Here is a 115343-nt window from a genome sequence, read left to right as displayed (position 1 = left end):
ATACCCATACCGCCAAGCATCTCCTGTATCTCATGGCCCCAAGCTGTAATGAGATTTATAAGCCTTTTGTATCCTATTTCAGGGTTTAATCTTTTTACGAGATTAGGATCTTGAGTAGCTATTCCCCAATTGCACTTTCCGGTGTAGCATTGTTGGCACATGTGACAACCAAGTGCGATGAGTGCCGCAGAACCTATATAGACTGCATCAGCGCCTAACGCAATAGCTTTTATTATGTCAGCACTGCTTCTTATGCTGCCTGCTGCTATGAGGGAGATGGTGTGTCTTATACCTTCTGAGCGAAGCCTTGAATCTACTGATGCTATGGCAAACTCGATGGGAATGCCTACATTATCCCTTATGCGCTTTGGAGCCGCACCTGTACCGCCTCTAAAACCATCTATAGCGATGTAGTCAGCACCAGCCCTTGCGATGCCAGATGCTATGGCTGCCACGTTGTTGACTGCAGCTATTTTCACACCGACAGGCTTTTTGTAGTCTGTTGCTTCTTTTAGCGAATATATCAATTGACTTAAATCTTCAATTGAGTAGATGTCATGGTGTGGTGCAGGTGATATGGCGTCGCTGCCTACAGGTATCATTCTTGTCTCGGAAATGTCTTCGCTTACTTTTTCACCAGGCAAATGACCGCCAATTCCAGGTTTTGCCCCTTGACCAATCTTTATCTCAACTGCCGCAGCAGTTTTTAAGTATTCCCTATCAACTCCAAATCTACCTGATGCCACTTGAACGATTGTATTAGGACCGTATTTTCTAAAATCCTTATGAAGACCGCCTTCACCAGTATTGTAGTATATTCCTAATTCTTTTGCTGCTCTTGCCAGTGATGCGTGAGCATTGTAACTTATTGAACCATACGACATGGCGGAAAACATTATAGGGTAATTTAATGTTAGCTGTGGAGGCATTTTTGTCTTCACGTTTAAATTTTCGTCTAATTCTATTTTATCTGGCTTTCTCCCTATGAAAATTTTTAACTCCATTGGCTCTCTTAATGGGTCTATAGAAGGGTTTGTAACCTGACTTGCATTAATCACCATCTTATCCCAGTAAATAGGGTATGGCCTGTCGTTTCCCATGGCTGACAGAAGAACTCCTCCTGTTTCTGCTTGCCTGTATATATCTCTTATGGCATCGTAAGTCCAATTGGCGTTTTCTCTGAAAACTTGAGGATGTTTTACTATTGTTAAAGCATGTGTAGGACACATTACGACGCATCTTTGGCAATTTACGCATTTATAATCGTCAGCTACCATTTTGCCTAAATCTTCATCGTAGCTGTGTACTTCATTTGCGCATTGTCTCATGCAGACTTTGCAGTTTATGCATTTATCGTAATCTCTTATCACTTTAAATTCTGGTGTAAGGTAATTAAGGCTCATGCAGTAACCTCCTTTTTATTGAAAATCTCAGAGACGTTTTGCTGATCCATCTCTGCAATTACAGGCTCTCCACCTTTAGGTATCCATACTCTATCAGGATTTTTGCAGACTTGCCTTATAGCTGATTCTTCGCTTGCCACGTAAATTACATCACCGTGGCTTGCGGCTGTTAATGGTCTTAATTTTATCCTGTCATTGATGGCGATGAAGCCATTATCGTATGTTACGATGAGTGAGAAAGGACCATTCAATAAAGCTTTGCTGTATATCATTTTGAGACTGTGATAAAGTTCCCTTTCCTTTTGAGGCATGCGTTCAACTTGATTCCACAGAGGTGACGCTACGACTTTTGCCGCCAAAGACACAGGTAGATTGTGCTTTCTTAACAGTAGATCGAAGATGTATGCAGCGACTTCGGTATCTGTCTGAAGTGTGCAAGAATATCCGAATTCTTCTAAATACTTTCTGTTTGTGTCATAAGAAGAAAGCTCTCCATTGTGTACTACTGATATGTTTAAGAGATTGAAAGGATGTGCACCGCCCCACCATCCAGGAGTATTAGTAGGAAATCTGCCGTGAGCTGTCCACATGTAGCCATTGTAAGTTTCTAATTTGTAAAACTCAGCTACGTCTTCTGGATAACCAACTGCTTTAAAGACACCCATGTTTTTGCCGCTGGAGAAAATATACGCTCCATCCACGTTTTTATTTACATTGAAGATAAATTTAACGACGAAATCTTCATCGGTAATTTCATTGGCATTTAACACTTCAAGTTTAGGCAATGCAAAGTATCTGTAGATAAGAGGAGCATTTTTTATGCTTTCTGTTTTTCTTGTAGGTATTTTTTCCTCGTAAGCTATGACGAAATTTGCTTTAAGCAATTCTTCAGTTTCCTGTTTTGCCTTTGTGTTGTCGTAAAACATGTGGAATGCGTAATGCTCTTTAAACTCAGGATAAATGCCATAGGCAGCGAAACCACCACCAAGGCCGTTTGATCTATCATGCATCGTTGCAATCGAATCGGCAATTATCTGGCCAGAAAAAACCGCTCCAGATCTATCTATTATGCCGCTAATAGCGCACCCAGAAGGTATCCTTATATTTCCTTCTTTCAACATTTTATAACCCCCTTAAAATTTTTTATGTGCAATATTTTTTTTGTAAACTGCAATTTTTAGAAAAAGTTTACTGCAGCATATTCTTACAGTAAACCGTTTGAAGCCAAATTTTTAGCTCGATAAGAGTGTTATCAATATTATATTACATTTTTTGAAAATTGCAATACAAAAATGTAGAAATTCATAAAGTAGTTTTGTCAAAAAACGCTTGTGACATTTTACGGCAAAATTTTGTTAATTTCTACAATACCTATTTTTTCTACTACAAAATATTGTATAATTATTATATACTTTATATTAAGGTGGTATTGTATGAGTATTTACGATAATATTAAAAAAGCCGTTAGAGATTTTCAAAGATATGTAGATGTTCCAATATATCTCATCGATAAAGATGGCAAGTTGATCTTTTCAGGTGAAGAAAATTCTTTAAAAAAAGAAGGAATTTTTGTCGTAAACAGAGAATTTATAGATAAAAAGGATGTATACGAATGTCAAGCCATGACTTTCTACAACATATTTGTAAACGGATGGCGTTTTTTGACTGTCGGCGTTAAAGGTACTGGTGAGAAGGCTCGAAACATTGTCATGCTGTTGTCAATGAGCTTTGAACACATGTCAAATCAGTTGTCGAAAGACGACTTGCTTTTAAAGCTTCTTTTAGGTGATTTAAAAGGCGATGAGATGGAGTATTACTTTCAAAAATTTAAAATTGAGGAAAAAGAACTTTATAGAGTTATAATAATTGAGTCAAGTGAGCAGATTTATGATGCCTATAAAATGGTGGGGCACATATTTGAAAAGAACAGCTATCAAACCATCATTCTAAGTGAAAATAGATTTGCTGTTTTGCTTTTAGAGACAGCTTTAACGGATATTGATATGGCTGCAAAAACTTTAAAGGATACAATAGAATCCGAAATATATATTAGGATAGATATGGGTGTTTCAAACAAAGCCTACAATTTTAAAGAGATAAGCAAAGGCTATGATGAAGCGTCTACAGCATTGAAATTTGGGAAAAAAATTGATAACAATGAGAAGGGGATTTACTTTTACAGAAGCTATGCTTTAGAGGAGCTGTTATTGAAGCTTTCAGATGATGACATTAAGAGGTTTCTTATGGCTTTTACAGATAGCAATTTGGATTATTTCAATGACGATGAACTTGTTACGACTCTCAATGCTTTTTTCAGGAATAGTTTGAATTTAAGCGAGACATCAAGAGATTTGTACATCCATAGAAACACTTTAGTTTATAGATTAGATAAAATACATAAGTTGACAGGATTTGATCCTAAACAGTTTAATGATGCCGTAATACTTAAGGTTTTAATGACGTTTGCGAAATTTTTGCCATAGTAAAAATAATTTCGAAAGGAATGTTGCAGGAAATGATTAAATTTGTTGGGGTTTCAAAGAAGTACAAAAATGACATTATCGCTGTTTCAAATATCAATTTTACGATTGACAATGGCGAGTTTGTCTTTTTGGTGGGGCCAAGTGGTGCGGGGAAATCTACGATATTAAAGCTTCTTTTGAGAGAAGAAATTCCTACTACAGGAAGTATCTTTGTAGATAAAAAAGATATAACAAAGTTGAAAAGAAAAGAAGTGCCGTATTTAAGGAGAAATATTGGCGTAGTGTTTCAGGATTTTAAACTTTTGCCGAATAAAACAGTGTATGAGAATATTGCATTTGCACTGCAGATTGTGGAAGCTGAGCCTAAGTATATAAGAAGAAGGGTACCGATGGTTTTGTCTTTAGTTGGATTAAGCGAAAGAGCCAATTCATATCCGCAGCAATTGTCTGGTGGCGAACAGCAGAGGGTGTCAATTGCAAGGGCGATTGTAAATGAGCCTTCGATTCTTGTGGCTGATGAACCTACGGGTAATTTAGATCCTGATACGTCATGGGAAATAGTAAAATTGCTGTCTGAAATCAATAAAAGGGGAACAACTGTAATAATGTCTACACATGCGAAAGATATTGTTGATTCGATGAAGAAAAGGGTCATTGCTCTTGAAAAAGGGAATATAGTAAGAGATGAGATGAGAGGTGTTTACGGATATGAAGCTTAATACTGCAGCATATTACATAAAAGAAGGTCTTACGAATGTCAAAAGAAACAGAGCGATGACAGTTGCATCTATTACTTCTGTTACGGCGGCACTGCTGATATTAGGGCTGTTTTTGATAATCATACTTAACGTGGATTCTATGGCCAGCCAAGTTGAATCGCAATTGGAGCTTAAAGCATTCATAAATGATAATTATGATGCTGCTAAAGTGGCAAAAGTGGGTGAGGAGATAAAGGCAATAAGCGGTGTAAAATCCATAACGTTTGAGTCTAAAAAAGACGCTCTTAATAATTTTAAAAAGCAGTTGGGCGACAAAAGCTATTTAGTAAATGGCTTGGAAAATGACAATCCGATGCCGCAGTCTTTTATAGTCAAAGTGACAGATGCAAACATGATGAAGCAAGTTTCAGAAGAGATAAAAAAGATTGACGGTGTAACGCAGGTAAGCTATGGACAAGATGTGGTAGATAAACTGCTGGGAATTATAAAGATAATAAGGATTGTTGGCCTCTTTGTAATACTTATTCTCTTTATAATTTCAGTTGTAATAATTTCAAACACAATTAAATTGGGAGTGTTTGCACGCCGCAGAGAGATTAACATCATGAAGTATATTGGCGCTACAGATTGGTTTATCAGGTGGCCATTCCTTGTAGAAGGCATTGTGTTAGGGCTTGTCGGTTCAGTGCTGGCTATAGCTATATTGGGCTTTATATACGGATATGCTTCAGACCTTGTGAACAACAAATTGATTATATTTACGCTTCTTCCTGCAGGTGTCGTGATAAAGCAATCACTTGTGTACTTTTTGGCTATGGGTTCTTTAATAGGTGCCATTGGCAGTGGCATATCTATAAAGAGATTTTTAAATGTCTGAGGAGGTATATTATTGAGGGAAGGAAAATGGAGGAAGATAATTTTTACATTATTAATTTCAGTGATGCTTCTTACGACATCATTTCCCAGAGCTGACCAACTGCAAGACGCAAAAAACAAATTAAACAATGTTCAAAGCGCTATAAGTCAAAACAAGGCTAAGCAGAACCAGATTGCAAGTCAAAAGCAGGATATACAAAAGGAAATACAAGATCTCGATATGAAATTGAACGATACTACGAAACAGCTTAACGATGCAGAGGCGAAATTAAATGATGCGATAGCAAAATTAAATAAAGCACAGCAAGAGCTTGATACGGCCAAAAAGACGGAAGAAAGTCAAAGGGATGTATTGAAAGAAAGAGTAAGGGCCATGTACATAAGCGGTGGAGAAACAGGTTATCTTGATGTGCTTTTAAGTGCAAAAAGCTTTGCTGACTTTGTAACAAGGCTTGATTTAGTAGAAAGGCTTGTTGGGTTTGATGTCAATCTTTTGAATTCATATCAGCAGCAGAGAAAGACTGTTGAGGAAAAGACGAAGCAATTAGCTATAGCAAAGCAGGATGCAGAAAATTATAAAAATCAGGTAGAGGCCAGAAAAAGAGATATTCAAGTTGCCTTGTCATCAAGGGAAGGATTCATGAGAGATTTAGAGAGGCAACAAGAGCTATATGAGGAGCAAGAAAAGGCTCTTTTAGAGCAGTCAAAGCAATTGGAGAGCACCATAGCCAAATTGCAGTCATCTAACACTGTTTATACAGGTGGAAAGCTTGGATGGCCTGTTCCCAGCAGTTCAACAATAACATCGCCATTTGGGACAAGATATCATCCTATTTTGCATGAGTATATAATGCATACAGGGATTGATATAGCTGCATTATATGGAGCCGCCATAGTTGCTGCAGCAGATGGCAAAGTCATATATGCAGGATACTATGGTGGATACGGAAACGCAGTTATAATTGACCATGGCGGCGGCATAACCACTTTATACGGTCATAATTCTGAACTTTTAGTTACAGTCGGTGAAACGGTGAAAAGAGGCCAACAGATAGCGAAAGCCGGTAGCACCGGGCTGTCAACAGGGCCTCATTGCCATTTTGAAGTAAGGAAAAATGGAGTGCCCGTAAATCCTTTAGACTGGTTAAAATAACCAGTCTATTTTTTTTGTCACCATATTATTGTATAATAAGATGTAACATCATATAATTTAGAGAACTGTTTTGATGCTTGGCAGTTTAATATTTTGGCTTTAAAGAAAGGAATGGATAAATATATGAACAAAAAAAGAATGGTTGCTGGCGCGATTTTACTTGTATTTGTAAGCAGCATAATGACTTTCTACCTTACAAGGCTTATTCCACTTGCGTACGGCGGTTCGGTGATTGTGCCGAGAGAAGAGTACAACCTTATTAAGCAGTACAGCAAGCTTTTTCAAGTTGAGAACATACTGACAAATGATTATGTTGATAAGATAGATCAATCTAAACTTGTTGATGGCTCAATAAAGGGCCTTGCCAGTTCTCTTGGAGATCCATATACGGTTTACATGGATAAAAAAGATTACCAAGATTTCACTACACAGACGACAGGCTCTTATGCAGGTGTTGGCATCGTGGTTTCAGTTGACAAAGATGGGCATATCGTAGTTGTCTCGCCAATGAAAGGAACGCCGGGAGAGAAAGCCGGAATAAAATCTGGCGACATAATAGTATCTGTAGACAATGTCAAGGTTAATGGAAATAATTTAGATAAAGCTGTTTCTTTGATGAAAGGGCCTCAAGGCACGAAAGTATCACTTGTTTTGATGAGAGACAATAAGCTTATTACTAAGACTCTGACGCGAGAGATAATCAAACTGCAGACGGTAAGCAGCACTATGCTGCCAGGCAACATAGGCTACATTAAGATGACGATGTTTGATGAAAACACATCTGCTGATTTTACAAAAGCTCTCGATGGTCTTAAATCACAGGGCTTAAAAGGACTTATCATAGATTTAAGAGACAATCCAGGCGGCATATTGGAACAGTGTGTAAATATTGCTAATGAACTTTTGCCAAAGGGGCTTATAGTATCTACAAAAGGCAGACAAAGCAAGGACAATCAAGTGATATATGCAAAAGGGCCAGGGTTGCAAAAGCCGATAGCTGTCCTTGTTAATGGCGGAAGCGCCAGTGCTTCTGAAATACTGTCAGGCGCAATAAAAGACAGAAAGGTTGGAGTGCTTGTGGGCACAAAGACATTTGGCAAAGGTTTGGTACAGTCTGTCATAGATTTTGGCGATGGTACTGCTCTTAAGTACACATCTGCAAGGTACTACACGCCAAGCGGTGTAAACATCCAAGGGAAGGGCATTGAGCCAAACTACGTTGTTGAGCTTCCAAAAAACTATGTCGTGACGGACACACCGGATTTAAAAGGCGATACACAGCTTATAAAAGCATACGACATAGTAAAATCAGAGATCAAATAAGGTGTTTATATGATATACATTAATTTAATATGGCTTATCATTAAATCTATTGCGTTGATGATCTTAAACCCTTTCATGTGGCTTGTCGTTGCCTTTATCTACTTCCAGTACAAGAGGAATGTAGAGATTGAAAGGCATATGGTGGGAAAAGAGCAAACACCCCTTAAAGATCAGGTTTTGGATTCCGTTATATATGGTTTCTTGATAGGCATATTGGGAAGCATAGTAATAGTTTTTTTAGGAATAACAATAGACAATATTGGTATAGAATACGTATTTCCACTTGCAATACTGTTAATGCTGATAAATCCAAGGTATATATGTTTTTCTTACGCTGGTGGGATTGTATCGCTTATAAGCTTGATAACTGGATATCCAAACGTAAATGTATCTGGGCTTATGGCTATAGTGGGTATTCTCCACCTGATGGAAAGCATACTCATTTACCTGGATGGTGCAGCCAACAGTGTACCTGTATTCGTAAGGCTAAAAAACGGCAATGTTGCCGGTGGATATACGATGCAGAAATTTTGGCCTATACCATTCATTGCCTTGTCTACGACGACAGCCATATTAGGTGGTGCATCATCCATAAACATGCCTGATTGGTGGCCTCTCTTAGGCCCTTCTTCAAATTTAAAAGATATTGTATTTATCATGATACCTGTAGTTGCTGCACTTGGATATGGAGATATAGCTCTTACAGAGATGCCTAAGAAAAGAGCCCATAGATCGTCAATAAGGCTTCTGGGTTTTAGTTTAATATTGATAGGATTATCTCTTTTAAGCATTAAAATATATATTTTCAAATGGATTGCGGCTATCTTTGGACCGTTGGCACATGAGCTAATCATTATAATTGGGCAGAGGGAAGAAAAGACGAAAAAACCGCTTTTTGAATACCAAGATACTGGTTTGATGGTGCTGTCTGTAGTAAAAAATTCTCCTGCTGAACAGATTGGAATAAAGCCAGGCGATGTGATTTTAAAGATAAATGATATTCAGATTAACAGTGAAGATGACATTAAAAGATTGCTTTCAACAAATCCAACCATATTGTTTATTACAGTAAGAGAGGCTGATGGCAGTTTTGTCAGATATGAATACAGAAATTGCAAGGGGATAAATTGGCTTGGACTGCTTATCGTACCACAGTATCCGGATAATTTATACAGCATAAGTGACATGGAAAATGGAGGTTTGATAAAGAGTTTGTTGCGGAAGTTTACGAAAAAGCATTAGGAGGTAAAGCAGATGTTTGTAGAAACTTATGAAACATACAATGCTGTTTCTGATAAAACATTGAAAGGCAAATTGGTGGTTGTCATAGATACGCTTAGGGCTACCAGTGTCATAACGACAGCTCTTGTCAATGGTTCAAAAGAGGTTATACCAGTAGCTGATATTGAAGAAGCTGTAAACTTGTCTTACAATTTTGACAAAGATGAAATATTATTAGGTGGCGAGAGAAATGCCGTCAAAATCGATGGTTTTGATCTTTCCAACTCGCCTTTGGAATATTCAAAAGATGTTGTAGAAGGTAAAACTATCATATTGACGACTACTAATGGTACGAGGGCTTTAAAAAAGGCTTCTTCATCAGATGATGTGGTTGTTGGATGTCTTTTAAATGTTTCATCTATTGCAGAATACATCCAAAAAGAAGACAAAGATGTAGTAATCATCTGTGCTGGCACTGAGGGGAAATTCTCCATCGACGATATTATAACTGCCGGTGCTATTTTGCATAAGCTTAAAGAACTAAAGCCGTATGAAAGTGACGATTTGTCAAAGGCGTCATATTTTCTATATGAATCATTTAAAGACAATGTTTTAGGCATAATGAAATACGGTTATCATTTAAACAGGATTGAAAAATTAGGTTATCACGATGATGTGGAGTTTTGCACAAGGATAGATATGTTTTCAATTGTTCCTAAATACATAAATGGCGTAGTAAAGATATGTTAAAGGCCGGCACATGCCGGCTAAAAACATATGTTTGTGTTGATTTTTTATATATGGTATAATATTATAAAATGCTTGGGAATGTTTATAGAAGGTGTTTGTAATGAGTGAGTTCAAACTTGTATCAGATTATAAGCCTACAGGTGATCAGCCAGAAGCAATAAGAAAATTGACAGAAGGCGTAAACATGGGCCTTAAGTGTCAGACATTGTTAGGGGTCACCGGTTCTGGCAAAACATACACTATGGCAAATATCATAAAGAATGTCAATAAACCTACACTTGTAATTGCACATAATAAGACTTTAGCAGCTCAGCTTTGCGCAGAGTTTAAAGAATTCTTTCCAGAGAACGCTGTAGAATACTTTGTAAGTTACTATGACTACTATCAACCAGAGGCTTATGTTCCACAGACAGATACTTATATTGAAAAAGATGCATCCATAAACGAAGAAATTGATAAACTTAGGCATTCAGCTACTGCAGCCCTTTTCGAGCGAAGAGACGTGATTATCGTTGCCAGTGTTTCATGTATATACGGATTAGGTGATCCGGAGGATTATGAGGAGCTTATGCTTTCTTTAAGGCCCGGTATGATAAAAGATAGAGATGAGATTTTAAAGAAACTTGTTGACATTCAATACGAACGGAATGACATAAATTTTGTAAGAGGCAAGTTTAGGGTAAGAGGTGATGTGATAGAGGTTTTCCCAGCATCATCATCTGACAAAGCAATCAGGATCGAGCTTTTTGGCGATGAGATCGATAGAATCACAGAAATAGATGTATTGACTGGCGAGATAATCGGCGAAAGAAGTCATGTGGCTATCTTTCCAGCATCACACTATGCTACATCGAAGGAAAAGCTAAAAAAAGCCATAGAAAGCATAGAAAAAGAGCTGGAAGAAAGGTATAAAGAGCTTAAAGATCAAGGGAAAATTTTAGAAGCTGAAAGGCTTAAACAGAGGACTAATTACGATATTGAGATGCTTCAAGAAGTTGGGTATTGTTCTGGAATTGAGAATTATTCCAGGCACATATCAGGCAGAGCAGCGGGAAGCCCGCCTTATACGCTATTGGATTACTTTCCTGACGATTTTTTGATGTTCATCGATGAATCACATGTCACAATACCGCAGATTAGAGGCATGTACAATGGAGATAGAGCCAGAAAAGAATCTTTGGTAGATTTTGGTTTTAGGCTTCCGTCTGCATTTGACAATAGACCTTTGAAATTTGAGGAATTTGAAGAAAGGATAAATCAGCTTATATGTGTTTCTGCTACACCAGGGCCATATGAATTGGAGCACTCTGAAAGAGTTGTTGAACAGATAATAAGGCCAACAGGGCTTGTAGACCCAGAAGTCGTTGTTAAACCTGTTAAAGGACAAGTAGATGATCTACTAAGCGAAATAAAAATGACTGTTGAAAAAGGATACAGAGTATTAGTCACGACTTTGACGAAAAAGATGGCTGAAGACTTGACAGATTATTTTAGGGACATGGGCGTAAAAGTCAAATACCTTCATTCGGATATTGAAACGATAGAAAGAATGGAGATAATAAGAGATTTGAGGTTAGGCAAGTTTGACGTCTTAATTGGAATAAATCTATTGAGAGAGGGTTTGGATTTGCCTGAAGTTGCTTTAGTTGCCATTCTCGATGCAGATAAAGAAGGTTTTTTGCGCTCTGAAACTTCACTTATACAGACTATAGGACGTGCTGCAAGAAATGCAGAGGGAAGAGTCATCATGTATGCAGATGTTGTAACAGAATCTATGAAAAACGCCATAAATGAAACCAATAGAAGAAGAGCCATACAGATGGAATACAACAAAAAGCACGGCATTACGCCAAAGACGATTGTGAAAGGCATAAGAGATGTGATAGAGGCTACAAAGGTAGCTGAAGATAAGGGCACTTATAAAGTGAAGAAGGCAGAAGTAATAGACAAGGTGTCTATTGAGAAAATGATAAATGAGCTTGAAAAAGAGATGAAAAAAGCTGCAAAAGACCTTGAATTTGAAAAAGCCGCAAAACTCAGGGATAAGATATTTGAACTTCAAAAGATGATGAAAAATGCTATATGATTGCTATTGCAATTTTTCACACACATGAAAGGAAGAAGCAAATTGGCAATAGATAAAATCGTAATTAAAGGTGCAAAAGTCCACAATTTAAAAAATATAGATGTTGAAATACCCCGAGACAAATTTGTCGTTATAACAGGGCTTTCTGGCTCAGGAAAGTCGTCATTGGCATTTGATACGATATATGCGGAAGGACAGCGGAGATATGTAGAATCTTTGTCAGCCTATGCGAGACAATTTTTAGGACAGATGGACAAACCAGATGTGGAGTACATCGAAGGTTTGTCACCTGCAATATCCATAGATCAGAAGACTACTAACAGAAATCCTCGCTCAACAGTAGGGACGGTTACAGAAATATACGATTATTTGAGGCTATTGTATGCAAGGATAGGTATACCACATTGCCCTAAATGTGGCAGAGAGATCTCCATGCAGACAGTTGATCAGATGGTAGACAGAATAATGAAGTTGGATGAAGGCACAAGGATACAAGTCCTTTCGCCTATCATAAGAGGACGCAAAGGCGAGTACCAGAAGCTCATGGAAGACGTAAAGAAAAGCGGATACGTAAGAGTGAGAATAGATGGTATAATGTACGATTTAAGCGAAGACATAAAATTAGAAAAAAACAAAAAACACACTATAGAGGTTGTTGTAGACAGAATAATTGTAAAACCACATATCGAGTCAAGGCTTACAGATTCAATAGAATCTGCACTAAAGCTGTCAGATGGAATCGTCACAATTGATGTCATAGGGCAAGAAAGCTTTACGATGTCTGAGAAGTATTCATGCCCTGACTGCAACATAAGCATTGAAGAACTTTCTCCAAGGATGTTTTCTTTTAACAGCCCTTATGGTGCTTGCCCAACGTGTGCTGGGTTAGGTGAATTTATGAGAATCGATCCGGATTTGCTTATAAGAGATAGAAGCAAGTCGTTAAAAGATGGAGTGTTTTCTGGATTTATCGTATCACAGGAAAGTTACACGTATCAAAATATTTTAAACCTTGTAGAAAGCTATGGATATAGTGAGGATACTCCATTAGAGGAGTACAGCGATGATTTGATAAATGTATTGTTGTATGGGAAAGATAAAAACGGCAAAAGGCATGGATTCGAGGGAATAGTAAATAACTTGGAGAGACGGTATAATTCTACTAATTCAAGCTTTATGCGGGAAGAAATAGAAAAGTACATGAGGCCAATCGTCTGCCCTGACTGCCATGGTGCTCGTCTAAAACCCGAAGTGTTGGCTGTAACTGTAGGTGGCATACCTATAAACAAGATGACAGATTTTTCTGTGACAGAACTTCTCCAATTTATGGATGAGCTTAAATTGACAGAAAGGGAGGAGTTTATTGCACATCAGATAATTAAAGAGATTAAAGCAAGGCTTAATTTCTTAAAAGATGTAGGATTGGATTACCTTACTCTTTCAAGAAATGCAGGTACATTGTCAGGTGGAGAGTCTCAGAGGATAAGGCTTGCCAGCCAGATAGGTTCAGGATTGGTAGGAGTTACTTATATACTTGACGAACCCAGCATAGGGCTTCATCAAAGAGATAATGAAAGGCTTTTAAATTCCCTTAAAAAGTTGAAAGACCAAGGGAATACGTTGATTGTGGTTGAGCACGACGAGGATACCATGTTTGCTGCAGATTACATCGTCGACGTAGGTCCAGGTCCTGGGGAGCACGGTGGTAAAATTGTCGCTGCAGGAACAGTAGAAGACATCATGGCATGTGAAGAATCTCTTACTGGTCAGTACTTAAGCGGGAAGAAAAAAATCGATGTTCCTAAGACGAGGAGAAAGCCTAATGGCAACTACTTGACAATTCGCGGTGCGGCTGAAAACAACTTGAAAAATATAGATGTCACGTTTCCGCTTGGTATACTGATATGTATAACAGGTGTGTCTGGATCAGGCAAAAGCACACTTATAAACGAAATTCTCTACAAAGCGCTGGCACAAAAATTGTACAAAGCAAAAGACTTGCCTGGGAAATATGATGCATTAGAAGGAATAGAGAGTATAGACAAAGTCATAAATATCGACCAGTCACCTATAGGAAGAACCCCCAGATCAAATCCAGCCACGTATACTGGCGTATTTGATCCTATTAGAGAGCTGTTTTCAAATACGCCAGATGCCAAGATGAGAGGTTATAAACCTGGTCGCTTTAGCTTCAACGTTAAAGGTGGAAGGTGCGAGGCCTGCAGTGGCGATGGCATAATAAAGATTGAGATGAACTTTCTTCCAGACGTGTATGTGCCATGTGAAGTATGTAAAGGCAACAGGTATAATAGAGAAACTTTGGATATAAAATACAAGGGTAAGAATATATCTGATGTCTTAAATATGACGGTGGAAGAAGCGTTGGAGTTTTTCGCCAATATACCGAGGATAAAAAGCAAGTTGGAGACATTGAATGATGTGGGATTAGGTTATATTAAGTTAGGGCAGCCTTCTACACAGCTTTCTGGTGGCGAGGCCCAAAGAGTCAAATTGGCGACTGAATTATCAAGGCGTTCTACAGGCAAGACGGTTTATATACTTGATGAGCCTACTACAGGTCTTCACTTTGCAGATGTCGACAGGCTTTTGGATGTGCTAAACAGACTTGTAGATGGTGGCAACACCGTAATTGTGATAGAGCACAATCTTGACGTAATTAAATCTGCTGATTACATCATTGACATGGGACCTGAGGGCGGAGACAGAGGAGGAACTATTGTGGCTACTGGAACACCGGAGGAAGTGGCTGAAAACAGCCTATCGTATACAGGGCAATTTTTGAAAAAAATTCTTGCCAGATAATGAGGTGTTTTTATGTATCAACTGGCAGCAAACATATTAAAATATGTATTATTACTGCTTATATATCTTTTTTTGTACAGAGTTTTTAAGATTATTTACCTTGACATTAAGGGCGTAAGAAAAGAAAGAGAGATTACAAAGGCAAAGTTGGTTTCTCTTTCAGGTATGGGTAGCTTCAACCTTTTTGAAGTGACAACAATTGGCAGAGCCGATGATTGCGATATAGTCGTTGATAATCCTTATGTATCCAGTAAACATGCCATGATCAGAAAAAAGGGCAAAAAATACATCATACAGGATCTAAATAGCACAAACGGGACATTTGTAAATGGCAGGCGTGTAAAAAACATTGCCAGATTGAAAAATGAAGATGTGATAAAACTGGGGAATGAAGAGTACAGATTTTTGATTTAAGGTGGTATCTAATGGAAGAGTATGTTAAGACTGGCTCGAAGGCTATGAAAGATATTTTTTTGATATTTGTAATCGCCTTTATGTTGCTTTTTATATATCATAAGCCTAAAGGGTTTGATACGATTTACTTTACGATAGCCTTTTTGCCGCTTATTTACATTGTTTATTATCTGCATGTTAGGCTTTTTCCCATGGGAGAAATTCAGCTTGTTATACTAAGCTCTTTTTTGACAGAGATGGGCCTCATAATGATATACAGAGTGGCGCCTGATTTGATATTGAAGCAGATTGCTTGGATATTTATAGGCTTTATTTTGTACTTTGCTTCATCATACGCTTCTCTCCATTATGATTTTTTTTACAAGGTTAAGTACGGAGACTACGTGTATTTAGCAATATCCTTTATTTTGTTGTTTTCCACATTTATATTTGGAAAGGAAATAGGTGGTTCTAAAAACTGGCTTACGTTTGGTTCCGTTTCAGTACAGCCATCTGAAGTGGTTAAGATAATTTATATAATATACCTTGCAAGGTATTTAAAAGACCATAAGAATACAAACGACATAATAAAAATAGGCGCAATAACAATTTTGATTGTAGGGGTTTTAGTAATTGAAAAAGATCTTGGTACTGCACTACTGTTTTACCTTACAACGATGTTTATGATATTTGTGGCGACTTCAAGCGTGCTTTACACAGGCGTAGGTGTAGCTTTTTTAGGAATTGGAGGCGTCATTTCGTACTTTCTTTTTAATCATGTTCGCGTTAGAATACAGGCATGGCTAAATCCATGGATGGATGTACCTGGGAAGACATACCAAATTGCTCAGTCTCTCTTTGCAATAGGTGCAGGAGGCTTTTTTGGCACTGGTCTTGGCATGGGACATCCTGAATATATTCCGGTTGTAGCCAGCGATTTTATTTTTTCAGCCATTAGTGAAGAGTTTGGGATGTTGGGAGCTGTTGCTATAATCTTGGTCTACTTTGTGATAATGTATAGAGGCATAAAAGTCGCTTTAGAGGCCAAAGATGAATTTGGTGCTTTGATCGCGATAGGACTTACCAGCATATTCAGTTTACAGGTTTTTACAATAATAGGCGGCGTCATAAAATTCATACCACTGACAGGCGTGACACTTCCTTTTGTAAGCTACGGCGGAAGTTCAATGGTAATGAGCTTTATAACATTAGGCATGTTAAACGGCATCGCAGTAAGAGAGGATGAGGATGTTGAACAGTATGAACCGCAACATTAAAATACTTTTTGCCGTCTTTTCAATCCTTTTTTTTAGCCTCATAGCGTATCTTTCTTACTTTCAGTTATATGAAAAGAATAAACTTATCACAAGTTCATACAGCGTCTATAACAAAAGGCTGATTGAACAGGAAAAAAAGATTTTAAGAGGAAGTATTTACGATAGAAATGGCAATGTCCTGGCAAAAAGCACTATTGTAAATGGTGAACAAATTAGGCAGTATCTTGATGGGGTGCCTTTTGCAGATATAATCGGTTACAGCAGGAGGATATATCAACAAGGCAGTACAGGTATAGAAAACACGTACGACAGAGAACTGCTTGGAATGATCAATACAGATCCTATGACTTTTTTAAGAGAGACTGTTTTAGGAAAAAGTCAGGTTGGCGATGATGTGGTACTGACTGTGGATAAAAGGCTGCAGGATTTGGCGTATAGCTTATTAGGAGGCAGAAAAGGTGCTGTAGTGGCTTTAGATCCAAAAACAGGCGCGGTGTTGGCGCTAGCATCGTCTCCGTCCTACGATCCAAATACTTTAGGCGAAAACTGGAGCAGTGTGATGAATAGTCCTGACCACGTCGTTTTAAACAGAGCCACGCAGGGATTGTACCCTCCAGGTTCAATATTTAAAATTATAACGGCTTCTGCTGCTTTGACGTACAAACCTGACATTTACAATCAAACATTTAACGATGTAGGGTATGTAACAGTTGATGGGAATAAGATCACAAACTATGACAACATAGCCTATGGGACTATAGGGTTTCAAAAGGCATTTTACGTTTCTTCCAATACCTCTTTTGTAAAGATAGGACTTCAGTTGGGACGTTCGAATTTAGAAGCTATGGCCAACAAGTATGGACTGAATGACAGCGTTCCATTTGACATACCTGTTGAAAAGAATCAGTTTCCATCAATTCCGCTGATAAACGGCGAGGTTCAATTGGCGGAAAGCTCCATTGGGCAAGGCAAGATTTTAGTCACGCCGTTGACGATGGCTTTGATGGCTTCGGCACCTGCGAATGGCGGGGTTATCATGAAACCATATCTTATGGATTACGTCAAAAATCCAGTTACTGGGGAGATATTAGAAAAAACGACACCAGAAAAATATCTAAATCCGATAACAAAAGATGTAGCTGATAAGATAAAACAGCTTATGATAGGCGTTGTGCAGCAAGGTACAGGTACGGCGGCGCAGATACCAGGCATTGCTGTTGCAGGCAAAACAGGCACTGCAGAAAATCCACATGGGCAAGCACATGCTTGGTTTGTAGGATTTGCACCTGCTGACGATCCAAAGATCGTAGTCTCAGTGATCATAGAAAATGGCGGTGCTGGTGGAGCTACTGCTGCGCCTATTGCCAGAGAAATCATGAAGGCGTATTTAGGCTATTGATATAGTGTAAATATACCATTTAAGGTGATGATATGATAAATATTGAAGAAAAATTAAAATTATTGCCTGACAAACCAGGCGTCTATATAATGAAAGACTCAAGTGGCAAGATAATTTATGTTGGAAAGGCTGTTATACTAAAAAATCGCGTAAGGCAGTATTTTCAAAATCAGGCAAATCAGCTTCCAAAAGTCAGAACAATGGTAAAGCATGTTGCAGATTTTGAATACATTGTGACAGATACAGAATTGGAAGCCCTAATATTGGAATGCAACTTAATAAAAAAGCATAAGCCTAAGTACAACATACTGCTTAAAGACGATAAAAACTACCCTTATATAAAGATAACTGTAAATGAAGACTATCCAAGGATCGTCTTTACCAGGAAAGTTGATATGGATGGCGCTAAGTATTTTGGACCTTACAGCAGTGCGTTTGCGGTAAGGGAGACGATAAAACTTTTAAGACATATGTTTCCTTTAAGGTCATGCAATAAAAACATAGAGAGAGATATGGGCAAAGGCAGAGAATGTCTTTATTATCATATTGGTTTGTGCTCAGCGCCGTGTACAGGCCGTATAACAAAAGAGGAATACAGAAAACTGACAGATGATGCCTTGATGTTTTTAGAAGGCAAGCGGGATGTGCTGCTTAAAAAGCTAAAGGAAGAGATGGAAAAGGCAGCGGAAAACATGGAATTTGAGAAGGCTGCAAAATTAAGAGATCAAATATACGGAATTGAGAAGACATCAGAGAAACAAAAAATAGTTTCTGCATCTTTAGAAGATCAAGATGTAATATCTATGGCAAGAAGTGCAGAAGATGCTTGTATTCAAGTGTTTTTTATAAGAGATGGAAAAGTAAGCGGAAGAGAACATTATTTTATGAAAAATACTGATGATATGGATAGAAGCGATATTATGGCGTCTTTTATAAAACAATTTTACGACAGTGCACCGTATGTACCAAAAGAGATCATATTGGATGTGGACATGGAAGAAAAGGATGTTTTGATGGAATGGCTTTCTGAAAAGCGTGGAAATAAAGTGTCTATCGTCGTTCCATCAAGAGGCAAGAAAAAAGATCTGGTTGATATGGTATATGAAAATGCCCTTGAAGCTTTAAAAAATGACGTAAACTTAAAGATGGAAAGACAGAAAAACGATGCCGTATCGGAGTTATCCAATCTTATAGGAATTGACTATGCCGAGAGAATTGAGGCTTTTGATATATCAAATATAAGGGGAACCGATAATGTAGCGTCAATGGTCGTATTTGTAGACGGAAAACCTCATAGATCGTCCTACAGAAAGTTCATCATAAAGACGGTGGAGGGACAAGACGATTACGGCAGCATGAGAGAAGTCATCTCAAGAAGGATATCCCACGGGCTTAAAGAGAAAAAGCAGATTGAGACTGGTGAACTTAAAGAGGATAAGGCTAAGTTCCACATTATGCCAGATCTCATTCTTGTTGACGGTGGGTTGGGGCATGTCAAGACAGCAATAGAAGTGCTACAACAATTAAATGTTGAGATTCCTGTGTACGGTATGGTAAAAGATTCAAAGCACAGGACAAGAGGATTAGTTTCGCCTAATGGAGAAATAGATATGCCTATGACAGGCAGGGCTTTTAGGCTTGTGGCTGAAATTCAAGATGAAGCTCACAGGTTTGCAATTACATTCCACAAAGATACAAAAAGCAAAAAGTTAAGAAGCGATCTCTTAAACATATCTGGCATTGGTGAGAAGCGGATGAAGGCATTGTACAATGCTTTTAAAACAATTGATGGAATTAAAAATGCCACAGTCGATGAGCTTAAAAAAGTGGAAGGAATGAATGAGAAGGCTGCTAATGCCGTATATGATTATTTTAGAAGTCATTAATAAATTAAAAACAATTATAAGAAAAGAGGTATCATTAAGAATATGATACCTCTTGGCGCAAGCTTAGCCAGATGTCTTGAAATATATCTGCATACTGCGGTGAAGATCTTATTTCTTCGATTATTCTTGGCCTTTTTATGTTTATATCGTAGATGTTTTTTATTTTACCAGGATGTCTTGTCATAAGCATTATTTTATCTGATAGGAATATAGCTTCGTCAATGCTGTGGGTGACGAATATGACTGTTTTTCCGCTTTTTTCCCATATTTTTAGAAGTTCCTGCTGAAGGAGAACTCTGTTTTGTTCATCTAAGTTTGCAAAAGGTTCATCCATAAGCAGTATTTCTGGATCATTGGCAAATGCCCTGGCGATGGAAACTCTCTGCTTCATGCCACCTGATAGTTGGTGTGGATAAGCGTGTTTGAAAGGAGTAAGACCCATCTTGTCTATATAGAAGTCTACTATATCGTCTATTTGATTAGGCTTCATCTTTCTCATTTTAAGCCCATAAGCGATGTTGTTTTTTACATCCATCCATGGGAATATGGCGTGTTCTTGAAAGACCATGGAATTAAGAGGTTTGTTGTCATCTACATGCTTAATGTAAATTGTCCCGTCTGTGGGAGCTTCAAGCCCTGCTAATACGCGTAATAGAGTCGTTTTTCCACATCCGCTGGGACCTACGAAGCACCAAAATTCACCTTCTTTGATCTGCAAAGAAATGTCTTCAAAAGCAGTTACGATATTTTTCTTGATTTTGAATTTTTTTGTCAGATCTTTTAATTCAACTTTAACATCTTTCATAATATATCACCGTCTTATTGAAATTGGTTTGATACGCTAGTTGTGCTTCCAAGGGATTATCAATTTTTCTATTAAATCCAGAATAATTGTAAATACGTACCCTAATATTGACATGATTATGAATGAAACAAACATGGCAGGTATATCGAATATATTGTAGGATTCCCATATTCTATACCCTATGCCTGAGCTTGCACCGTTCATTTCAGCAGCTACTATGAGTAGGAGAGCCATTCCCATGCCAAGCTTCAACCCGGTAAATATCATCGGCAGTGCTCCAGGAAGGGCTACTGTCAAGTAGTAGTCTTTTTTCGATGCTCCATAGTTTCTGGCTACATCCATGTATATTCTATCTAAATTTATTACACCTGCTGCTGTATTCATAAGGACGATGAAAAAAGTGCCTATTGCTATGACGACTATTTTTTCCAAGTCGTTAAGGCCAAACATTATCATGATAAGTGGCATTAAAGCCAATTTTGGTATAGGATATGTGGCGGCTACAATTGGGTCTAATATATTTTTGATTATAGGGAAAAGCCCCATTGTAAGCCCGATTATAAGCCCAGGTACAGCTCCTACTATGAATCCGCCGATGATTCTAAAGAGACTTACAGACAGATCGTTTAAGAGTATACCTGTTGTTAAAAGATTTATAAACGAGTGAAAGATCATAGATGGAGCAGGAAAAAATCTAGTGTCAATCAACCTTAAATCAGCTAGTATTTCCCAAATTATTAAGATAGCTATTGGAGAAATTATCTGTTGTATAAATTTATTGGATTTTGCTTCATCTTTGAGTTTTTTATCTTTTTTGCTTTTTGCGCTCGTTTTTGCGCTGCTTTTTTCTAATACATTTGTGCTGTTCAAGCAAATCACCCCTTATGCCAGATTATGGACTTTTATATTGGCCTAAAATCTTTAATGCATTTTCAACGTACGAATCGTCTACAAATTTATTGACATCAGGTGCTTTTTTTACCATTCCCTTGCTCATGTACCAATTGAGATCATTTAAAACACCTTGCTTTAAGACGTGACCATTCGGATCAAGTCCTGGTGGCTTCATCTTTTTAAATGTCTCTGGTGTGTTTACGAATGTGTATTTTGTAAGTATGCTTATTATCTTGTCTTGGTCTTTGTTTCCTGTTATAAATGCGTCGTTGTATGCTCTAACGCCTTGTAGATAAGCGATCATAAACCTGTTGCCCAAATCTTTGTTTTTGGAGAAATTTGGGCTGTACATTAAAACAGATATTTCTTCACCTTTAATGTATTCATCAGGGTCTTTCCACCATTCAAGGATGTTTTCTTCTACACCTTTAGTTATAAGAGGTTCTATTTCCATAGCTGCATCTGCGCTTCCGTTGGCAACGGCGGTTAGCATATCAGGGAATGAATCTACAACGACAAATGTTATATCCTTATCAGTTAGACCGCCTTTTTCTAATGCCTTTTGAACAAAAAGTTCGTTTATTGATCCTGTAGATGCTATTGCTATCCTTAAACCCTTTAAATCTTTAAAGTCTTTGACCTTCTGCCCCAATCCCTTTTTTAAAGCTATTTGGAAGTAACCTTTTCCTGGTATATTATGTCCTCCATCTGCTACAAGCTTAATATCTATACCGCTATTCCAAGCATTAAAAAGTCCTGCGTTAATTATTCCTCTGCTTACATCAACTTGGTTTGATGCCATTGCCGAAAGTTCATCAGCACCTGAATTAAATTTTACGTATTCGATTTTTATGCCTTGTTTTGCAAAAAAGCCTAATTTGTCAGCTAAAATTATACCTGATTCAGACGGGGAATCATCAAATGCGACTTTTACGGTTTCTACATTGCTTACGGCTGTGCTTTTTTGTTCTTTCTCACAGCCGCTTATAGAGATGATAAATATGAGAATGAAAAGAAGTGAAATGATCTTTTTCATATTGCGCCTCCTTTTATCTATTTGGAATAACTTTTACTTTATGTTATTCAACAAATAAATAAAAGGTTCTATCAAATGTTAATAAATTCGACTAAAAAAATTGATTCTCCAGTGTGTAACGCGTATATTTGAAAATATATAAAAATATATATTAGACGTAATCAGCTATACCTCTTATCGATACTTCACCAGATGTTATCGCTTTTTTTTCGCCGTTTTTAAACATGACGATGAGATTACCGTCATCGTCTATGTCAATAGCTTGTCCTACATATTCCTTATTGTTCATAATGACTTTTACATCTTTTTCTAATGTCAACGAGTATTCTTTGCACAGATTTCTAATGCTGAAAAATCCCTCATCAAGGAATGTACGATAATACTTTTCAAAATTGTTTAGTATAGATGCCGTTAAAAGCTTTCTATCTATTTTTTCTGAAGCCTCAATGAAAAGGGATGTGGCCTTATTTTGCAAATCAACCGGAAAACTGACAACATTGACATTTACTCCTATGCCTACTACTATAAAATTTATCTTATCTATTTCGCCATTCATTTCTGTCAGAATTCCACAAGCTTTTTTACCATTTACGATTATGTCATTTGGCCATTTTATGTAAGATGTCAAATTTGTCGTTTCTCTTATTGCGCCTACCAATGATACTGCTGCGACTTGTGTCAGCTTAACTGCGTCATTAGGTGCTATATCCGGTTTTAGTATAATAGACATCCATATACCCTGCTTTTTGTAAGAGAGCCACTGCCTGCCAATGCGACCTCTTCCAGATGTCTGTTCTTCTGCAACGACTGTCGTTCCATCAGGAGAATCTGAAGCTATTTCTTTTGCATAGTCATTTGTGGATGATATTGTATCGAAGTACAGATAGTTTCTTCCTATAAAATCAGTTTTTAGATGTGGAGATATTTCAGTGTAATTTATGACATCAGGTTCTTCCATAAGAATGTACCCTGATTTGTGTTTGGAATCTATGATGTAACCGTCTGACTTCAACTCATTTATGCACTTCCACACTGCTGTCCTTGAAACATTTAACTTGTCGCACAAATCTTGACCTGATATGTATTTTCCTTTATTTGATTTCAAAATTGATAAAACATCATTTTTTAGCAACATTGCTCACCCTCAATTTTAGATTCAAGTCTATTATACAAGAAAAATAATTTGCGACAAATAGTTTTGTTGATAAGGTAATTTATTTACATATTTGATATAAAATAATATAATTAATGTAAAGGTCAGCAGTGCCGGTTAGGAGGTAATAGATTTGTTAAGTGTTTCTGTTGAGGATTTAATTAAAGATCTGAACTTAGAAGTCATAGTAGAAGCTAAGGAAAAGATCGATATAACCACAAGTGATGTAAACAGACCGGGTCTTCAATTTTCGGGATTTTATGAGCATTTTGCTAAAGAGAGAGTTCAAGTTATAGGGATGGTTGAAACAGCTTTTATAGACGGAATGCCTCTCGATTTGTTAGCAGAAAGGGCTGATAAATTTTTTGAATACCCTGTGCCTTGTGTAATCGTCACAAGGGGATTGAATATAAAAAGGGAAATCGTAGATGCGGCACAAAAACATGGTCGTTATCTATTGAGGACGAAGGAATCATCTACAAAATTCATAAGCAGACTCATTAATTATTTGGAAGAAAAATTGGCACCGCAGATTACTATTCATGGAGATCTTGTAGATGTGTATGGTGTTGGTGTGCTTTTATTGGGAGAAAGCGGTATAGGAAAAAGCGAGACAGCCCTTGAGCTTATAAAAAGAGGCCATAGGCTTGTGGCTGATGATGCAACGGAGATAAGGAAAATCAGCGATTACGTCTTACAAGGAAGTTCACCCGATATAATACGGCATTATATAGAGATAAGGGGAATAGGAATACTTGATATAAAGACGCTTTACGGTGTCGGTTCAGTAAGGGACAACATGAACATCGACTTGGTTATACAATTGGAGGAATGGGATGAGGATAAATACTATGATAGGCTAGGACTTGATGACGATTACATAAAGTTTTTAGACATAAAAGTTCCAAAGCTGACTATACCTGTAAGGCCAGGGCGAAATCTTGCTATAATAGTGGAAGTAGCAGCCATGAATCACAGGCAGAAACAAATGGGTTACAACGCTGCCCATGAGCTTAATAAAAAATTGTTGAAACAGATTTCCACATAAAATATAATTGTTGTAGTGATTATTTTAAATTTTTATATTTGAAAGGGATGCAAAGTCTGATGAACCTTTTACTTGATACACATACACATACGGTAGCAAGTGGACATGCGTACAGTACAATAATGGAAAATGCCAAAGCAGCATCTGAAAAAGGTCTTAAGCTTATCTGCATGACCGATCATGGGCCTAAAATGCCTGGTGGACCACATATTTTTCACTTTGGCAATTTAAAAGTAATGCCGAGAGAAATATATGGCGTTGAAATACTAAGAGGCGTTGAAGCAAATATAATCGATAGAGATGGAAGTCTCGATGTTCCAGATGAAATCTTGAAAAAGTTGGATGTCGTTATTGCCAGTCTTCATGATGTGTGTTTTCCTTATCGCGATGTAGAATCAAATACTGAAGCTATCGTTAATGCGATGAAAAACCATTATGTAGACATCATTGGTCATCCTGGCAATCCTTTGTTTGAAATTGATATCGATAAAGTAATAGAGGCGGCATTGGAATACGATACATGTATAGAGATAAACAACAGCTCTTTTGTGTCTTCCAGAGTCGGAAGTTATGACAATTGCCTTTTGATAGCCCAAAAAGCTTCGATGAAAAATGTGAAGATTTGTGTTGGAAGCGATGCACATATATCGTTTGATGTAGGAAGATTTGACAAGGCATCGGAAGTAATTGAAAACGCAAATATTAGAGAGGAAAATATTTTAAATACAGATGTAGGTAAGTTTAAAGCATATTTAAAATCAAAGGGAAAACTTAGAAATTGAGTTAAGGAGGAGTGTAATGTGAGGATTGGCGTTGATATAGGAGGGACAAACATAGCTGTTGGTTTAGTTGACAAGGATGGGAAAATAGTAGCGACAGGATCGAGACCTACAGAGCCTAAAAGAGGTTATGCTGCTATAGCTAAAGACATTGCTGAAATTTCATTGGAGCTTGTGAAAAGATGTGGGCTTGACGTATCTCAAATTGAGGCTATGGGTATCGGCGTTCCTGGTGTTGCTGATAATGAAAAAGGCATTGTTTTAAGAGCTGTAAATCTCTATTGGACAAAGGTGCCATTAGTAAAGGAAATACATAAATACATCGATGTGCCTATAAACATGGATAATGACGCAAATGTAGCGGCGCTTGCTGAAGGTGTATTTGGAGCTGGAAGAGGTACGAACTCGTCTGTTACCATAACTTTAGGCACAGGTGTAGGTTCTGGATTTATATTAAATGGCAAAGTGTTTAACGGTTCGCACCATTTTGCTCCTGAGTTGGGGCACATTGTAATTGGTGACAATGGGGTTTTGTGCAATTGCGGCAAAGTCGGATGTCTTGAGACTTTTGCGTCTGCTACAGCTTTAATTAGAGAAGGCAAAAAGGCTGTCATGAAAAACAGCGATTCTCTCATACTCAAATTGGCAGGCGGTGAGATTGAGTCCATAACGGCTAAAAATGTAATTGATGCTGCAAGACAATTTGACGAAACGGCAATGCTTATATTTAATGATTACGTTAAGTATCTTGCTATAGGAATCGTTAATATCATAAACATACTTGATCCAGAAGTAGTCATAATAGGTGGTGGCGTTGCCAATGCTGGTGATTTCCTTTTAAAGCCGCTTAAAGAAGAAGTAAGCAAAAATATACTTTTTAAAGATCTGCCTTATGCTGACATTAGAAAAGCAGAGCTTGGGAATGATGCAGGAATAATAGGTGCAGCAATTCTTTAAGAAAAGGGGTTTTAATGTGAAGATTTATGAGTTTTTTGAGAAAAACACAGGTTTAAAAGATCACGTTGCGATAAAATTTAAAGGTGAGACAATAACATACAGCGATTTGCCAAAGTACGTAAATAGTTATGCAGCGTATCTTCAATCTTTAGGCGTCAAAAAAGGGGATAAAGTCATACTCAGTATGCCAAACTGCCCTGAATTTGTTTTTGCGTATTTAGGTTCTGCTAAAGCTGGAGCTATTACAATTCCTTTAAACCTTATGTACACGATGGAAGAAATACAGTACGTTGTCAAAGAATCTGGAGCAGATACTATCGTTGTGCATCCCGTCGTTGTTAAAAATGTGGATGTATCTGCTTTTGGCAAGCTAAATTTAAAAAACATAGTGGTCTTAAATGATGATACAAAGCAAAAGATAATGGAACATGACGATTTTAAGCAAGTTGAGATAGATGATGATGAGGTCTGCACATACCTATATACGTCAGGAACGACTGGCAAGCCAAAAGGTGCTATGCTTACACACAGGAATTTTGAAGCTGATGTAGTGGCGATGGATGAAATATCTGATTTAGGTCCAGATGACAACTTTTTGTGCGTGTTGCCGCTTTTCCACAGCTTTTCATGGACGGTAAATGTGCTGCTGGCACTATACCTTGGAAGTACAGTTACTATTAAAGATAGCTTCATGCCAAAGGATACATTGGAGACGCTTTTAAATGAAGATATAACAGTATTTTGTGGTGTTCCATCCATTTTTGCATTTTTGATTAGGATGGTAGAAAAAGGACAGTTTAAAGCTTTAAGGCTTGCTATCTCAGGCGGTGCGCCGTTAGCGCCAGAAGTGCAAAGGGGATTTGAAGAAAAGTTTAATTTTCCGCTTGTTGAAGGCTACGGATTGTCAGAAGCTGCGCCTGTAGCATTGCTAAATCCCCTTGGAGCTGATGAAATAAGGAAGCCAGGCTCTATAGGGCTACCTCTTCCATGCAATGAAGCTAAGATAGTAGATGAAGACGACAATGAAGTGCCAGTTGGTGAAGTAGGTGAGCTTGTTTTAAAAGGTTCTAACATAATGGTAGGATATCACAATATGCCTGAGGAGACAGCAAAAACTTTGCAAAATGGATGGCTTCATACAGGTGATCTTGCGAAAAAAGACGAAGATGGCTACTATTACATAGTTGATAGACTTAAAGACATGATTATCTTGGGAGGATTTAATGTATATCCCAGAGAAGTAGAAGAAGCCCTTATGGAGCACCCTGCAGTAAGAGAAGCAGCAGTCATTGGAGTTGGCGATAAATACAAAGGAGAGGAAGTAAAGGCGTTTATCGTGTTGGAGGATGGAATGACTGCAGACAGAAAAGAACTTCAAAGCTTCTTGCACGACAAATTGGCAAAATATAAGATTCCTAAGATATTTGAGTTTGTCAATGAACTTCCTAAGAGTCCAACTGGAAAAGTCATGAAAAAGCTTCTCAAATAAATTAATAAAAAACTTGGAAGTCATGCTTAAGACGGCATGGCTTTTCATTTTTAGGTAATATTGGTGTTAAAGGTAAATATAGATAAGATATTTTAAAATAATTCGATGATATGTCAGTTTGAATCAAATGTTTAGATAAATTATTTAGAATGAACATATGCAAAATCTGTTTTAATTTTATCACAAGACTATTTAATCTAATAATTTTTTCGATTATGGACTAAATCAATTTGAAAAATGACATTAAAAAAATATATTTAAAATTTAATTTTTCTTTTTTAAATATGAAATAAAATCGAAAAAGTTTTAAAATTTCATATTAAATCGTTTAAATAATTTATATTTTAAAGAAGAAATTTATCTTATTATTTTAATAGACAGTATACTTAGCTTATTAAAAATAATATTATAAAATGGAGGTATTAGAATGGAAAATGAAGTAAGTAAAAATCTACAAACTCAGAAAAGCATTACTTTAGAAAACAAATTAAGCTTTATGACAAAACTTAGCTATGGCGTAGGGGACTTTGCCAGTAATTTAAGTTGGGCGATGGTTTCGTCTTTTTTAATGATATTTTACACTGATACATTTGGCATTGCTCCAGTAGTTGTAGCTACAATGTTCTTGGTTGTTAGAGTAGTAGATGCTTTTTATGATCCTATGATTGGATTAGTTGCTGAACGTACAAAGAGCAAATATGGACGTTTTAGACCATATTTACTATATGTGCCTATATTTTTTGCAATGATAAATATTCTTACGTTTACAGTTCCACCATTTTCCATAACAGGTAAAATAGTATATGCATATATAACTTATCTATTGTTAGGTATGTTATATTCAGCAGTTAATGTACCTTATGGTGCTTTGGCTACTGTTATGACACAAGATATGAACGAGAGGACTTCTCTAAATTCATTCAGGATGTTTTTTACAAATGTGGCCTCTATAGTCATTGGAATGATAACAATGCCCCTAATTCTAAAAATTGGCAATGGAAATAAGCAAATTGGATATTTTTGGACAACAGTGCTTTATTCAGTAGTTGCTGTGCTTTTATTCTGGACAGTGTTTAAAAATTGCAAAAAAGTGATTGAACTTCCAAGACATAAGAAACTTACGTTGAAAGACTCATTTTTAGCGGTTGCAAAAAATTCACAATTGATATCTCTTATAATATATGCTTTATTACAACTAACATCTTTGTTTGGAAGGATAGGCTTGGTAGCTTATTATGCAATATACGATATGAAAAATCCTAATATGATATCTGTTCTTATGGGTGTATATGGAGTATTCAGTGCTATATCTGTCATGTTCACACCATATATAGCGAAAAAGCTTGGTAAAAAAGGAACTGCGATTGCTGCGTCATTGGTTGGAAGTATAGGGTTATTTATAATTTATTTTTCTCCTTATAACAATATTCCAATGATATTATTAGGAACAATTGTATCTGGTATTGGAGGTTTTGGCGCTCCCATGATATTCAGTATGGTAGCTGATACTGTAGATTATGCTGAGTGGAAAATTGGAGCTCGTGCAGAAGGAGCAATTTATTCTACAACAAGTTTGTCCACCAAAATAGCTTCAGCTCTTGGAGGAAGCATTGGAGCGGCTGGACTGGCGTTTTTTGGTTATGTACCTAATGCCACTCAAACAGAATTGGCAATGAAAGGGATAAATATAGTTACTAATTTGGCACCTGCTATTCTCACGTTGCTTGCAATAATTCCAATGCTATTCTATAAGATAGATAGCGAGCTTTTCCAAAAAATGAGAAGTGAGCTTGAAATACGAAGAAATGCGAACATAGAAATCGAACAAAAGAATATATAAAAAACGTAGTTTGAAAAGCTTGTTTGATATAACTTAGTATTATAATTATATCTGCAGAAGAGGTTTTTAATCTTCTATGGATGAGAAAATTCATCGGCATAATCTACTATATAAACTTGTATAAAAAATAAATGCTCACTTCTACGGCATTAATATGTTCTGCAATTTAATGTATTAACCGTAGAAGTGGAGTGAATTTTAACAACTACAAGGATTTTATCTAAATATATATTACAGCTTGATTAAGCTTGTTTCCGAAAATGTCACACAGAAACTACTTGGAGATTAAATTTCATATCATGTTTTTTAATCTAAATTACATTTTTTTAAATTTAAATTGTATAGGTTGACTAAAATTATTGATTAATCAACACAAAAAAAAGAAGTTTTTTTGAAATTACAAATGCTAAAATAAAATTAAACTAAATTAAGTATCAATGCTGAAAAATTGACTTATATAATTAAGTTTTTAGACAAAATGATTTTGGGAAAAATTTCAAATAAAAGGAGATGGTATAAACATTAATATAACATAACTAAAATATTGTTTTGCTTATAATTATTTTTATGATCGTCTTGAAAGGAGTGTGAAAGATGCCAACTCAATTTATGAAACTTGGTTTCGAGGATAGGGTAATTCGTGAAGACGGTTTCTATAATATTGCTTTAAATGGGAAAATTGTAGGCTTTAATCTTGATCTACGGATTAATTATTATCGTGGTTTGCCGCTTTCCAGTGTGCAAAAAATAAAATTGTTTGTTGATGGCAAGGAAATATCGTCAGATCTTATGTTGTTTAATTTGAATGGCAAATTCTTTACAATAGAACAACTTCCCAAGCTATATGCGGAGTATTGGGGAATAAAACAAGCAGCTCATTTGAGAGTTTATAATGGAGGCCTTACAGAAGGAGTACATGATGTTGACATTAATATAGAATATAAGAGTCCATATATGAGCTTTGGGCCAGGCATATATGGTATGATAGATGGATCATGCCATAAAAAGATGGCAATAGGGAAAGTGAGGGAAATAGATGAAACAAAATATTGATTTAGGGGTTTCTCTATATGGATTTACTGAACGTTTTGTTAAAGAAGATGATTACAGTTTTGAACAAATGTTTCAGGATTTGAATAGGTTGGGAGTCAAAAAGTTTGAATTAGTAGGTGCTCAGGTTTTTCAAAATTATCCGACGCCCAGTGAAAATGAAATTGATGAATGTGCTAGATTGGCGAAAAAATATGGTGTACAGCCATTTAGTTATGGGGGATATGTGGATTTTGCCAAGCATCATGATCATGACATGGATGACCGCGAGATATTGAATGAAATAGTATTCGACCTTATGACAGCGAAAAAACTTGGATGTAAGTATCTCAGAAGTGGTTTACCTTCAAAATCAAAAGAATTTTATAAAGAAGTTGCCAAGATAGCTGAATATTATGGCATAACCATCTGTTATGAAGTTCATGCTCCTGAACGGCCCAGCGATCCAAAAGTTCAAAAGTTATTGCAAATTTTTAGAGAAATTGACTCACCGTGGTTAGGATTTGTGCCTGATTTTGGATGCTTTATAGAACGACCAAACCGCATTTCTGTTGAACGTTTCGAAAAACTTGGTGCAAAGCCGGAGATTTTACAGTTTATAATAGACAATCGGTGGAATGGATATACTGAGGAACAGATGGCTGCAAAGGTAAAGGAAATGGGCGGCGGCTTAGCGGAGATAATGGCTGTCAGCGAATGGTTTGGATATTTGTCTTTTGCTCCAGCGGATCTGGAAGGTTTTAAGACTATTTTACCTTATTCAAAATATTTTCATGCGAAATTTTATCATATTGATGAAGACTGTATTGAAACAACGATTCCGTATGAAAAATTGTTATCCATGATTGTAGATTCGGGTTTTGAAGGTACACTTATGATCGAGTATGAAGGACATGCTTTTTACTTAAATGATGCTATAGAACAAATTAAGCGTCACATCAAGATGGAGAAGAATATTTTAGGGAAACTATAAAATCAAATTGATTTGGAAGAAATTATAAAAGTTAAAAGCATAAATAGTGGAATTATGTAGTTAAAAAATGAAATAAGATATTGTAGAGTGAGTCATGTAACATTTAGCGATGGTCAAAAAATGTTATTCACTTTAATAAAACAAGAAAGGTGTGTTATGTATGAATAAAATAATTGGTCCTAAACGAGGTGTTTCGCTTTATAGTTATTCAGGTGAATTTGGTATAACAATGGAATTAGAAGATTGCTTTAAAGATTTGTACGATATGGGGGCTTGTGGAATAGAAATTTTAGCAAATTCGCACATTGATAATTATCCAGAATTAAGTGACGAATTTGTGGAAAAATGGCAGCATTTGTGCAACAAATATGAAATTGAACCAGTAGAATATGGTCATTGGTTAGATACAAGGCTTTATCGCGATAGAAATCTTACATTAAAAGAATGCTTGGAAATGTTGGAGCAGGATTTTAAAATTGCTAACAAACTTGGATTTCGCATATTGAGGACAAAACTGGGTGTCATAGACGATTTTTTGAATCCAGTTGAAAACTGGAGGGAAATAATTACAGCAGCGTTTCCTCTTGCAGAAAAATACGATGTAGTTATGTGTCCAGAAATCCATTTACCCACCATTTTATCAGATAAAATGGTAGAGGACTATGTAGATTTCATTATAAAAACCAATACACAGAATTTTGGATTGAATATTGACATGAGCGTATTTCAAAATCGTTTTGATTTATCTGAATTACCATATCCAGATGAAAGGCATTCGGAGCCAGAAGAACTAATTCCATTGCTTCCATATGTTAAATGTATTCATGCAAAATTTAATGCGATGGATGACGATTTTAATGAAATGACGATTCCATATCCACCAGTACTTGAAATTTTAAAAGAGCATAAATGGAATGGCTATTTGATAAGCGAATACGAAGGATTAAATAAAGATGTTCCAGGCTACACTTCACATGAGTTAAGAAAACATCATGTGATGATGAAACGGATATTGGGATATTAAATAAGACGGATTAAAAATTGTTCATATAAAGCTATAGTTATCTCAAAAGTAAACGTAAAAGGTCTATTGTCATATATTCTTTATCAAATTTTTATGAGGTGATAAAGATTTATGTTTGAAATAATTACGAGGAGGAAGTAAAGATGTTAGAAAAAGAAGTTATTCAATATAGAGGTTTTCACAACATATATGAAAATGGTGTTTGTGTGGGTTTTCAATTATGCATACGATCACCGTATTACCGTGGTGTCTGGTTGTCTCAGATTCGACCTGGTCGTGTAATTGTAGATGGTGAAGTTTTTCCGTGGGATACCATTATTTGGGTTATTGATGGTAAGGAGTATACGACAGATGAACTTGCTAAAAGCGGCCGGGAATTCTGGAGGCTCACTGAACCAGCAGTTCTAAAGGTAAAAAAAGCTGGTGGGTTAAAGCAAGGTTATCATGACGTTAGTGTACGGTTTGGTTTTAGCGCTTCTTATATGCCACCATCTATGGATCGATTCAGTGATGATGTTGAATATAGTACATTTAACGGAGGTACTTATTCCAGAAAGAAGATGATTATTGTTTAAAACGGTGAAGCTTAAAATGATGCATTGTTACTACAAAATCTGTAAAAAATTATATGCTTGATAATTAAGACATAGATAATCATTTGGTATAAGTTTACAGACAATTAAAATTAAAAATGAAAGGAATGTGAACTTTATGGACATTCATTTAGGTATTATAGGCTATGGAGGAATGGGAAAGTGGCATGCAAAAAATGCCGTAAGAATTGCTGGTGTAAAAGTAGTTGCTGTTTGCGATATTGATGAGGAAAAAATTAAAGAAGGTAAAAAAGATGGATTTGTTACCTATTCTTTGCCGAAGAACTTTTAGCAGATTCAAATGTTAATACTGTTGTATTGACTGTACCTAATCATTTGCACAAGGAAATGTGTTTAAAAGCTGCTGCTGCTAAGAAAAATGTTATTACAGAAAAACCTGCAGCTTTGAGTGTGGCTGAACTTGATGAAATGGAAGCAGTATGCAAAAAAGAAGGGGTATTTCTTACCGCTCACCAAAATGAAGATGGGATAAAGATATGCTCATTATAAAGAAAATTTATGAGGAAGGGATTTTAGGTAAAATTTTTACTATTGAATCTAAGTTGCATTCAGCAAATGGGTATATGCACGAATGGCATTTGTATAAAAAGTATGGTGGTGGCATGCTCTACGATTGGGGGCCGCATCTAATCGACCAAATACTTTTTATGATGCCCAATGCGAAAATAAAAAGTTTATACGCAGATATAAAGAATGTATTACATGAGGAAGTTGATGATTACTTTAAGATTTTGATGAAGATGGATAATGGTATAACAGTGCATATAGAGCTCTCAACATATATGTTAAAATATGCTCCACGTTGGATTGCGGCGGGAGATAAAGGAACAGCTGTGGTAAACAGCTTTGAATGCCATGGTGCGATTTACCGTACGGGTAAGCTTCTAGAAAAGCTACCGCCACAAATCACTGAGACAATAGCTGGTCCGACAAGGCAGTTTGCTCCGGTTCCTCCTGGAGGCATTACAGAAGAGCCTTTACCGCAAGTAGAAGCAGACTGGGTAGATTTTTATAAAAATGTGAGAGATGTGTTAAACGGTAAAGCAGAGTCTCTTATTAAGATTTCGGAGGTGCGCAGAGTATTAGCAGTTATGGAGGCGGTAAGGGAATCGGCTGAGAGCGGTGAGGCTATCGCGTTTGAATAAAATAAAAATGAAAAAGATGATTGTTCAGCATAAGTAGTATATATTTAGCAATGAAGTTATAGTTTTTGTTCTAAATTTAATTGAAAAATAATTTATAAACATGCAAAGTATAATTTATTATGCCTTATTATACCAATAATACCAAAAATTAATAAAATGAGTAGGAGGAAATAAAAATGAAAAAATTAAGAGTAGGAATAATTGGTTGTGGAGGAATTGCAAATCAGAAACATCTTCCAGCATTAAAATTCAACAAGGATTTATGCGAAATGGTTGCTTTTTGTGACATAATAGAAGAAAGGGCAGTAAAAGCAGCAAAAGAATATGGAACACAAGATGCAAAAGTCTATGTCGATTATAAAGAATTATTAAAAGATGATTCAATAGACGTTGTGCATGTTTTGGTACCAAACGTATCACATAGTCCGATTACAGTAGCAGCATTTGAAGCAGGAAAACATGTGTTGTGCGAAAAACCTATGGCACATAATACTGAAGCGGCTCAGGCTATGATGGATGCTTGGAAAAAATCTGGAAAGAAATTCACAATTGGGTATCAAAATAGATTTCGTCCAGAAGTACAGGCTCTTTATAAAGCTTGTCAAAAAGGCGAATTAGGAGAAATTTATTTTGCTAAGGCACATGCAGTTAGAAGAAGAGCAGTTCCTACATGGGGTGTTTTCCCAGACAAATCAAAGCAAGGCGGTGGTCCATTGATAGACATTGGAACACATGCACTGGATTTAACCCTTTGGATGATGAATAATTATAAGCCGGTTTCAGTAACAGGTTCTGTATTCCAAAAAATAGGAACATTGGAAGATGGTCCAGAAGGCAATTTGTTTGGTCCATGGGATCCAAAGACTTTTGAAGTAGAAGATTCGGCGTTTGGATTTATAAAGATGGAAAATGGAGCTACAATTTTCTTAGAAGCATCATGGGCGTTAAATGTTACCGATGCTAGGGAAGCAGCAACAACGCTTTGTGGCACAAAAGCAGGAGCGGAGATAAAGTCAGGTATGGGCTATCGAGAAAATGAGTTAATCTATAATAGAGCTCATAATGGAATGTTAACTGAAGAGAGGAATTCTGCAGCCGGAGCTGTTGCATATTTTTCTGGTAGTGAATCAGAGCCGGGCGTAATTGAATCAAGACAATGGTTGGAATCTATCATAAATGATACTGAGCCTCTTGTAAAGCCAGAACAAGCATTTGTTGTAACAAAGATATTGGATGCAATTTATAAATCTGCTGAAGCAGGAAAGGAAATTTATTTTTAACTTATGAAATGATACATTGTACTAGAACTGTCAGTGACATAGTGTATATTAACAGTTCTAGTACAATTAAGTTTTTTGTTTTATTGTAACCATAAAAGACAAATACTCTGGTTATGCAAAAGTATTTAGAGATATTTAAAAAACTGGTTCTAAGTATATTGGCTTTATTCCGGACTTTGGTTGTTTAGCTACTAAACCTAGCAAAGTGAATTGGGATAAAGCAATAACAAAAGGAGCATCAGTTGAACATTTAAAAATGGCGGCTCAAATGAGATACGATGGAGTATCAAGAGATGAAGCAAGGGAGAGACTTATAAAAGCAGGTACTAATGATGCGGATTTAGGTTTGTTTCGAAGCAATGTTTGGGTTTGTTACATTTTATAAAAAACCCGATTTAGAAGGTTTAAAGAAAATTATGCCATATTGTGTTCGTTTTTATGGTAAGTTTCATTATATTTATGATAATCTTGAAGAAGCAAGTATTCCTTATAATAAAATTTTACCTGTAATAAAAGATTCGGATTTTGAAAGATATATTATGTCTGAATATGAATCAGGAAGAGCTTATGAAATTAGGAAAAACCATCTTCAGATGGAAAGAAAATTGTTATTTGGAGTATAAAAATACGAGGAGAGGGTTAGTGTGAAATTAGGATTTGTAAGTGCTATATTGGCAGACTTAACATTTGAGCAGGTAATTGATTTTGCATCAGAAAATGGATTTGCATGTATAGAAATGATGTGTTGGCCAGTTGGTAAAGCTGAAAGGAGATATGCTGGTGTTACTCACATAGACGTAACAGATGTGAATAAAGAAAACGCGTTATATATAAATAACTATGCAAAATCAAAAGGCGTTACAATTTCAGCTTTAGGGTACTATCCAAATCCATTAGATCCTGACATAGAGAAAAGAATATTTTATATTGAGCATATTAAAAAATTAATAAAGGCTGCTAATATCTTAGGAATAGATACTGTAACTACATTCATCGGCAGAGATAAAAACAAAACAGTTGAGGAGAATCTTCAAATATTTAAGGACGTTTGGATTCCTATAGTAAAATTTGCGGAAGAAAATAATATAAAAATAGCAATAGAGAACTGTCCAATGCTATTTACTTATGATGAATGGCCTGGTGGATTAAATCTTGCTACAACGCCGAGCATATGGAGAAGAATGTTTGAGATTATACCGAGTGAGAACTTTGGGTTAAATTATGATCCATCACACTTTATATGGCAACATATAGATTACGTAGAACCTATATATGAATTTAAAGATAAGATATTCCATGTTCATTTTAAAGATATCAAGATTTATAAGGATAAATTAGACCAAGTAGGCATAATGGCGACACCACTTCAATATATTTCACCAAAGATTCCAGGATTAGGCGATGTGAATTGGAATAAATTTATTTCAGCTTTAACTGACATAAAATATACTGGAGCAGCATGTATAGAAATAGAGGATAAAGCCTTTGAAGATTCTTTTGAATCAATTAAAAAATCTCTAATTATAAGTAGAAACTATATAAAACAGTTTATTATTTAACTGTTATAGGAGAGAAGATTCTATGAAAAGTAATAAAGAGAAAGTAACAATATTTTTAAAAAAATATGGAATGCATTATGAGGATATAAATGTTGATAGAAGTATAGATGATTTTATAAAAGAGATGGAAAAAGGGCTTAATGGAGAAGAAGACACATCTTTAAAAATGCTTTGTACTTATATAAGCTTACAAGAAAATGTTCCTCTAAATGAGCCAGTAATAGTTATAGATGCTGGAGGAACAAATTTTAGAAGAGCTGTTGTGACATTTAATGGTATTAAAGCTATTATTGAAGATTTTAAAACTTATGATATGCCCGGTACAAAAGGAGAAATAACAAGCGATGAATTTTTTAATACAATAGCTGAATATATAGAACCAATAATACACAAAAGCAGTAAAATTGGTTTTTGCTTTTCGTATCCGACAGAGATACTTCCTAATAAAGATGGAAAACTTATAAAATTTAATAAAGAAGTTAAAGTGAAAGATATGATAGGAGTCGAGATAGGTTCGGCATTACTGAGGACTTTAAAAGAAAGAGGATACGAAAATTGTAAAAAAGCTGTACTCCTTAATGACACAGTAGCCACATTATTAGGAGGTAAAGCAGAGTGCCCTGACAGAGAATTTGACAGCTATATTGGTTTTATATTAGGTACTGGAACTAATACTTGCTATATTGAGAAAAATACAAATATAAAGAAAGTAGAAAAATTATCAGAAACAGAAGGTGATACAATCATTAACATTGAATCGGGTGGATATGCAAAAGCACCTAGAGGCATTATTGATGAAATTTTTGATAAAACTACAGCAGATCCTGGAAATCAAAAGTTTGAAAAAATGATATCAGGAGCTTATCAGGGCGGACTTATACTCGAAGTTATTAGAAAGGCTATTGATGAAGGATTATTTTCTTCTAAATTTAAAGAGAAGTTCAAAAACGTTGATAATCTTACTTCTAAAGAAATAACAGATTTTTGCTATTTTCCGTATTCCAACGATAATGTTTTAGCTAATTATAGCAATACCGGAAATTTTAATTCAAATGAGAATGACAAACAAACTTTATATTATATTATTGATGCTATAATTGAAAGAGCGGCAAAATTAACAGTGATAAACTTAGCTTCGGTTATTCTTAAAATAGGAAAAGGGAATAACCCATGCAAACCGGTATGCATAACGGCTGAAGGTTCAACATTTTATAAATCTAAGCTTTTTAGAAACAAATTAGATTATTATGTAAAACAATATTTGAATGACAAATATGGACTGTATTGTGAATTTATTAAAGCTGAAAATGCTACACTTATTGGGACTGCTATAGCGGGATTAATAAATTAGCAGTTATATATTATTGTTGTTTATGCGAGAAAATACTGGTTAAAAATCATTGAAGTAAAATAGATAAAAGAATATTAAAGAAAATGCGGTTAATTATAGTTATTTGATAATATAATAATTAATCAGGAAAAGATGAGATTAATTAAATTTACAAGGATTGTTGGCAATAATTGTTTATTTAGTGTAAGCCTAATTATTGTGCACAATCCTTTTTATTTATAGAAACAGGAAAAATAGACATTAGAACAATTATAAGTTATAATAAATTCATAAAATAAGACAAGAGGTATAAATTTGAGTGGTATTTTTTAAGAGCTTAAATATTATGTTTTCATACTTTTCATAATGATGTATATATTCTGTTTTACATGATGATAATTTGCTTCAGCTTAAAAAATTAATTAAAACAAGAATTTTTATCATGTATTATACATCATATCAACAGAATTTTAGGAGTGAAAAATACATGGATGATAATGTTGAATTAATAAAAAATGATGTTAGATTGCCGATTAAAATATATGTCAGCAAAATAGGAAAGATACCTTCTAATATTCAAAAAAATATCGAATTTATTTTTGTTCTAAAAGGGGAAGTAAGTATAATTTTAAATAATGAATGTTATAAATTAATCGATAGTGATGTTGCATTAATTAATAACGGAGATAGCTATGAAATAAATGGAACAAATGAAAACCTTATTCTATTTTTGCAAATTGATTATGACTTTTTTAATAAATTAAGTAATAAAGACTCAAGCATTTACCTGTGTAATACATGTATAGACAAACATAAAAAAGGAAAACATGAAGAATACGATGCTATAAGAAAGGTATTAGCTAAAATCATGTATGAGTATTCAAAAAAAGATGATAATTGCGAGCTAAAGATAATGTCATTGTTGTACGAACTTATTTATTTATTGAATAGAAATTTTTTAATAACTACGTCTGATGGTATGTATTCATCAGATATAAAGAATAATAAATATAGTGAGCGCATGAATAAAATTTTAAAATATATTAAACAAAACTACAATCAACAAATTTCTCTTTATGATGTGGCAAAAGCGAACTATTTGACTCCTGAATATTTATCTAAATTTTTTAAAAAACATATGAATTTGACATTTACCAAATATTTAGCTGAAATACGCTTGGGTGAAGCAGTAAAAGAATTGATTCAAACAGATCATTCTGTTACAGAAATTGCTATGAAGAATGGATTTCCTAATTTAGCATCTTTTAACAAAATTTTTAAGGAAAAATATGATACTACTCCAGCCCACTATAGAAATGAAATTAGAAAAAAACAGCAAAGTATAGATGAAATTGATATGCAAATTCCAGAAACTATACCAGTTAAGCCTACTGAAGTTATTAAGCATTTAAAGGATTATATAGAAAAAGAGGAAAAAATAAATGCTATAGACAAAGCAGAAGATGCAACAATTAATGCTGATATAAATATTGATTTAAAGATTGATAAAGGAGAACAAATTTTTCATACATGGAATAATATGATAAACTTAGGCTATGCATCAAATGGATTAAGATCTGATTTTCAGCAGCATTTAATTGATATACAAAAAACTATCAAATTTAAATATGCTAGATTTCAGGGGATTTTTAGTGAGGAAATGCTTTTTGATACAGTTAAAAATAAGTTAGACTTTGATTATAATTTTACAAAGATAGATAAATTAATTGATTTTATATATGACATTGGAATGAGACCTTTTATAGAGATAGGTATTAAGGCTAAAGTATTGAATATAACACCGGAAAAAATAATATATTATGAAAACTATACAATTAATTATAATTATGAAAAAAAAGAGTATTTCGAGTTGCTAAAAAGGTTTATTGAACATTGCATTAGAAGATATGGTATAGATGAAGTGTCACAGTGGTATTTTGAAATTTGGAAAGAAGGAGAAAAAAATTATGTCATTTGGGATGGCAGCTTCAGTAAATATATGGCCTTTTTTAAAACTTGTTATAATATTATAAAACAATTAGTTCCTGATGCAAAAGTAGGAGGACCAGGTCTTAATCCGGAGATAAATTTAAAGTGGATACCGGATCTATTGAAACAATGGAGTGAATATGGAGTTCATCCAGATTTCTTCTCCGTAGTTTTATATCCTTATCAACTAGTTGATGAGAAAAAATCCGATATAGATGATAGCTCATTAAGGCTCATACCTTCAACAAACAAAGATTTTAATAAATATTATTTGAATAAAGTATGTAAAATTTTAAAAACTTTAGGAAGTCATATTCCAGAGGTTCATGTTACAGAATGGAATTCCACGATTTCACATAGGCATCCAGCTAATGATACTACATTTAAGGCTGCATATATAATAAAAAATATTGTTGACAATTTAGATAATTCTGATAGCTTTGGATATTGGTATTGTTCAGATCTATCTGGTGAATTAAATGATTCTAAAGCATTACTTTATGGAGATATGGGACTTATAAGTAGAGATGGCATAAGGAAACCTGGATTTTTCGCTTATTGGATGTTATCGAGATTAGGAAATATGCTCATAAAAAAGGGGGAAGGTTATATTATAACAAAAAAATCAGACTATAAATATGTGATTATAACATATAACTATAAGCATTTTGACTATTTTTATTGTTTGAATGAAGATGCTTTAATAAGCATGAATGAGTATTACGATATTTTTGAAAATTACAAAGAATTAGTTTTAAACATTAATATGAAGGGTGTAAAAGATGGGCGTTATCGTGTTAAAAAATATATTCTCAACAGAAAACATGGAAGTATTTTAGACGAATGGATAAAAATGAATGCGATTTACAATCTTAAAAATGATGAAATTAATTATTTAAAACAAATTTGTATTCCCAGGCTAACAATTTTTTACTTAGATTGTAAAGATGAGCTTAGAATAAATAGTATACTTGAACCACATGAAATAAATTTATATGAAATAGAATATGATTATGAGTCTTGATCCCCAAGTTGTTTGTCGCTCCGCCATTTCATTTTTACTCATGAGCCCTGACCGACAACTACAAAAATCGGTCAGGGCTATTTTTGTATCAATAAAAGTTTAATAAATAGCGTTGTTCTTTAATAATTTCTTTTTCGGCAAATTCAACAAATTTTCTGCTTTATAATTTGGTGAATAAATATCTTATTGAAATTGACATGATGGAAAACTTGATTTATGATATTAATGTAATCCGTTACGTAAAATATTTTTAGTAAGGGTTATTGATAGGTTAAAATCAAGGAAATTTCACTTAAAATTATAGTAATCAATTACGAAGGAGCTGCTATGATAACGATAAAAGATGTTGCTAAAGAAGCTGGCGTATCTGTTGCTACAATATCTCGGGTTTTGAATAACAGTCCTGGAGTCTCGGATGAGACGAGAGAAAGAGTTTTATCTGTCATAAAAAGGCTAAATTACAATCCTAATCTTTTAGGGCGCAATCTTCGCAGGATGGAGACTAAGATGGTGCTGGTGTTGCTTCCAACAATATCAAATCCATTTTACGCAAGAATAGTAAAAGGCATAGAGGATGTGGCGCAAAAGAATGGGTATGGCGTGATGCTTTGCAACACAGATTCTAACATTGAAAGAGAAAAGATGTACCTGGAGCTTTTAAAGAACAGGTTGTCTGACGGCGTGATTTTTATGGCGCCTGAGATGGATAAAGATGAGCTAAACGAGATAGGAGAAAAATATGCTGTTGTGCAGTGCTGCGAGTACAAAGAAGGCGCAAATGTTTCACACGTCTCTATAGACAACTACAAAGCATCGTACAAGGCGGTAAAGCATCTGATTGGATTAGGGCATAAGCACATAGGACTTATTAGCTGCAAAAATAATTTTTTGTCCACAAAGCACAGAGAAGAAGGATATAAAAGTGCTTTAGAAGATTCAGGAATCTCATTTAATCCGGATTACATAAGGTATGGCGATTATTCATTTAAAAGCGGCTTCAGGGCAGCACAAAGTCTCTTAAATGATCACAAAGAGATTACAGCGATATTTGCCATATCAGACATAATGGCTATTGGGGCAATTAAATCATGCTATGAAAACGGTTTGAAGGTACCTGACGACATTGGCATTGTTGGATTTGACAATATAAGTTTTGCTCCCATGTACAATCCGTCTCTTACAACGGTGTCTCAGCCAAAGTACGATATAGGTTGTACTGCGATGGAGCTACTCATAAAGCAAATAGAAAATAAAGGGGGGAATAAAGAAAACATAGTTTTAGAACATGAATTGATAATAAGGCATTCTACTGTAAAATGAAGGAGGAAATTTTTATGGGAGAGAAAATAAGAGTTGGAATAATAGGATGTGGAGGCATAGCAAATGGCAAGCACATGCCGTCCCTATCAAAGCTTGACAACGTAGAAATTGTTGCTTTTTGCGATGTAAAAGAGGAGAAGGCATTAAAGGCTGCAAAAGATTACGGCGTAGATGGAGCTAAGACATATAATGACTACAGAAAACTTTTAGAGGATAAAAGCATCGATGTAGTGCACGTGTGTACACCAAACAAATCACATTCAGATATAACAGTTGATGCATTAGAGGCTGGTAAGCACGTCATGTGCGAAAAACCTATGGCGAAGACTGCTAATGACGCTAAAAGGATGCTGGATGCTGCAAAAAGAACTGGGAAGAAGTTGACCATAGGGTATCAAAACCGCTTTAGACCGGACTCTCAGTATTTGCACAAATTGTGTCAAGATGGTGTCTTAGGCGAGATATACTTTGCAAAGGCACATGCTATAAGGCGTCGCGCTGTTCCTACATGGGGAGTATTTTTAAACGAAGAAGAGCAAGGCGGAGGGCCTCTTATAGATATTGGCACACATGCCCTTGATTTAACCCTTTGGATGATGAACAACTATAAGCCTAAATACGTTGTCGGAAATACATACCGCAAATTAGCTGAAAGAAGAAATGCAGCGAATGCTTGGGGACCATGGGATCCTGATAAATTTACGGTGGAAGATTCGGCTTTTGGCTTTATAACAATGGAAAATGGTGCAACGATCATTCTTGAATCCAGTTGGGCCTTAAATTCTCTCGATGTGGATGAAGCAAAGACCACATTGTGCGGGACAGAAGGTGGAGCAGATATGAAAGACGGGCTTAGGATCAATGGAGAGATGAATGGACGATTGTACACTACAAAAATCGATTTAAGTTCAGGTGGTGTGGCATTTTACGAAGGAAAGGCAGAAGATGCTGCTGACTTAGAGGCAAGGTTGTGGATAGAAAGTATCATCAACAATACGGAACCTGTTGTAAAGCCAGAAGAGGCATATGTAGTATCACAGATATTAGAGGCGATATATACATCTTCAAAAACTGGTAAGCCAGTATATTTTAATGAAATCGGGTGATTTATATGGATTTGCCGTTGTCACTGCAGCTTTACACAGTGAGGAATGAATTGAAAGACGATTTTGTAGGAACTTTAGAGAAAGTGGCAGAGATAGGGTACAAAGGTGTTGAATTTGCTGGATATGGTGGTTTAAAGGCAAATGAACTAAGAAGACATTTAGAAGGGCTTGGATTGACTCCGACTGGAAGCCACATAAGTTTAGATGTGCTAAAAAACAATCTTGACGAAGAAATAGAGTACAACATTGAAATAGGAAACAAGTACATTGTATGCCCTTGGAACAAATACGAGGGGAAAGAGGATTTTATTGAAACTGCGAAACTTTTTAATGAAATTGGAGAAAAGTGTGCAGAAAAAGGATTGATTTTTTGCTATCACAATCATAATCATGAATTCGTCGAGTTTGACAGTAAATACGGATTAGATTTGATCTATGAAAATGCAAATTCAAATTTTTTGAAGGCGGAGATAGATACGTATTGGGTCAAATATGCTGGAGAAGATCCTGTAAGTTACATTAAAAAGTATAGTGGTCGTGTGCCTTTGGTACATCTAAAGGATATGGATGAGGCAACAAAGGATTTTGCTGAGATTGGCGAAGGTATTATGAATATTAAGGAGATTGTAGACGCTTCACTTGAGGCAGGTGTCGATTGGTTTATAGTTGAACAAGATGCTTGCAAAAGACCGCCCCTTGAAAGTGTCAAGATAAGCTTTGATAACATAAAGAAAATGTGAGGAGAGATAGATTATGCATCTTGGATTTTTAACAGTTTGTTTAGGGAATATGCCACTTTTGGATAAGGCAAAGTGGGCATCAGAGAATGGTTTTAAATCATTAGAAATCGCTTGCTGGCCACAGCTAAACGACAGAGACTATTCCAGTTGTGACATAGATGTAGAAACGTTGACAGAAGAAGAAGCTCAAAAAATAAAAGAATACATGAGGGATTTGGGCCTTTCTATATCGTCTTTGGCATACTATGACAATAATTTGCACCCTGATCCTGAAAAGAGGGCATTTATAAACAATCACACTAAAAAGTGCATTGATGCTGCAGCAATGCTGGGTACATCTATGGTTGGAACTTTTATAGGGAGAAATCCTGAGAAAAACTTAAAAGAAAACTTTGACGAATTTGAAAAAATTTTTGGCGATATAGTAAGCTATGCAGAAAGTAAAGGCGTAAAAGTAATAATTGAAAATTGCCCGATGGAAGGTTGGCAGAGAGAAGGTCTTCCCGGCACAATATCATTTACTCCTGAGCTTTGGGAAGAGATGTTTAGAAGGATACCATCTATGAATTTTGGACTTAATTTGGATCCGTCCCACCTTTTATTTCAGCTTATAGATTATGTAAAAGTTGTTCCGGCATTTAAGGACAGGATATTTCATGTTCATGCGAAAGACGCTGAAATTTTCAAGGATAAGCTTGAATGGTATGGCGTATTTAACAGGCAATTTCATAAAAAAGGCGAAACAGGCTATTGGAGATTTAGGATGCCTGGCCTTGGTCAAGTTGATTGGAACAAGTTTATAAAAGCCTTAAAAGATGTAGGATACGATGGAGTTATAAGCGTTGAACATGAAGACCCACTGTATGAAGGCAGTGAGGAGAAAGTAAAAGAAGGATTGAAGTTAGGATATGATCATTTGAAACAATTCATATAAATACTTCAAATAGGCAAGTAGCTTAATCTACTTGTCTATAAAATGTTTTTATTTAATCACGTAGGAGGTAGAAAGATGCCAATTAAACTTGGAATAATAGGCTATGGTGGAATGGGAATGTGGCATCATAAAAACGCCCCAAAAGTTAAAGGTGTAGATGTAGTAGCGGCGTACGATATTGATGCATATCAAGTTGATGTAGCAAAAGAAGCTGGGCTTAGAGGATATGATAAGTTGGATGAATTTTTAAGTGATGAGGAAATAAATACCGTATTAATCGCAACTCCCAACGATGTGCATAAGGATCTTGCAGTGGCGTCAGCAAATGCTGGAAAGAATGTCATAGTTGAAAAGCCTGTTGCAATGTCGATGAGGGAAATAGATGAAATAATAGAGGCTGCAGAAAAGAATAATGTAGTGTTTACAGTACATCAAAACCGCAGATGGGATAAAGACTTTAACAAAGTGAAAAAAGCTATAGAATTAGGTATAATTGGTGATGTCTATACAATCGAAAGCAGGGTACACGGTGCAGGTGGATTGATTTACGGTTGGAGGAATAAAAAAGAGTGCGGTGGTGGTATGCTTTTAGATTGGGGCGTCCACCTTATAGACCAGATTCTATATATGATTCCAAATAAAGTAGTTAGAGTATACGCTGAACTATTTAGCGTATTAAATAAAGATGTAGATGACTATTTTAAACTGTTGATGAAATTTGAAAATGGTTTATCTGCACAGATAGAAGTTGGAACATTTTGTCTAAAGCCATTGCCAAGATGGTTTGTGGGCGGAGATAAAGGAACATTGGTAGTAGATGATTTTGAAGGACATGGTGAAATTGTCAAGCTAAATAAGCTTGCTGACAAATTTGATGCGGAAATAGTAGAGACAACAGCAGGGCCGACTCGCACATTTGCACCGAGGCCAGAAGAAGTAAAAGATCATTTTGAACTTCCAGTTGTAAACTCGGAATGGATAGAGTTTTATGCAAATGTCCGAGATACGATCGAAGGAAAAGCGGAGCTTATAGTAAAACCAGATGAAGTAAAAAAGGTTTATTCAATAATAGAAGCTGCGTTTAAATCAAACCAGCTAGGAAAAGCTGTTGAGCTATAAAATAATATATAAATCATGAATAATATGTACAAATAACAAATACGATAAATTTTGATGGGAAAGGAGGAGACACATGGAAAATCGCATTTCATTAAATGGCACATGGCAATTTAGAGAAGCGACTTCATATGACTGGCTTGAAGGTAAGGTTCCTGGATGCGTTCAGCTTGATTTAATGACTCAAAACAAGATTAGCGATCCGTTTTATCGCATGAATGAAATTGAATGTCACAAGTTAGAGGATAAAGAGTGGATTTACAGAAAAGAATTCGATTTTGAATTTCCTGATGAATTTGACGAAATCAAGTTGGTGTTTGAAGGCATCGACACGTTGGCGGACATTTACTTTAACGGAGATTATTTAGGTACTGCTGAAAACATGTTTATTTCCTATGAATATGATGTGACAGATTTGATAAAAGAGAAAAACAATGTTTTAGAAGTGTATTTTCAATCTATAACAAAGGCGATAAGAAGCATTGAAAAAGACAGCCCTCTGAAGCTGGAATCATCGTTTGAATCGGCAAGACCATACATTAGAAAAGCGCAGTATTCATTTGGATGGGATTGGGGCCCGAGATTGATTCAAGTTGGGCTGTGGAAGGATGCATATATATCTATCATAAAAGATGCAGCAATTGAAAAACCGTTCTTTTACACAGAAAAGTTGAGAGATGGCGCAGCATATGTAAGGGTTTCTGCCTCTATATCGTATTTTGCTGATTTTGACTTAAAGGCGGAAGTCACTATTTCATATGATGGAGAAGTATGCGGTAGAAAGGTTGTTCCAATTACATACGGTGAAATTGATGCGGCGTTTAAGATAGATGAACCAAAGCTATGGTATCCAAATGGTGTAGGACCGCAAAACCTTTACGACATTTGCATAAAGCTTACAATGGCAGATGTGGTTGTTGATGAGTTAAATTTCAGATCAGGTATAAGGGTTGTAGAACTTCTTCGTGAGAAAGATGATATTGGCGAAAGTTTTATCTTTGAAATAAACGGAATAAAGATTTTTGCAAAAGGGGCTGATTGGATACCTGCAGATAGCTTTTTGCCCCGAATAACCAAAGAAGATTACTATACATTTATAAAGCTTGCTAAAGATGCTAATATGAACATGCTAAGAGTCTGGGGTGGCGGCATTTACGAGGATGAGGCTTTCTATGATGCGTGTGATAAAATGGGTATAATGGTTTGGCAGGATTTTATGTACGCTTGTGCTCAATATCCGGATCAATTTGATTGGTTTCAGCAGATGGCTGCAGAAGAAGCAGAGGATGTACTTTTAAGGCTTAGGAACCATCCATCCATCGTATTGTGGTGCGGCAACAATGAAAACAACACTGGTTTCTACTCTTGGTGGGGAAATGGTGATCCGAAGTATCTAGGAAATTACATATACAAAGAAATATTGCCACAGATTTGCGAAAAGTATGATCCATCAAGACCCTATTGGGTATCAAGCCCATACGGTGGAGTAGATCCCAACAGTGAATCAGAAGGTGACAGGCATCAGTGGAATGTATGGAGTGGATGGATTGATGTCAAAGCCTATTTAGCTGATAAAAGCAGATTTGTAAGCGAGTTTGGCTTCCAGTCAATGCCTGATTGGAAGACGGTATTGTCGTATACAAACGAAGAAGACAGGAATATCTTAAGCCCTGTTGTTGTATCACATAATAAGCAGATAGGTGGCATGGAAAGGCTCATAAGGTATATGATAAGTGAGTTGGGTTTTCCAAAAGACTTTAAAAGTTTTGTGTATTTGACACAGTTTAATCAAGCTGAAGCCATAAAAAAAGGAGTGGAGCATTGGAGAAGCCGCAAATTTAAGACGGCAGGAACACTTTATTGGCAGTTTAATGATTGTTGGCCAGTAGCAAGCTGGTCTTGCATAGACTACTACAAAAGGAAAAAGGCTCTTTACTATTATTCTGGCAGGTTTTTTGCAAATGTTTTGCCATATATCGCAGAGGAAGATGGTGGAATAACGATTTACGGTATAAGCGATTTGCAGCAGGATGTAGAAGCATATGTGGAAGTATTGTGCTACAGCTTTGATGGCGAAAAGATGTGGGAGAAAAAGTTTAATACAAGATTGATTGCCAACGATGTTGTTAAAATAGCGCATTATGATGAGCGCCAGATTGCTGAAGAGCATGTGCCTCATGTGGTACCTGTTGATGCATCCCATTGTACACTTCCTGTTGAGAAAAATTGGAAACTATTAAACAGCGTCGTATACGTAAGGATGATTGTTGATGAAAAGATATATGAAAATTACTATATTTTTGATAAATTTAGGAACCTTAAACTTACAGAACCTAACATTACGTGCCATGTCGAGGGAACTGACATAATTCTTTCAACTGATGTACCTGCATTTGGAGTGTTTGTCGACACAGAAAACGACGTTTCTCTAAGTGACAACTTTCTTAACATGATACCTGGTGAAAAGTACACTTTAAAATGTTCAAAAGAGCCGGGAGATATAAAAATCATAAATCTTATAAATTCTATTTTAAAAATATAACTATTGATGGAAAGGTATGTGTTTTGCAATGTTTTTGCTATACACATACCTTTTTATATTTTTAAAAAATGATATAATTAAAGAAGGAATAATAAATGGTGGTGATAAAAATGTCAAACTCAATCAATGATAGATTAGATAATATAATATATGAGAAAGTAAAAGCAATGCCTAAAGATGAACAGAAAGAAGTTTTAGATTTTGTAGAGTATCTAATACAAAAGAGGTTAAAGATTGTAAGAGATATGTTTGAAACAACGAAGGAAACTAAAAAGGTATTAGAAGGATACGGTTATTCAGAAGAAAATATTTCTGATTTGGTAAAAGAAATAAGGTATACAAATGATTAGAGCTGTAATTGACACTAATGTATTTGTATCAATATTGTTTAGTAGTCCCATCATGGAAGAACTTTTTGAAAACTGTGCAATGCACAAATTCACGTGGGTAATATCTGAGAATATATACTATGAATATAGAAAAGTTGTGGAATATAAAAAATTTCATTTTCGTAAAGAAATCAAAGAAAAAATGTTTTATTTTATTGAAAATCTTGCAGAATTTGTGCATGTTACAAGCAATGTAGCGATATCTCGGGATAAAGATGATGATAAGTTCATTAACTGTGCAATTGATGGTGATTGCAATTATATAATATCCGGAGATAAAGATTTGTTAGAAATAAAAGAATATAAAGGAATACGCATTGTAACAGTTAAAGAATTTTTACAAATTATAAACAATATGTACAATAAGCACTGAAGATTAAAACGATGGCATAAAGGTTGTGATATTTTTATCTATAATGAGTTTTTAGAAGAAATTAACATCAATATGATATAAACAATCCCCTATGTATATAATGCACAGGGGATTTTTCATATCATATTGAAAAGAGCATCTTTTTCTTGGAAAAACCTCATTATATAGCATATTTCATCATCTGGTATTATTATAGAATATTTTGTGTTTAAATGTGTCAATGCTTTCTTTACTGCGTTGTACAATGATTTGTTGCTTTTAATATATTCTTCTTTTCCTATATACTCAATGCTTTTTTCTCCTTTTTTGATTCTGCTTACCATAAAAGCAAAGTGAAGTATTATGCCAAGTAGCATGTCATCATCAAAGCAAATCGACAGCGTGTCGCAAAGTTTCATTATAGTGTTTTGTATGTCGATGTAGAGTTCCTCTCCATCAATGTTATGAATGTTTTCTTTCAATACATTGCCCATCTTGATGAGGGTTGTCTTAATATCTACTATCTCCTGCAATTCTTTCATGACTTTCAAGCTTAAGACATCATTCATGCTGTACTGTTTAATATTGGTGTCCAATGGGAAAGACGATACGATAAAAGCTATTTCCATGTTTTCCTGGATTTCATTTATTTTTTTCATTGTCATGTGCTTATCAAGGCTGTCAATTGGTATTATCTCAAATAAATCTTTGTCGTACTTTAAGTTGTTTTTCAAGAAGCTTTTAATCGCAACAGAGGCGCCTTCACCAGTGAGACATGCTGTTATAATTGCGATTTTCTTTTTGTCGCTTATTGGTGGGGCGAAATCCATGTTGTTCTCCATATAAGAATTTATGGACTGTACGCTCATGTAAATATTGTTAAGAGGCATGCCTAATAGCGCTTTTCTGGTAGCTTCAATGACGTGGAGTGTTGAAATAAGCGGTATAACTTTTACTGGCACGTTAAACTCTCTTTCAATCGTTTCGCCAAACGTTGTAAGGGAGCCCATGTCTACTAAGAGAAGGTATCCCGCCTGATTCATATCATTTCGCACATAATCTTTTAAAGTTTCTAAGACTTCAAGAGGACTTTTGTCAAGATGGGCGTCTAAACCTATTGCATAATTTTCACCCAACAATTTATTAGCCACATCTGCCATGGACGTAGCAGTAGAATTGCCATGGGCAATTATTATCACCTTGACTTTTTCGCTTTGCTTATTGATGTATTCCTTGTCGGACATGAGAAATATTGCGATAAATCCAGCTTCATCTTCTGGAATCGAAACATTCAAATATCTCTCAATGATTTTTTTAGCTTCAATAGCAACTTCAAATTCTCTTGGGTACAATTGCTTTATTTTTGACAGTTGAGGATTTACAATAGGTTTATTTTTGTTGACCCTTTCAATAAGCGTGTTTAAGTGCAAAGCCAGTGCAGTATAGCTGTTTTGGCTGAGATCTTTCCCAAGTAGTTCGGATACAAGTTCTGCGATCCTATCTGTGATGCTTATTATGTCTTCTCCTAAGATATGAATCAAATTCTGCTTGTTTTTCTCCTCAGTTATACCGTATATCTGCTTGTGGAAGTACTTTGCTATGTCTTTCTCCAAGATTGATTCAATGTCTATATCAGATATACCTTTTGCTTTAAGCTGCCTTAGTCTGTCGTTTATTATCTCGTAAATGCTGTTATCGTTAGATGCAGTTGGAATTTCCTCTATTTCATTTGTAGGAGAAAACTTAAAGAATTCTATATCGTCACCTATGACTTCATTCCAAAGCATCCTATGCTGTTTATCTGTGTATAATCCTTTCTTTATATAATCAGGCAAGTCTCTGCTGCAGATCCTTATGTCGCTTTTCTTGTTAGTCAAAAATTCTGAATAGACCTTTGCGCATATAAGCTTGACATCACTTTCTAATTGACCGATGTTGTTTGGACAGTCATATGAACAAAACGCCCTCATGGAATTAAGGGACACGAATATATCTCTGTTTAGCTTTATGCTTTCATGTTTAAAAAATCTTTTTAAAAGGTAAAACCTTTCTTCTAAAGTCCTTTCTCTAAGTGGCGGTATTTTAATTATCATCGGTATTCTTCTGGTAAATGTATTTAAAAGGGATGAAGAAGGATCCTCAGTTGTAGCTGATATGATTAGCACATCAGATGTCCTGTTTTCTACATCGCCGACTCTTCTAAAATATCCAGTATCGAGGAAAGTGAATAAGATCTCCTGTCCTTCAGGCGGTAAGCGATGGACTTCATCAAGGAATAAGATTCCTCCATTTGCCTTCTCGATTAACCCTTCTTTATCTGTATCAGCGCCTGTGTAAGCGCCTTTTTTAACCCCAAATAGTTGCGCTGTCAAAAGCTGAGGATTGTTGCTGTAATCTGCACAGTTAAATGCTATAAATGGAGCGTCAGGCTTTTTTACCCCCATATCTATGGCATACTTGTGCATTATTCGCGCAAAAGTGGATTTTCCTACACCTGTTTCACCTAATATTAAGCAGTGTATTCCTTTAGGAGGATATAAAATAGCGGCTTTTGCCTGTTCACCAGCTTGTTTTAGGCTTATATTGTTTTTAATAAGCATGTCCAGTTCATACAATTTGCTGTCACTGGAATTGCTTTTTGTGTTTTCAAACACAGGTGAAAACATCACTGGCCTGCCATCTGACTTTACGACTTTTCCTTCCTTGCACAAAAGATTTAACTCATGACTAACGTTTGCTCGCGACATATTTAGCTCATTTGCTAACGTCATGGCATCTACGCCGTTTCCTCTATTTAGCTCTATCAACTTTTTTAAAATTAATTCTTTTCTTTTCAACTTAAAGATCCCCTTTACCACAAATAACTTTCTCTACCTATATTTTATTATATATTTCGCAATAAGTTTTTCAATAGTGATTTATTGGATTAAACACTATTTAAACATTAAAACACTAATAAAAAACAATAAAACAATATGCAGATTTTTATTAAACACTAAGAAACACTACTCGCTTTAAAGCGCATGGACGGCATAAATTGCGGCTTTTTTACGCAGTTTAGTGTTTTGGCATGGTTTTTGCATATATTATTTAGTGAACCCCAAAATAGATAAAACCAATTCAAGGAGGAAAATAATATGGATTTGCAGCAAATAGTTATGGAAATCATTATACAATCAGGTGAAGCAAGGGCATATGCACATGAAGCGCTTAGAAAGGCGTATGACGGCGAATTTGAAGAAGCTGAAAAACTTATGTCTCAGGCTAATGAGGCTATCGAGAAGGCACACAATGTGCAGACCGGCATGTTGCAAAAAGAAGCATCGGGCGAAAAATTAGATTTTTCTATATTGTTCGTGCATTCACAAGATCATCTTATGACTGCTATATCAGAGAAAAATCTCATATCAGAGATTATTGAGCTTAGAAAGATGTTGGAGCCAGTTCTTCATACATGCGTGACAAAATAAAAATCAAACACTAAATAGGAGGATAAAATGATTAAAGCGGTACAATTTTTAAATCAAGTTCAAGCAGGATACGGAACAGATGAAAAAATGAATATGGAACCTCAATCTCAGTTTGGTGCTATAGGATTGGGGATGCTTTTGAAAAACACCATGATGAGAAACGGCGGTGACATAATTGGCACTGTAATATGTGGTGATAACTATTTTCTTGAAAATAAGGATGAAGCTATTGAAAAATTATTAAGCATGATAAAGGCGTTTAATCCAGATGTTGTCATATGTGGCCCTGCATTAAACTACAAAAGATACGGTGATTGCTGTGGATATTTGACAGAAGCCGTCATAGAGAAATTAAATATTCCTGCATTTGCGGCCATGTCGAAAGACAACACAGGTACAGAATTGTTCAAAAAAAAGATATACATCATAGAGACTCCCAACAGAGGCGGTATAGGACTAAACGATTCATTGAGAAAGATATCAAAGTTTGCAGTAAAGTTGGCTCAAGGACAGCCTATAGGATCTCCTGAAGAGGAAGGATATTTTCCACAGGATTAAGGGGTGATACCGATGTTTTTGGATTGAATACTTTTGCTTTCAAGGGATTTCCCTCTTTTTAAGATGTTTTAATAGTTCTTGTCTTGATATGTAGTAGGGAAATCCTTGAAGATAAAACGCAAAATTGCTTTTACAAACAAAGCTTTTTGAAAGGAGGGAAAACGTTAATGCTTAAGATTATTCTATTTTGCTCTTCAGGTTCATCCACAAGCATGTTGATTGGAAGAATTGAAGAAGCAGCAAAAGCAAGAGGCATAGAGGTTGCTGTCGATGCATACCCTGAGGCACAGATGGAAAAATACGTAGAAGAAGCGGATGTGGTTCTTTTAGGTCCGCAGGTAAAATTCATTTTGCCAAAAGCAAAGAAAATATGCAGTGAAAAAGGTGTGCCTGTAGATGTGATAAATCCAGTTGTCTACGGCATGATGGATGGGGAAAAAGTGTTAGACCAAGCTTTAAGCATGGCTAATAAATAGTTCTCATTTATAAGTTTTAAAACCAAAAATCCAAATTTAAGATAAGGAGTGTTATAAAATGAGTAAGTTTACAGATTCGCTTGAGGAAAAATTGATGCCTATAGCGGGCAAAATCTCTGAAAATAGGTACTTGACATCAATTCGTGATGGCTTTATGCTTGCTGTTCCACTCATTACAATAGGTGCTGTTTTCTTGTTGCTGGCGTTTTTGCCGATACCTGGATACTCTGATTTTATGGCAAAGGCTTTCGGACCAAACTGGAATACATTCTTTATGAGGCCCTTTGAGGCTACAATGTCAATAATGAGTATATTTGTAGTATTTGGCATTGCATACAGCCTCGCAGGGCATTACAAGATTGATGGTTTAAACACGGCTGCAACTGCACTGGTTGCATTTTTGATATTTACACCGTTTATAGTTAATTATACACCTGAAGGAGCCAAAAAAGCAATTCAAGTAAGCGGTGGCATACCAGTTGACTGGATGGGCTCAAAAGGTCTGTTTGTAGGCATTTTAACGGCAATACTGTCAGTTGAAATCGTAAGATTTGTTATAAAAAGAGGCTGGGTAATTAAGATGCCAAAAGGTGTTCCACCTGCAGTTGAAAAGGCTTTCTCTGCGTTGATTCCTGCGGCTATAGTTGCTATCATCATCGATGTTATAAGAATGCTGTTTGCTATGACATCTTACGGTACAATACATCAATTTATTTACACAGTGTTGCAGATACCTTTGACAAGACTTGGCGATACACTGCCTGCTACGTTGATTGCAAACTTCTTCGAAGGACTTTTCTGGTCGTTTGGTATACATGGCGCAAACGTAGTCGGATCTGTTATGGGACCAATATGGTTGGCACTTGCAGCAGAGAACTTACAGGCATTCCAAGCTGGTCATCCAGTTCCACACATCATAACACAGCAGTTCCACGATATGTACATGCTGGTAGGTGGCTCAGGAAGCACATTAGGTCTTGTACTTGCTATGCTTTTCTTCTCAAAATCAAGACAGGTAAAAACAGTTGGAAAACTTGCTATAGTTCCTGGTTTATTCAATATCAATGAACCTGTAATATTCGGACTTCCAATTGTTTTAAACCCAATAATGGTAATACCATTCATATTGACGCCGATGATCTTAGCTACTTTGACTTACATCGTCATGTCAATAGGTCTTGTTGGGCATCCAACAGGTGTCGTAATACCATGGACTACACCACCTATCATCGGAGGACTTTTAGTATCAGGTTTTAGCGGTGCTGTATGGCAAATAATCGAATTAGTGATTTCGTTCTTCATATACTTGCCATTCTTAAGAGTCGTAGATAGACAGTACCTTGAGCAAGAGCAAGCAATGGCTGTTGAAAGCCAAAAAGGCTGATATAATTGCAATTAGGCGGTTACAGTCGTAATCGTCTAATTGCTTTAAACATTTTAAAAGGTGTAAGGAGATAAAATTTATGGGTGTTTTGGAAGAACTAAAAATAAGCCTTTTTATGCCTCAAAATTACAAAAGATTAAAAGGCGAATCTATAGTAAAACTTCTCAGATTTGACCTTATCTTGACGATTTTTGGTGTTATCTATTTAACGCTTATTAAACTTATAATATCACTATTTACAGGCAATTTTTTAGTATTTTTAAATAGCTATTTAAAACTATCAATAAAAAATATTGCATCTTCACTAATATTTCTATACATTGGTTTGATAGCGTCGTCACTTGTACTATCACTTGTCTTTTATGTTGTGGCACTTATAAAGAAACAAAAAGAATTGAATTATTACGATTTGATAGTTTATGCGACGCATGCACTGGCAATATGTATTGTATTAGAAGAATTCTTTGGCCCCTTAGTGATAGTATTTTCCATAGGTTATTTTCTAATATCATTAGGTGGGGAAAAACTTATTACAAACTATGTGACTAACAAAGCAAGAGGAGGAAAGAAAAATGGCAAAAGAGTATAAATTTCCAGAAGGTTTTTGGTGGGGTTCTGCCACATCTGCAACACAGATAGAAGGTGCTGCGAGTGAAGACGGGAAAGGAATGAATGTATGGGATTATTGGTACAAGCAAGTGCCGAATCGCTTTTTTAACGGTGTAGGACCCGAAGTGACGTCTGATTTTTACCACAGATATAAAGATGACATAAAATTGATGAAAGAAATAGGACACAATTCATTTAGATTCTCTATATCATGGTCAAGACTGATTCCTGGTGGAGTAGGAGAAGTAAACAAAAAGGCGGTAGATTTCTACAATAACGTCATAAATGAGCTTTTAGAAAATGATATTATGCCTATAGCTACTTTATTTCACTTCGATATGCCGATAGAAATGCAGCACATTGGAGGATTTGAAAGCCGTCAAGTTTTGGAGAATTATAAAAACTATGCTAAGACATGTTTTGAGCTTTTTGGAGACAGAGTAAAAAGATGGATTACCTTTAATGAACCTATAGTTCCAGCAGAGGGAGGATACCTTTATAACTTTCATTATCCTGATATCGTGGATTTTAAGAAAGCTATACAGGTATGTTTCAATACAGTTTTGGCAAGCGCAATGGCGATAAACGAGTTTAAAAAGTTAGACATAAAAGATGGAAAAATCGGGATTGTACTAAACTTAACTCCATCATATCCTCGCAGCAATCATCCTGCAGATCTTAAGGCAGCAGAGATAGCTGATCTTCTTTTCAACAGAAGCTTTTTAGACCCATGTGTAAAAGGAGAATATCCAGATAAACTTGTAGAACTTTTAAAAAGCTACAACCACTTGCCAGTGTATACCGAGGAAGATCTTGAGCTCATAAAAAATAATACAGTTGACTACCTTGGAATCAATTATTATCAACCGAGAAGAGTAAAAGCAAAAGAAAACATGCCAAATCCTTATGGTGTATTTACACCTGATTGGTTTTTTGATGAGTATGTAATGCCAGGAAGGAGAATGAATCCGTATAGAGGATGGGAGATATACGAAAAGGGAATATACGATATCTTGATAAATGTAAGGGACAACTATGGGAATATTGAATCGTATATTTCAGAAAACGGCATGGGTGTAGAAGGAGAAGAACGCTTCATAAAAGACGGTATAATCCAAGATGATTATAGAATAGATTTTATCAAAGGTCATTTAAAATGGCTTCATAAGGCGATTGAAGAAGGATGCAATGCAAAAGGATATCACCTTTGGTCTTTCATGGACAACTGGTCATTCCTAAACGCGTACAAAAATCGCTATGGACTTGTTTCAGTCGATATAACCACACAAAAGAGGACTATCAAAAAAAGTGGATATTGGTATAAAGAATTAGCAAAAAACAATGGGTTTAGCGAGTAAAATATAATTAGCTTGCATATTATACAGCCTTCACAGATGTGAGGGCGTTTTTTTTTATGTGTGATTTTATCTCTTAAAAGGGTGTTTGAATCGAACAAAATTCTTTAAAAAATTTTTTAAATCAAAGAAGGAATTTTAAAAATGACGTCGAATATATTATAACAAGATGTACGTACAATGATAAAAACATATATAATTTATAAGCACGTAAGATGAATTGCCTCACAGTTACTGATAATTCAAGGGAAAAAGTTAGCATAAAAAATTTTTTTAAAAAATTTTAAAATGGAAGGAGGAATTTTAAAAAACATGTAGAATATATATTAATATAAGATGTACGTATAAATTTAAAATATCATCTTAAATGTATATATAAGTAGTATCTATAGATAGTAAATGAATTTTAATATAAAGGAGCATTTATATGTTAGCTAAAATCGTTATCAATGCAGATAACAAAAAAGGCAAGATCAGTAAAAATATCTACGGCCATTTTGCAGAGCATTTAGGAAGATGTATTTATGGTGGTTTTTGGGTTGGAAAAGATTCAGAGATACCTAATATAGATGGGATTCGGAAAGACGTTGTTGAAGCATTAAAGAAGATTAAGATACCTGTATTGAGATGGCCTGGTGGATGTTTTGCAGATGAATATCACTGGAAAGATGGCATAGGACCTTATGAATCAAGACCCAAGATGATCAATGTACATTGGGGTGGTGTAATCGAAAACAATCACTTTGGTACGCATGAATTCTTTGAACTATGTGGTCTATTGAATGCAGAGCCATATATTTGTGGCAATGTTGGAAGTGGCACAGTTCAAGAGATGAGAGAATGGATAGAGTACATGACATTTGATGGAGAATCGCCAATGGCAAATTTGAGAGCCTCAAATGGTAGAAAAGAACCGTGGAAGCTTAAATACTTTGGCGTTGGCAATGAAAGCTGGGGCTGCGGTGGTAATATGCGCCCAGAATATTACGCTGATGTATATAGAAGATATTCCACATATGTCAGGAATTTTGGCAGCAATAAGATATTTAAGATTGCTTGTGGACCCAATACAGACGATTATAATTGGACAGAAGTTTTGATGAGAGAAGCTGGAAGACTGATGAATGGTCTTAGTTTGCATTACTATACAGTACCAGGTACATGGGAAAGAAAAGGATCAGCCACAGATTTTGATGAAGAAGAATGGTTTATCACGATGAAGAAAGCGTTATACATGGATGAATTAATAACAAAACATTCCACTATTATGGATAAATATGATTCTGAAAAAAGAGTTGCATTAGTTGTAGATGAATGGGGTACATGGTATGATGTAGAACCAGGTACAAACCCTGGGTTCTTGTATCAACAAAATACAATGAGAGATGCTTTGGTTGCAGGTATTCACTTTAACATATTTAATAAACATTGCGATAGAGTTAAGATGGCTAATATTGCGCAGACTATAAATGTTTTACAAGCAGTAATTCTTACTGATGGAGCCCAAATGGTACTTACACCGACATATCATGTATTTGACATGTACAAAGTTCATCATGATGCAGAATTATTAGATTTTAATATTGATACGCCTGAATATAATGTAAATTCGAAAGAAAGTATTCCTCAAGTAACAGCTACTGTTTCTTCTGATGATAGCGGAAGAATTCATATTTCTCTGTGCAATCTAAATCCTGAAGAATCGGTAACAGTGGAATGTGAATTTAGAGGAGCAAAAGTAAGCAAAGCAACAGGTACAATTTTAACTTCTGATGAAATGAATGCACATAATACTTTTGATAATCCTAATAAAGTTGTACCAAAAGAATTTGACGGTATTAAATTTGCTGAAAATAAGATAGTCGTGACAATGCCTAAGATGGCGATTGTAGGGGTAGAAGTTAGCAATGAGTAAAAATGATTTAAGTAATTTATTTTATAATTTGGTTTCATAAGGATTTTTCCATTATAGTTAAAGGACAAACTAAATATGTTTTAGGCATTGGAGTGGAAAAATCCTTTGAAATAAATTAATACCTCATATAATTATACAATCAATTAAACAAAAAATAAATGAAAGGAGAGTTTATCAGTGAAAAAAATGAAAAAAATTATTGCCTCAATTTTAGTTCTCGCAATGTTGTTTTCATTAAGCGCATGTGGCAATAGTAGTTCAAACAAGACAGCACAGAATAATAGCACTAATAGCAGCAATTCAACAACTCAAAATTCAAACTCAAATAATCAGAAAATTAAAATCGGTGTATCTATTTGGAGCTCAACAGACGTTCTTGGTAGTCAAGTTAAAAAAATGCTTGATTATGCGGCAAATGCACTTGGCGTAGAATTGATGTATGTAGATCAAGGGCATGTTTCTGAAAAGGTTACAGCCAGTGTTAAAACGTTAGCTGCTGCTGGATGCCAGGGAATAATAATTTGCAACTCTGCTGACTCAGAAATGGCATCAGCGATTCAAACTGCTGATCAATATCATGTGTATCTTGCACAGTTTTTCCGTATAATCAGCAAAGATAGAAGCCCACAAATATATGAACAAGCTCAGAAATCTAAATACTATGTTGGTGCAGTTCATGAAGATGAAGTTGTAAATGGATATAATCTTGTAAATATCTTGATAAACAAAGGCAAGAGGTTTATAGGTTTAATAGGGTGGAATCCAGGAGATGCTACATTCCTCCTAAGATGGGAAGGTTACAAAAAGGCTGTTGATCAATGGAATCAAAATCATCCAAATGATAAAGTTTTCATGACACAGCCTGTATACGCTGGTACAACCGCTGATGGTGGTGCGTCTGCAGCTACTTCATTGATGAACTCATATCCAAAGATGGATGCGTTGATCGTTGCTGGTGGTGGAGGAGATCCTTTAGTTGGTGCATTAAATGCTATTAAGAACGCTGGAAAGACTGGTAAAATAGGTGTTGTTTCTACAGACTTTTTGCCTGATTTAGGACAAGAGTTACAGAGCGGTGCAATGACTGCTGAATCAGGTGGTCACTTTGCGGATCCATTATACGCTTTCATGATGGTTTACAACGCAATAAAGGGCAAATATGTAAAACCTGAAAATAGTTTTTATGAGATAAAGTTCCCGTATATATATGTTTCATCTCCAGCCGAATACAACGATTATCAGAAATATTTTGTAGATAGTTTGCCTTACAATACAGAAGAAATAAAAGCAATGGCAAATGATTCATTCCAGCAATTAGCTGAACAAGCATTGAACTTGTCCATAGACGATGTTAAGAAGCGTCATGGCAGTCAATAAAGCTCATAAATATAAGCTTGGTTAAATTTTAAAAAGCCGTCAGTCATAGCGGCTGACGGCAAAATACAAATTAGGCGGGTGATAATGATGAGTAGTAGTACGGATTTTGTCAAAAGAAAAAGTATTGATGTATACTTTAAAAAATATTTTGGTATTTTATTGTTAATATTACTTACAGTAATCTTTTGGTTTATTTTTAAAGTGATTTCACCGCATAATTTTGGGACTCCGGGAAGACTTTTATCATATTTTCAGTCAAGTTTAATTTATGCGGTTGGTGGATGTGGCCTGTATTTTATCGTTGCCATGGGACTATGGGATTTTAGTATTGGTGCTAATCTTGTTTTATCATCAATATTAGCATGCTATTTTTCTCAACATTATGGATATTTAGGGTTAATTTTAGCACCTATTGTTAGTGGAACATTGATAGGATTATTAAATGGTATTGTCTATATAAATTTTCATATACCTTCAATGATTGTTACTGTTGGACTTTCACTAATATATGAAAGTTTGAGTGTTTTTGCAACACAAGGTCAAGAGCAAATTTTAGGCCCTAATTATCGTGCTTTTGGGACATACCCATATAATGTAATTTTAGCAATATGTGCTTTTGTATTTGTGAGTTTAGTTATTAAATATACGAAAATGGGAACTTATATGTATGCAATAGGTAGCAATGAATATTTAGCTAAAAATATGGGTGTTGATGTAAATAAATTTAAAGTATTATCATATATACTATGCGGTTTCTTAGTTGGTATTATGAGCATTTTAAATATCAGCTATGGGACATCTATGACTGCTGCATCTGGTATGTCATCAATGAGCATGAATTTTACACCTTTAATGGGAACTTTTTTTGGAATGTCATTTAGAAAATACGGAACGCCTGTAATAGCTATAATCATTGGTGAATTCATAATTTCACTAATTTTTAACGGATTTGTCGCTATTGGAGCTCCTACTACAATTCAAAACGTTGTTACAGGAATAGCTTTGTTGTTGATAGTTACGATTACTACAAAACCAGTTAGAGGTATTGTCGTCAAGTGAGGTGAAAGATATTGAAAGAAGAAATTTTAAGAGTGGAAAAACTAAACAAATATTTTGGCAGTAATCATGTGGTGAAAGATGCTACTTTATCATTTAAAAGAGGAGAGATACATGGTTTAATTGGAGAAAACGGTTCGGGAAAATCTACGTTAGTTTCTATGATATCAGGTATTTATGAGATAAGTAGCGGAAAAATTTTCTTGGAAGATAGGGAAATTAAGGTAAGATCGCTTGTTGAAGCAAATAGAAATGGCATCTCAATAATCGTTCAAGAGGCCGGTACGATATTAGGCTTAACTGTAGCAGAAAATATTTTTTTAGGTAATGAAGAAAAATTTATAAAACATGGTATTAAAAATATTGCTTCCATGAATAAAGAAGCACAAGAGTTATTGGAAAGATACGAATGTAGCAACATAAATGCGACAGATTTAATCGATAAATATAATTTTGAAGAGCGAAAACTTATCGAAATAATTAAAGCAATATATATTGGACCAAAAGTTTTTATTGTGGATGAAACAACTACTGCTTTAAGTCAAAGCGGCCGTGAACTGTTATATAAACAGATGACACGAATAAAAGAAGAAGGAAATACTGTTATTTTCATTACTCACGATTTAGATGAATTAATCAAATGGACAGATCGCATTACTGTAATGCGTGATGGTGTAGTAGTTGATACAGTAGATAGTGATTCGGTAACGGAAGATGATATAAAAAGGTTAATGGTGGGAAGAGAATTAAGTGGACATTATTATCGTACAGATTATGAAAAACCGATATTTAAAGAAACAGTTTTAAAATTAAGCAATGTAACTGTGCCAGGACAGTTTGATAATATCAGCTTTGAATTACACAAAGGAGAAATACTTGGAATTGGTGGACTTAGCGAATGTGGAATGCATGAGGTAGGTAAAGCAATTTTTGGAGCATCATTTAATAGATTAGGCGATGTTATTCTTAGAAATGAAGTTAAAATTAACTCTATTGAAGTTGCCATAAAAAACGGTATTGCATATGTTTCAAAGGATAGGGATAATGAATCGCTTATAGTTAATGATACAATTTCAGACAATATCTGCATTACATCGTTAGATGATTTAAAAGAGCACAACATAATATTTAATGGTAAACTTAGTAAATTTGCTAATAAATACGCAGAAGTACTAAGTGTAAAGATGGAAAATGTAAATCAGTTAGTATCTGACTTATCCGGCGGCAATAAGCAAAAGGTCGCTTTGGCAAGGTGGATTGCTAAAAATTCTGAAATATTTATATTAGACAGTCCGACCAGAGGTATTGATGTTAAAGTCAAAGCTGATATTTATGATCTGATGACTGAGATGAAAAACCAAGGAAAATCAATACTTTTGATTTCTGAAGAAATTTTAGAATTAATAGGCATGTGCGACAGAATTTTAATAATGAAGAACGGAAAAATCAATGGTGAATTTATGAGAGACATTAATCTGACAGAAGAAGATTTAATAATGAAAATGATTTAAGTGAGGGTGAAATGTATGACTGACTTGCAGAATAGTGTTGAGATAAATGGTGTAAAAAACAAGATACAAAGATATTTGGAAAAGCCAATTGCAAGAAGTATATTACCAGTAATAGGGCTGATAGTTGTACTGGCTATGTTTACTATGCTAACAGGTGGCAAAATTATAAGTCCATTAAATATAACATTATTACTTGATGAAGTATATGTGTTGATGATAGCTTCAATTGGAGTATTTTTTATCATGACAATGGGATGTTTAGATTTTTCACAAGGATCTATACTTGGAATTGCATCGATAGTATTTTCTTATCTATCTGGTTTTAATATTTTATTGGCAATTATAGGTGCAATTATTGCCGGAGCAATTATTGGAGCAATAAATGGTTTTTTTCACGTGAAGCGTAAAATACCTTCATTTATTGTCACAATATGTACAATGTTTTTGTTTCGTGGGCTTATTGCATATTTGACGACTAATTCACCTGTTTATGCCGTAAGTGATATTTTGAATTATAATACAGTAACAGTTAAATTAATATCAACAGTGGTAATTTTATTGATTGCTTTTTTGATTTTCCACTTTACTAAGTTGGGAATCTATCTAAAAGCAATAGGTGCTGGAGAAATTGGTTCAAGATTTGCTGGAGTAGATGTTGATAAGATCAAATGGCTAATGTATATAGTAGCTGGAATGATTACAGGATTTGCAGCATTCATAAATGTTATTGAGGTTGGGTCTGTAACAGCATCAGGTGGAAGCATGTTTGAAACAGAAATTTTAATAGCATTAGTTTTAGGTGGATTACCAATTACAGGAGGTGTGATGGCGCGTTTTTCAAACATCATTACAGGTGTGCTGACATACAAAGTATTATCTGCAGGATTAAATATGATAGGTCTTACAACTCAGACTCAACAATTAATAGAAGGTGTTATATTTTTGTTGGTTGTGGCGCTGTTTAGCGATAGAAAATCATTGCATATTATTAAATGATTTTAAAATGCGATTTTCTTGGAAATTAAGCTTTAATTAGCTTTTAAAGATTTAAGCAAAAATCTTATTTAAATCCAAAGGAGTGATTATTGTGTACAAAGATGAAAAGCCAAGAATAGGCTTTCTAGGCATTATGCAGGAGTTATACGATGATATGTTGCCAGGCATCACCGAAAGGCAAGAGATGTATGCACAACAGGTTATAAATAGATTAGGTGATATTGCGGATTTTTATTTCCCGGGCGCTGCAAAAAACAGAAATGATATAGAAAGGATAGTTAAAGAATTCAATGATAAAGATCTTGACGGAATAATGATCGTGATGCTGACATACGGGCCAGCTACGAATCTTGTGAATGCTTTAAGAAATAATAGGCTTCCAATTATGCTGGCAAATATACAGCCAGAAAGCACTGTGACAGACGATTGGGATATGGGGGACTTGACGTACAATCAAGGTGTTCATGGTGCACAGGATACTTCAAATATTATCCTGAGAATGGGCATAACTTGTCCTGTTATAACAGAGGATTGGCATTCTGATGCATTTAAAGATTTTGTGAATGATTGGGCTAAAACTGTAAAGACAGTAAAAGCTTTGAGGAATATGAAGATAGCACAATTTGGAAGGATGCATGGTATGTATGACATAATGGGCGATGATGCAGCTTTCACAAGAAAATTAGGGCCGCAAATAAATCAAGAGTACATTGGCCAAGTTTTTAGACACATGGAAGAAGCTACCGATGAAGAAATCGACAAAGTCATAGAGGAAAACAAGAAGAACTTTTATATAGATCCTAAATTAAGTGAGGAGAGCCACAGATATGCTGCAAGGCTTCAAATAGGATTTAAGAAATTGCTTGAGGAGAAAGGATACGCTGGCTTTAGTGCCCATTTTGATGTGTTTAAAGGTGATGGAAGGTTTAAGCAGATACACATGATGGCGGCATCAAACTTGATGGCAGAAGGATATGGCTATGCGGCAGAAGGTGATGTAGTTACGGCAAGCCTGGTGGCAGCGGGTCATGTTTTGATAGGCGATGCACATTTTACTGAGATGTATGCGATGGATTTTAAGAGAGATTCAATTTTGATGAGCCACATGGGAGAGGGCAATTGGAAGATAGCCAGGAAGGATAGACCTATAAAATTAGTCGATCGAGAGCTTGGGATAGGAAAGCTTGATAATCCACCGACAGTTGTGTTTATGGCTCAACCAGGCATTGCGACACTGGCATCATTAGTGTCTTTAGAAGGCGAAAAATATAGACTTGTTGTTTCAAAGGGAGAAATTTTAGATACAGAAGAAGCAAAGAATATTGAGATGCCTTATTTCCATTTTAAACCTGAAAATGGAGTTAGAGAATGCCTTAATGGTTGGCTTAAAAATGGTGGTACACATCATCAGTGCTTGACATTAGGTGATGCTACTAAAAGATGGAAGCTTTTATGCGAGTTATTAGATATTGAGTATGTTGAAGTGTAAAGGGGTTGATGACATGGCAAAATTTTCAATAGGTATTGATTATGGTACAGAATCTGCAAGGGCATTGCTTTTAAACCTTGATACAGCAGAGGAAGTAGCTTCTTCAACGATGAACTATCCACACGGTGTAATGGATGAGAGACTTCCAGACGGGACAGTGTTGCCGCAGGATTGGGCATTAGAGCATCCGGATGATTATATTGAAGTTCTAAAAAAGATAATTCCAGATGTGATAATAAAGTCTGGTATAAATAAAGATGATGTTGTTGGGATTGGCATAGATTTTACGGCATGTACGATGCTTCCCATAAAAAAATACGGTACGCCTTTGTGCGATTTACCAGAATATAAATCAAATCCCCATGCGTATGTCAAACTATGGAAGCATCATGCAGCACAGCCTGAGGCAAACATGTTAAATAAGATTGCATCTGAAAGAGGAGAGGATTTCTTAGCAAGATACGGTGGGAAGATTTCCTCCGAATGGCTGATACCGAAGATATGGCAGATTTTAAATGAGGCTCCAGATATCTATGAAGAAGCAGATAAATTCATAGAAGCGACTGATTGGGTGATATTGAAGCTTACTGGCAATGAAAGGAGAAATAGCTGTACTGCAGGTTATAAAGCGATTTGGCACAAAAGAAAAGGATACCCTTCAAAGGAATTTTTTAAGGCATTAGATGAAAGGCTTGAAGATGTAGTAGATGAAAAACTTTCAAGAGACATATATCCGTTAGGTACAAAAGCAGGTGAATTAACTGAGGAAATGGCTGAAATGATCGGCTTAAACCCTGGTGTTGCTGTTGCGGTAGGCAATGTCGATGCACATGTTTCTCTTCCTGCAGTAGGTGTAGCATCCCCAGGAAAGATGGTTATGATAATGGGCACGTCTATATGCCATGTAGTCTTAGGCGACAAAGAAGTCGAAGTTCCGGGTATGTGTGGAGTGGTTGAAGACGGCATTGTGCCGGGATTTTATGGATATGAAGCTGGACAGTCAGCGGTAGGGGATATATTTGCGTGGTTTGTAGATAATTGCGTTCCAGATGATTACAAAAAAGAAGCCCAAGAAAGAGGCATATCTGTACATCAGCTTTTGACAGAAAAAGCTTCAAAGTTAAAACCGGGGGAAAGCGGACTTCTTGCACTGGATTGGCTTAATGGAAATAGGTCTGTCTTGGTTGACGCGGATCTTACTGGTTTGATTTTAGGATTGACACTTAGGACGAAACCTGAAGAGATATACAGAGCTTTGATAGAGTCAACAGCATATGGTACACGTATGATAATAGATACATTCAATGAGTATGGCATAAAGATAGATGAGCTTTACGCCTGTGGCGGACTTCCTGAAAAAAATCCGATGCTTATGCAGATATACGCTGATGTGACAAACTTAGAGATAAAAGTTTCTAAGTCAAACCAGACGCCTGCATTAGGTGCAGCAATGTTTGGTGCAGTTGCGGCAGGAAAGGAAAATGGAGGATTTGACAGCATATTTGAAGCAGCTAAAGTAATACCAAAGTTAAAAGATGAGACATTCAAGCCTATATCCGAAAATGTCGAAATTTACGAGAAACTATTTCAGGAGTACAAACTGCTTCATGACTACTTTGGGAGAGGGGCAAATGATGTGATGAAGAGGCTTAAAAACATAAAAGAGGTGGTTTCAGATGTTAGAGAACCTAAAACAACGTGTATATAAAATGAACATGATGCTTCCTAAAAACAATTTAGTCACAATGACAAGCGGCAATGTCAGCGGTAGAGACCCTGAGACAAATCTTGTAGTCATAAAGCCCAGTGGAGTTTTATACGATGACATGACGCCAGATGATATGGTAGTTGTGGATTTAGATGGCAATGTGGTTGAAGGTAAGCTAAAACCATCTGTTGATACTGCTACACATCTTTACGTCTACAGACATAGAAGTGATGTGAATGGAATTGTCCATACACACTCACCCTATGCTACAAGTTTTGCTGCACTTGGCCGGTCAATTCCGGTTTATCTTACAGCTATTGCAGACGAATTTGGATGTGCAATTCCTGTAGGGCCCTATGCCAAGATTGGCGGAGAAGAGATAGGGAAGGCTATCGTAGATTATATAGGGGAAAGTCCTGCAATACTTATGAAAAATCACGGTGTTTTTACCATTGGCAATTCACCTGAAGCAGCCTTGAAAGCTGCTGTTATGGTAGAAGATACAGCTAAGACTGTGCATTTATCACTGCTTTTAGGCACACCTGATGTGATACCAGATGAAGAAGTTAAAAGAGCACATGAGAGATATATGACGAAATATGGTCAATGAAAAATATGATGTCAATTTAATGAAGGAGGATTTTGCATGATAAACATACCAGAAGTTAAAGTAGGAATTGTAGCTACCAGCAGGGATTGTTTCCCAATCACTTTAAGTGAGAAAAGAAGAGATGCGGTAGTAAAAGCGTGTATTGAAAAAGGCATATCTATAAGTGAAATCACCAAAACTGTAGAAAATGAAATAGATGCGATGAACGCACTGAAGGAAGCTTACGATTTAGGTGTAAATGCGCTTGTCGTATACCTTGGGAATTTTGGCCCTGAAGGTCCTGAGACGATGCTGGCCCAAAAGTTTGATGGTCCAGTGATGTTCGTAGCCGCAGCGGAGGAGACGAAGGACAATCTTTACGATGGGCGCGGTGATGCGTATTGTGGGATGCTTAATGCATCATACAATATAAATTTGAGAAATTTGAGGGTTTATATACCGGAATACCCTGTAGGATATGCAGATGAAATAGCAGACATGATATCCGATTTTAAAGATATTGCGAGAGTGGTACTTGGACTTAAGAAGCTAAAAATAATGAGCTTTGGGCCGAGACCGCAGGATTTCCTCGCTTGCAACGCTCCTATAAAGCCTTTGTATGACTTAGGGATAGAGATAATGGAGAACTCAGAACTGGATCTCTTTGAAGCTTACAACAATCATAAAGATGACAAAAGGATTCCAGATGTCATAAAAGATATGGAAAAGGAATTAGGTTCTGGCAATATGTTTGGTGGGATATTGCCGAAGCTTGCACAGTATGAACTTACATTAAAGGATTGGGTAGAAAAAAATATAGGTGCATCGGAGTACGTTGTGTTTGCAAATAAGTGCTGGCCAGCATTTCAGACACAGTTTGGATTTGTGCCATGCTTTGTGAATTCAAGGCTTGCAGCAAATGGCATACCTGTGGCTTGTGAGACAGACATCTATGGAGCACTTAGTGAGTACATCATAACATGCGCTACAGACTTACCAGCTACGCTTCTTGACATAAACAATACAGTGCCCAAAGATATGTACGAAAGCAATAAGGAAATCATAGGCGATTATAAAAATAGCGATCTTTTTATGGGATTTCATTGCGGCAATACCAGCAGTTGCATGATGAAAAATTTCTCTATGAAGTATCAGAGAATAATGCACAGATTGTTAGAACCTGATAAAGAGCCTGATATAACAAGAGGAACATTGGAAGGCACGATAAGGCCTGGCGATATAACTCTGTTTAGGTTGCAAAGCACTGCAGATACTAAGCTTAGAAGTTACGTGGCCGAAGGTGAAGTGCTGGATATAGATCCTATGTCTTTTGGAAGCATTGGAGTATTTGCAGTTAAAGAGATGGCTCGCTTCTACAGGCATGTATTGATAGAAAAGAATTTTCCGCATCATGTTGGAGTCGCATTTAAACATGCAGGTAAAGTCTTGTACGCTGCTATGAAGCTATTAGGCGTGGATGATGTTTCATTTAATCAACCAGCTTCAATGTTGTACAAAAGCGAGAATCCATTTAAATAAGATGTTTTAAAATTATCACCTGTTAAGATGATTTCAGGTGATAATTTTATTACCTTACTTAAAAAAATAAACTAATTGTGACGAATATTTAATAAATATTTTGTCAGATTTGAAATTTAGTTATATTCTAAGTAAGCGATATAATTATATATAGATGGATATGATGTGAGGGAGGATGTTCAATTTTGGAAGAAAATGTGCCAAAATATCAAATAGTAAAAGACTATATTACCAATTTAATAATAAAAAACAATATAAACATAGATGATCCGCTACCGACGGAAAGCGAACTGATGGAAATATTCGGTGTAAGCAGACATACTATTAGGAAAGCTCTTGATGACCTTGAAAATGAAGGGTGGCTTTACAGAAAGCAAGGTTTGGGGACTTTTTGCGCTGATAGAAATTCTGTGAAAAGCTATGATAATAAAAATATTGCAGTTATAACGACGTATATAAATGACTATATATTTCCCAGGATCATAAAAGGAATCGATCAAATATTAGCCAAAAACGGATACTCTATATTGCTTTTCAATACGAATAACCGCATTGAGACTGAAATGGACATATTGGAGAATGTCTTGACGAAGGACATTAGGGGATTGATCATCGAGCCTACAAAAAGCGCACTGCCCCATATAAATCTAAATTATTTTGATGAGTTAAAAAACAAAGGGATACCGTACATTTTTATAAATAGCTTTTATGAAGAATTAAATCCATCTTACATCATTCAAGATGATGAAGGTGGAGGATACATGGCAACAGACCATCTTATAAAGCTTGGACACAAAAACATAATAGGTATATTTAAAAGTGACGATAACCAGGGCCTTAATAGGTACAAAGGATATGTGAAAGCCTTAAGGGAACACAATATTAAGATCAAAGAGGACAACATAATCTTTTATACGACAGAGGAAATGAAGACAAAGCCAAGGGAAAAAATATACGAGATATACTCGAAGTGGGTCAATAAACCGACGGCTATTGTCAGTTACAACGACCAAATCGCCATGTGGATCTTAGATCCAATAAGAGAATTGGGCTACAGTGTGCCTGATGACATTTCAATAGTAAGCTTTGATGATTCTGATTATGCGGAGCTTTCCAATGTAAAGCTTACGTCCATCATACATCCTAAAGAAGAGATGGGAAGGCTTGCTGCTTCAACACTATTCGACCTTATAAAAAAAGGGAAAAAGGCTTTTGCAAATCCTGTTAATATTCGCATAAAGCCTGAAATAAGGATTAGGAATTCTACTAAGGAGATCGAATTGGAGGAAGTGCGATGAATGATGGCACAAAGATAAAGGAGATAGAAATCTGCAGTGGTGCCTTGTATGATGTTCCGAATATATTGAATAAAGCAGGTATAAATTCTAAAGTATTGCTCGTATGCGATAAAAATACTTACGAAGCGGCAGGATTGACTCTAAAAGATGTATTAAAAGATAAAAAGTACGATGTATTGTTGTGCAATCTGAATAGAAGTGGAAATTTAGTGCCTGATGAAAAAGCAGTAGGTGAAGTGCTGATACATCTTAAAGATGATATCGAGGCTATGATTGCTGTTGGAGCAGGCACAATAAACGATGTTGTGAAATTTGTAAGTAGCAAGATAAAAATACCTTATGGCATTGTTGCAACAGCCCCATCGATGGATGGTTATGCGTCATCTGTGTCGCCTCTTATCGTAAATGGCTTCAAAAGAACTTACGATGCTACGTATCCCATATTTATTGTGGGTGATACTAAAGTGCTTAAAGATGCACCATATGACATGATTGCATCAGGATTTGGAGATATAATCGGTAAATTCACTTCATTAGCGGATTGGTATATAGGTAGCATCATAACGGGAGAGGACTACTCTGAAGAAATCGCAGATGATGTAAAAAAGTCCCTTTATAAATGTGTGGATGTCAGCAAAAGCTTAAAAAGCAAAGATGAAAGTGCTGTAAGCAAGCTTATGGATGCACTAATTTTGTCAGGCATATCGATGCTTAAGTTTGGAAATTCCAGGCCTGCATCGGGTGCTGAACATCATCTGTCACACTTCATTGAGATGAAAGAACTTTCAAACGGAGAAATTCGTCACTCCCATGGTGCAAAGGTAGGCATCATGACGAAAATTGTTGTCAAACTTTACAATACTGTATTTTCTTTTGACAAAGATGATATTATTGAAATGATGAAGGAAAGAAAAAGTGAATCAAAGGAAGAGTTTGAATTCAGGGTAAATAAAAATTTTGGAAACTTATCATCTGAGATTTTTGACGATATAGGTTATTACTATTTGGATGAAGATGAGAGAAAGACGAGACAGGAAAGGATTTTGAACAACTGGGATAAGATGCGGAAGTGGGTATCAGAAAATGTGCCGACGGTGGAGTATGTTGATGAGCTTTTAAATGATGCCGGTGCACCAAATGATATCACCTATCTTGAGCTTAAATATGATGAACTTAAAGATGTTTTATTGAATGCAAAAGAGGTAAGAAAGAGGTACACCATATTAAGGCTTGCTGAAGATATAAATATTGACAAGATATTTGACATAGCGATAAAGAATTGAGGCCAAAAGCTCTCAATTCTTTATTAAATTCTGCTAATTATGCCGGAGCTTACAAGTACGATGAGCCAATCCATAAGGCTAAGCCTTGCATTTCCAAATATATTTGCAATAGGGTTTACGTATATGGTTGCCAATAGCGTTGCAATAGATATTGCCACAGATGGCATCAATAATTTATTTTGTGAAATCGGTGTAGGCATTTCTGCACGTCTTGCGTCAAATACATTGAACATCTGTGCCATGACTAAGTTTGAGTATGCCATAGTTTTGGCGATGGCTGGATTTCTAAATGCTTCACCGTATTTAAACGCAAATAGCGTCGTAAATCCTATTAAAGAGCCTCTTTTGAGTATGTAGTTGTATAGTTTGCTGTCAAGCAGTTGTGCATTTTCATTTTTTTTAAGTTTTAATGATGATGGTTCTACGCCTAATGCCAGTGCAGGTATTCCTTCAGTGACGAGATTTATGCTTAAAATCTGGCTTGATGTCAGTGGCATCTCCATGCCTGTCATGGATGCCATGGCTAAAGCTATTATTTCGCCAACATTTCCTGACAAAACGTATCTTAAAAATTTTTTTATGTTTTCGTTGATGCCGCGACCTTCCTTTATAGCCATGACAATTGTAGTGAAATTGTCATCAGCCAATGTTATATCAGAGGCATTTCTTGTAACATCTGTTCCGCCTTTACCCATTGCAATACCGATATTTGCTTCTTTTACCGCTGGTGCATCGTTAATGCCATCTCCTGTCATGGCAACGATGTACCCTTTTTTTCTCAAAGCTCTGACGATCTTTAGCTTGTGATGGGGAGAAGTTCTGTAAAATATGTTTACATCATCTATAAGGTTTATTAACTCATCGTCATCCATTTTATCAAGCTCCTGACCTGAAATTGCTTTTTTATCCTTTAAAAGTCCGATTCTCTTTCCTATTGACATAGCAGTGTTTTTTTGGTCTCCTGTTATCATGACGACGTTAATTCCACTCCTAAGGCATTCTTCAATAGTCTGACTGACCTCATCTTTTGGCGGATCTTCCATGCCTATAAGACCAGCAAATATAAAATCACTGTCAACGTTATTGTCTTCATCGTTTAAAATCTTGTAAGAAACAGCTAAGACTCTTAATGCTTTGTTAGACATTTCATCGTTTTGCTTGATGATCTTGTTTTTGTTTATTTTTCCTAATTTTATAGCTTTGCCTGACCTTAAAAAGTAGCTGCATTTATTTAAGATCACATCAGGAGCCCCTTTTGATATGGCCAATTTGTATGAAACAGTATCGACTACGACAGTCATGAATTTGTTTGATGAGTCAAAGGGTATCTCATCAATTTTTTCGTATTCCTCACTTTCAATGCCAGCTTTTGAAGCTGCAACGATTATAGCGCCTTCTGTTGGATCACCAGATACTGCCCAATCATTTCCTTTTTTTATTAATTTTGCATTGCAGCACATAGCACCGTATTGCAAGATTGAATATAGGTCTTCATCATCTTTTGGGTTTATCTTGACATTGTCACGATAAAAACTACCTAATGGCGAATACCCAATTCCTGAGACGGTCCATACTTTGTCAAGTGTTCGTATTTCTTTTACGGTCATCTCGTTTTTTGTAAGTGTACCAGTTTTATCGGTGCATATTACATTGGCTACTCCCAATGTTTCAACAGAATTAAGTTTTCTCACTATAGCATTTCTTTTTGCCATTCGCTGTACACCGTAAGCTAAAGCTATCGTCACGATAGTAGATAAGCCTTCCGGTATGGCTCCTATTGCAAGGCTTATGCCTATTCCAAGCATCTGTGAAAAAGATTTGCCTCTTATTATGCCGCTTAAAAAAATACTGAAGCTGATTGCTATGATTGCTATTGTTATGTTTTTTCCTAAAATTTCAAGGCTTTTATTAAGCGGCGATAAAGCATTTCTTTCTTCGTTTAGCATTTTTGCAATTGTGCCTATTTCTGTTGACATTCCGGTTGAGACTATGATAAGCTTTCCGTATCCTTTGGTGATGCTTGTTCCCATGTAAGCCATGTTTTTTCGTTCAGCTAATGGAATATCATCTTTTAGTATCACCAAATCGTGTTTTGATGATGGATGTGACTCACCTGTCAAACAGCTTTCATCAGTTTCAAGATTTTTACATTCTACTATGCGGGCATCTGCAGGGACAATGTCTCCTGGATTTACGATCACTATATCGCCAGGTACAAGTTCTGCTGAGCTTAACAATGATATTTTACCGCCTCTTAAAACGGATGATCGGGGTGATGTCAACTTGTGCAGCGATTCTAAAGATTTTTCTGCATTGTACTCTTGAAGTACTCCAAGGCTTGATTCTATTACGACAATCGATATTATCACGATAGAATCAGCTACATCTCCAATCAAAAAAGAAATACCACCTGCAAAAAGAAGTATCTTAAATAGATAATTGTTTACCTGATTTAGCATCATTCTAAAGAAGGATGGTTTATTTCCGCTTATCAGTTGGTTTAAACCGTATGTATTCAATCTTTTTTTAGCTTCAACTGTTGACAGTCCACTGTCAATGTCAGTGTTTAGGACTTTCTCTATTTGCTTTTTTGTCATGATGTGCCAAGGATATTGAGCTTGCTGTTTCACAGGAAAATTATCTTTTGTGTCCCTTATATTGAATTTTATCTTGTATATTTCTTTCTTGATATCTTCGGCTTTTAAACTGCTGTCAAAGGAAATGATTATGTTTCCTGTCATTGGGCTTGCTGTTACACTTAGTATTCCGCTTTTGAGGGATAGATTTTTTTCCAGCCTTTTCGCCAACAATTCATTTCTGTATAGGCCGTTTACGGAGAATCTCATTCGCTTTGTATGTGGTGCATATTTTCTTATGAGTTCCATCTTCATACCTCCAGAACGTCTTATAATAAAAATATTTTGTCCAAAATTTTTTATTTCACAGAAGGAAAAATTATGAATGATGAAAGCTTTCGATGACTTTTATTAATATTATTTGTAAATGCCGGTTAAAATAAATAAAAATAGACAGGAGGTTTTTAAGATGAGCAAAGAATTTTGGATTGGCGTAGGAGCATTGGGAATAGCACTTTTATTGGCGAAGCCGGCAAAGAAATTAGCGGTAGGGCTTGTAGGCACTGCCATGATTCTTGCTGATAAAGGCAAAGAATTGGCTATAAACGTGAAAGAAGAAGTAGAAGACATAATAGCCGAAGCCCAGTATCAACATACTCAATCAAAAATAAAGACACAGCCTGAAACAGCAGATAATCCCTCATAAGAGGGATTATGCATGTATTTGGAGGATTTGACATGATAAGAGAGATTTTTTCGCTGCCTGGATTAGCACGATTAAGCTTTGATGCACTTTACAAAGACAAAGTCATTGAGAAGAAGATTAATCATTATTTAAAAAGCTCTAAAGGGATCAAATATATAAGTGCCAACAGTGTTACTGGAAAAGTACTTGTCAAATACGAAGGTAAGAAAATAGAAGAAATAAAAAGAGAAATCATAAATGCGATTTTTAAAGATGATGTAGATGACAATGTAAAGCCGTATGAGCCAGAAGATCTGCCGCTTAAGACTCAATTTGTGATGGTAGTTATGCCATTGGCTGCTACGATTTACACCGCATTAAAGCGCATATTCGCTGGTAAATCGCCGTTAAGCGGTCATTATGGGTTATTAAGCATGTCATCAATTGTGTCGATTGTGGCTGGATATCCAATATTTAGAAGCGGCATAAATACACTGTTTAAAGAACACAAAATAAATGGCGATTTGATGATAACAATTGCCACTACCATAATGCTTTTTATAAGAGAAAGTATATTAGGGCTTGTGGTAATTTTTCTCGTCAATTTGAGTGTCCTTATTCACTCGTTAAACATACACTATAATAAAAAAGCACTTGAAAGCTTTCTTAAGTTAAAACCGGGGAAAGTATGGATGGCATTAGAAGGTAAAGAAATAGAAGTGCCTGTAGAGGAGCTTAATGAAGGCGATGTGATTTCGCTTAAAAAAGGTGATGTGGCGCCGTATGAATGCGAAATAGTTGAAGGCAGTGCAATTGTAGATGAAAAGTATATACGAGGAAAAGTAAAGTACGTCCAAAAGCAAAAAGGCGATAAAATAATAGAATCGTCTTTGATTGTTGATGGAGAAGTAAAGGCCAGAATAACTGACATTGAGGCAAATGAAAGCATAGAAGATCTGTACAAGATTGTGGAATTGGAATCAAAGGAGAAGTATATTACAAATACTGCTGATGTATATATTAACAAAATTATACCGCTATCTTTTATCATTACAGGTCTTGTGTCACTTTATACAAAGGATATATTGAAGGGAATATCATCAATGCTTGTTTTATGTCCATGTACTTTTGCACACGGTTCTACTGGTGTCTATGGTATGGCTGTCAAAAATGCGGCAAAAAGAGGTATTTTGATAAAAAGTTCTTCTGCAATCGAAAATATGTCAAAAGCTGACGTGCTGATTTTTGACAAGACGGGAACTCTTACGGAAGGTAGGCCTATTGTAAGCGAAATTTTGCCGTCATCAAATACTGACAAGAATCATATATTAAAGATAGCTGCGTCTGCAGAATACGGTGTCGTACATCCTGTAGCATTGTCTATAATTAAAAAAGCGGACGATATGGGAATAAAAGTAGAGGATTTTTCTCATGGCAAAGAAGTCAAAAGCATGGGTGCTTTTGCTTGTGTAGATGGGAAACAATTGTGTGTTGGCAATGAGAGATTTATGGAGATAAACAATATTGACTTACATGATGTAGATGATCTCAGCAATGTTTTAAAAAACCTAAATAGAGGTGTGATATACGTTGCTGTTGATGGGAATGCTATTGGAGTCATCGGAATGAAAGACGTGCTTAAAAAGAAAAGCAAAGCTGCAGTAGAACTTGCTCGATCGTTAGGCTTTAACGACGATAGCATTTATATTTTATCAGGCGATGATAAGGAGCCTACAGATAGAGTTGCTTATGAGTTAGGCATAGCAAATGCGTTTAGCAGTGTTTCGCCTGATGAGAAAAAGAATTTTGTAAAAAGGCAAAAAGACGATGGTAAAACTGTCGTAATGGTCGGCGATGGGCTAAATGATGTGAAGGCGATGAAAAGCGCCGATGTTGGAATTATCTTAGGAAGGCCCATAAGTAAAAAAATATTAAAAGTGCTTGATGTAGCGGTAATCGACGAAAATCCTTTAAAAATACCGTATTTGATAGAACTATCAAGGTATTCAAAAGAAGTAATAAATCAAAATCATGTTATAGCATCAATGATGAGCTATATAGAATACGTAATGACGCTTTTTGGCAAGGTGAGTCCATTTACGGCAGCAATGTTACACAGCATGAATCAGATGATCGTGCTGGCGAATTCGCTTAAAGTCTATAAATATTCATCAAGGAGGATTATTTCTGATGGAAGAAATGAAAAAGAGATTCGAAGAAGCTTCGAAAGTTTTAAGACAGACGGTTGACATATCTTTTGCGGAGTATGCAAAGGATAAATCAACTAAAAACGAAATTGTAAAATTATGGCAAAAAACAATTAACGATTTTTTACAGTATGCGGTAAAGATGAGCGAAAAACATCAGGCTAAAGAATTGTACAAATCGATTGCAAGGGCACTCATTTTTGGAAAATAGCGATTTAATAATATATTTTTTTCGGGATAAAATAATAGAAGAACCTATGAAGGGAGGAAACTTCAATGGGTATCGCTAAAACTTTAGGAAGTAGAAGCTTTTTCTGGGGAATTGGTGTTGCTGCATTAAGTTATATTTTATTTCCAAAAGCAAAAGAGAAAGTGAAGCCAGTTCTAATAAATGGCGTAAAAAGCACTTATGATATGGCTGATAAGGCATCTTCAGTAATCAATAAAGGCAAGGATAGAATAGCAAAAATGTTTAACGACAATGAGAGAAACGGCGTTGAAGGTGAAAACTTGTATCAAAGTGAAATAGACAGCTTAGAAGAAGAGAGAGAAAAGGCTATAAAAGAAGTAAATGAGCTTAAAAACAGGATAGAGATGTTAGAAAGTGAATTAAGCAGATTAAAAACTGCTGAATGATTAAAAAACCCAACTAAACGTTGGGCTTTTTTTAGTGTAAATTAACTTTATTAAAATATTGAAAAAAGTTGAAGAATGTAGTATCATGTTATTAAGATGACAATGAATATGAAAGGAATGTGTGAAATGGATGTTACTACCGCTTCACTAAAAATTGAAGAACTGCTTTTGTATGCTTTGAAGCATGGCATGATAGAAGGCACAGATTATATCCAATGTCGCAATTCATTGATGGATTTGTTTGAGATACAGGAGCCATACAATGGCATTGTAGATGATGTAGATTTAGATGATCCACACGATATTCTCGATTCTCTTTTAGATTATGCATACGAAAAAGGTTTTTTTAAGGAAAATACGATTACAAATAGAGATCTTTTTGATACGAGGATTATGGGTTTGTTGATGCCGAGACAGTCTGAAGTCATAAGAAAGTTTAATGACATGAAAAGATCATGGGGTATTGAAAAAGCCACAGACTATTTTTACAGCTTATCAAAGGATTCATATTATATACGGATGGATAGAATTGCAAAAAATAAATACTGGAGGACGGATACAGAGTACGGCAGTTTAGAGATTACAATCAACCTTTCAAAACCTGAAAAGGATCCAAAAGACATAGCGGCAGCTAAAGCATTAAAAGAGACAAACTATCCTAAATGCCTTTTGTGCCTGGAAAATGTAGGCTTTAGCGGTAATCTAAATCATCCAGCAAGACAAAACCACAGGGTAATACCAGTAAGTGTTGCAGGTGAGCAGTGGTATTTTCAGTATTCGCCTTATGTTTACTACAATGAGCATTGCATATTGTTTTACGAAAAGCATGTGCCGATGCAGATATCAGAAAAGACGTTTATAAGGTTATTGGATTTTATAGATCAGTTTCCACACTATTTTATAGGTTCTAATGCTGATTTACCGATAGTAGGTGGCTCCATCTTATCCCATGAGCACTTTCAAGGTGGGCGCCATGTATTTCCTATGGAGGAAGCAAAGGTAGAAGAGTGGTATAAAAGTGAAATGTTTAAAGATGTAGATGTGGGAATCTTGAAGTGGCCTCTATCAGTAATAAGGCTTTCAAGCAAAAACAGAGATGAATTGCTGAAGGCGTCATCCATGATTTTAAGAGAGTGGAGAAATTACAGCGATCCATCTGTTGATATAATAGCTTATAGCACAGTTGGTAGTGAGAAGGTACCACATAATACAATAACACCTATTGCGAGGAAAAATGGTGATGGCGCGTATGAGATGGATTTAGTCTTGAGGAACAACCGCACTACTGATGAGTACCCTTATGGTATTTTTCATCCACATGAGGAACTTCACCATGTAAAGAAGGAAAATATAGGGCTTATTGAAGTTATGGGGCTTGCTGTGCTTCCTGGAAGGCTAAAAAAAGAACTTGATGAGATAGAAATGATATTATCAGGTGACAGAAAATACGACAAAAAAGAGATTTCTGCAGATGATCCGCTTTTTAAGCATGTACCATGGATTGATGAACTTGTAAATAAATATGGTGTGAATCTTAAGAGGGAAGAGGCAGAAGTAATAGTAAAAGACGAGGTAGGTGAAATTTTCTTAAAAGTGCTGCTGGATGCAGGCGTATTTAAGCGTGATGAGAAGGGGAAAGCGGCATTTGATAAGTTTTTAGATAGCATACATTTTAAAAAAATTTAATAAAGGAGAGGAATTAAATGGCAACAAAAATTGTGGAAGAATTTAAAAGAATCTACGGCAGTAACGAAGGAGTAAGGCTATTCTATTCGCCAGGCAGGGTAAATTTAATAGGGGAGCACACAGATTACAATGGTGGATATGTATTCCCATGCGCTCTTGACTTTGGAACGTTTATGGCCATAAGAATGAGGGATGATGGAAAGGTACGCCTTTCTTCACTAAACTTCGATCTTAAAGTCGAAGTGGACATAAACGAATTAATCTATGATAAAAAAGATGATTGGGCAAATTATCCAAAAGGTGTATTAAAAGTTTTGCAAGATGAAGGTTATAAGCTAAGAGGGTTTGAAGCGCTATACGAAGGGAACATACCAAATGGAGCAGGGCTTTCTTCTTCTGCATCCATAGAACTTGTGACTGGTGTGGCTATGAATGAAATTTTAAATTTGGGAATTGATAGAGTTGAATTAGTTAAAATGTGTCAAAAAGCTGAAAATAATTTTGTCGGCGTCAATTGCGGTATAATGGATCAATTTGCTGTAGGAATGGGCAAAGCTGACTATGCTATATTTTTAAAATGTGATACAATTGATTATAAATATGTTCCACTTAAATTAGATGGCTATAGGATAGTTATATCGAATACAAACAAGCGAAGGGGGCTTCAAGATTCTAAGTACAATGAGAGAAGGAGTCAGTGTGAGGCTGCATTAAGCTACCTTAAGAAAGAATTGGATGTAGACAATCTTGGGCAGGTTACACTGGAAGAATTCGATAAGTACAAATACTTGATACCGGATGATGTGTTAGTAAAGAGGGCAAGACACGTTGTGACAGAAGATGAGAGAGTTTTAGATGCTGTTGAAGCGTTAAAAAATAATGACATTAAAAGGTTTGGTCAACTGATGGTACAATCTCACAATTCGTTAAGGGATGACTATGAAGTTACCGGCAAGGAATTGGATGCTTTAGTCGATGAAGCGCTTAAATTAGATTACGTTTTAGGCTCAAGAATGACAGGCGCAGGATTTGGTGGATGTACCGTCAGCATCGTCAAAGAAGAATTTGTAGAAGACTTCATTAGAGAAGTGACGAAAGGATACAAAGAAAGAATAGGTTATGAGCCATCAATGTATGTGACGGGTGTAGGAGACGGAGCAAAAGAAATAAAATAGAAAGGGGTATATATTGTATGTCTATTTTAGTGTGCGGTGGCGCTGGATATATTGGCAGTCATACTGCCTATGAGCTTTTTAAAAGAGGAGAAGATGTAATAGTAGTTGACAATCTCATAACAGGCCATGAAAAAGCGGTAATTGGAGGTAAGCTTTACGTTGGCGATCTTAGAGATAGAGAATTTTTGGACAAAGTTTTTGAAGAAAATGATATAGAAGCTGTCATAGATTTTGCGGCATTTTCTCTGGTGGGAGAAAGCGTCGGTAAACCTCTGGACTATTATGAAAACAATGTGTATGGGACGATGTGCTTATTAAAAAAAATGGTTAAATACGGCGTTAGGAAGATAGTTTTTTCATCAACTGCTGCCACATATGGAGAGCCTGAAAGAATACCGATAAAAGAAGATGACAAGACATTTCCTACGAATCCTTATGGCGAAACTAAATTGGCTGTGGAAAAGATGCTAAAGTGGTGTGACAATGCTTATGGGATAAAGCATGTTGTGCTTAGGTATTTTAATGTGGCTGGCGCCGATGAAAGTGGAGTCATAGGAGAAGATCATAATCCTGAAACACATCTTATACCGCTAATATTGCAAGTGCCATTAGGAAAAAGAGAGTTCATAGAAATCTACGGTGATGACTACGACACAAAAGATGGTACTTGTGTAAGAGATTATATACACGTTACAGACCTTGCTGATGCCCACATCTTGGCATTAGATAAGCTAAGAAGGGATAGCAGTAGTGCAATATACAACCTGGGAAATGGAGAAGGGTTTACAGTCAAGGAAGTGGTTGAAACAGCAAGAAAGGTGACCGGACATCCTATACCAGCGAAAATTGCCGCAAGGCGACTGGGAGATCCTGCAAAATTGGTAGCATCATCGGAAAAGATTATAAATGAGTTAGTCTGGAATCCTAAGCACAATTCACTTGAGGAGATTATAGAGTCTGCGTGGAAATGGCATAAATCAAATCCTTATGGATTTGGCGATAAATAGAGGTGGTAATTTTGGCAGATTTGATTCCAGTAAGTTACAAATTATTAAAGGGCATGAATGAAAGTCTCATATTGAATGTGATACGTCACAACAAATACGTATCAAGGTCTGAAATAGCAAAGATAACGAATTTGACGCCACCTACAGTTACGAATATCATAAACAAGCTTTTAGAGGACGGACTTGTGAAAGAAGACAAATTAGGAGAATCCAGCGGTGGAAGGCCGCCTGTCATATTGAAGATAAACAATGAAGCTTTTGATATAATCGTTATAATAATCGGGACAGATATAATGGAAGAGTACCTGTTGGATGCTGAACTTACCATAAAAGAATCAAAAGTTGACAACATAAAAAAGGAAGATTCGGAAAGCATATTCAAGCTTTTATTCGATAGAATAAGGCATTTAAAAGATATTTCAAAGAAAGAGATAGCTGGGATCGGCATAGTAGTTAGAGGTCCTGTAAAGTCAAGCGAAGGTATATCCGTATTTTCTCCTAATATAGGGTGGAGAAATGTGCCTATAAAGGACATGATAGAAAAAGAATTTGGGATTCCTACGTTTGTTGAAAATGACGTCAGAGCCATGGCTTTAGGGGAATTCTACAACGGAATTGCTAAAAATGTCGGCAATGTTGTGTTTTTAAAAGTAGGACATGGAATAGGTTCAACAATAATATTGGATGGCAAAATATACAGAGGAATTAACGACATGGCTGGTGAGATAGGACATACTACAATCGACGTTGCCGGTCCTAAATGCAGTTGCGGCAATTACGGATGTTTTGAAGCTTTGGCATCTGAGAAAGCATTGGTAAACAATGTGGTAAAAAGAATAAAAGAGGGATCTTATTCTCTTGTGTCTGAATACGTCAACGGAGACTTGGAAAATATAACAACCAGATTTGTGTACAAAGCCGCGGAAGAAGGGGATGAAGTTGCTTTATCTGAGTTAAACAAAATCGCTATTTACTTAGGCATAGGCATTGCGAATATAGTCAATGTCTTTAGCCCAGAGTTGGTGCTCATATCAGGTGGAATAGTGAGAGGTCGAAAGTTTATAGAAGACGTTGTATTGGAGACTATTAAAAAGAGATCTTTTGAAGCAAATTATTCATCCTGCAGCATTGCCTTTTCAAATCCAGATTATAATACAGCCTTGATGGGTATATCAAATATAATATTAGATAGTATTTTGTAATGCTATCTAATATTTTTTTGTCATTGAAAATTCTCAGCATACCATTTATAATTGAATTATAGACTGATATAGGAGAGGTAAACGATGTTTGGAAATTTTTTTAATAGAATGTACTATGGCGATCCACATAGACCTGATTTAAAGGCTGATGATATTCCTAAGAAGGGTATGTCTTTGTTTCTTGATATTTTAAAAAACAACTTCTGGCAACTTATAAGCCTTAATCTTTTATTGATTGTGTCGTGCATACCTATCGTGACGATAGGACCTGCTTTGGCTGGATTCAATAATGTGCTTAGGAATCATGCACTTAATAGAAATGTATGGCTTTGGAATGATTTCAAAGACGGGTTTGTTAAGAATTTCAAGCAAAGCTTTATAATTACGTTGATAAACGCTTTAGCAGCTTTTATATTAATCAATAATTACAAAATTTATTCTTCATACAGTACAGGCTTTATAAAAATTGCGGGCAGCTATATTACCATATTTATTGGCTTTATACTTGTTCTCATGAATGTGTATATTTATCCTTTGATGGTTACGTATGATTTAAAGATAAAGCATATATATAAAAATGCTTTGATATTTTCAATCATAAAGTTGCCTCAGACGATAGGCATAGTGCTATTAAGCTTATTATTGTTTGGACTTTGCATTTTATTTGCGTTCATTCCGCTTATTGTCATCGGATTTAGCTTAGTTGGGCTTGCCATAAACGTATATGATAGAGGTGTGTTTGAGAAGTACATTGACAGCAGAGTCAACCAAGAAAACAAAAAAATGGAAGATGAACCTGAAGATCAGTAGGACGCATAAAATATTCCATAATGGATAATATAACTAACGTTAGCTTATATTACACGTTATGGAAGGAGCAAAATATATATGGAAAATAAGGAAAGCTTAATGAAAGTTTTATCAGATGGCATAAGCAGTGAATCGCTGGCGATTGAACAGTACATGGCTGATTTAGACAAGATTCGCAATCCTTACGTGAGAAATATCTTTAAGAAAATCTTGTCTGATGAGAAATCACATCAAAACAGCTTTAAGAGAGCTTATGATTTTTTTGGTAAGACTCGCAACAATGAGCTTACATGGCAAGACAATGTATCGATGAGATTTAAAATATTAGGCAATTTTATGGGTACAAATACTACAAAAGGTTTTTTATTGGGGATAAGTGCTGCTTTTATACTTGCATCTATAGGTCCAAATATAAAAAGGGCTTTGAAGCCAGTAGCTGTTGGTGCTGTCTCTGGTGCAATGACATTGTCTGAAAAGATGAAGAATTTAGCAGATGCAGCGAAACAGAACATCGATGGCATAGCAAAAGATGCTGTAAAATACAAAGACGAGCAGTTGTCAAAAATGAGAAGTGATAGCGATGAGATTGCAAAAAGCATCATAGAAGAGCTGCAGAATCAAAGGGATGCAGCCTTAAAAGAAGCACAAGATTTAAAAGCCAGGATGGATGCATTAGAAAAAGAAATAAGTGAACTTAGTAAAAATAAAGAGTGATATGGAATGTTTAATGTGAATATAGATAGAGTAAGAGGTGAATCTTATGAAAAAGCCTTTTGCTCTTTTTTTAATTTTATTGATTGTTGTTTTTTTAGTCACATGGCCATATTACATGTACTTGTATGAAACAGGCAAAATAAACTTTACACAGACAGATGATGAAGATTACAGGGGGATAATTACATTTTGCGATTTTCCCCATTGGTCAACTGATGATCCTATTGGTTTTAATTTTATAAAGAAAAAGATACAGGATTTCGAATATTTGCATCCAGGGGTTATAATTGAATTTGAGCCAATTAGAAATGGAAATTTTTATTATGATGTCAATGATATAATTGGCACGGATAAACCTGATATAATCCCTATAACTTCAGACAGTCCATTTATTTACAATGATAAATTAGAGCCACTTGACAAATTTTTTGGTAAAAGTTATAAGAATTCATTAAAAGAAGATGTCCTCAATGGATTTATGTATAATAATAGTGTTTATGGCATTCCTTTAGGGATGTACACAAGTGTCCTTTACATAAACAGCGATTTGTTCAGCAAAAAAGAAGTGGAAGTTCCTCAAAATGGAGAGTGGAGCTACGAAGAGTTTCTAGATGATATGGCTAAGCTTACATATCAAGAAGGCAAAAAAGAAAAAAAGGATTTCTATGGAATAACTATGTATATGGAAAGAAGCTATAATCTTTGGGGGTTTTTGATGGCAGACGGTTTAAATATAATCAACGATAAAGGGATAGTTTCCTTTAAGGGGCTGCAGGCGGAGTCTGGCATTAAAAAATTGATAGAATTGTACGCAAAAAGTGCGATAGATCCTGTGTCTTTTGGTGGTGATTACAGCAAAGTGTGGGATAGTTTTACAGTCAATAAAGAAAGCGCTGTCTTGGTCGATGAAAGTTACAAAGTCCAATACCTCAAATATCTTGAAAATAAGAATAAACTTTTTCAGTTTGATATTGCGTTGTATCCAGAAGGAGATGGCGATGTGCCTATCACAATATCTCCAAAAATTTACGGTTACGGCATCACAAAGCAGAGCGACAAAAAGAAATTGGATATGGCGTTTAAATTTGTAAAATTTATTGCAGATTCTCAAGAAAGCGTAGAGAAAATAGGGTTTATACCAGTCATAAAGGATGTACCTATAACCGACGAAATTATGAAAAAAATTGACATGGCAGTGAAATACACTGATAATATACCGAAGAATTGGCATGACAAAAATATCATGTTTAATAAAGCATTAATAGATGGATTAAAAAATAAAGAAAGCGAGAAAATGATTTTAGAAAAAATCCAAAAAGCATTAAATTAGTAGCGGCTGTTTATCGTCTTTTTCGTAATCAAAACCATCTTTGCCGTGAATTTATTGTTACGAAGCCGCTTAAATCCTTCAGGGTGAAATATGCCCAAAAGAAAGCTTTCATAATGGGTTATTATGAATCTTTCAAGAGGTGATTTCATGTCCATTACTTCAAAGCCAAGCATTTCCACACCTTGATTGAAAAGTGTGTATCCCATAAATACATTTACATCTTCGAAATCATGATTTTCATTGATGTAAGCTTTTAATGCTTTTAAAGATTTTTTAAACCTTTTTAGTGCTATGATGCCAATAGCAATAGGTGAATTGCTGCTGGAGGTTATTTCTGTAAGGACTTTATTGTTTAAGTGAAGCTCAGCAAATTTATCGCCTCTATCTAAAACTGTGCCATCTTTCAGCACGATCCTCTTACCTCTGTATTTTTTTAATGCGATTCTTATTTCAGAGTCGTCTCCACCTACTGTATGGATATTATTTAATTTTGCAAATACAAGTTCCCACAAAGACCAAATGTACATAAAAATCTTCTTCATAATGATTACCCCGTTTACGAAAAGATAAATTTATTTATGTCTACAATCTCTAAGTTCTTCTCTTTTATTCCACTTATTATCTTATCAAGAGCTATAAGCATTGTCTCAGGAGCTTCTTTGTCTGACCCTATGTTGTCGCTGCTGTCGTGAAATATTAAAATGTTTCCGCCCTTTACTTTGTTTAATACGCGATTTACTATCAGATTTGGGTCTTTTACTTTCCAATCCCAGCTCATGTAACTCCATAAAATTATTTTGATGCCTAATTTTTTTGAGTACCGGTAGATAAAAGTTGTAAACAATCCCCATGGAGGCCTATAATATGAAGGATACTTTCCGGTAATCTGAGAGATAATTTCAACCGATTTTAATAATTCCTTGTACGTAGCAATAGGTCCTAAAAACCAGTTTATGTGATGCTTATAACCGTGTATGCCTATCTCATGACCTCTATTTACGATTTCTTTGGCTAAATCTGGATACTTCTCAACTTTGTCTGCCAACAAAAAAAAGCACGCTTTAACATTGTATTTATCCAGAAGGGACAAAAGTGTAGGCGTGTATTCGGGATCTGGGCCGTCATCAAAAGTAATCGCTATCCATGGCACTTTCTTTTTTCTGCTTGTATATATGACATTATAGTGGAAAATACGGCCCAGCATGGTAGGAAGCAGTGCTACTAAGACTAAGTAAAGTATGTAAATTTTTATCATGAATTTTATCATTCCGCTAATTTCCCCCTTACAATAAGATTATATACGTAAAAAATGAATCTTACAAGTTTATAGAGCTTGAAATGAATGCTAATGCTATTTTGCTTGAAGAATTTAGAAAAAAAATTTATAATAAAAGAGGCGAATTTAACTTAATTGAGAGGATTGTTTAGATGATGAATCATTTTATAAAAAAATTTGTAGCAATTATTGTGACAATGCTTATCTCTGTATCCGTTGTAGGGTGTGGCAACAACGATCAACAGTATACACGTACTGATTTTATGATGGATACTGTCATGCAAGTTACTGCATACGGCAGAAATGCCAAAAAAGCAGTTGACGAGTCCATGAACAAATTGAAAGAAATCGACAACCTTATGAGCAGCCAGAAAAGCGGTAGCGACATACAAAAGATAAACGACAATGCTGGTGTAAAGTATGTGAAAGTAAATCCAGAGACATTTTACGTCATAAAGACGGCTTTAAAGTACAGCAAAATAAGTGGTGGATATTTCGATATAACTATCGCTCCGTTGGTGAATTTATGGGGTATCGGCACTGATCATGCCCATGTTCCGACGGAAAGCCAAATTAAGGATGCCATGAAATACATAAACTACAAAGACGTCTTGCTGGACGAAAAGAACGATGAAGTTAAATTAAGCAGAAAAGGCATGGCAATCGATTTGGGAGGAATTGCTAAAGGCTTTGCTGCTGATGAACTGGAAAATATCATGAAAGAAAATGGTGTAAAGCACGCGCTTATAAATTTAGGCGGCAGCAGCGTATACCTTTATGGTTCAAAGCCAGATGGCTCCAATTGGAATATAGGCATACAGAATCCTTTTGGAGATAAAGGTACGTATTTCGCCATTGTTTCAGGCAAAGATATGCTTATTGACACATCTGGCAATTATGAAAGATATTTTATTCAAAACGGAAAAAGATACCATCACATATTAAATCCTTTTACAGGGTATCCTGCAGAAAGCGGCGTCGTCAGTACAACAATAGTTTCTACTAATATTAAATCTATTGATGCTGATGCGTTATCTACAATCACCTTTATTTTAGGTGTTGATAAAGGGATGAAATTGATAGAGAGCATGCCTGGTGTTGATGCGATTTTTGTTACACCGGACTATAAGGTATATGCAACATCAGGACTTAAAGGTAAATTAAAGATAACAGATTCGAGGTTTAAGCTGTATGAAAATAGGTGATAAGATTTTAATAGGAGTGCTTTTGATTATTTCTTTTGCTTCTGCCTATTTTACTTATGACAAGGCGCTATCAAGAACTGGCACAGATGTTGTAATTGAAGTAAATGGTTCTAAGTACCAAGAATTGCCTTTAAATGTTGATAAAACAGTGACAATTCACAATGGCCAGCATTTAAATGTGGTTGAGATAAAAGATGGTAAGGTAAGAATGGAAGAAGCCAATTGTCCAGATCAGATATGTGTCAAAACAGGCTGGATAGAAAAAGAAGGCCAGCAGATAGTATGTCTCCCTAATAGAGTAGTGGTGAGAGTTACAGGTGGCAAAAAAGGAGAAGTAGACGACGTAGTATATTAAATAGCCGCACACTTTAAGATGTACGGCTATTTTTTTATCATTAGATATCTTAATGTGTTTGAGAGTATGTCTTTTACAACAGGTGCTGCAATTTCGCCACCCATATGGCCATTTTTAGTAGGATTTCTTATGACTACTAAGACGGCTACTTGAGGGTTGTCCACAGGTGCAAATGCAGCGAAAGATGCTGTGTATTTACCGGGTGAGTAATTTTCAGTTGTGCCTGATTTTCCTCCTACAGTAAAGCCAGGTATTTGACATGCTGTTCCTGTACCCTCATCGACGACTTTTTTAAGCAGTTCTTTCATTGTGTTTGACGTGTCCTGCGATATAACTTGCCTTATGACTTGAGGTTTAAATTCTTTTATGACTTTATCACCTGATTTTATTTCTTTTACTATATTTGGCTTCATCAAGTATCCACCATTTATAGTTGCTGAAAAAGCATCTATCATTTGAAGTGGTGTTACTGCTATGCCTTGTCCAAAAGACATGGATGCAAGGTCTACAGGATGAACGTTTTTCTCTGGTATTATCATGCCAGACGCTTCCCCAGGAAGCTGTATTCCGGTTGGGCTTCCAAATCCAAAGGCGTTTATGTACTTGTACAATGTATTTAATTTAAGCCGTTCTACGATTATCTTCATGAATACTGTATCGCTGGACATTGCAACTGCTTGTGAAAAATCGATATTTCCTAATTTTGTCCAGCTATTTATCCTGTGGCCTGATACTATGTAGTAACCTGGATCGTAAAATTGCTCATTTGGCGTGACTAAAGATTCTTCTAATGCAGCAGATGCTGTTACTACTTTAAATACTGATCCTGGTTCGTACAGATAAGACACAGCAGGATTTGACCATGTGTCGATGGAGCTGACCTTATTTGGCTCGTTTGGATCAAAATCAGGAATATTTGCCATGGCTAAGATATCGCCCGTCTTCGGATTCATCACGATTGCTGAAATGCCGTTAGCTGGACTGTAAGTTTCATAAGCTTTTTCTATGGCCGTTTCTGCATATCCCTGAATCACTGAGTCGACAGTAAGGACTAAGTCATCGCCTTTTTCTGGTTCGTACAACTTTTCGGGAAGTCCTATTACATGACCTACTTCGTCAGTTGTAGCTACTTCTAATCCTGATGTTCCTTTTAAATATTTATCAAATGAGTATTCTAAACCGTATAGACCATTTCCGTCTACACCAGTGAATCCTAATGTCTGTGACAATAGACTGCCGTCAGGATAGCTTCTAATGCTGGTATCTTCTACGTATATGCCTGCAAGGTTTAACTTTTTTATCTTGTTTACATTGTCCAGTGAGACATTTTTTTTAAGGACAGTCCACTCAGAATTTTTATTGCTTAGAAGCTTATACAGTGAATCTTTTTTCATGCCTAATAAGCTGTACAATTTGTCTGCGACTGCATCTGGGTGTGTTATATTTTTAGGCGCAGCATATACATCGCCGCCGCTTACATTAGTGGCCAGGATATTTCCATTTGCATCGTAAATAATTCCTCTTTCTGGCTTTAGTACTATCTTGGATGTGGTTTGATTTTTGACGGCCAGTGAATATTTTGGAGCCATTACAATCTGTAGCCATATTAATCGTGCTACAAGACATGCGATTAAAAATAAAAATGTAATTAGTACCAGCAAAATGCGCTTTTTGTTTATTGATGCCAATTGAAAGTATCCCCCTTGTACGTTTATAATTTTATTTTAAATCAATAATGTGCACATTTCAATTAGTTTACATGAATCTGCATTCGATGGGTTTTACATCTAAAGCAAATTCTAAGAAAGATGGCGCTCTCATTTTGAAATTTTCTGACCATTCCATGAATTTAACCTTACATACAATAAAAGGCATTATCCATTGAACATTGTTAATGGCAAGACCGTAAAATTCAGGGTTGACCTTCAGATCATTGGCAACCTCTAAGAACGATGATAATTCTTTTTGCGATATTCCAGATTCTACATTTCCAATGTGCACAAGTTTGTCATCATCGTTGTAAAGGCCCAAGACTAACGCCGTTTTATCTACCTTATAACCCAATATTACAGCGTTTAGTACTATGTGATGTTTGAATTTTTGCCATAGATTACTTCTTTTTCCTAAGTAATATTTTGAGTCTGCCTTTTTAGCCATTACTCCTTCCAGTTGTTTTTTACCAGTTTCCGCAAATAAAGTTTTGCCGTGTTCAAAAATATAATCAGATATCCTTATTAGATTGCTTTCACTGACGATTTTACTTAAGATTTCTTTGCGCTTAATAAGTGGGTAGTTTAATAGTTCTTTTCCATCAACATATATTACATCCCATGTTATAAATATTGCGGGATTGGATTTACTTAAAAGTTCGATTTTTAGTTTGTTTTGCTGGTGTTTTCGCATCATTATGTTTCTGTAGCTTGGTTTATTGTCTTTTATAACGATTAGTTCGCCGTCAAGTATGGCTTCATTTGATTTTAGACATTTATTTACATCTATAAGTTCTGGGAATAGGTGGCTTATATCTACAAGCCTTCGGTCTTGAAGTTTTGTATAAGATGAAAGAAATGCTATTGTCCTTGAACCATCCCATTTGATTTCATATACCCAATTTGGATCGTCAAATACATTTCCTGATACAGCCAGCATAGGAGGGATTTTTTCATCCATCAGGGACATCTTTATGCACCTTTTTTCTTTTTTGATTTTTTTGCCGTGTTTTCTTCTTTTACTGATTCGATGCTGGCTTTTAATGCGCTTACAAGGTCCAGGACATTTTCTTCCTTTGGCGATTCAGGTATTTCAATTTTTCTATCTTGAATTTTCGACTCGATTATTTCGATCAGAGCTTTTCTGTAGTTGTCATCGTACTTTTCGGGAGAAAAATCAGATGTCAGAGTATCTACAAGCTTTATAGCCATTTTCACCTCATTTTCGTGAAGATCTACATTGCGGATAGGTGGAAGTTCGTTTGTGCTTCTTATTTCATCAGGGAAGTGCATTGTTTCCATTACCATATAGTTGTCATTGAAAACTCTTATGCAGGCTAAATCTTGTCTTGATCGTATGACGACTCTTGCAACTGCTACACGGTTTAATTTCTTCATAGAATCTCTTAAAAGTACGTATGGTTTTGCACCTATTTCATCTGGTGCGATGTAGTATGTCTTATCGAAATATATGGGATCTATTTGACTTAAATCTGTAAAATCGATAATATCTATCGTTTTAACTGTTGACTTTGGAATTCTCTCTAAGTCTTCTTCATCTATGATGACAAATTTTCCTGGTTCATATTCGTAACCTTTTACGATTTCTTCATCAGAAACTTCTTTATTGCAAACAGGGCAGATCTTCTCGTATTTTATGGGTGATTTGCAGTCTTTGTGAAGCTGTCTAAAATGTATAGAGTTGTCTTCTGTGGCTGCATACAGTTTTATGGGGATGCTGACAAGGCCGAAACTAATGGCACCTTTCCACATTGAACGCATTTTTTCACCTTCTTTCGATATTCATTAATTAGTATAACCATGAGAAACTTACAATCTTCAGGTAATTTATGGAATGTGATTGACTTTGATACAATTTGCCTATATAATATTAATTAATTATTAAAAATATAAATTTTTTATTAAATTTATTAAAATAAAATATGCCTAATCGAAAGAGCGGGGGATATCTTTGGGGTGAATCCGCGTATGCGGTAGGGTTGCTCTTTACCGAACCCGTCAACTAACCTCGTAGGCATAAAGAGAGGATGAATGAGTTGAATTACAAAAAAATAGTTGCAACAGCAGTAGTGTCAATAACACTTATGCAAGCGCCAAGTGCATTTGCAATGGAGCTTTTGAAATATGGTTCAAGAGGACAAGCGGTGGTTAGCTTGCAGCAAACGTTAAACAGGCTTGGCTATAGCACAGGTGGTATTGACGGAATATTTGGTAGTATGACAAAGAACGCAGTGATCGCATTGCAAAAAAGATATGGATTATCTCCGGATGGAATTGTAGGACCAGCTACAGAGGCTGTATTAAATAGGACGACTGTAACTGGCGTTTCATCAAGGGGTGGCTATGAGCGCCCATCAAATTTTGACGTAGTAAGCATTGCAGAAAGATATCTTGGAGTGCCCTATGTTTTTGGTGGTACTACACCTGCAGGTTTTGATTGTTCTGGATTTGTTCAATACGTGTTTAGGCAGGCTGGAAAAAGCATTGGTAGAACTACGTATGACCAGTATGCAGGTGGTAGAGCTGTAAGCTTATCTGAACTTCAGCCAGGCGATATATTGTTTTTCTCTACATCAGGCGGTGGTCCTACGCACGAAGGTATATACATAGGTGATAACCGCTTAATACACATGAGCGATTCACTTGGTAAGGCTGCTATTGCGGATTTTAGCGGTTGGTTTAGGACGTACTATATTGGTGCAAGAAGGTATTATTAAGGTTAAAAGAGAGCATCTATATAGAGGCGTATATGTTAAATCAAAAAAACATATACGCCTCTTTTATTTTTGGAAATGCCATAAAGTCTTAAAGGGAAATCTTTGATTTATCAGCAAGTAATGTTATAAATAACTGATTATTATAAATTTTCTGCGATGACTTTTTATAACTCGCAATTACCAAAACGTTTGTTCGTTTAATATAATTAAGGCACAGTGCTGCACTGAAAGGGACCGGTCCTCACTTTATGTGAGGTGTGTAGTAGATGATAAGTTATAATGAACTGTGCTTTAAGGCTAAAAGTGGTGATAAAGATTCTGTTTATGAGATTTTAAAAAAGTTTCATCCTCTTTTGATAAAATTAGCAAAAAAGTTTCCATACGACAGTTTTGATGATATGCTTCAGGACGGAAGAGAAGTGCTTATTGCTGCTATCTATCAGTTTGATGAGAAAAAAGGCAAAGAATTCATAGCATATGGAAGTATGCAGCTTAAATTTTACTTTTTAAATGCCTACAGGAAGAAAAAATCTTTTCTTTCTTTGAATGCAAAGGCAGATGATGATGAAGATGAAATCATCGATTTGATGGTAGCCGATGAACTTACTCCGGAAGAAAAATTTTTTAATGATATCATGAGAAATGATTTAAAGGAAGCTTTGAATAGACTTACTGCAAAGCAGAAAAACATAATAATGCTTTACTTTTTCGAAAGGAAGACACTTGTTGAAATATCAAAAGAATTGGGAGTAGGTTACCAGAGTGTTGTTAAACTTAAAGACAGAGCTTTAGATAGATTAAGATTTTTGATAAAAAATGATATAATTATGTAAAACGGCTTGAAAGGATGATGTATACTTGGAAGCTAAAAATCTCGGCATAAATGAAGAATTATTCAAAGAAATAATCGAGTTGAATCAAAAAGCTCAGTTTCACAATCTAATCGGCATGGAGATTGCTGAGCTTGGCAGTGGTAGAGTGACGATGGAAATGACGATTTCCGAGAAACATCTAAATATCTTTGAGATTGCTCACGGCGGTGTACTTTTTTCTCTCATGGATACAGCTATGGGAATTGCCGCAAAGACGATGGGGAAAAACATGGTGACTCTGGAGATGAATATAAACTATATAAAGCCCTTAAAAGCCAAAGACAGAATCAAGGCAATAGGGAAGATCATCCACATGGGCAAGACGACTGCTGTTGCAGTATGTGATGCATACAATCAGGATGGCAAGCTTGTGGGATCTTCCCGCGAGACATTTTACTGCATAGATTAAATGGTATACAATAAAAATAAGATGAAAGGAGGCTGTGAAAATGAATTTTGATAGCTTTTTGTACAATACAAGACCTTTTTTAAATTATCTGTTTGATTTTTATAGCAATTTAGATGACATGAAGTTAAGCACCGTCATAAAAGATGCTGGAAATGCTGACAATGTGTCGATTATCGTCGTTGACATGATAAACGGTTTTTGCAAAAGTGGGGCTTTGTCAAGTCCTCGAATAGGAGGGATTATAGAACATATAAAGAGCCTCATTAAAGCTTCGTACAGGATGGGCATAAAGAATGTGATGTTTGTAAATGATGCCCATGCGAAAGGTGCAACAGAATTTGCTGCTTATCCAGAGCACTGTATCAAAGGAACAGATGAAAGCCGTATCGTAGAGGAGCTTTTAGAGGTAGTCAAGGACAAGCCAAATGTGTACGAGAAAAATTCGTTAAACGTGTTTTTCGGCGGAGAAGATGGTGATGGAAATAAGTTCTTGAGAAAGATATTTGATATGATAAAAGGAGGCAAATCTACATTTATTATCGTAGGCAATTGCACTGATTTGTGTGTATATCAGACAGCGATTTCTATAAAGATGATTGCAAACGCCAATAATTTAAGCGCCAATGTGATTGTGCCTGAAAATTGTGTTGAGACTTACGATATAAGCGTGAAGACAGCGGAAAGGCTTAAAATAGTTCCACACGATGGTGACTTAACGCATACTATGTTTCTATACCACATGAAGCTTAATGGCATAAATATCGTAAAAGAACTGTTGGAAGAATAAAATAAAAAGTTTTAAAGAGCTCTTTAACGTATAAAGGGCTCTTTTTATTAATAAATATTTATAAGATATTTATATTTTATTTATCAGTTGTAATGCTTTTGTAATATTGATAATATATAATGGATTTATAGAAAAATGGCTGTTTTAGATGAATGATGAAGAATTTTGTTGCAAATTGCTTTTTATTGTGAGGGATCTTAGGAGGGGATTTCAGTGCCAAAACCTTTAAACGAAAACGCAAGATACATGGCAGGACTTGACGGACTACGTGCTTTAGCTGTGCTTGCTGTCATTGGATATCATCTTAATCTGACTTTTTTGCAGGGTGGTTTTTTTGGCGTCAGCATATTTTTTGTGTTGTCAGGGTACTTGATAACAAATATAATTGCATCAGAATGGGAGAAAAACAATAAAGTTGATTTAAAAAATTTTTGGAAGCGCAGAATGTTGAGGTTGTTTCCAGCTCTTTTTATTATGGTAATTGTAGTCGTCTCTTATGTTACGCTTTTCGATGCTTCAAGGCTTTCATCTATTAAAGGCGATGCTATAACAAGTTTGCTTTATGTCAACAATTGGTGGCTTATATTTCATAAAGTATCTTACTTTGCTAAGTTTGGACCACAATCGACGTTTGGCAATCTATGGTCACTGGCTGTTGAAGGACAGTTTTACCTTATTTGGCCGTTAGCATTGATTGTGGCACTTAAGTATATAAAGAAGAAAAAGTATATCTTTGTTATCACTTTGCTGCTTTCTGCGCTTTCTGCTTTGGCAATGGGTATGATGTACATTCCAGGAATGGATCCCAGCCGTGTATATTATGGCACTGATACGCGCGCTTTTGGGCTTCTTTTAGGCTCAGCTTTAGCGTTGATTCTACCCAGCAACAAATTTTCCAACAATGAAGCTAAAAGAAAAGTATTGATTTATGATATGATTGGCTTTTTGGCAATAGTTTCGATTTTTGCTATGCTTATGTACGTCAATCAATACGATCCGTTTGTATATAGAGGTGGCATGTATTTGCTATCTGTAATAACTGCTGTGGTGGTAGCTGTGTCAGCACATCCTAAAAGCTTGTTGGGGAAAATATTAGGATGCGCTCTATTAAGATGGTTGGGGGCAAGGTCGTACGGAGTGTACCTTTGGTATTTTCCGGTGCTTATTTTGACGACACCAACTGTGGACACGAAAGGCTTTGATCCTATTCGGGCGCTGCTGCAGGTATTTATGATCATTGTTATTTCTGCCTTTTCATGGAAATACGTGGAGGATCCAATAAGACACGGCGCACTTAAAAAAATCATAAACGACTTAAAATCATTGAGGTTTGAAAAAGGGAAAATACTACCTACACTTAAAACATCTGCTTTAGTTTCATTATCCGTATGCTTAATGGGCACTTTTATTGCAGGTATGAGTGGAATCATACCGGCCAGCGCATCAGTTTCGTTAAATTCAGGTTCATCAAATATTGCATCAGATTCACCATCTTATGTAGGAAGTAGTAGCAATATTAGCAGTGATGTGCAGGACTACAATGATAATTTGCCAGATAATAGGAGAGATATTAAGTACTATCCGTATAAAGGCGGAAATTCAAACTCAGCAGTATCAAATAGCGGTGATTCCACAACCAGCCCTGTACAGGATGGAAAGGGTATAGCCATAATAGGTGACTCAATATTGATAGATACAAAGCCTTACTTGGAAGAGATGTTGCCGGGAATCACGATTGATGGCAAAGTAGGAAGACAAATGTATCAAGCAAAAGATGTCGTGAAAAACCTCAAAGCGAAAGGAAAAATAGACACATTGATAGTTGAGTTGGGGACAAATGGGCCTTTCACTGAAGACCAGCTTTTATCGCTTTTAAAGAGCGCAGAGCCTGTAAAACGCGTAATATTGGTAAATGTCCGCGTCCCACGCCCTTGGGAAAGCATCGTCAATGAGACGTTGTCAAAAGTGTCTTCAGAATATCCCCACACTACTTTAATTGATTGGTATAAAGCCAGCTATGGACATGATTCATTCTTTTCACCCGATGCGGTTCACTTAGAGCCCAGTGGTGCGAAGTATTTTGCTTCACTTATAGCAAATGCGGTAAAAGAAGAAAATTAAAACGATGTAAAAAGGCTGCATTTTGCAGCCTGTAATTATTCTAAGACTTTTCGAATCTCGTTTAGCTTTGAGTTATTTTTGTACTTCATGTATATATAGAAGGGTATGCCGCACATAAGCATTATAAATCCGTACATGACAGTCTCGGCTCCAGACCCGTATATTGTCCACATGGCGTATGCAAAGCCTAAAAGTGGAATAATGGAATTCTTTATAAAGCCTAATACGCTGACGTTTTTGTCTCTTTTTATAAGAAGCATCATTTCAGATGCGGCTGTAAAAGCGTACACAGGTAGGAAAGACAAAGTTGCCAGCAGTATTATAAAATTAAACGCAGAAACCAGAGATTTTGTATAGTTCATCAGCAATAGCAGATTTACAAGCACCGATCCTATGATCAATGATACGTGAGGAGTCTTGTATTTAGGATGTACTTTTGAAAAAATCTCTGGAAATAGACCGTCTTTACCAGCCGCATAAGCCACACGAGCTGTAGATAAAAGCCATCCGACAGTTGTGCCAAGCACACTTACGACAGAGCCTACTATTATGACATTCGCAATGTTTTTCCCTAAAAACTGTTTGAGGATGTCGGCTATTGGAGAAGCGCTTTTTGCAAGCTGGCTTTGTGGCATTGCACCCATTGCCGAAAGGTTTATGGCAAGGTACATCACTACAGCTATTAATATTCCGAATATGGTGCTTAACTTTACGTTTCTTTCAGGGTTTTTAATTTCTTCAGCGGTTATTGACGCAGTTTCAAGTCCTACAAACGCCCACAGCGTTGAAGTTGCTGCTGCAGACAAAGTATTCATGCCTTTTCCTGCAGGGAACAATGGCATTACATTGCTTGACTTGAAATGTACTGCTGATACGATTATGAAGAATAAAAAAAGACATACTTCAAACACAGTTATTGTTGTTTGAGTTGAGCCAGCCTTTTTTACACCTATTATATTGATTATCGTAAAAATCCATAAGATTCCACTGGTGTACAGAAAAGCGGCTAAATGATTTTGCGATAAAATCGGGAATAAAGCGCTTGAGTAACTGGCAACTGCAATGACAACGGCAGCGTTTCCGATCCATGAACCATTCCAGTATAACCACGCATTGATAAAACCTATAAAGTCTCCAAAAGCTAATTTTGAGTATTCATACGGGCCACCGGCTTTTGGAATCCTTGAACCTAAATTTGCAAATGATAATGCCAACAATATTGATCCGATGCCTGTAACAAGCCATGCCAGTATTGTTGCGCCAGGACCTGATTTAGATGCAAGTGTAGCAGGAAGCATGAATATGCCGGAACCCATCATGTTACCTGTCACAAGTGCTGTGGCGATAAATAGGCCAATGTCTTTTTTGAGCTTTTGTGTTTTGTCCATATAGTACAATTCCTTTCTATAAATTTTTGAAATAGCATAATTAAATTAGCACAGGAAAGTGAAAAAGTCAATGAATAATTTTGCAAAAATGATATAAAAAATGCAGGATATAAAATCAAGTTTTATAACCTGCATAAATCATATTTATTCAATTGAATTCACATCGTATGGTGTTTTTTGGTATACATAGTAATTTAACCAGTTAGAAAACAATAGATTTGCATGGCTTCTCCATTTTACAATTGGCTCATTGTTAGGGTCATCTCCCGGGAAATAGTGTTTTGGTATTTTTATAGGAATGCCTTTTTTTAAATCTCTTTCGTATTCAGATTTTAGAGTCAAAGGATCGTATTCAGAGTGACCTGTCACAAATATCTGCCTGCCAGATTTTGATGCAACTATGTATACGCCTGCCTCATCTGATTCAGAAAGTATTTCAAGGTCATCTACAAGCTCTATATCTTCTTTTCTGACTTCCGTGTATCTTGAATGGGGCGCATAAAATTCGTCGTCAAATCCCCTTAATAAGTCGACATTTTTTTTGGAAACCTTATGCAAAAATACGCCAAACATTTTTTCTTTCAGTGGGTATTTAGGAATCCTATAATGGTAATAAAGACCAGCTTGAGCACCCCAGCAAATGTGAAATGTTGAAAATACATTGTGTTTGCTCCATTCCATTATTTCTTCAAGCTCATGCCAATAATCAACATCTGAAAAGTCCAAAGTTTCCACTGGTGCTCCGGTTATTATGAGACCGTCAAATTTTTCATGTTTTACGTCATCAAATGTTTTGTAAAAAGCTTCTAAATACTCTGGCGCAGTGTTTTTAGATTTGTGTGATGCTGCATAGAGAAATTTTAAATCGATTTGCAGTGGATTGTTGCTAAGTAGTCTTAATAGCTGTGTTTCTGTCACACTTTTTGTAGGCATCAAGTTTAAGATGGCGATCTTAAGAGGGCGTATATCTTGATGAATTGCCCTTTCTTCAGCCATTACGAATATATTTTCTTTAGCTAAAATATCGATGGCAGGTAGGCCATTTGGTATATTGATGGGCATTTGCAAACCTCCTTCAATGTAAAAAATAAAACGCCTCAGAGATGAGGCGTAGATAATCACATCTACTCATCTCCCAAAGCTATAAGCTTTGCAGGAATTAGCACCATTTTCATAAAATATGACGGTTGCCGGGTTTCACAGGGCCAGTCCCTCCACCACTCTTGATGAGTTTTGATTTACGATATTAAATTGTTAAAATAATTATATATTTATTGAAGTTTGATGTCAATAATATGAAGGACACTTTTCGCTAATTCTTATATTGACAACTGTTTGTTTATGAATAGCTTAAAATAATCCAATTTGTGGCTTTTATTTAGTATGTTTTGCAATTATAATTGAATTTAGAGGTGAAAGAAATGTATGATGCAATAATAATAGGTGGAGGACCTGCAGGATCTACATTAGGAAGAAAGCTGTCTAAAGAAGGATATAAGGTATTGTTGATAGAAAAGCATGTTTTTCCAAGGTACAAAGCCTGCGGTGGCGGAATAACGAAAAGGTGTTACAAATTATTAGATATTGATATAAGCCAATACGTAGAAGATATTACCAATGAAATTATCTTTAAATTTCCTAACGGCAAACAGACTGTTTTGCAGACTGGTGAGCCTATAATATATCAGGTAGATAGGACTAAATTTGACAAATATTTAATAGATAAAGCAGCTTATTATGGGTGTGAAATACATGATGGTGAATTATTTTATGACTTTTATCAGCATGATAAGGGACTTGTCGTTGTGACAGACAGGGGTGAATATGAGACAAAGGTTTTAGTAGGTGCAGACGGAATAAACAGCAATGTGGCACATAAAGCGAACTTAATAAATGGCAAAAAAGGCATAGCACTTGAAGGTGAAGTATACGTCGATAATAGCTTAATCGATGGATTAAAAGGAAAAGTTGTGGTGGATTTCAACGCAATAAGATATGGGTATGGATGGGTATTCCCTAAAGGTGATAGATTGTCTATTGGTGTCGGGACTTTTTTAAACAAAGTTTCAGACATAAAAGAAATGTTATCTAAAATGATAGAGGAAAATGTGGACGGAAATATAAAAGACTGCAAAATTTACGGGCATCAGTTGTCGTTTCCTGATGGGAGCGATGGTGTATTTAATAACGATAGAATAATATTGATTGGAGATGCTACAAGGCTTGCTGATCCATTTACAGGCGAAGGAATATACAATGCTTTGCTTACTGCAGACATATCATTTGATGTTCTAAAAAAGCATTTCAGTGGAGAATGTGGATTGGATGAATACACTCTTAGACTCAATAGAGAAGTTGTGCCAGATGTTGGTTGGGCATATAGATTAGCGCAATTTACGTACAATAACATGGATTTCATAGAAAAATCAGTAAGATATTTTCCTAATGTGCTATCATACTTTGTAGATATAATGATGGGTGATAATACATATAAGAATTTTAAATTAAAAGTTCCAATGTATTCACTGCGGGTAATGACTTCTAAGACGAAAATTAAAGTAGAAAAAAACGTGTCATGAAGTAATTGACTTTAAACTGTAGTTAAATTAAACTATTTATAGGTAATACCCCTTATGAGTATATGAAAGGAGAGATTAAATATGGGTTTGTTTGGTTCAAAAGGTGAAACTGTCACGATTGATGTCAGAGGCATGTCATGCAACCATTGCAAAATGACTGTAGAGAAAGCATTAAAAGGTCTTGATGGAGTATCAAAAGCGACAGTAGACTTGGATAAGGCTAATGTCACTGTAACATACGACCCTAAAAAAGTTACTATAGATGACATGAAAAAAGCGATTATTGACGCAGGATATGAAGCTTAATATTTTCATGTATGTTTAACCGCTAATGCGGTTATTTTTTTATATTTGCTGTATAATAAAGTTAAAAAAATGTTATTTACAAAAAGCTTTTTTTGCTATATAATAATTACATAAAATCCAATCGGAATAGTATAATTTAAAGGAGAGGATATAATGTCAAAGATTGCAAAAAGCCTTACGGATTTAATAGGCAATACGCCGCTATTGGAATTATCAAACTACAATAAAGAAAATAATCTTGAAGCAAAGCTTATAGCAAAATTAGAGTATTTTAATCCATTAAGCAGCGTAAAGGACAGAATCGGATATGCTATGATCAAAGATGCAGAAGAAAAGGGGCTTATAAACAAAGACACTGTTATTATTGAGCCAACCAGTGGCAATACAGGAATAGCGCTGGCTTTTGTTGCAGCGGCTAAGAAATACAGATTAATATTGACTATGCCTGAGACTATGAGCATTGAAAGGAGAAATTTGCTTAAAGCGCTTGGCGCTGAAATAGTATTGACGCCTGGCCCAGAAGGCATGTCTGGAGCTGTAAAAAAGGCTGAGGAGCTGGCAAAGCAGTATGGAAATGCATTTATACCGCAACAGTTCAAAAATCCTGTCAATCCAGAAATACACAGAAAGACGACAGCAGAAGAAATATGGAGAGACACTGATGGCAATGTAGATATATTTGTTGCAGGCATTGGCACAGGTGGGACAATTACAGGTGTCGGTGAGGTTTTGAAATCAAGGAAACCTGATGTAAAGATTGTAGCAGTTGAGCCTGCTGATTCTCCAGTTCTATCAGGTGGAAGACCTGGTCCACATAAGATACAAGGTATAGGTGCAGGATTTGTACCTGATGTTTTGAATAGAGAAATCATTGATGAAATATACCAAGTTAAAAACAATGAAGCATTTGAGACATCAAGAGCATTGGCAAAATCTGAAGGATTATTAGTTGGAATATCATCAGGTGCAGCCGCATTCGCAGCGACTCAGATTGCAAAGAGACCAGAAAACAAAGGCAAGACGGTAGTCGTATTGCTGCCTGATACAGGAGAAAGATATCTCTCGACGACATTGTATCAAGATTAAAAAGATACTTTAACATAGAAAGATAAAATGATATAATATATTTGACAACAAAAAAGAGGATGAAGCTCCCTCGTTTAAATTGCTGAAAAGCTGATGGCTTCTACTGATAATGTAGATGGCTGTCGGCTTTTTTATATTATTATTTTTGTTTTACAGTTAAAATGATATAATATATTAAGAATACATTGGCAATTATTTAGGTTGGGTAATATCAAAATATAGAGATGTGATGAGTGTGGATAAGAAAACTGTTGTAAATATACTTAATGAAATAGGGCTTTTGTTAGAGTTAAAAGGTGAAAATCCTTTTAAGTCGAGAGCGTATTATAATGCTGCCCGTACAATAGAAATCCTTGATGACGATATTGAAAAATTAACAAAAGAAGATAGATTAAAAGATGTAAAGGGTATAGGTGATGCGCTTAATAAAAAACTTACTGAGCTTGTTACAACTGGGAGACTTGAATACTATGAAAATCTTAAAGCGTCGATACCTGAAGGCCTCATTGAGATGTTAAAAATACCAGGTCTTGGACCTAAAAAGATAAAAACATTGCATGACAAACTTGATATAAAGACGGTTGGTGAGCTGGAATATGCCTGTAATGAAAATAGACTAGTTGAATTACCGGGATTTGGTGAAAAGACGCAGAAAAAAATCCTTGAAGGTATACAATTTATAAAACAGTTTAATGGTAAGCATCTATTTATGGATGCATATTTAGAGGCCACATCATTAAAACAATACCTTATTGATAGTGGATTGATAATAAGATGCGAAATTGCTGGAAGTTTAAGGCGAAGAAAAGAGATAGTGAAAGACATAGATATTCTTGCTACCTGTGATAATCCTGAGAAGCTCATGGACGTATTTACAAAATATGAAGGTATAAGGGATATTGTAGCTAAGGGTGAAACCAAGACTAGCATAACATTGAGATCTGGCATAAATGTAGACTTAAGGGTTGTCAAAGATGAAGAATATCCATATGCATTGCACCATTTTACAGGCAGCAAAGAGCACAATACAGCTATGAGGCATAGGGCAAAGCAAATGGGAATAAAAATGAATATGGTCTATTTAAAGATGATTTGCTTATTAAATGCCGTGATGAAGAAGAGATATTTAATAATCTCAATTTATCGTATATTCCTCCAGAACTTCGCGAAAATATGGGTGAAATTGAAGCAGCAGAAAAAGGGTTACTTCCAGTATTAATAGATGAAAAAGACATCAAAGGGGTTTTTCATGTACATACGATATACAGCGATGGAACAAATACACTTTCTGAGATGGTGAATGCGGCAAGATATCGCGGTTATAAAATTATTGGTATTACAGATCACAGTAAATCTGCATTTTATGCAAATGGACTTAAAGAAGAAGATGTTTTAAGGCAATTGGATGAAATTGATGAATTGAATAACAAGTATATTGATATAAAGATATTAAAAGGCATAGAATCTGACATATTAAGAGACGGTTCACTTGATTATGACGAAGATATATTGAGAAGATTTGACTTTGTCATTGCATCTGTTCATTCCAACTTTAAAATGAGCAAAGACGACATGACAGAGAGAATAATAAAAGCTATAAAAAATAAATACACAAAAATCATTGGACATCTAACAGGGAGACTTCTCCTTGCAAGAGACGGCTATGACATTGATGTGTATAAAGTTATAGATAGTGCTGCTGAATACGGGAAGATAATCGAAATAAATGCAAGCCCTTATAGATTGGACATTGATTGGAGATACATAAAATATGCAAAAGAAAAAGGTGTAAAATTTGCAATTTGTCCAGATGCGCATAGGATAGAAGGGCTTGATGATGTAAAATATGGCATTGGCATTGCTCGTAAAGGTTGGCTTGAAGCGAAAGATGTGATTAATACGTATGATTTTGATGAGCTAAATAAAATTTTTAATAAATCTTAAATTAATTCCCCTCTTTATTACAGGAGGGGGTTAATTTTTAGTTTGAGAAGTTCATGTTTTTCTTGAAGAAATTTTGTAAAAAAGCAATTTTTTATTGACATTTTAGAAGAAGAATGATATTTTAATTATAACCAAGTATTCATATCGGAATACTATAAATTAGGAGGTGCTATATGAACTATATAGAATATTTTGACAGTATAGCGGGAGAATGGGATGAGATTAGAAAAAAATACTTCGATGATGATATTCGAAACATTGCAATAGAAAGATCTAACATAAAAAATAAAGGCGGTTTAATTGTTGCAGATATTGGTACAGGGTCAGGATTTATGGCTTTGGAATTATCAAAATATGCAAGAGAAGTTGTTGGGATCGACGTTTCAGATGAAATGCTTAAATATGCAAAACAAACTGCTGAGAATGCTGGTATTAATAACATAATTTTTTTAAAAGGAAGTATGGAGCAAATACCAATAATTGATGATTCTATCGATGTAGTTTTTTCAAACATGGTATTACATCATGTAGAAAATCCGTTTAAAGGCATCATGGAAATACACAGGATTTTAAAGCCAGGCGGAATGCTGATCTTAACAGATGTTATGAAGCACAGTAGTGAGTGGGCAAGATTCGAAATGTACGACAGATGGCTTGGATTTAATTTAGAAGATATAGAAAAAAGGCTTATTCATAGTAACTTTAAAGAAATACTTGTAAAAGAAACAGGACTTTATGCAACTGCAGTGTCATCTAAAGGAGAGATAGCAAAAACAGGAATATTTATAGCAAAAGGAATTAAAGAATAAGGAGGATTTAGGATGAGAAAGGAGACAAAATTAATTCATGGTGGTATATTTGGTGATGAAAAAACAGGTGCAGTATCAACACCTATATACCAAACATCGACGTTTAAACAGGATGCCGTAGGAAAAGATAGAGGTTATGAATATTCAAGAACAGGCAATCCAACACGAGAATCATTAGAAAAGCTTATTAATGATCTAGAGGGTGGAAAGGGTGGTTTTGCCTTTGCATCTGGCATGGCAGCAATATCGACAGTTTTGATGCTTTTTAATGCTGGTGACGAGGTAATAGTTTCAAATAATGTTTATGGAGGAACATTCAGGGTACTTGAGAAAGTTTTTAAAAGGCTTGGCATAGTTTCAAAATTTGTAGACACGTCTTTAAAAGATAATGTTGTAAATAGTATAACAAAAAATACAAAGGCAATATTTTATGAAACACCTACAAATCCTCTTATGACAATTACAAATATCAGAGAAATTTCAAGAATAGCTAAAGAATATAACATACTTTCGATAGTTGATAATACTTTTATGACACCATATTTCCAAAGACCCATTGAATTGGGTGCAGACATAGTTGTTCATAGTGCAACAAAATACCTTGGAGGCCATAGCGATGTTGTAGCAGGCCTTGTGGTTGTTAATAGTGAAGAATTAGCTCATAAAATTCATTTTCTGCAAAATGCAGTTGGTGGCATTTTAGGGCCGCAGGATTCTTACCTTGTGATTAGGGGAATAAAAACACTTAGCGTTAGAATGGAAAGGCATGAGAAAAACGCCAAAGAAATTGCAAATTGGCTTTTGGAACAACCTGAAGTTGAAAAAGTTTGTTATCCTGGTTTACATACACATCCAGGATACGATATTGCAAAAGAGCAGATGGATGGCTTTGGAGGCGTGATTTCATTTGAGTTAAAAAACAAAGATACGGCATTAAAATTATTAAACAATGTAAAACTTATTACACTCGCAGAAAGTCTCGGGGGATATGAAAGCCTAATTTCATATCCAGCAAAAATGACACATGCGTCTATACCAGAGGAACAAAGATTGAAGCTCGGCATAACCGATAAGTTAGTAAGATTATCAGTTGGACTTGAGAATTATCTGGATTTAATTGAGGATTTAAAAAATGCAATAAGGAGTTGAAATCATGAAATATGCAGAGGGAATCAGTGATTTAATTGGCAAGACACCACTTCTAAAAATAACTCATTTTGATATACCTCCGTATGTAAATATCTTTGCCAAGCTAGAAAACATGAACCCTGGTGGTTCTGTAAAAGATAGAACGTGCTATTACATGATAAAAGATGCTGAAGATAAGGGATTAATAAAAAAAGGTTCTACTATAATAGAGCCTACTGCAGGGAATACGGGCATTGGCCTTGCACTCGCAGCATTGAATAAAGGTTATAAAGTCATATTTGTTGTACCAACTAAATTTTCAGTAGAGAAACAGATATTAATGAAAGCTTTAGGTGCTGAAATAGTAAATACGCCTAAAGAGCTTGGAATGAAAGGAGCGATGGATAAAGCATATGAATTAGCAAAGGATATTAAGGACTCATATATTCCAAACCAGTTTAAAAATATGGCAAATGTAAAGGCTCATTATGAAACAACAGGACAAGAGATATATGATGCTTTGGATGGAAAAGTAGATGTGTTTATTGCTGGAGCAGGTACTGGTGGAACGTTCACAGGTGTAGTTAGGTATTTAAAAGAGAAAAATCCTAAAGTAAAAGGCGTGCTTGCTGATCCTGTTGGTTCAATAATTGGTGGAGGAGATTTAGTAAAGTGCTACAAAATAGAGGGCATAGGTAATGATTTTATACCTGATACTATGGATGTAAGCTTAATAGATGATGTCGAAAAGGTAACTGATGATGAAGCCTTTTATTATGTTAAGGAACTTGCAAAAAGAGAAGGATTATTTGTAGGATCATCGTCGGGCGCTGCCTTTGCTGCGGCTATAAAACAGGCTAATAAGCAAAAGGAATCAAAAAATATAGTTGTAGTATTTCCTGATAGATCTGATAGGTATTTTAGTGAAAATTTATATAGATTTTAAATTTCAATCTGAGAAATGTCCAAGAAATCCTATTGACATTAATGATTTAAAGTGTTAATATAAATAAAAATAAAATAGAATATGAAACCTCTTATCAAGAGTGGTGGAGGGACTGGCCCGATGAAACCCGGCAACCGGCATATATAATGCGTCTGGTGCCAAATCCTGCAGGGAAACCTGAGAGATGAGAGGAGCGGCGCAAACTTAGCCCTCTTCTACATCGAAGAGGGCTTTTAATATTCTAAAAATAAGAAAAGAGGTGAATTATAAGAATAACATTTTAAATTCCTTAAACTAAAACTGTGAAGAGGAGAGATTTAGATGAGTGAAGAAAGAAAGTTAAAATTTGACACATTGCAGGTACATGCGGGGCAAGAACCAGATCCAACTACAGGTGCAGTGGCAGTGCCAATTTATCAAACATCGTCATATATATTTAAAGATACTGAACATGCCGCTTCTTTATTTAGCCTTAAAGAACCAGGTAATATTTATACAAGAATCATGAATCCCACCAATGATGTATTTGAAAAGAGAATAGCAGCCTTAGAAGGTGGTGTTGGTGCTGTTGCGACAGCATCAGGCTCTGCTGCTATAACATACTCGATTTTAAATATAGCAGGTGCAGGTGATGAAATAGTATCTGCCAGCACATTATACGGAGGAACATACAATCTTTTCGCTTTAACATTGCCTAAACTTGGCATTAAAACGACATTTGTAGATCCAGATGATCCAGAAAATTTCAGAAAAGCAATAACAGACAGAACAAAGGCATTGTATATAGAGACAATAGGAAATCCCGGGATAAATATACCTGATTTCGAGGCTATAGCAAAAATAGCGCATGAGAATAAAATACCGCTAATTGTAGACAACACATTTGCAACACCATATCTCTTCCGCCCGTTTGAATACGGGGCAGATATAGTAGTACATTCAGCGACAAAATTTATAGGAGGACACGGAACATCAATAGGCGGAGTAATAGTAGATTCAGGAAAATTTGATTGGGCAGGAAGTGGAAGGTTCCATGAATTTGTAGAGCCAGATCCAAGCTATCATGGAATTAAATATGTTGAATCATTTGGACCGGCCGCATATATTACAAAATTAAGGGTACAGCTTTTAAGAGACACTGGTGCATCTTTAAGCCCCTTCAATGCATTTTTATTTTTACAAGGACTAGAGACTTTGTCATTAAGAGTTCAAAGACATGTAGAAAATGCACAAAAGGTAGCAGAATTCTTAGCAAGCAATCCAAATGTGACGTGGGTAAACTATCCTGGGCTTAAAGAAAATAAATACCATGAGCTTGCAAAGAAATACCTGCCGAAGGGTGCAGGAGCGATATTGACATTTGGAATAAAAGGTGGAATAAATGCTGGAATCAAATTCATAAACAGCCTTGAATTATTCTCATTGCTGGCTAATGTTGGTGACGCAAAGTCTTTGGTAATTCATCCAGCAAGCACGACACATTCGCAATTAAGCGAAGAAGAATTGTCATTAGCAGGTGTAACCCCTGACCAAATAAGACTTTCAATAGGCATAGAAGACATCGACGACATATTGTATGACCTTGACCAAGCACTTAAAAAAGCAGCAGAATAATTATTATAGAGCTCTCTTCACAATAGAAGAGGGCTTTTGTTATTTTTAAAATAATTTACTATATATTTGTTTAATATAATATATATGACAATAATATTTAAATTAATAATAGAAACACATAAATATACATATTCCGATTGACTTTTGTGTAATTAAATGATATCATATAAACATACCCGGTATAGGTATAACGTATCAAAGGAGGTGTGGAAAATGGCTAAGGATCCAGTGTGTGGAATGGATGTTAAAGAGGATAATGCTGCAGCTAAAACAACATTCAATGGAAAGGAATATTTTTTCTGTTCGAAAAGTTGTAAAGCAGAATTTGAAAAGAATCCAGAAAAATATGTAAAAAATGAAAGTAATGAAGGACATCATGGTGGGCACAGTCACCATGGTTGCTGTTAATTTGCTCTGAAGTACATGATATACTAAAATGCATTATAGGGTTTGAACTATCATTCTCTAATTTATTTAGAGATTTGATATTTTTCAGACCCTTTTTATTTGGCATGATTTTTGCACTATAAATTTCTAGATGGTACTAAGGTTTTATTATAGTGTATCTTTTTCTTGAATTAATTTTAGACCTTATATATTTTTTATTATATCGTGCGTTAGTGATAGATGTGGAATGGAGGTTATAATATGTGGATGCTATGGCAGTAATAGCAATAATATCCGTGTAAAACATAAAGACAATCTTTTATACAATTTTTTAAAGCAGAGAATTAGCGCCTTTTAGTACACTGTTGTAGCAATTGATACAGTAATTTATATATCTTTTTGAAGAATGAGTATGAAAGTTAATATGAGAGGAGATTTTTTATGACAGTACCTTTGTTTAATATTGGCGGTTTCACTATATATCTATTTGGAATAATGATAGCGATAGGTGTTGGCACAGGGTATATTTTGGCATTAAAAGAAGCCAAAAGAAAAGGCCTTGATGTTGACAAAGTTTCAGAATTTCTCGTGTACCTTATAATAGTTGGTATAATAGGGGGAAGGCTCGGATTCGTTTTGACATATCGACCATATTTTTTCCTGACACATCCACTTGAAATACTAAAAATACATGATGGTGGGATGGCTATTCACGGTAGTTTAGTTGCCGGGATTTTATTTAGTATATGGTATGTTAGAAAATATAAATTAAATTTCTGGAAAATTGCAGATTTAGCGGCGCCAGGGCTTGCTATAGGACAAGCAATCGGAAGAATAGGATGCGACATATTTGGGTATGCAATGGCACGTCCATGGCCATGGGGAATAAAAGTAAATGGACAATTATTGCATCCTGTACAAGTTTATGAGTTTTTACTTGACTATATTATGTTTTTCGTGCTTTGGAGAAAAAGGGACAAAATAAAATACAATGGACAATTATTTATCATATATGTTATTTTCTTCAATATAAATAGATCTATTGTAGAATTTTTTAGAGCCGGAAATCCTATGATTTTACCACCATTTACAATCGCTCATCTTGCTAGTGCTATATTTATTGCTGCAGCTTTGATAGCGGCACATTATATTAAAAAATACAATACTATTGAGAAAGATGAGATGCCGGTACAAAGTAAAAAAGGTTTTATAGATATTGTGGTGGTAGTTTTGTTAATGGCAATATCGACGGTTTTCTTTTACTATATCCATTAAATAAAAATTTTATGAAAGGAGTGTTACAAATGAAGTTTTTAACAACTATTTTACCGTTTTTGTTTCTACTGTTGTGCCCATTAATGCATTTATTTATGATGAAAGGTATGCATAGTCATAATCACAGCCATGAACAAGATAAAGGCAATAGGCAAATCGAAAAACCTGAGGATGACGCAACAGAATAGGTGTTGTGACATACCTGGTGAAATTCATACCAGATATGTCGATTATATATAGATTTCTTAGGGGGATATTGATGAAACGTAAGATGACTATTTTTCTAATTATCATTTTTATTTTTGCATTTGCTTTTAATTATGGATATTCATCTAATTTAACTGATAATAAAAAGAGACTTGAAGACTTAAGCATTCAAAAACAACAAACTCAAAGAAAATTAAGTGAAAATTATCAAAAACAGCAATCTGTAAAAAAAGAACTATTAGACATCGATAAACAGCTATCAGAAACTCAAAAAGAATTGATTGAAAATCAGAGGAAATTATACTCAATTGAGCAAAAAATAAGTGATACACAGAAAGAACTAGATATAGCTCAAAAAAGATATGATTCTCGTAAGAGTTTGTATAAAGAGAGGATAAGAGCAATATATATGAGTGGTGATGCAGGATATATTGAAGTTTTATTGGATTCAAAAAATTTTATCGATTTTATATCAAGACTTGATAATATAAAAAAATTAATGGCTTTTGATATAAGATTTTTAAATGAAATGAAAAACACTAAAAATTTAATAGCGAAAAAAGAAGAAGTCTTAAAAGAAGAGAAAAATAATTTGCAATATGTTACAGCTCAAGTGCAAGAGAGAAAGAAAAGGATACAAGTAGCCATGGTATCAAGAAGTGGTGTCTTGAGAGACCTTGAAAGACAACAAAAAAAATATGAGGAAGATCTTGAAGATCTAGAAACCGTATCAAAACAGGTAATGGATATCATAAGATCTCAAACCGGTTCGACAAACACAAATAATAGCAATGTAAAATATACCGATGGAAAGTTGGTATGGCCTGTACCAGGATATTACAGTATAAGTTCACCATTTGGATATAGAATACATCCTGTTTACAAGACAAAGAAGTTACATACAGGTATAGATATACCTGCACCATATGGAACAATTGGTGTTGCAGCCGGTGATGGGACAGTCATATATGCCGGATGGATATCAGGTTATGGAAATTCTGTGATAATCGATCACGGTGGAGGTATATCTACATTGTATGCACATAATTCCTCTATATTAGTTTCAAAAGGTAAAAATGTAAAAAAAGGTGAACCTGTTGTAAAACTTGGGAGTACTGGACTTGTTACAGGTGTTAACCTTCATTTTGAAGTGAGAATAAATGGTACACCAGTTGATCCAGAACCATATGTAAGATAAAGAAATAATAAGATTATTATAAATAACAGCAAAGGATGGGTTAGATGATTCAAGAGAAGGGAAAAAGTAAATTATTGCTTTTATTTGGAATTAGCTCTTTATCCATATCAATGTTTGTATATCAAGTAATATTGACAAGGGTTATTTCAGCTATTTTTACGTATCATTACACATTTATAATAACCTCATTTTCAATTTTAGGACTCGGTATTGGAGGAATAGTTGCATATAGACAATTAAAAAACAATAAGACAAATAATCAATTTTTAAAGGACAACTTAATTAAGAAGATAGTATTGATGCCAATTTCATATATATTTGTTCTAGGATTATTTTATATATTACCGTTTTCTATCAATATATTGGTATATATTATACCCGCGATGGTACCTTTTATAATAGGTGGTTATATTTTATCATCAATTTATAGTGAATTTAGTGATATAAGCAATAAATTGTATTTTGTAGATTTGATTGGTTCTGGACTCGGCAGTATTTTAGTTTTATTTTCACTTGATTATTTAGGTGTTATAAAATCAATCATATTGATATCTATTATCTCATCTATTGCTGTAATATTTTTTGTAAATTTTTTATCTAAGAAATACATAATTGCATATGCAGTATTAGGTATGTTTGTTATGTCAATTTTTGTGCCGCAAAATTATATTAGTGTGATGGAAAAAAACTTTGGCAGCATAATTACAAGTAAATTAAAAACATTTGGTAACATAATTAGTTCGGGAGATAAAGCAGAGATTGTATACACTAAATGGAATGCTTTTTCAAGAACGGATGTTATAAGAGTCGACAACGATCCGAACGAGATGATTGTAACAATTGATGGAACGGCAAGCTCTCCTATGTATAAATTTGATGGCAAAGATGGCAGTTTAGACATATATAAAAAAGATGTAGAATATTTACCATATACATTTGGCAAAAAAGATAATATATTAATAATTGGCCCTGGCGGTGGTAGGGACATATTGTACGCTCTTGCTGGAAAAAGCAAAAATATAACGGGTGTTGAAATCAATACATCTACTATAGATGCTGTTAGGCATTTCAAAGATTTTAATGGTGATATTTATAATAAAGCTAATGTTAAGATTTATGGTGAAGATGGTAGATACTTTATTAATAGATCAAAAAACAAATATGATATTATCTATTTATCTATGGTAATGACTAGTTCAGCTTTACAAACTGGATACGCTCTCAACGAAAATTATATATATACCGTTGAGGCATTAAAAGCTTATATAGATCATTTGTCACAAAATGGCAAGTTAGTATTTTTAGCTCATGATGAAGAGGATATGAGTAAAATTGTAGCAACAGCGATTAGTGCATTAAGCAGAAACGGTGTTTCAGTAGAAGAAGCCACAAAATATATAGCGGTTATAAACAAAGATTCTACAATGACTCACAATCATGGTGGCAATTCACAAATAGATAGTCCTTTGGTAATCATTAAAAATAAGCCATTTACAATAGATGAGAGTAACAGACTTGAGATGGAAGCAATGGCTGGGAACAATAAACCTTTATATATCCCCACTTCATTTGAAGTTGGTCCTCTTTTTCATCTTGAAAAAGGACATTTAACGTTTAATAACTTTTTAAGAGGTTTTCCATTTATTATTAAACCTGCCACAGACGATAAGCCGTATTTTTACAATTTTAACAACAATGCATTAATGCTGTTAATAATACTTCTTTTAGTAGTTCTGTTAGGTATATATTTATTGTTTAGACCTATGTTAAAGCAAAAAAACACTGCGAAGGCGCTAATTTATTTTGGCGCTTTAGGAACGGCTTATATGCTTATTGAGATATCATTGATACAAAAATTCATTTTGTATTTGGGACATCCAATAACATCACTTACCTATGTCCTTGCGGCGTTATTGGTTGGAAGTGGTATTGGCTCTATACTAGGCAATAATAGTACATTTAATAAAGATAAAAAAATATATATGCCACCATTTATTGTAGCGGTAATAAGCATAGTTTTTGTGGAGATATTAGACGTAATATTTAAATATACTTTCAGTTACAATTTAATAACTATAGATGA

100 protein-coding genes, 1 pseudogene and 4 riboswitches (1 of these 105 running past the window's edge) are annotated in these 115343 nt (G+C 35.5%); of the genes and pseudogenes, 86 read left to right on the top strand and 15 right to left on the bottom strand.

Features of this window, described 5'->3' with window-relative positions; genetic code table 11:
* Both BVF91_RS04650 and BVF91_RS04645 read right to left on the bottom strand, forming a co-directional pair.
* Positions 1–1403, bottom strand: partial view of a glutamate synthase-related protein gene (locus tag BVF91_RS04650; RefSeq protein ID WP_013787315.1) — the 5' portion only. The gene continues 103 nt to the left of window position 1, outside the view; the window shows 1403 of its 1506 coding nt (coding positions 1–1403); its start codon is at positions 1401–1403; the stop codon falls past the left edge of the window.
* Positions 1400–2524 carry a class II glutamine amidotransferase gene (locus BVF91_RS04645; protein WP_013787316.1) on the bottom strand — a complete coding sequence of 375 codons (1125 nt, stop codon included), beginning with the start codon at positions 2522–2524 and terminating at the stop codon, positions 1400–1402. The genes BVF91_RS04650 and BVF91_RS04645 overlap by 4 nt, the downstream gene beginning before the upstream one ends.
* A gap of 312 nt (positions 2525–2836) precedes the next feature.
* Between BVF91_RS04645 and BVF91_RS04640 the strand changes: the two genes are divergently transcribed.
* The 13 genes from BVF91_RS04640 (at position 2837) to uvrC (ending at position 19792) form a co-directional block, all read left to right on the top strand.
* Entirely contained in the window at positions 2837–3886 is a 1050-nt protein-coding gene (locus BVF91_RS04640; RefSeq protein ID WP_085112311.1) for a PucR family transcriptional regulator, read from the top strand.
* 32 nt (positions 3887–3918) lie between these two features.
* Complete coding sequence (gene ftsE / locus BVF91_RS04635) at positions 3919–4605, top strand: cell division ATP-binding protein FtsE (RefSeq protein ID WP_013787318.1); 687 nt, start codon at positions 3919–3921, stop codon at positions 4603–4605.
* The gene (gene ftsX / locus BVF91_RS04630; protein ID WP_085112310.1) at positions 4595–5482 is read left to right on the top strand and encodes a permease-like cell division protein FtsX; all 888 of its coding nucleotides are present in this window, start codon (positions 4595–4597) and stop codon (positions 5480–5482) included. Before ftsE ends, ftsX begins: the two co-directional genes overlap by 11 nt.
* 12 nt (positions 5483–5494) lie before the next feature.
* Positions 5495–6634: a murein hydrolase activator EnvC family protein gene (locus BVF91_RS04625; RefSeq protein WP_085112309.1), complete on the top strand. Its 1140-nt coding sequence runs from the start codon at positions 5495–5497 to the stop codon at positions 6632–6634.
* A gap of 123 nt (positions 6635–6757) precedes the next feature.
* Positions 6758–7957 carry a S41 family peptidase gene (locus BVF91_RS04620; RefSeq protein ID WP_085112308.1) on the top strand — a complete coding sequence of 400 codons (1200 nt, stop codon included), beginning with the start codon at positions 6758–6760 and terminating at the stop codon, positions 7955–7957.
* A gap of 9 nt (positions 7958–7966) precedes the next feature.
* Positions 7967–9199, top strand: coding sequence for a PDZ domain-containing protein (locus BVF91_RS04615; RefSeq protein WP_085112307.1), 1233 nt, complete (start codon positions 7967–7969; stop codon positions 9197–9199).
* A 12-nt stretch (positions 9200–9211) separates the two neighbouring features.
* Complete coding sequence (locus BVF91_RS04610; RefSeq protein ID WP_085112306.1) at positions 9212–9928, top strand: 2-phosphosulfolactate phosphatase family protein; 717 nt, start codon at positions 9212–9214, stop codon at positions 9926–9928.
* A gap of 100 nt (positions 9929–10028) precedes the next feature.
* Positions 10029–12014: an excinuclease ABC subunit UvrB gene (gene uvrB, locus BVF91_RS04605; protein WP_085112305.1), complete on the top strand. Its 1986-nt coding sequence runs from the start codon at positions 10029–10031 to the stop codon at positions 12012–12014.
* A 42-nt stretch (positions 12015–12056) separates the two neighbouring features.
* Complete coding sequence (gene uvrA / locus BVF91_RS04600) at positions 12057–14837, top strand: excinuclease ABC subunit UvrA (RefSeq protein ID WP_085112304.1); 2781 nt, start codon at positions 12057–12059, stop codon at positions 14835–14837.
* Between the two features lie 12 nt (positions 14838–14849).
* Positions 14850–15251, top strand: coding sequence for an FHA domain-containing protein (locus BVF91_RS04595; protein ID WP_014758136.1), 402 nt, complete (start codon positions 14850–14852; stop codon positions 15249–15251).
* Between the two features lie 11 nt (positions 15252–15262).
* The gene (locus BVF91_RS04590) at positions 15263–16507 is read left to right on the top strand and encodes an FtsW/RodA/SpoVE family cell cycle protein (protein ID WP_085112303.1); all 1245 of its coding nucleotides are present in this window, start codon (positions 15263–15265) and stop codon (positions 16505–16507) included.
* Complete coding sequence (locus BVF91_RS04585) at positions 16479–17906, top strand: peptidoglycan D,D-transpeptidase FtsI family protein (RefSeq protein ID WP_085112302.1); 1428 nt, start codon at positions 16479–16481, stop codon at positions 17904–17906. Before BVF91_RS04590 ends, BVF91_RS04585 begins: the two co-directional genes overlap by 29 nt.
* A 35-nt stretch (positions 17907–17941) precedes the next feature.
* Complete coding sequence (gene uvrC, locus BVF91_RS04580; protein ID WP_085112378.1) at positions 17942–19792, top strand: excinuclease ABC subunit UvrC; 1851 nt, start codon at positions 17942–17944, stop codon at positions 19790–19792.
* Between the two features lie 34 nt (positions 19793–19826).
* On the opposite strand, the gene BVF91_RS04575 is transcribed toward uvrC, so the two are convergent.
* The 4 genes from BVF91_RS04575 to BVF91_RS04560 form a co-directional block, all read right to left on the bottom strand.
* Positions 19827–20597, bottom strand: coding sequence for an ABC transporter ATP-binding protein (locus tag BVF91_RS04575; RefSeq protein WP_085112301.1), 771 nt, complete (start codon positions 20595–20597; stop codon positions 19827–19829).
* 36 nt (positions 20598–20633) lie between these two features.
* The gene (locus tag BVF91_RS04570; protein ID WP_240495809.1) at positions 20634–21476 is read right to left on the bottom strand and encodes an ABC transporter permease; all 843 of its coding nucleotides are present in this window, start codon (positions 21474–21476) and stop codon (positions 20634–20636) included.
* Positions 21477–21489: 13 nt separating this feature from the next.
* Positions 21490–22527 (bottom strand): ABC transporter substrate-binding protein, encoded by a 1038-nt coding sequence (locus tag BVF91_RS04565; RefSeq protein ID WP_085112299.1) that lies wholly within the window; start codon positions 22525–22527, stop codon positions 21490–21492.
* A gap of 151 nt (positions 22528–22678) precedes the next feature.
* A complete protein-coding gene (locus BVF91_RS04560; RefSeq protein WP_085112377.1) occupies positions 22679–23659 on the bottom strand; it encodes a biotin--[acetyl-CoA-carboxylase] ligase in 981 nt (326 codons plus the stop codon).
* A 154-nt stretch (positions 23660–23813) separates the two neighbouring features.
* Between BVF91_RS04560 and hprK the strand changes: the two genes are divergently transcribed.
* The 25 genes from hprK (at position 23814) to BVF91_RS04440 (ending at position 50301) form a co-directional block, all read left to right on the top strand.
* On the top strand, positions 23814–24728 hold the full coding sequence (gene hprK / locus BVF91_RS04555; protein WP_085112298.1) for an HPr(Ser) kinase/phosphatase: 915 nt from the start codon (positions 23814–23816) through the stop codon (positions 24726–24728).
* A 59-nt stretch (positions 24729–24787) separates the two neighbouring features.
* The gene (locus BVF91_RS04550; RefSeq protein WP_085112297.1) at positions 24788–25510 is read left to right on the top strand and encodes a phosphatase; all 723 of its coding nucleotides are present in this window, start codon (positions 24788–24790) and stop codon (positions 25508–25510) included.
* Between the two features lie 18 nt (positions 25511–25528).
* Positions 25529–26464 (top strand): ROK family protein, encoded by a 936-nt coding sequence (locus BVF91_RS04545; protein ID WP_085112296.1) that lies wholly within the window; start codon positions 25529–25531, stop codon positions 26462–26464.
* Between the two features lie 16 nt (positions 26465–26480).
* Positions 26481–27953, top strand: a complete 1473-nt coding sequence (locus BVF91_RS04540) for a long-chain-fatty-acid--CoA ligase (protein WP_085112295.1) — start codon at positions 26481–26483, stop codon at positions 27951–27953.
* A gap of 427 nt (positions 27954–28380) precedes the next feature.
* Positions 28381–29793 carry an MFS transporter gene (locus BVF91_RS04535; protein ID WP_085112294.1) on the top strand — a complete coding sequence of 471 codons (1413 nt, stop codon included), beginning with the start codon at positions 28381–28383 and terminating at the stop codon, positions 29791–29793.
* Between the two features lie 594 nt (positions 29794–30387).
* Positions 30388–30846, top strand: a complete 459-nt coding sequence (locus BVF91_RS04530) for a C-glycoside deglycosidase beta subunit domain-containing protein (RefSeq protein WP_085112293.1) — start codon at positions 30388–30390, stop codon at positions 30844–30846.
* On the top strand, positions 30830–31816 hold the full coding sequence (locus tag BVF91_RS04525; protein ID WP_085112292.1) for a sugar phosphate isomerase/epimerase family protein: 987 nt from the start codon (positions 30830–30832) through the stop codon (positions 31814–31816). Before BVF91_RS04530 ends, BVF91_RS04525 begins: the two co-directional genes overlap by 17 nt.
* 160 nt (positions 31817–31976) lie before the next feature.
* Positions 31977–32840 carry a sugar phosphate isomerase/epimerase family protein gene (locus tag BVF91_RS04520; protein WP_085112291.1) on the top strand — a complete coding sequence of 288 codons (864 nt, stop codon included), beginning with the start codon at positions 31977–31979 and terminating at the stop codon, positions 32838–32840.
* A gap of 143 nt (positions 32841–32983) precedes the next feature.
* Positions 32984–33415, top strand: coding sequence for a C-glycoside deglycosidase beta subunit domain-containing protein (locus BVF91_RS04515; RefSeq protein ID WP_085112290.1), 432 nt, complete (start codon positions 32984–32986; stop codon positions 33413–33415).
* A 172-nt stretch (positions 33416–33587) separates the two neighbouring features.
* Positions 33588–33725 (top strand): hypothetical protein, encoded by a 138-nt coding sequence (locus BVF91_RS13385; protein WP_206199023.1) that lies wholly within the window; start codon positions 33588–33590, stop codon positions 33723–33725.
* A 26-nt stretch (positions 33726–33751) separates the two neighbouring features.
* On the top strand, positions 33752–33943 hold the full coding sequence (locus BVF91_RS13380) for a Gfo/Idh/MocA family oxidoreductase (RefSeq protein WP_206199022.1): 192 nt from the start codon (positions 33752–33754) through the stop codon (positions 33941–33943).
* Entirely contained in the window at positions 33931–34599 is a 669-nt protein-coding gene (locus BVF91_RS13375) for a Gfo/Idh/MocA family protein (protein WP_206199021.1), read from the top strand. The genes BVF91_RS13380 and BVF91_RS13375 overlap by 13 nt, the downstream gene beginning before the upstream one ends.
* Positions 34600–34769: 170 nt before the next feature.
* Positions 34770–35879: a Gfo/Idh/MocA family protein gene (locus BVF91_RS04505; protein WP_085112289.1), complete on the top strand. Its 1110-nt coding sequence runs from the start codon at positions 34770–34772 to the stop codon at positions 35877–35879.
* Positions 35880–36238: 359 nt separating this feature from the next.
* Positions 36239–36502, top strand: a complete 264-nt coding sequence (locus BVF91_RS04495) for a hypothetical protein (RefSeq protein WP_085112287.1) — start codon at positions 36239–36241, stop codon at positions 36500–36502.
* A 21-nt stretch (positions 36503–36523) separates the two neighbouring features.
* Complete coding sequence (locus tag BVF91_RS04490; protein ID WP_085112286.1) at positions 36524–37438, top strand: sugar phosphate isomerase/epimerase family protein; 915 nt, start codon at positions 36524–36526, stop codon at positions 37436–37438.
* A 22-nt stretch (positions 37439–37460) separates the two neighbouring features.
* Complete coding sequence (locus BVF91_RS04485; protein WP_085112285.1) at positions 37461–38789, top strand: hexokinase family protein; 1329 nt, start codon at positions 37461–37463, stop codon at positions 38787–38789.
* Between the two features lie 466 nt (positions 38790–39255).
* Positions 39256–41781: a GH39 family glycosyl hydrolase gene (locus BVF91_RS04480; RefSeq protein ID WP_085112284.1), complete on the top strand. Its 2526-nt coding sequence runs from the start codon at positions 39256–39258 to the stop codon at positions 41779–41781.
* A 327-nt stretch (positions 41782–42108) separates the two neighbouring features.
* Entirely contained in the window at positions 42109–43101 is a 993-nt protein-coding gene (locus tag BVF91_RS04475) for a LacI family DNA-binding transcriptional regulator (protein ID WP_085112283.1), read from the top strand.
* 14 nt (positions 43102–43115) lie between these two features.
* On the top strand, positions 43116–44207 hold the full coding sequence (locus BVF91_RS04470) for a Gfo/Idh/MocA family protein (protein WP_085112282.1): 1092 nt from the start codon (positions 43116–43118) through the stop codon (positions 44205–44207).
* A 5-nt stretch (positions 44208–44212) separates the two neighbouring features.
* On the top strand, positions 44213–44947 hold the full coding sequence (locus BVF91_RS04465; RefSeq protein ID WP_085112281.1) for a sugar phosphate isomerase/epimerase family protein: 735 nt from the start codon (positions 44213–44215) through the stop codon (positions 44945–44947).
* A gap of 13 nt (positions 44948–44960) precedes the next feature.
* Positions 44961–45881: a sugar phosphate isomerase/epimerase family protein gene (locus BVF91_RS04460; RefSeq protein WP_085112280.1), complete on the top strand. Its 921-nt coding sequence runs from the start codon at positions 44961–44963 to the stop codon at positions 45879–45881.
* Positions 45882–45956: 75 nt separating this feature from the next.
* Positions 45957–47000, top strand: a complete 1044-nt coding sequence (locus tag BVF91_RS04455; protein ID WP_085112279.1) for a Gfo/Idh/MocA family protein — start codon at positions 45957–45959, stop codon at positions 46998–47000.
* A 73-nt stretch (positions 47001–47073) separates the two neighbouring features.
* Entirely contained in the window at positions 47074–49539 is a 2466-nt protein-coding gene (locus tag BVF91_RS04450; RefSeq protein ID WP_085112278.1) for a beta-mannosidase, read from the top strand.
* Positions 49540–49634: 95 nt separating this feature from the next.
* The gene (locus tag BVF91_RS04445; RefSeq protein ID WP_085112277.1) at positions 49635–49889 is read left to right on the top strand and encodes a DUF2281 domain-containing protein; all 255 of its coding nucleotides are present in this window, start codon (positions 49635–49637) and stop codon (positions 49887–49889) included.
* Positions 49882–50301 carry a putative toxin-antitoxin system toxin component, PIN family gene (locus BVF91_RS04440; RefSeq protein WP_085112276.1) on the top strand — a complete coding sequence of 140 codons (420 nt, stop codon included), beginning with the start codon at positions 49882–49884 and terminating at the stop codon, positions 50299–50301. Before BVF91_RS04445 ends, BVF91_RS04440 begins: the two co-directional genes overlap by 8 nt.
* Before the next feature lie 116 nt (positions 50302–50417).
* On the opposite strand, the gene BVF91_RS04435 is transcribed toward BVF91_RS04440, so the two are convergent.
* On the bottom strand, positions 50418–53117 hold the full coding sequence (locus BVF91_RS04435) for a sigma-54-dependent transcriptional regulator (RefSeq protein ID WP_085112275.1): 2700 nt from the start codon (positions 53115–53117) through the stop codon (positions 50418–50420).
* Between the two features lie 300 nt (positions 53118–53417).
* On the opposite strand from BVF91_RS04435, the gene BVF91_RS04430 reads away from it, so the two are divergent.
* From BVF91_RS04430 to BVF91_RS04350, 17 genes are all read left to right on the top strand, one after another.
* Positions 53418–53750, top strand: coding sequence for a PTS lactose/cellobiose transporter subunit IIA (locus BVF91_RS04430; RefSeq protein ID WP_015311075.1), 333 nt, complete (start codon positions 53418–53420; stop codon positions 53748–53750).
* A gap of 27 nt (positions 53751–53777) precedes the next feature.
* Positions 53778–54308, top strand: a complete 531-nt coding sequence (locus BVF91_RS04425) for a glycine/betaine/sarcosine/D-proline family reductase selenoprotein B (RefSeq protein ID WP_085112274.1) — start codon at positions 53778–53780, stop codon at positions 54306–54308.
* A 167-nt stretch (positions 54309–54475) separates the two neighbouring features.
* The gene (locus BVF91_RS04420; RefSeq protein ID WP_013787347.1) at positions 54476–54784 is read left to right on the top strand and encodes a PTS sugar transporter subunit IIB; all 309 of its coding nucleotides are present in this window, start codon (positions 54476–54478) and stop codon (positions 54782–54784) included.
* A gap of 58 nt (positions 54785–54842) precedes the next feature.
* Positions 54843–56168, top strand: coding sequence for a PTS cellobiose transporter subunit IIC (gene celB / locus BVF91_RS04415; protein ID WP_085112273.1), 1326 nt, complete (start codon positions 54843–54845; stop codon positions 56166–56168).
* Between the two features lie 79 nt (positions 56169–56247).
* Entirely contained in the window at positions 56248–56757 is a 510-nt protein-coding gene (locus BVF91_RS04410) for a hypothetical protein (protein WP_085112272.1), read from the top strand.
* Positions 56741–58135, top strand: a complete 1395-nt coding sequence (gene gmuD, locus BVF91_RS04405) for a 6-phospho-beta-glucosidase GmuD (RefSeq protein ID WP_085112271.1) — start codon at positions 56741–56743, stop codon at positions 58133–58135. The genes BVF91_RS04410 and gmuD overlap by 17 nt, the downstream gene beginning before the upstream one ends.
* A 424-nt stretch (positions 58136–58559) precedes the next feature.
* Entirely contained in the window at positions 58560–60047 is a 1488-nt protein-coding gene (locus BVF91_RS04400) for an alpha-N-arabinofuranosidase (RefSeq protein ID WP_085112270.1), read from the top strand.
* A 186-nt stretch (positions 60048–60233) separates the two neighbouring features.
* Positions 60234–61424, top strand: a complete 1191-nt coding sequence (locus BVF91_RS04395) for a sugar ABC transporter substrate-binding protein (protein ID WP_085112376.1) — start codon at positions 60234–60236, stop codon at positions 61422–61424.
* An 87-nt stretch (positions 61425–61511) separates the two neighbouring features.
* Positions 61512–62483, top strand: coding sequence for an ABC transporter permease (locus BVF91_RS04390; protein ID WP_085112375.1), 972 nt, complete (start codon positions 61512–61514; stop codon positions 62481–62483).
* Between the two features lie 32 nt (positions 62484–62515).
* A complete protein-coding gene (locus BVF91_RS04385; protein WP_240495808.1) occupies positions 62516–63991 on the top strand; it encodes a sugar ABC transporter ATP-binding protein in 1476 nt (491 codons plus the stop codon).
* Between the two features lie 15 nt (positions 63992–64006).
* On the top strand, positions 64007–64987 hold the full coding sequence (locus tag BVF91_RS04380; RefSeq protein ID WP_085112268.1) for an ABC transporter permease: 981 nt from the start codon (positions 64007–64009) through the stop codon (positions 64985–64987).
* A gap of 91 nt (positions 64988–65078) precedes the next feature.
* A complete protein-coding gene (locus tag BVF91_RS04375; protein ID WP_085112267.1) occupies positions 65079–66476 on the top strand; it encodes an L-fucose/L-arabinose isomerase family protein in 1398 nt (465 codons plus the stop codon).
* A gap of 13 nt (positions 66477–66489) precedes the next feature.
* Positions 66490–68184, top strand: a complete 1695-nt coding sequence (locus tag BVF91_RS04370) for a ribulokinase (protein WP_085112266.1) — start codon at positions 66490–66492, stop codon at positions 68182–68184.
* Positions 68153–68794: an L-ribulose-5-phosphate 4-epimerase gene (locus BVF91_RS04365; protein WP_085112265.1), complete on the top strand. Its 642-nt coding sequence runs from the start codon at positions 68153–68155 to the stop codon at positions 68792–68794. The genes BVF91_RS04370 and BVF91_RS04365 overlap by 32 nt, the downstream gene beginning before the upstream one ends.
* Before the next feature lie 36 nt (positions 68795–68830).
* Complete coding sequence (locus BVF91_RS04360; RefSeq protein ID WP_085112264.1) at positions 68831–70312, top strand: L-fucose/L-arabinose isomerase family protein; 1482 nt, start codon at positions 68831–68833, stop codon at positions 70310–70312.
* A 185-nt stretch (positions 70313–70497) separates the two neighbouring features.
* On the top strand, positions 70498–71610 hold the full coding sequence (locus BVF91_RS04355; RefSeq protein ID WP_013787360.1) for a GntR family transcriptional regulator: 1113 nt from the start codon (positions 70498–70500) through the stop codon (positions 71608–71610).
* Positions 71607–72893, top strand: a complete 1287-nt coding sequence (locus BVF91_RS04350; RefSeq protein WP_085112263.1) for a sn-glycerol-1-phosphate dehydrogenase — start codon at positions 71607–71609, stop codon at positions 72891–72893. Before BVF91_RS04355 ends, BVF91_RS04350 begins: the two co-directional genes overlap by 4 nt.
* A 23-nt stretch (positions 72894–72916) precedes the next feature.
* On the opposite strand, the gene BVF91_RS04345 is transcribed toward BVF91_RS04350, so the two are convergent.
* The gene (locus tag BVF91_RS04345) at positions 72917–75778 is read right to left on the bottom strand and encodes a cation-translocating P-type ATPase (protein WP_168170182.1); all 2862 of its coding nucleotides are present in this window, start codon (positions 75776–75778) and stop codon (positions 72917–72919) included.
* 160 nt (positions 75779–75938) lie between these two features.
* On the opposite strand from BVF91_RS04345, the gene BVF91_RS04340 reads away from it, so the two are divergent.
* From BVF91_RS04340 to BVF91_RS04290, 11 genes are all read left to right on the top strand, one after another.
* The gene (locus tag BVF91_RS04340; protein ID WP_013787363.1) at positions 75939–76175 is read left to right on the top strand and encodes a hypothetical protein; all 237 of its coding nucleotides are present in this window, start codon (positions 75939–75941) and stop codon (positions 76173–76175) included.
* A 32-nt stretch (positions 76176–76207) separates the two neighbouring features.
* On the top strand, positions 76208–78403 hold the full coding sequence (locus BVF91_RS04335) for a heavy metal translocating P-type ATPase (protein WP_168170181.1): 2196 nt from the start codon (positions 76208–76210) through the stop codon (positions 78401–78403).
* Positions 78345–78572, top strand: coding sequence for a hypothetical protein (locus BVF91_RS04330; RefSeq protein ID WP_085112260.1), 228 nt, complete (start codon positions 78345–78347; stop codon positions 78570–78572). The genes BVF91_RS04335 and BVF91_RS04330 overlap by 59 nt, the downstream gene beginning before the upstream one ends.
* A gap of 65 nt (positions 78573–78637) precedes the next feature.
* The gene (locus BVF91_RS04325; RefSeq protein ID WP_085112259.1) at positions 78638–78997 is read left to right on the top strand and encodes a hypothetical protein; all 360 of its coding nucleotides are present in this window, start codon (positions 78638–78640) and stop codon (positions 78995–78997) included.
* Positions 78998–79123: 126 nt separating this feature from the next.
* Positions 79124–80683 (top strand): UDP-glucose--hexose-1-phosphate uridylyltransferase, encoded by a 1560-nt coding sequence (gene galT / locus BVF91_RS04320; RefSeq protein WP_085112374.1) that lies wholly within the window; start codon positions 79124–79126, stop codon positions 80681–80683.
* Between the two features lie 17 nt (positions 80684–80700).
* A complete protein-coding gene (locus BVF91_RS04315; protein ID WP_085112258.1) occupies positions 80701–81858 on the top strand; it encodes a galactokinase in 1158 nt (385 codons plus the stop codon).
* A 17-nt stretch (positions 81859–81875) separates the two neighbouring features.
* Positions 81876–82865 carry a UDP-glucose 4-epimerase GalE gene (galE, locus tag BVF91_RS04310; protein WP_085112257.1) on the top strand — a complete coding sequence of 330 codons (990 nt, stop codon included), beginning with the start codon at positions 81876–81878 and terminating at the stop codon, positions 82863–82865.
* Between the two features lie 11 nt (positions 82866–82876).
* Positions 82877–84067 (top strand): ROK family transcriptional regulator, encoded by a 1191-nt coding sequence (locus tag BVF91_RS04305; RefSeq protein WP_085112256.1) that lies wholly within the window; start codon positions 82877–82879, stop codon positions 84065–84067.
* Between the two features lie 84 nt (positions 84068–84151).
* The gene (locus BVF91_RS04300) at positions 84152–84877 is read left to right on the top strand and encodes a YesL family protein (protein ID WP_085112255.1); all 726 of its coding nucleotides are present in this window, start codon (positions 84152–84154) and stop codon (positions 84875–84877) included.
* Between the two features lie 78 nt (positions 84878–84955).
* A complete protein-coding gene (locus tag BVF91_RS04295) occupies positions 84956–85591 on the top strand; it encodes a ferritin family protein (protein WP_085112254.1) in 636 nt (211 codons plus the stop codon).
* Positions 85592–85637: 46 nt separating this feature from the next.
* Complete coding sequence (locus tag BVF91_RS04290) at positions 85638–86921, top strand: ABC transporter substrate-binding protein (RefSeq protein WP_085112253.1); 1284 nt, start codon at positions 85638–85640, stop codon at positions 86919–86921.
* On the opposite strand, the gene BVF91_RS04285 is transcribed toward BVF91_RS04290, so the two are convergent.
* Both BVF91_RS04285 and BVF91_RS04280 read right to left on the bottom strand, forming a co-directional pair.
* Positions 86918–87463, bottom strand: a complete 546-nt coding sequence (locus BVF91_RS04285; RefSeq protein ID WP_085112252.1) for a YkoP family protein — start codon at positions 87461–87463, stop codon at positions 86918–86920. The genes BVF91_RS04290 and BVF91_RS04285 overlap by 4 nt on opposite strands.
* 14 nt (positions 87464–87477) lie before the next feature.
* Positions 87478–88188: a polysaccharide deacetylase family protein gene (locus BVF91_RS04280; RefSeq protein WP_085112251.1), complete on the bottom strand. Its 711-nt coding sequence runs from the start codon at positions 88186–88188 to the stop codon at positions 87478–87480.
* A 164-nt stretch (positions 88189–88352) separates the two neighbouring features.
* Here BVF91_RS04280 and BVF91_RS04275 point away from each other — a divergent pair, with 164 nt between their 5' ends.
* Positions 88353–89402, top strand: coding sequence for an FAD:protein FMN transferase (locus BVF91_RS04275; RefSeq protein WP_085112373.1), 1050 nt, complete (start codon positions 88353–88355; stop codon positions 89400–89402).
* Complete coding sequence (locus tag BVF91_RS04270; RefSeq protein ID WP_085112250.1) at positions 89389–89757, top strand: NusG domain II-containing protein; 369 nt, start codon at positions 89389–89391, stop codon at positions 89755–89757. The genes BVF91_RS04275 and BVF91_RS04270 overlap by 14 nt, the downstream gene beginning before the upstream one ends.
* A gap of 26 nt (positions 89758–89783) precedes the next feature.
* Here BVF91_RS04270 and BVF91_RS04265 read toward each other — a convergent pair whose 3' ends face one another.
* The 3 genes from BVF91_RS04265 to ku form a co-directional block, all read right to left on the bottom strand.
* Positions 89784–91445 carry a peptidoglycan D,D-transpeptidase FtsI family protein gene (locus tag BVF91_RS04265; RefSeq protein WP_085112249.1) on the bottom strand — a complete coding sequence of 554 codons (1662 nt, stop codon included), beginning with the start codon at positions 91443–91445 and terminating at the stop codon, positions 89784–89786.
* A gap of 67 nt (positions 91446–91512) precedes the next feature.
* Complete coding sequence (locus tag BVF91_RS04260; protein WP_085112248.1) at positions 91513–92436, bottom strand: ATP-dependent DNA ligase; 924 nt, start codon at positions 92434–92436, stop codon at positions 91513–91515.
* 2 nt (positions 92437–92438) lie between these two features.
* Positions 92439–93248, bottom strand: a complete 810-nt coding sequence (ku, locus tag BVF91_RS04255; protein ID WP_085112247.1) for a non-homologous end joining protein Ku — start codon at positions 93246–93248, stop codon at positions 92439–92441.
* Between the two features lie 152 nt (positions 93249–93400).
* Positions 93401–93518: riboswitch (cyclic di-AMP (ydaO/yuaA leader) on the top strand.
* Positions 93519–93523: 5 nt separating this feature from the next.
* On the opposite strand from ku, the gene BVF91_RS04250 reads away from it, so the two are divergent.
* From BVF91_RS04250 to BVF91_RS04230, 5 genes are all read left to right on the top strand, one after another.
* Complete coding sequence (locus BVF91_RS04250) at positions 93524–94204, top strand: C40 family peptidase (protein WP_085112246.1); 681 nt, start codon at positions 93524–93526, stop codon at positions 94202–94204.
* Between the two features lie 266 nt (positions 94205–94470).
* Positions 94471–95037 carry a sigma-70 family RNA polymerase sigma factor gene (locus BVF91_RS04245; RefSeq protein WP_085112245.1) on the top strand — a complete coding sequence of 189 codons (567 nt, stop codon included), beginning with the start codon at positions 94471–94473 and terminating at the stop codon, positions 95035–95037.
* A gap of 25 nt (positions 95038–95062) precedes the next feature.
* Complete coding sequence (locus BVF91_RS04240; RefSeq protein WP_085112244.1) at positions 95063–95485, top strand: PaaI family thioesterase; 423 nt, start codon at positions 95063–95065, stop codon at positions 95483–95485.
* A gap of 40 nt (positions 95486–95525) precedes the next feature.
* Positions 95526–96272: a cysteine hydrolase family protein gene (locus BVF91_RS04235; protein WP_085112243.1), complete on the top strand. Its 747-nt coding sequence runs from the start codon at positions 95526–95528 to the stop codon at positions 96270–96272.
* 213 nt (positions 96273–96485) lie between these two features.
* Positions 96486–98393, top strand: coding sequence for an acyltransferase family protein (locus tag BVF91_RS04230; protein ID WP_085112242.1), 1908 nt, complete (start codon positions 96486–96488; stop codon positions 98391–98393).
* Between the two features lie 35 nt (positions 98394–98428).
* Here the strand turns inward: BVF91_RS04230 and BVF91_RS04225 are convergent, their stop codons facing one another.
* Both BVF91_RS04225 and metA read right to left on the bottom strand, forming a co-directional pair.
* The gene (locus BVF91_RS04225) at positions 98429–99781 is read right to left on the bottom strand and encodes an APC family permease (RefSeq protein ID WP_085112241.1); all 1353 of its coding nucleotides are present in this window, start codon (positions 99779–99781) and stop codon (positions 98429–98431) included.
* A gap of 144 nt (positions 99782–99925) precedes the next feature.
* A complete protein-coding gene (gene metA / locus BVF91_RS04220) occupies positions 99926–100843 on the bottom strand; it encodes a homoserine O-acetyltransferase MetA (protein ID WP_085112240.1) in 918 nt (305 codons plus the stop codon).
* A gap of 63 nt (positions 100844–100906) precedes the next feature.
* A riboswitch (SAM riboswitch) is annotated at positions 100907–101014 on the bottom strand.
* 188 nt (positions 101015–101202) lie between these two features.
* Here metA and BVF91_RS04215 point away from each other — a divergent pair.
* The 13 genes and pseudogenes from BVF91_RS04215 to BVF91_RS04155 all read left to right on the top strand — a co-directional run.
* Positions 101203–102360, top strand: a complete 1158-nt coding sequence (locus tag BVF91_RS04215) for a geranylgeranyl reductase family protein (RefSeq protein ID WP_085112239.1) — start codon at positions 101203–101205, stop codon at positions 102358–102360.
* An 81-nt stretch (positions 102361–102441) separates the two neighbouring features.
* Positions 102442–102666, top strand: coding sequence for a copper chaperone CopZ (gene copZ, locus BVF91_RS04210; protein WP_045411648.1), 225 nt, complete (start codon positions 102442–102444; stop codon positions 102664–102666).
* Positions 102667–102819: 153 nt separating this feature from the next.
* On the top strand, positions 102820–103752 hold the full coding sequence (gene cysK / locus BVF91_RS04205) for a cysteine synthase A (protein ID WP_085112238.1): 933 nt from the start codon (positions 102820–102822) through the stop codon (positions 103750–103752).
* Positions 103753–103798: 46 nt separating this feature from the next.
* A riboswitch (Fluoride riboswitch) is annotated at positions 103799–103862 on the top strand.
* 125 nt (positions 103863–103987) lie between these two features.
* Positions 103988–105696: pseudogene (gene polX, locus BVF91_RS04200) on the top strand (DNA polymerase/3'-5' exonuclease PolX).
* Positions 105697–105869: 173 nt separating this feature from the next.
* A complete protein-coding gene (locus BVF91_RS04195; RefSeq protein ID WP_085112237.1) occupies positions 105870–106505 on the top strand; it encodes a class I SAM-dependent methyltransferase in 636 nt (211 codons plus the stop codon).
* Positions 106506–106517: 12 nt separating this feature from the next.
* Positions 106518–107654 carry a bifunctional cystathionine gamma-lyase/homocysteine desulfhydrase gene (locus tag BVF91_RS04190; RefSeq protein ID WP_085112236.1) on the top strand — a complete coding sequence of 379 codons (1137 nt, stop codon included), beginning with the start codon at positions 106518–106520 and terminating at the stop codon, positions 107652–107654.
* 4 nt (positions 107655–107658) lie between these two features.
* Complete coding sequence (cysK, locus tag BVF91_RS04185; RefSeq protein WP_085112235.1) at positions 107659–108579, top strand: cysteine synthase A; 921 nt, start codon at positions 107659–107661, stop codon at positions 108577–108579.
* Between the two features lie 88 nt (positions 108580–108667).
* A riboswitch (SAM riboswitch) is annotated at positions 108668–108770 on the top strand.
* A gap of 130 nt (positions 108771–108900) precedes the next feature.
* Positions 108901–110193, top strand: a complete 1293-nt coding sequence (locus BVF91_RS04180) for a homocysteine synthase (RefSeq protein ID WP_085112234.1) — start codon at positions 108901–108903, stop codon at positions 110191–110193.
* A 213-nt stretch (positions 110194–110406) separates the two neighbouring features.
* Positions 110407–110601, top strand: a complete 195-nt coding sequence (locus tag BVF91_RS04175) for a YHS domain-containing protein (protein WP_085112233.1) — start codon at positions 110407–110409, stop codon at positions 110599–110601.
* A 420-nt stretch (positions 110602–111021) separates the two neighbouring features.
* Complete coding sequence (lgt, locus tag BVF91_RS04170; RefSeq protein ID WP_085112232.1) at positions 111022–111855, top strand: prolipoprotein diacylglyceryl transferase; 834 nt, start codon at positions 111022–111024, stop codon at positions 111853–111855.
* A gap of 29 nt (positions 111856–111884) precedes the next feature.
* The gene (locus BVF91_RS04165; protein ID WP_013297257.1) at positions 111885–112043 is read left to right on the top strand and encodes a DUF2933 domain-containing protein; all 159 of its coding nucleotides are present in this window, start codon (positions 111885–111887) and stop codon (positions 112041–112043) included.
* A gap of 71 nt (positions 112044–112114) precedes the next feature.
* Positions 112115–113260: a murein hydrolase activator EnvC family protein gene (locus BVF91_RS04160; protein ID WP_085112231.1), complete on the top strand. Its 1146-nt coding sequence runs from the start codon at positions 112115–112117 to the stop codon at positions 113258–113260.
* Between the two features lie 44 nt (positions 113261–113304).
* Positions 113305–115343, top strand: a 2039-nt coding sequence (locus BVF91_RS04155) for a spermine/spermidine synthase domain-containing protein (RefSeq protein ID WP_143588968.1), incomplete at its 3' end; no start/stop codon positions are given.

Origin of the sequence: Thermoanaerobacterium sp. PSU-2, assembly GCF_002102475.1 — a bacterium.
Classification (GTDB): domain Bacteria; phylum Bacillota; class Thermoanaerobacteria; order Thermoanaerobacterales; family Thermoanaerobacteraceae; genus Thermoanaerobacterium.
Note: the sequence above shows the minus strand (reverse complement) of the source record. Positions and strands in the feature narration are given on the sequence as shown.

Excerpts from the sequence above, each read along its gene's own strand:
- BVF91_RS04565 (WP_085112299.1), bottom strand. The coding sequence starts at position 22,527 with ATGAAAAAGATCATTTCACTTCTTTTCATTCTCATATTTATCATCTCT.
- BVF91_RS04535 (WP_085112294.1), top strand. The coding sequence starts at position 28,381 with ATGGAAAATGAAGTAAGTAAAAATCTACAAACTCAGAAAAGCATTACT.
- BVF91_RS04615 (WP_085112307.1), top strand. The coding sequence starts at position 7,967 with ATGATATACATTAATTTAATATGGCTTATCATTAAATCTATTGCGTTG.
- BVF91_RS04420 (WP_013787347.1), top strand. The coding sequence starts at position 54,476 with ATGCTTAAGATTATTCTATTTTGCTCTTCAGGTTCATCCACAAGCATG.
- BVF91_RS04330 (WP_085112260.1), top strand. The coding sequence starts at position 78,345 with ATGGAAGAAATGAAAAAGAGATTCGAAGAAGCTTCGAAAGTTTTAAGA.
- metA (WP_085112240.1), bottom strand. The coding sequence starts at position 100,843 with ATGCCCATCAATATACCAAATGGCCTACCTGCCATCGATATTTTAGCT.
- BVF91_RS04315 (WP_085112258.1), top strand. The coding sequence starts at position 80,701 with ATGGCAACAAAAATTGTGGAAGAATTTAAAAGAATCTACGGCAGTAAC.
- BVF91_RS04260 (WP_085112248.1), bottom strand. The coding sequence starts at position 92,436 with ATGTCCCTGATGGATGAAAAAATCCCTCCTATGCTGGCTGTATCAGGA.
- BVF91_RS04350 (WP_085112263.1), top strand. The coding sequence starts at position 71,607 with ATGAATGATGGCACAAAGATAAAGGAGATAGAAATCTGCAGTGGTGCC.
- BVF91_RS04520 (WP_085112291.1), top strand. The coding sequence starts at position 31,977 with ATGAATAAAATAATTGGTCCTAAACGAGGTGTTTCGCTTTATAGTTAT.
- BVF91_RS04365 (WP_085112265.1), top strand. The coding sequence starts at position 68,153 with ATGTTAGAGAACCTAAAACAACGTGTATATAAAATGAACATGATGCTT.
- BVF91_RS04270 (WP_085112250.1), top strand. The coding sequence starts at position 89,389 with ATGAAAATAGGTGATAAGATTTTAATAGGAGTGCTTTTGATTATTTCT.
- BVF91_RS04280 (WP_085112251.1), bottom strand. The coding sequence starts at position 88,188 with ATGATAAAATTCATGATAAAAATTTACATACTTTACTTAGTCTTAGTA.
- BVF91_RS04620 (WP_085112308.1), top strand. The coding sequence starts at position 6,758 with ATGAACAAAAAAAGAATGGTTGCTGGCGCGATTTTACTTGTATTTGTA.
- BVF91_RS04360 (WP_085112264.1), top strand. The coding sequence starts at position 68,831 with ATGATAAACATACCAGAAGTTAAAGTAGGAATTGTAGCTACCAGCAGG.
- BVF91_RS04455 (WP_085112279.1), top strand. The coding sequence starts at position 45,957 with ATGCCAATTAAACTTGGAATAATAGGCTATGGTGGAATGGGAATGTGG.
- BVF91_RS04165 (WP_013297257.1), top strand. The coding sequence starts at position 111,885 with ATGAAGTTTTTAACAACTATTTTACCGTTTTTGTTTCTACTGTTGTGC.
- BVF91_RS04325 (WP_085112259.1), top strand. The coding sequence starts at position 78,638 with ATGGGTATCGCTAAAACTTTAGGAAGTAGAAGCTTTTTCTGGGGAATT.
- BVF91_RS04530 (WP_085112293.1), top strand. The coding sequence starts at position 30,388 with ATGCCAACTCAATTTATGAAACTTGGTTTCGAGGATAGGGTAATTCGT.
- BVF91_RS04295 (WP_085112254.1), top strand. The coding sequence starts at position 84,956 with ATGGAAAATAAGGAAAGCTTAATGAAAGTTTTATCAGATGGCATAAGC.
- BVF91_RS04610 (WP_085112306.1), top strand. The coding sequence starts at position 9,212 with ATGTTTGTAGAAACTTATGAAACATACAATGCTGTTTCTGATAAAACA.
- BVF91_RS04195 (WP_085112237.1), top strand. The coding sequence starts at position 105,870 with ATGAACTATATAGAATATTTTGACAGTATAGCGGGAGAATGGGATGAG.
- BVF91_RS04335 (WP_168170181.1), top strand. The coding sequence starts at position 76,208 with ATGATAAGAGAGATTTTTTCGCTGCCTGGATTAGCACGATTAAGCTTT.
- BVF91_RS04430 (WP_015311075.1), top strand. The coding sequence starts at position 53,418 with ATGGATTTGCAGCAAATAGTTATGGAAATCATTATACAATCAGGTGAA.
- BVF91_RS04460 (WP_085112280.1), top strand. The coding sequence starts at position 44,961 with ATGCATCTTGGATTTTTAACAGTTTGTTTAGGGAATATGCCACTTTTG.
- BVF91_RS04480 (WP_085112284.1), top strand. The coding sequence starts at position 39,256 with ATGGATGATAATGTTGAATTAATAAAAAATGATGTTAGATTGCCGATT.
- galE (WP_085112257.1), top strand. The coding sequence starts at position 81,876 with ATGTCTATTTTAGTGTGCGGTGGCGCTGGATATATTGGCAGTCATACT.
- lgt (WP_085112232.1), top strand. The coding sequence starts at position 111,022 with ATGACAGTACCTTTGTTTAATATTGGCGGTTTCACTATATATCTATTT.
- BVF91_RS04160 (WP_085112231.1), top strand. The coding sequence starts at position 112,115 with ATGAAACGTAAGATGACTATTTTTCTAATTATCATTTTTATTTTTGCA.
- BVF91_RS04215 (WP_085112239.1), top strand. The coding sequence starts at position 101,203 with ATGTATGATGCAATAATAATAGGTGGAGGACCTGCAGGATCTACATTA.
- BVF91_RS04550 (WP_085112297.1), top strand. The coding sequence starts at position 24,788 with ATGAACCTTTTACTTGATACACATACACATACGGTAGCAAGTGGACAT.
- BVF91_RS04390 (WP_085112375.1), top strand. The coding sequence starts at position 61,512 with ATGAGTAGTAGTACGGATTTTGTCAAAAGAAAAAGTATTGATGTATAC.
- gmuD (WP_085112271.1), top strand. The coding sequence starts at position 56,741 with ATGGCAAAAGAGTATAAATTTCCAGAAGGTTTTTGGTGGGGTTCTGCC.
- BVF91_RS04370 (WP_085112266.1), top strand. The coding sequence starts at position 66,490 with ATGGCAAAATTTTCAATAGGTATTGATTATGGTACAGAATCTGCAAGG.
- BVF91_RS04340 (WP_013787363.1), top strand. The coding sequence starts at position 75,939 with ATGAGCAAAGAATTTTGGATTGGCGTAGGAGCATTGGGAATAGCACTT.
- BVF91_RS04345 (WP_168170182.1), bottom strand. The coding sequence starts at position 75,778 with ATGGAACTCATAAGAAAATATGCACCACATACAAAGCGAATGAGATTC.
- BVF91_RS04380 (WP_085112268.1), top strand. The coding sequence starts at position 64,007 with ATGACTGACTTGCAGAATAGTGTTGAGATAAATGGTGTAAAAAACAAG.
- BVF91_RS04180 (WP_085112234.1), top strand. The coding sequence starts at position 108,901 with ATGAGTGAAGAAAGAAAGTTAAAATTTGACACATTGCAGGTACATGCG.
- BVF91_RS04640 (WP_085112311.1), top strand. The coding sequence starts at position 2,837 with ATGAGTATTTACGATAATATTAAAAAAGCCGTTAGAGATTTTCAAAGA.
- cysK (WP_085112238.1), top strand. The coding sequence starts at position 102,820 with ATGTCAAAGATTGCAAAAAGCCTTACGGATTTAATAGGCAATACGCCG.
- galT (WP_085112374.1), top strand. The coding sequence starts at position 79,124 with ATGGATGTTACTACCGCTTCACTAAAAATTGAAGAACTGCTTTTGTAT.
- BVF91_RS04300 (WP_085112255.1), top strand. The coding sequence starts at position 84,152 with ATGTTTGGAAATTTTTTTAATAGAATGTACTATGGCGATCCACATAGA.
- BVF91_RS04190 (WP_085112236.1), top strand. The coding sequence starts at position 106,518 with ATGAGAAAGGAGACAAAATTAATTCATGGTGGTATATTTGGTGATGAA.
- BVF91_RS04470 (WP_085112282.1), top strand. The coding sequence starts at position 43,116 with ATGGGAGAGAAAATAAGAGTTGGAATAATAGGATGTGGAGGCATAGCA.
- cysK (WP_085112235.1), top strand. The coding sequence starts at position 107,659 with ATGAAATATGCAGAGGGAATCAGTGATTTAATTGGCAAGACACCACTT.
- BVF91_RS04495 (WP_085112287.1), top strand. The coding sequence starts at position 36,239 with ATGTTTGGGTTTGTTACATTTTATAAAAAACCCGATTTAGAAGGTTTA.
- BVF91_RS04440 (WP_085112276.1), top strand. The coding sequence starts at position 49,882 with ATGATTAGAGCTGTAATTGACACTAATGTATTTGTATCAATATTGTTT.
- BVF91_RS04400 (WP_085112270.1), top strand. The coding sequence starts at position 58,560 with ATGTTAGCTAAAATCGTTATCAATGCAGATAACAAAAAAGGCAAGATC.
- BVF91_RS04290 (WP_085112253.1), top strand. The coding sequence starts at position 85,638 with ATGAAAAAGCCTTTTGCTCTTTTTTTAATTTTATTGATTGTTGTTTTT.
- BVF91_RS04590 (WP_085112303.1), top strand. The coding sequence starts at position 15,263 with ATGGAAGAGTATGTTAAGACTGGCTCGAAGGCTATGAAAGATATTTTT.
- uvrB (WP_085112305.1), top strand. The coding sequence starts at position 10,029 with ATGAGTGAGTTCAAACTTGTATCAGATTATAAGCCTACAGGTGATCAG.
- BVF91_RS04245 (WP_085112245.1), top strand. The coding sequence starts at position 94,471 with ATGATAAGTTATAATGAACTGTGCTTTAAGGCTAAAAGTGGTGATAAA.
- copZ (WP_045411648.1), top strand. The coding sequence starts at position 102,442 with ATGGGTTTGTTTGGTTCAAAAGGTGAAACTGTCACGATTGATGTCAGA.
- ftsX (WP_085112310.1), top strand. The coding sequence starts at position 4,595 with ATGAAGCTTAATACTGCAGCATATTACATAAAAGAAGGTCTTACGAAT.
- BVF91_RS04450 (WP_085112278.1), top strand. The coding sequence starts at position 47,074 with ATGGAAAATCGCATTTCATTAAATGGCACATGGCAATTTAGAGAAGCG.
- BVF91_RS04485 (WP_085112285.1), top strand. The coding sequence starts at position 37,461 with ATGAAAAGTAATAAAGAGAAAGTAACAATATTTTTAAAAAAATATGGA.
- BVF91_RS04595 (WP_014758136.1), top strand. The coding sequence starts at position 14,850 with ATGTATCAACTGGCAGCAAACATATTAAAATATGTATTATTACTGCTT.
- BVF91_RS04285 (WP_085112252.1), bottom strand. The coding sequence starts at position 87,463 with ATGAAGAAGATTTTTATGTACATTTGGTCTTTGTGGGAACTTGTATTT.
- celB (WP_085112273.1), top strand. The coding sequence starts at position 54,843 with ATGAGTAAGTTTACAGATTCGCTTGAGGAAAAATTGATGCCTATAGCG.
- BVF91_RS04175 (WP_085112233.1), top strand. The coding sequence starts at position 110,407 with ATGGCTAAGGATCCAGTGTGTGGAATGGATGTTAAAGAGGATAATGCT.
- BVF91_RS04395 (WP_085112376.1), top strand. The coding sequence starts at position 60,234 with ATGAAAAAAATTATTGCCTCAATTTTAGTTCTCGCAATGTTGTTTTCA.
- BVF91_RS04475 (WP_085112283.1), top strand. The coding sequence starts at position 42,109 with ATGATAACGATAAAAGATGTTGCTAAAGAAGCTGGCGTATCTGTTGCT.
- BVF91_RS04645 (WP_013787316.1), bottom strand. The coding sequence starts at position 2,524 with ATGTTGAAAGAAGGAAATATAAGGATACCTTCTGGGTGCGCTATTAGC.
- BVF91_RS04445 (WP_085112277.1), top strand. The coding sequence starts at position 49,635 with ATGGTGGTGATAAAAATGTCAAACTCAATCAATGATAGATTAGATAAT.
- BVF91_RS04225 (WP_085112241.1), bottom strand. The coding sequence starts at position 99,781 with ATGGACAAAACACAAAAGCTCAAAAAAGACATTGGCCTATTTATCGCC.
- ftsE (WP_013787318.1), top strand. The coding sequence starts at position 3,919 with ATGATTAAATTTGTTGGGGTTTCAAAGAAGTACAAAAATGACATTATC.
- BVF91_RS04465 (WP_085112281.1), top strand. The coding sequence starts at position 44,213 with ATGGATTTGCCGTTGTCACTGCAGCTTTACACAGTGAGGAATGAATTG.
- BVF91_RS04515 (WP_085112290.1), top strand. The coding sequence starts at position 32,984 with ATGTTAGAAAAAGAAGTTATTCAATATAGAGGTTTTCACAACATATAT.
- BVF91_RS04410 (WP_085112272.1), top strand. The coding sequence starts at position 56,248 with ATGGGTGTTTTGGAAGAACTAAAAATAAGCCTTTTTATGCCTCAAAAT.
- BVF91_RS04275 (WP_085112373.1), top strand. The coding sequence starts at position 88,353 with ATGAATCATTTTATAAAAAAATTTGTAGCAATTATTGTGACAATGCTT.
- BVF91_RS04525 (WP_085112292.1), top strand. The coding sequence starts at position 30,830 with ATGAAACAAAATATTGATTTAGGGGTTTCTCTATATGGATTTACTGAA.
- BVF91_RS04585 (WP_085112302.1), top strand. The coding sequence starts at position 16,479 with ATGTTGAACAGTATGAACCGCAACATTAAAATACTTTTTGCCGTCTTT.
- BVF91_RS04235 (WP_085112243.1), top strand. The coding sequence starts at position 95,526 with ATGAATTTTGATAGCTTTTTGTACAATACAAGACCTTTTTTAAATTAT.
- BVF91_RS04575 (WP_085112301.1), bottom strand. The coding sequence starts at position 20,597 with ATGAAAGATGTTAAAGTTGAATTAAAAGATCTGACAAAAAAATTCAAA.
- BVF91_RS13385 (WP_206199023.1), top strand. The coding sequence starts at position 33,588 with ATGGGAAAGTGGCATGCAAAAAATGCCGTAAGAATTGCTGGTGTAAAA.
- ku (WP_085112247.1), bottom strand. The coding sequence starts at position 93,248 with ATGCGTTCAATGTGGAAAGGTGCCATTAGTTTCGGCCTTGTCAGCATC.
- BVF91_RS13375 (WP_206199021.1), top strand. The coding sequence starts at position 33,931 with ATGCTCATTATAAAGAAAATTTATGAGGAAGGGATTTTAGGTAAAATT.
- BVF91_RS04425 (WP_085112274.1), top strand. The coding sequence starts at position 53,778 with ATGATTAAAGCGGTACAATTTTTAAATCAAGTTCAAGCAGGATACGGA.